At 69.1% G+C, this 80808-nt stretch carries 68 protein-coding genes, 1 tRNA gene and 1 other RNA gene; 27 read left to right on the top strand and 43 right to left on the bottom strand.

Annotated elements, in window-relative coordinates; all coding sequences use genetic code 11:
• Window positions 1-55: 55 nt before the first annotated feature.
• Entirely contained in the window at window positions 56-1063 is a 1008-nt protein-coding gene (locus ACT53U_RS19265; RefSeq protein WP_476157535.1) for a pentapeptide repeat-containing protein, read from the bottom strand.
• A 345-nt stretch (window positions 1064-1408) separates the two neighbouring features.
• Between ACT53U_RS19265 and ACT53U_RS19260 the strand changes: the two genes are divergently transcribed.
• The gene (locus ACT53U_RS19260; protein ID WP_476157539.1) at window positions 1409-3988 is read left to right on the top strand and encodes an ATP-dependent helicase; all 2580 of its coding nucleotides are present in this window, start codon (window positions 1409-1411) and stop codon (window positions 3986-3988) included.
• A gap of 184 nt (window positions 3989-4172) precedes the next feature.
• On the opposite strand, the gene ACT53U_RS19255 is transcribed toward ACT53U_RS19260, so the two are convergent.
• Window positions 4173-5255: a D-alanine--D-alanine ligase family protein gene (locus tag ACT53U_RS19255; RefSeq protein ID WP_476157534.1), complete on the bottom strand. Its 1083-nt coding sequence runs from the start codon at window positions 5253-5255 to the stop codon at window positions 4173-4175.
• Between the two features lie 616 nt (window positions 5256-5871).
• On the opposite strand from ACT53U_RS19255, the gene ACT53U_RS19250 reads away from it, so the two are divergent.
• The 7 genes from ACT53U_RS19250 (at window position 5872) to ACT53U_RS19220 (ending at window position 11974) form a co-directional block, all read left to right on the top strand.
• Window positions 5872-6780, top strand: a complete 909-nt coding sequence (locus tag ACT53U_RS19250) for a 50S ribosomal protein L11 methyltransferase (RefSeq protein WP_476157532.1) — start codon at window positions 5872-5874, stop codon at window positions 6778-6780.
• 18 nt (window positions 6781-6798) lie between these two features.
• The gene (locus tag ACT53U_RS19245) at window positions 6799-7683 is read left to right on the top strand and encodes a 50S ribosomal protein L11 methyltransferase (RefSeq protein ID WP_476157530.1); all 885 of its coding nucleotides are present in this window, start codon (window positions 6799-6801) and stop codon (window positions 7681-7683) included.
• A gap of 400 nt (window positions 7684-8083) precedes the next feature.
• Complete coding sequence (locus ACT53U_RS19240) at window positions 8084-8539, top strand: baeRF12 domain-containing protein (RefSeq protein ID WP_476157528.1); 456 nt, start codon at window positions 8084-8086, stop codon at window positions 8537-8539.
• 164 nt (window positions 8540-8703) lie between these two features.
• Entirely contained in the window at window positions 8704-10509 is a 1806-nt protein-coding gene (locus ACT53U_RS19235) for an aminopeptidase P family protein (RefSeq protein WP_476157526.1), read from the top strand.
• A gap of 40 nt (window positions 10510-10549) precedes the next feature.
• Window positions 10550-11182, top strand: coding sequence for a glutathione S-transferase family protein (locus ACT53U_RS19230; RefSeq protein ID WP_476157524.1), 633 nt, complete (start codon window positions 10550-10552; stop codon window positions 11180-11182).
• On the top strand, window positions 11179-11490 hold the full coding sequence (locus ACT53U_RS19225; protein WP_476157522.1) for a hypothetical protein: 312 nt from the start codon (window positions 11179-11181) through the stop codon (window positions 11488-11490). The genes ACT53U_RS19230 and ACT53U_RS19225 overlap by 4 nt, the downstream gene beginning before the upstream one ends.
• Before the next feature lie 46 nt (window positions 11491-11536).
• Window positions 11537-11974: a YqaA family protein gene (locus tag ACT53U_RS19220; protein ID WP_476157521.1), complete on the top strand. Its 438-nt coding sequence runs from the start codon at window positions 11537-11539 to the stop codon at window positions 11972-11974.
• A 6-nt stretch (window positions 11975-11980) separates the two neighbouring features.
• Here ACT53U_RS19220 and ACT53U_RS19215 read toward each other — a convergent pair whose 3' ends face one another.
• Window positions 11981-12364 (bottom strand): acyl-CoA thioesterase, encoded by a 384-nt coding sequence (locus ACT53U_RS19215; protein ID WP_476137771.1) that lies wholly within the window; start codon window positions 12362-12364, stop codon window positions 11981-11983.
• 129 nt (window positions 12365-12493) lie between these two features.
• Window positions 12494-12637: a hypothetical protein gene (locus tag ACT53U_RS19210; RefSeq protein WP_476137770.1), complete on the bottom strand. Its 144-nt coding sequence runs from the start codon at window positions 12635-12637 to the stop codon at window positions 12494-12496.
• A 271-nt stretch (window positions 12638-12908) separates the two neighbouring features.
• Here ACT53U_RS19210 and ACT53U_RS19205 point away from each other — a divergent pair, with 271 nt between their 5' ends.
• Window positions 12909-14540, top strand: coding sequence for an alpha-D-glucose phosphate-specific phosphoglucomutase (locus ACT53U_RS19205; protein WP_476157520.1), 1632 nt, complete (start codon window positions 12909-12911; stop codon window positions 14538-14540).
• 45 nt (window positions 14541-14585) lie between these two features.
• Here the strand turns inward: ACT53U_RS19205 and ACT53U_RS19200 are convergent, their stop codons facing one another.
• From ACT53U_RS19200 to rsmH, 20 genes are all read right to left on the bottom strand, one after another.
• Complete coding sequence (locus ACT53U_RS19200; protein ID WP_476157519.1) at window positions 14586-14762, bottom strand: hypothetical protein; 177 nt, start codon at window positions 14760-14762, stop codon at window positions 14586-14588.
• A gap of 240 nt (window positions 14763-15002) precedes the next feature.
• Complete coding sequence (gene ligA / locus ACT53U_RS19195) at window positions 15003-17117, bottom strand: NAD-dependent DNA ligase LigA (RefSeq protein ID WP_476157518.1); 2115 nt, start codon at window positions 17115-17117, stop codon at window positions 15003-15005.
• A 273-nt stretch (window positions 17118-17390) separates the two neighbouring features.
• Window positions 17391-19052: a DNA repair protein RecN gene (gene recN, locus ACT53U_RS19190; protein WP_476157516.1), complete on the bottom strand. Its 1662-nt coding sequence runs from the start codon at window positions 19050-19052 to the stop codon at window positions 17391-17393.
• A gap of 91 nt (window positions 19053-19143) precedes the next feature.
• Window positions 19144-20010 (bottom strand): outer membrane protein assembly factor BamD, encoded by an 867-nt coding sequence (locus ACT53U_RS19185; RefSeq protein WP_476157514.1) that lies wholly within the window; start codon window positions 20008-20010, stop codon window positions 19144-19146.
• 184 nt (window positions 20011-20194) lie between these two features.
• Window positions 20195-21145: a UDP-3-O-acyl-N-acetylglucosamine deacetylase gene (gene lpxC / locus ACT53U_RS19180; RefSeq protein ID WP_476157537.1), complete on the bottom strand. Its 951-nt coding sequence runs from the start codon at window positions 21143-21145 to the stop codon at window positions 20195-20197.
• A gap of 316 nt (window positions 21146-21461) precedes the next feature.
• Entirely contained in the window at window positions 21462-23282 is a 1821-nt protein-coding gene (ftsZ, locus tag ACT53U_RS19175; protein WP_476157513.1) for a cell division protein FtsZ, read from the bottom strand.
• 84 nt (window positions 23283-23366) lie between these two features.
• Complete coding sequence (gene ftsA / locus ACT53U_RS19170; protein ID WP_476157536.1) at window positions 23367-24656, bottom strand: cell division protein FtsA; 1290 nt, start codon at window positions 24654-24656, stop codon at window positions 23367-23369.
• Window positions 24657-24688: 32 nt separating this feature from the next.
• On the bottom strand, window positions 24689-25510 hold the full coding sequence (locus ACT53U_RS19165) for a cell division protein FtsQ/DivIB (RefSeq protein ID WP_476157511.1): 822 nt from the start codon (window positions 25508-25510) through the stop codon (window positions 24689-24691).
• An 86-nt stretch (window positions 25511-25596) separates the two neighbouring features.
• Window positions 25597-26526: a D-alanine--D-alanine ligase gene (locus ACT53U_RS19160; RefSeq protein ID WP_476157509.1), complete on the bottom strand. Its 930-nt coding sequence runs from the start codon at window positions 26524-26526 to the stop codon at window positions 25597-25599.
• A gap of 274 nt (window positions 26527-26800) precedes the next feature.
• On the bottom strand, window positions 26801-27748 hold the full coding sequence (murB, locus tag ACT53U_RS19155; protein ID WP_476157507.1) for a UDP-N-acetylmuramate dehydrogenase: 948 nt from the start codon (window positions 27746-27748) through the stop codon (window positions 26801-26803).
• Between the two features lie 28 nt (window positions 27749-27776).
• Window positions 27777-29192 carry a UDP-N-acetylmuramate--L-alanine ligase gene (gene murC / locus ACT53U_RS19150; RefSeq protein ID WP_476157506.1) on the bottom strand — a complete coding sequence of 472 codons (1416 nt, stop codon included), beginning with the start codon at window positions 29190-29192 and terminating at the stop codon, window positions 27777-27779.
• Window positions 29193-29329: 137 nt separating this feature from the next.
• On the bottom strand, window positions 29330-30427 hold the full coding sequence (murG, locus tag ACT53U_RS19145) for an undecaprenyldiphospho-muramoylpentapeptide beta-N-acetylglucosaminyltransferase (protein ID WP_476157505.1): 1098 nt from the start codon (window positions 30425-30427) through the stop codon (window positions 29330-29332).
• Between the two features lie 26 nt (window positions 30428-30453).
• A complete protein-coding gene (gene ftsW, locus ACT53U_RS19140) occupies window positions 30454-31647 on the bottom strand; it encodes a putative lipid II flippase FtsW (RefSeq protein ID WP_476157503.1) in 1194 nt (397 codons plus the stop codon).
• On the bottom strand, window positions 31644-33050 hold the full coding sequence (murD, locus tag ACT53U_RS19135; RefSeq protein WP_476157501.1) for a UDP-N-acetylmuramoyl-L-alanine--D-glutamate ligase: 1407 nt from the start codon (window positions 33048-33050) through the stop codon (window positions 31644-31646). The genes ftsW and murD overlap by 4 nt, the downstream gene beginning before the upstream one ends.
• A gap of 5 nt (window positions 33051-33055) precedes the next feature.
• Window positions 33056-34141 (bottom strand): phospho-N-acetylmuramoyl-pentapeptide-transferase, encoded by a 1086-nt coding sequence (mraY, locus tag ACT53U_RS19130; protein WP_476157500.1) that lies wholly within the window; start codon window positions 34139-34141, stop codon window positions 33056-33058.
• Between the two features lie 15 nt (window positions 34142-34156).
• Complete coding sequence (locus ACT53U_RS19125; protein WP_476157499.1) at window positions 34157-35587, bottom strand: UDP-N-acetylmuramoylalanyl-D-glutamyl-2,6-diaminopimelate--D-alanyl-D-alanine ligase; 1431 nt, start codon at window positions 35585-35587, stop codon at window positions 34157-34159.
• Window positions 35584-37035 (bottom strand): UDP-N-acetylmuramoyl-L-alanyl-D-glutamate--2,6-diaminopimelate ligase, encoded by a 1452-nt coding sequence (locus ACT53U_RS19120; protein WP_476157497.1) that lies wholly within the window; start codon window positions 37033-37035, stop codon window positions 35584-35586. Before ACT53U_RS19120 ends, ACT53U_RS19125 begins: the two co-directional genes overlap by 4 nt.
• Before the next feature lie 34 nt (window positions 37036-37069).
• Window positions 37070-38866, bottom strand: a complete 1797-nt coding sequence (locus ACT53U_RS19115) for a peptidoglycan D,D-transpeptidase FtsI family protein (protein ID WP_476157495.1) — start codon at window positions 38864-38866, stop codon at window positions 37070-37072.
• Complete coding sequence (gene ftsL / locus ACT53U_RS19110; protein WP_476157493.1) at window positions 38863-39495, bottom strand: cell division protein FtsL; 633 nt, start codon at window positions 39493-39495, stop codon at window positions 38863-38865. The genes ACT53U_RS19115 and ftsL overlap by 4 nt, the downstream gene beginning before the upstream one ends.
• A complete protein-coding gene (gene rsmH, locus ACT53U_RS19105; RefSeq protein WP_476157492.1) occupies window positions 39492-40511 on the bottom strand; it encodes a 16S rRNA (cytosine(1402)-N(4))-methyltransferase RsmH in 1020 nt (339 codons plus the stop codon). The genes ftsL and rsmH overlap by 4 nt, the downstream gene beginning before the upstream one ends.
• A gap of 359 nt (window positions 40512-40870) precedes the next feature.
• Between rsmH and ACT53U_RS19100 the strand changes: the two genes are divergently transcribed.
• Window positions 40871-41857, top strand: coding sequence for a Gfo/Idh/MocA family protein (locus tag ACT53U_RS19100; protein ID WP_476157490.1), 987 nt, complete (start codon window positions 40871-40873; stop codon window positions 41855-41857).
• A 113-nt stretch (window positions 41858-41970) separates the two neighbouring features.
• Complete coding sequence (locus ACT53U_RS19095; protein ID WP_476157488.1) at window positions 41971-42804, top strand: glycosyltransferase family 2 protein; 834 nt, start codon at window positions 41971-41973, stop codon at window positions 42802-42804.
• A 230-nt stretch (window positions 42805-43034) separates the two neighbouring features.
• On the opposite strand, the gene rnpB is transcribed toward ACT53U_RS19095, so the two are convergent.
• Window positions 43035-43453: RNase P RNA component class A (rnpB, locus tag ACT53U_RS19090), an RNA gene on the bottom strand.
• Window positions 43454-43622: 169 nt separating this feature from the next.
• Here rnpB and ACT53U_RS19085 point away from each other — a divergent pair.
• A complete protein-coding gene (locus tag ACT53U_RS19085; RefSeq protein WP_476157486.1) occupies window positions 43623-44018 on the top strand; it encodes a hypothetical protein in 396 nt (131 codons plus the stop codon).
• Window positions 44019-44039: 21 nt separating this feature from the next.
• Here the strand turns inward: ACT53U_RS19085 and ACT53U_RS19080 are convergent, their stop codons facing one another.
• The 5 genes from ACT53U_RS19080 to ACT53U_RS19060 form a co-directional block, all read right to left on the bottom strand.
• Entirely contained in the window at window positions 44040-45167 is a 1128-nt protein-coding gene (locus ACT53U_RS19080; RefSeq protein WP_476157484.1) for a lytic transglycosylase domain-containing protein, read from the bottom strand.
• Window positions 45164-46030 (bottom strand): N-acetylmuramoyl-L-alanine amidase, encoded by an 867-nt coding sequence (locus ACT53U_RS19075; RefSeq protein WP_476157483.1) that lies wholly within the window; start codon window positions 46028-46030, stop codon window positions 45164-45166. The genes ACT53U_RS19080 and ACT53U_RS19075 overlap by 4 nt, the downstream gene beginning before the upstream one ends.
• An 11-nt stretch (window positions 46031-46041) precedes the next feature.
• Complete coding sequence (locus ACT53U_RS19070) at window positions 46042-46818, bottom strand: TerB family tellurite resistance protein (protein ID WP_476157482.1); 777 nt, start codon at window positions 46816-46818, stop codon at window positions 46042-46044.
• Window positions 46819-47123: 305 nt separating this feature from the next.
• Window positions 47124-48380: a type III PLP-dependent enzyme domain-containing protein gene (locus ACT53U_RS19065; RefSeq protein ID WP_476157480.1), complete on the bottom strand. Its 1257-nt coding sequence runs from the start codon at window positions 48378-48380 to the stop codon at window positions 47124-47126.
• Between the two features lie 90 nt (window positions 48381-48470).
• Entirely contained in the window at window positions 48471-49283 is an 813-nt protein-coding gene (locus ACT53U_RS19060) for an extensin-like domain-containing protein (protein WP_476157478.1), read from the bottom strand.
• 136 nt (window positions 49284-49419) lie between these two features.
• Here ACT53U_RS19060 and ACT53U_RS19055 point away from each other — a divergent pair, with 136 nt between their 5' ends.
• The 4 genes from ACT53U_RS19055 (at window position 49420) to ACT53U_RS19040 (ending at window position 52655) form a co-directional block, all read left to right on the top strand.
• On the top strand, window positions 49420-50412 hold the full coding sequence (locus tag ACT53U_RS19055; protein ID WP_476157476.1) for a polysaccharide deacetylase family protein: 993 nt from the start codon (window positions 49420-49422) through the stop codon (window positions 50410-50412).
• The gene (locus ACT53U_RS19050; protein ID WP_476157474.1) at window positions 50409-50927 is read left to right on the top strand and encodes a GNAT family N-acetyltransferase; all 519 of its coding nucleotides are present in this window, start codon (window positions 50409-50411) and stop codon (window positions 50925-50927) included. Before ACT53U_RS19055 ends, ACT53U_RS19050 begins: the two co-directional genes overlap by 4 nt.
• 80 nt (window positions 50928-51007) lie before the next feature.
• A complete protein-coding gene (locus ACT53U_RS19045) occupies window positions 51008-51700 on the top strand; it encodes an SDR family oxidoreductase (protein ID WP_476157472.1) in 693 nt (230 codons plus the stop codon).
• 394 nt (window positions 51701-52094) lie between these two features.
• A complete protein-coding gene (locus ACT53U_RS19040; protein ID WP_476157470.1) occupies window positions 52095-52655 on the top strand; it encodes a cytochrome b in 561 nt (186 codons plus the stop codon).
• 75 nt (window positions 52656-52730) lie between these two features.
• Here the strand turns inward: ACT53U_RS19040 and ACT53U_RS19035 are convergent, their stop codons facing one another.
• Entirely contained in the window at window positions 52731-53945 is a 1215-nt protein-coding gene (locus ACT53U_RS19035) for a polyhydroxyalkanoate depolymerase (RefSeq protein ID WP_476157469.1), read from the bottom strand.
• Between the two features lie 149 nt (window positions 53946-54094).
• Here ACT53U_RS19035 and ACT53U_RS19030 point away from each other — a divergent pair, with 149 nt between their 5' ends.
• Complete coding sequence (locus ACT53U_RS19030; RefSeq protein ID WP_476157467.1) at window positions 54095-54748, top strand: glutathione S-transferase family protein; 654 nt, start codon at window positions 54095-54097, stop codon at window positions 54746-54748.
• 232 nt (window positions 54749-54980) lie between these two features.
• On the opposite strand, the gene ACT53U_RS19025 is transcribed toward ACT53U_RS19030, so the two are convergent.
• A complete protein-coding gene (locus tag ACT53U_RS19025; protein ID WP_476137737.1) occupies window positions 54981-55688 on the bottom strand; it encodes a GntR family transcriptional regulator in 708 nt (235 codons plus the stop codon).
• 312 nt (window positions 55689-56000) lie between these two features.
• Here ACT53U_RS19025 and ACT53U_RS19020 point away from each other — a divergent pair, with 312 nt between their 5' ends.
• The 5 genes from ACT53U_RS19020 to ACT53U_RS19000 all read left to right on the top strand — a co-directional run bounded on the left by ACT53U_RS19020 (window position 56001) and on the right by ACT53U_RS19000 (window position 60958).
• Window positions 56001-56978: an ABC transporter ATP-binding protein gene (locus ACT53U_RS19020; protein WP_476157465.1), complete on the top strand. Its 978-nt coding sequence runs from the start codon at window positions 56001-56003 to the stop codon at window positions 56976-56978.
• 59 nt (window positions 56979-57037) lie between these two features.
• On the top strand, window positions 57038-58330 hold the full coding sequence (locus ACT53U_RS19015; protein ID WP_476157464.1) for an ABC transporter substrate-binding protein: 1293 nt from the start codon (window positions 57038-57040) through the stop codon (window positions 58328-58330).
• A gap of 76 nt (window positions 58331-58406) precedes the next feature.
• Window positions 58407-59306, top strand: coding sequence for an ABC transporter permease (locus ACT53U_RS19010; protein WP_476157462.1), 900 nt, complete (start codon window positions 58407-58409; stop codon window positions 59304-59306).
• Window position 59307: 1 nt separating this feature from the next.
• Window positions 59308-60210: an ABC transporter permease gene (locus ACT53U_RS19005; RefSeq protein WP_476157461.1), complete on the top strand. Its 903-nt coding sequence runs from the start codon at window positions 59308-59310 to the stop codon at window positions 60208-60210.
• A gap of 7 nt (window positions 60211-60217) precedes the next feature.
• Window positions 60218-60958: an aspartate/glutamate racemase family protein gene (locus ACT53U_RS19000; RefSeq protein ID WP_476157459.1), complete on the top strand. Its 741-nt coding sequence runs from the start codon at window positions 60218-60220 to the stop codon at window positions 60956-60958.
• A gap of 4 nt (window positions 60959-60962) precedes the next feature.
• Here ACT53U_RS19000 and ACT53U_RS18995 read toward each other — a convergent pair whose 3' ends face one another.
• Genes ACT53U_RS18995 through ACT53U_RS18985 form a run of 3 tightly spaced genes read right to left on the bottom strand, consistent with a single transcriptional unit; the run spans window position 60963 to window position 65265 of the window.
• A complete protein-coding gene (locus tag ACT53U_RS18995; protein ID WP_476157457.1) occupies window positions 60963-63587 on the bottom strand; it encodes an ATP-binding protein in 2625 nt (874 codons plus the stop codon).
• A gap of 37 nt (window positions 63588-63624) precedes the next feature.
• Complete coding sequence (locus ACT53U_RS18990) at window positions 63625-64152, bottom strand: putative pterin-binding protein (RefSeq protein ID WP_476157455.1); 528 nt, start codon at window positions 64150-64152, stop codon at window positions 63625-63627.
• A gap of 60 nt (window positions 64153-64212) precedes the next feature.
• Window positions 64213-65265: an HD-GYP domain-containing protein gene (locus tag ACT53U_RS18985; protein WP_476157453.1), complete on the bottom strand. Its 1053-nt coding sequence runs from the start codon at window positions 65263-65265 to the stop codon at window positions 64213-64215.
• 342 nt (window positions 65266-65607) lie between these two features.
• Between ACT53U_RS18985 and ACT53U_RS18980 the strand changes: the two genes are divergently transcribed.
• From ACT53U_RS18980 to ACT53U_RS18970, 3 genes are all read left to right on the top strand, one after another.
• Window positions 65608-66198, top strand: coding sequence for a TetR/AcrR family transcriptional regulator (locus tag ACT53U_RS18980; RefSeq protein ID WP_476157451.1), 591 nt, complete (start codon window positions 65608-65610; stop codon window positions 66196-66198).
• Between the two features lie 185 nt (window positions 66199-66383).
• Window positions 66384-67991, top strand: a complete 1608-nt coding sequence (locus ACT53U_RS18975) for a carboxyl transferase domain-containing protein (RefSeq protein ID WP_476157449.1) — start codon at window positions 66384-66386, stop codon at window positions 67989-67991.
• A gap of 10 nt (window positions 67992-68001) precedes the next feature.
• A complete protein-coding gene (locus ACT53U_RS18970) occupies window positions 68002-69996 on the top strand; it encodes an acetyl/propionyl/methylcrotonyl-CoA carboxylase subunit alpha (protein ID WP_476157447.1) in 1995 nt (664 codons plus the stop codon).
• 28 nt (window positions 69997-70024) lie between these two features.
• Here the strand turns inward: ACT53U_RS18970 and ACT53U_RS18965 are convergent, their stop codons facing one another.
• From ACT53U_RS18965 to ACT53U_RS18935, 7 genes are all read right to left on the bottom strand, one after another.
• Window positions 70025-70741 (bottom strand): B3/B4 domain-containing protein, encoded by a 717-nt coding sequence (locus ACT53U_RS18965; protein WP_476157445.1) that lies wholly within the window; start codon window positions 70739-70741, stop codon window positions 70025-70027.
• Between the two features lie 72 nt (window positions 70742-70813).
• On the bottom strand, window positions 70814-71914 hold the full coding sequence (locus tag ACT53U_RS18960; RefSeq protein WP_476157443.1) for a DUF2336 domain-containing protein: 1101 nt from the start codon (window positions 71912-71914) through the stop codon (window positions 70814-70816).
• A gap of 194 nt (window positions 71915-72108) precedes the next feature.
• The gene (locus ACT53U_RS18955) at window positions 72109-72522 is read right to left on the bottom strand and encodes a DUF805 domain-containing protein (protein WP_476157441.1); all 414 of its coding nucleotides are present in this window, start codon (window positions 72520-72522) and stop codon (window positions 72109-72111) included.
• 169 nt (window positions 72523-72691) lie between these two features.
• Window positions 72692-72767 (bottom strand) — tRNA-Glu (locus ACT53U_RS18950).
• A gap of 289 nt (window positions 72768-73056) precedes the next feature.
• Window positions 73057-74505, bottom strand: a complete 1449-nt coding sequence (locus tag ACT53U_RS18945) for an NAD-dependent succinate-semialdehyde dehydrogenase (RefSeq protein WP_476157439.1) — start codon at window positions 74503-74505, stop codon at window positions 73057-73059.
• Window positions 74506-74661: 156 nt separating this feature from the next.
• Window positions 74662-74955, bottom strand: coding sequence for a hypothetical protein (locus ACT53U_RS18940; RefSeq protein WP_476137721.1), 294 nt, complete (start codon window positions 74953-74955; stop codon window positions 74662-74664).
• Window positions 74956-74980: 25 nt separating this feature from the next.
• Window positions 74981-76378, bottom strand: coding sequence for a patatin-like phospholipase family protein (locus tag ACT53U_RS18935; protein WP_476157437.1), 1398 nt, complete (start codon window positions 76376-76378; stop codon window positions 74981-74983).
• A gap of 219 nt (window positions 76379-76597) precedes the next feature.
• On the opposite strand from ACT53U_RS18935, the gene ACT53U_RS18930 reads away from it, so the two are divergent.
• Together ACT53U_RS18930 and ACT53U_RS18925 are read left to right on the top strand one after the other, a co-directional pair.
• Window positions 76598-78073, top strand: coding sequence for a DUF1800 domain-containing protein (locus ACT53U_RS18930; RefSeq protein WP_476157435.1), 1476 nt, complete (start codon window positions 76598-76600; stop codon window positions 78071-78073).
• The gene (locus tag ACT53U_RS18925; RefSeq protein WP_476157433.1) at window positions 78070-79302 is read left to right on the top strand and encodes a DUF1501 domain-containing protein; all 1233 of its coding nucleotides are present in this window, start codon (window positions 78070-78072) and stop codon (window positions 79300-79302) included. The genes ACT53U_RS18930 and ACT53U_RS18925 overlap by 4 nt, the downstream gene beginning before the upstream one ends.
• 171 nt (window positions 79303-79473) lie before the next feature.
• Here ACT53U_RS18925 and ACT53U_RS18920 read toward each other — a convergent pair whose 3' ends face one another.
• Window positions 79474-80322, bottom strand: coding sequence for a hypothetical protein (locus ACT53U_RS18920; protein ID WP_476157431.1), 849 nt, complete (start codon window positions 80320-80322; stop codon window positions 79474-79476).
• Window positions 80323-80808: the final 486 nt, after the last annotated feature.

Below are 80808 nucleotides of genomic sequence, written 5' to 3'. Positions count from 1 at the left end.
GGCTACGCCTCATGCTCTGGTCCTCGAGTTGGGCCAGAGCGAACTTCAAACTGGATTAGGCCTGAGGGGCAACGTCAGTCCAATCGGGTTTCCACCAAGGCCGATCGCCCGGCGAGAACCTGGCCTGCGCGCCGGTGAAGTCGATACGCTGGAGGTTGGTCGCGCCGTCGAAGTTCGGCGGCCTATCGAAGCGGACATCTGCAAAACCGGCCAAATGTTCGAAGGCGCGGCAGGCAAACGAGACTTCTCTGCGAAAATGCGCTCCGAAGAAGGAGACGTCCGCGAACGTTGCAGGACCGATGCCGCCCCCATCTCGCCTGGCTCGATAGGACTTCCCGAGCTTCGTACTTTCAACCTTTCCCAGCTTCGACCACGCCTTCTGCCGGAGAGCGACGTCTCCGTCGCCCTTCTTTCCAGCGAAATCCGTTACTCCGCCGAAGACCGCCCCATCAAAATACGTGTCTGCACAAAATGTTGCGCCCGAAAATATAGAAAGAAAAATAAAACTTGCCCCAGCAAAATCCGCCGACCCGTCAAATACTACATCCTCAAATCTAGCTATTTTACAAAACGAAGTATTTTCGAAAACCACAACACCTATAAATATTGAACGGTCAAATCGCGCAATGTTGTAAAATTTAGAGCTGCCGAAATTGGAATATTTCCAAAAAACTGCCCCATGAAAATCCGCATTGCCATGAAAAGCAACATCAATGAATCGCGCACCACCGTCGAACGTCGCGTTGACGAATCGGACTTCCCTCCTGAACGTTGCACCGGCGAACCGCGCCATGTCTCCGAACGCCGCGCCGGTGAACCACGTCGGCCCACCGAACTCGAACCCCTCGAACGAAATCCCCCGGTTCTCCTCCGTCCGAAAATCCACTCCCTCGAACGTCACTATCCGGTGCGTATTCGTCGGTTGTCGTCGCCACTTGTTCCACCGCTCGCGTGCTTCTGTCCTTGCCTCGTCGGTATCCTCGCGCGGTCGTGCCAGGTCCAGAAAGAACGCCTGATCGTAGACCGGCTTCGTCCGTTTCCGTGGCTCCGCTTCTCCCGTCATCTCGTCTCTCGGCTGCATCGCGTCGTCGCTTATGCCTGCGATCCTCGCGCGAGTCTTCCTCAGCGCGCAAGCATGTCGCGACGCGTATCCTCAGTCGGGGTTCCCCCTCGCCGCCGCCCTCCTCGTGCCCACATCCGTGCTATGGTGGTGGGTGAACGAACAGAGAATCATGGCCGCGGTCGAGGGCGCACACGCCCCGTTTCCGCCCATCACGCCGAGACGCCGAGACGCATGACCAACGGTTTCGACCGCGACGACGATCCCTTCTCGCCCGGCTGGACGCCGCGACCGAACCCGCGCGCCGCCCACCCCGCCGCCGCGGACGACGACGACTGCCCGATCCCCATGCCCGGCGCGCCCGCGCGCGGTGAGAAACCGACCCCCGCGCGTGCCTTCGAGCCTGCCCCGGCGGCGCCCAAGCCCGGCGGCATCGCCGCCCGCGCCGCGGCCGCCAACTTCGCCCCGCGCGAGGAATCCTTCTTCGCCGGCCTCAATCCGGAACAGCGTTCCGCCATCGAGGCGACCGAAGGCCCCGTCCTGGTGCTCGCCGGCGCCGGCACCGGCAAGACGCGGGTGCTCACCACCCGCATCGCCCATATCCTCGCCTCCGGCCGGGCGCGGCCGAGCGAGATCCTCGCCGTCACCTTCACCAACAAGGCGGCGCGCGAGATGAAGGAGCGCATCGGCGCCCTCGTCGGCGAACGGGTCGAGGGCATGCCCTGGCTCGGCACGTTCCACGCCATCGGCACGCGGATCCTGCGCCGTCACGCCGAGCTGGTGGGCTTGCGCTCCGACTTCACCATCCTCGACATGGACGACCAGCTGCGGCTGATCAAACAGGTGATCCAGGCCGAGGGCATCGACGAGAAGCGTTGGCCGGCGCGCCAGTTCGCCGCCTTCATGGACGGCTGGAAGAACAAGGGTCTGACGCCCGATCAGGTGCCGCCGCTCGAGGCCCGCGCCTTCGGCAACGGCAAGGGCGGCGAGCTCTACCGCGCCTATCAGAACCGGTTGCTGACGCTCAACGCCTGCGACTTCGGCGATCTGCTGCTCCACGTCATCCGCATCTGGCGCGATCGACCGGACGTCTTGGCCGATTGGCAGCGACGCTTCCGCTACATCCTCGTCGACGAGTATCAGGACACCAACGTCTGCCAGTATCTCTGGCTGCGGCTGCTGGCGGTCGGCACCAAGAACGTCTGCTGCGTCGGCGACGACGACCAGTCGATCTACGGCTGGCGCGGCGCCGAGGTCGACAACATCCTGCGCTTCGAACACGACTTCCCCGGCGCCCTCGTCGTCCGGCTCGAGCGCAACTATCGCTCGACGACGCATATTCTCGCCTCCGCCTCCCATCTCATCGCCCACAACGAGGGCCGGCTCGGCAAGACGCTCTACACCGAGAAGGACGAACCCGACGCCGAGAAGATCCTCGTCGCCAATTCCTGGGACTCGGAAGAAGAGGCCCGCTCGATCGGCGACGAGATCGAATCTCTGCAGCGAAAAGGCACCCGCCTCGACGAGATCGCCATTCTGGTGCGCGCCTCGTTCCAGATGCGCGAGTTCGAAGATCGTTTCGTGACCCTCGGCCTGCCCTACCGCGTCGTCGGCGGCCCGCGCTTCTACGAGCGCATGGAGATCCGCGACGCCATGGCCTATTTCCGGGTCACGGTGCAGCCGGCCGACGATCTCGCCTTCGAGCGCATCGTCAACACGCCGAAGCGCGGCCTCGGCGACGCCACCCTGCAACAGGTCCACGCGCTCGCCCGCGCCCAGAGCGTGCCGCTGCTGGAAGCCGCCGCCCGCATCGTCGAGACCGAGGAGCTGAAGCCCAAGGTCCGCGGCACGCTGAAGGGCCTCGTCCAGAACTTCGCCCGCTGGCGCGACCAGCTCGACGCCCTGCCCCACGGCGAACTCGCCGGCCTGATCCTCGACGAGGCCGGCTATACCGAGATGTGGCAGAACGACAAGTCGGCCGAGGCGCCGGGCCGGCTCGAGAACCTCAAGGAACTGATCAAGGCGATGGAGGACTACGAGAGCCTTCCCGCCTTCCTCGAGCACGTCGCCCTCGTCATGGACACCGACAACGACCAGTCGGTCGAGGCGGTGAACCTGATGACGCTGCACTCGGCCAAGGGCCTCGAGTTCGACCACGTCTTCCTCCCCGGCTGGGAGGAAGGCCTCTTCCCCCACCAGCGCGCCCTCGACGAGGGCGGCCGTTCCGGCCTCGAGGAAGAGCGGCGGCTGGCCTATGTCGGCATCACGCGCGCGAAAAAGAAGGCGTGGATCTGGTTCGCCTCGAACCGCCGCATCCACGGTTCGTGGAACTCGTCGCTGCCCTCCCGCTTCCTCGACGAGCTGCCCGAGCCGCATGTCGAGGTGCGCGAGGGCGGATCGAACTACGGCGGCTACGGCCGCTCGCGATTCGACCAGGTGGAGCCCTTCGGCTCGACCTATGCGACGCCCGGCTGGCAGCGGGCGCAGGCGCAGAAACAGGGCCGCATGGTGCGCGGCTACGGCGCCGACCACGCAGACCACGCCGACGAGGATCGCGGTTCGACCGATCGCGGCTGGGCCGGCGCCGGTCGCGGCCGCTTCGGCGAGGCGGAAGGCCGCAACGGGCCGCAGGGCTTCGAGGAGCGCGGTTCGCGCTGGCAATCGGGGCCGGAGCGCTTCGAGCGTTCGCCGGCGCGCGACCGCTGGGGCAACCCGATCCGCGACAAGCACGTCAAGGTGATCGAGGGCTCGCTGATCGCCAAGTCGGTGACGGCGACGGCGTCGAAGTTCTCGATCGGCGACCGGGTCTTCCACCAGAAGTTCGGCAACGGCACGGTTTCCGACGTCGAGGGCGAGAAGCTCACCATCGACTTCGACCGCGCCGGGCAGAAGCGGGTGCTGGACGGGTTCGTGACGATCGTGGGGTGACGGGGCGGTCCGACGAGATCGATCGCCCTGTCCCGTGCAGAGGCCCTTCACACTGAGGTGCGAGCGCAAGCGAGCCTCGAAGTGCGAAGGGCCGAGAGGCAAGGCCCGTCGTGGCTTCGTGTTTCGAGGCTCGCTGCGCGAGCACCTCAACATGAAGCCGAACTGGGAAGTCCTACCTCCCTCTTCACCCCACCCGCCCGGCGCGCGCCAGCGCGTGCGCCACCAGCCGGTCGAGCAACTCGCCGGTTTCGACGCCGCTCGCCGCCATCGCCTTGGGGTACATCGAGATGTCGGTGAAGCCGGGGATGGTGTTGACCTCGTTGACGAGGATGCGCATCTCCGCCGTCACGAAGACGTCGACCCGCGCCATGCCGTCGCAACCGACGGCACGGAAGGCATCCGCCGCCACCGCGCGCACCGCCGCCTCGACATCCTCCGGCAGATCGGCCGGCACCGCCAGCGCCGCGCCATCGGCGTCGACGTATTTCGCATCGTAGGTGTAGAAGCCGTGCGCGGCGGCCGGGGCGATCTCGCCCGGGCGCGACACGAAGAGGCTGCCGGCCGGCGCCTCGAGCACGGCGCATTCGATCTCGCGACCGGCTACGAACTCCTCGACCAGAAGCTTGGTGTCGTGGCGGAAGCCTTCTTCGATCGCCGCGTCCCAGTCGGCGGGCGTCGAGACCTTCGAGACGCCGACCGACGAGCCCTGCCGCGCCGGCTTGACGAAGAGCGGCAGGCCGAGGGCGGCGACCACCTCGACGAAACTCGGCACCGCACCGGGGCGAAGCGTCAGCGATCGCGCGTTGGCGAGCCCCGCCTGGGTCAGGAGCCGCTTGGCGACGTCCTTGTCGAGCGCCGCCGCCGAACCGAGGATGCCGCAGCCGACCAGCGGCACACCGGCGACCGCCGAAAGGCCCTGCACCGAGCCGTCCTCGCCGTCGAGCCCGTGCAGCACGGGGAAGAGCAGGTCGATCCGCGGCCCCTCGCCCATCGCCCCGTCGGGGGAGACGACGATCGTCCGCCCGTTGCCGCCCGGCACCGGCACGATCTCGGTGCCCGCCTCCGGCCGATCGAGCCGGCCGTCGGCGAAGCCGCCGACGAACCAGCGTCCGGCTCGCGTGACGAAGACCGGCAGGACGTCGTATTTCGCAGGATCGAGCGCGCGCACCACGTTGGTCGCCGACATCACCGAGACGTCGTGTTCGGAAGACCGCCCGCCGTAGAGCACCGCGATCCTGAGCCCGGTCTTGTCGTTCGATCCCACCATGTCCGATCGTCCCTCGCGCATGTCCTCGCCGAGACCTTCGGCGATGCGGGGAAACTGAGGTGAGGATCGTGTCGCAATTCGGGCCGGCCGACGTCGCCGAGGCGGTGACGGATCGCCGCGCGGCGGGAATCCGGGGCCCAGACGCAAAAAACCCCGGCGGGGAGGCGTATACCTCCGACCGGGGCTTCCTGCGGATCGCCTCCGCCACTCACATCGTCCGCCAGTACATCCGTGGTCGACCCGAAGGGGGGCAGGGCTTACCGGCGATCTCGCCGCTGCTTTGCGGTTCCGATCGCCTTGGGTAGCAATAGACACCAACAATGTGAAGAAAGTGTGAACAGGCCGACCGGGGCAAATCCTCACGGGGAAATCCCCGACGGCGCCCCCCTTCTCCCCCTGCGGGAGAAGGTGCCCCGCAGGGGCGGATGAGGGGTATCGCGCGGCAGCGCGAAGGTGCGGCGTCGCATCATTGCGGGCTCACGCCCGCGCCCCCTCATCCGGCCTTCGGCCACCTTCTCCCGCGAGGGGAGAAGGAAGGACCGCCTCTCGCGGCGCACGGCCCCTCTCTGCCCCCACGCAGGCGACAGGCCGCGCATCCCGTGCTATGTCGCGGCCCATGCCGACCCACGTCTATCGCCTGACCACCACCCGCTCGATCGCGACCCGCGTCGCCGATGCCCTCGCCGACGGCGAGCTCGTCACCGCCTTCGCCGATGCCGCCGGCGCCTTCGACCACGGCGACGGCTCGTGGGGCGTCGAGGCGTGGTTTCCGGAAGCGCTCGACGAGACCGATCTGGCCGAAGCCCTCGCCGATCTGATCGACGCCGAGGGCATAGCCCCCCGCGACGCCGTGCTGGCCACCCTCGCCCGCGCCACCCTGAAGCCGCTCTCCGCCGCCGAATGGATCGAGACCGGCGTCGGCGGTCTGCCGCCGATCGCCGCCGGCCGCTTCCGCGTCTTCGGCGAGCACAACAGGCCGGAGAGTTTCCGCCGCGAAGACGTGCTGATCGAGGCATCCAGCGCCTTCGGCTCGGGCGATCACGCCTCGACCCAGCTGTCGCTTTCCGGTCTCGACGAGATCCTGAAACACGCCCGGCCCCGCAACGTGCTCGATCTCGGCACCGGCACCGGCATTCTCGGCCTGGCCTTCGCCCGCCTCGCGCCGACCACGCCCGTGCTGGCGACCGACATCGCGCCGCACGCGGTGGCGACCGCCGAGCGCAATCGCCGCATCAACGGCGTCGATCGCAGCTTCCGCGCCCTCCTCGCCGACGGGCTCGACGACGTCCGCATCGTCGCGCGCGCGCCCTTCGATCTGGTGCTCGCCAACATCCTGCCCGATCCGCTGTGCCGGCTCGCCGGTCCGCTCGCGGCCCTGATGGCGCCGGGCGGTTTTCTCGTCGTCGCCGGTCTCCGGATCGGCGAACAGGCGCGCCTCGTCGCCGCCTACCGTGCCCGGGGCCTGCGCCTCGTCTCCCGTCGATCGATCAAGGAATGGGCCTCGCTCACCTTCCAGAAGCCCTGAGCCCGCCAGGAGTTGCCCATGCCCGCCGTCCAGGTCCGCCTCGTCGCCGAAGGCCCCGAATCCGAACGCATCGAGCGCCTGCTCGGTGAGGCCTTCGAGATCGAGGGCTATCCCGTCACCCGCGAGGAGACGGTGCCCTATTCGGAGGTCTGGTCGGTCGACACCCTCGTCTTCGACGCCGAGAGCGAGGACGAGGCCGCCGACCTCGTCCGCGACGCCCTCGGCGACGATGCCTTCGAGCTCACGACGACCGTGCTCGATCTCGACGCCAACTGGATCGCCATGAGCGAGGAGATCCGCCACCCGGTCGTCGCCGGGCGCTTCTTCGTCCACGGCAGCCACGATCGTCATCGCCGCCCGCCGTCGGGCATCTCGATCGAGATCGACGCCGAGATGGCCTTCGGCACCGGCCACCACGCCACCACCTGGTGCTGCCTCGTCGCCCTCGACCGGCTGCTGAAGGCGCGCCGCTTCGCCCGTCCGCTCGACCTCGGCACCGGCACGGCCGTGCTCGCCATCGCCGTCGCCCGCGTGCTGCGCGTGCCTGTGATCGCCACCGACATCGACCCGGTCGCCGTGCGGATCGCCGCCGAGAACGCCCGCCTCAACGGCGTCGGCGCCGAGGTGCGCTGCATCGTCGCCGACGGCATGACCTCGCGGCTCCTCGCCGAAGAGGCGCCCTACGACCTCGTCGTCGCCAACATCCTCGCCCGCCCGCTGACCAAGCTCGCCTATCCGGTGGCGAGCGCGCTCGCCCGCCGTTCGGTCGTGGTCCTGTCGGGTCTCCGGACGATCGAACGCCAGCTCGTCCTCGCCGCCTGGGCGAAGCAGGGCCTGCGCCTCGCCTTCGAGGTCGAGCGCGACGGCTGGCTCGCCCTGGTGCTCGAGACCGGCGAACGCTGACACACCCACCGCGCGTCCAGCGACGACGACGCGACCGCCCATCGGTGGCCGCGAAGGCGCGCCCGTGCCCGCAAATCCGGCGGTTCCTCTGCCGCGTCGCGGTGCCCGGTTACGCAACAGCAAAGAAGTACCGCGGCGGCACTCCAGCAGCGAATCACTTTCTCGAGCCGCCTCGAGACTTGAGCTGAAAACGTTTTCGAGTTGGCTTTGAAATTAGATCGTATCCAATTCTAGTCGTCCGATTCACGCCTTCTCGCGAATAGATGATCAAAAAGGACGACACGACCGTAATAGCCGTTATTGACCGGACGTTGTCTTGGGACGAACATGACGACCGTCAAATCGGGACCGAGAGTGCGACACCGGATCCCGACGGGATGCACGAGACGGGAGGGTCGACATGGCTCGAATGAAGATCTCCAACGGTACTTGGATCCTGGTCGGCGACGGCCGCAGGGCGATGGTCCTGCGCAACGACGGGTTGGCCGAATCGCCGAATCTCCACTGCATCGCCACGCGCGAGACCCGCACGCCGGCGACCCACGACCTGGGGAGCGACGCGCCCGGCCGCGCCTTCGCGCCCATGGGCGGCGGACGCCGTGCCGCAATGGAGGAAACCGACTGGCACGACGAGGCCGAACGCCGCTTCGCCGCCAGCCTCGCCGCCGATCTCAACGCCGCTGCCCACGACGGCCGTTACGACGACCTGATCGTGGTGGCACCGCCCCGCATTCTCGCCGAACTAAGAGAAGATCTCTCCGGCGAGGCGCGTTCGCGGCTCCGCGCCGAGATCGACAAGGATCTGACCCGGCACACGATCGCCGACATCGAGACCATCCTGCTCGCGGCCAGCTGACCTCGGCATCCGGCGCCCGCTTCCCCCCCCTCGCGAGGCGCCGGATCGACTGCGGCAGCCAATTCCCGAACCGCGCCCTCCCCCGGGGCGCGGTTTCGTCGTCTCGGGGGTCTGACCCGCGCCGTTTCGTTTGCGTCGCCCGTCCGGACGGCTAAACTCGCGCGATGTTCCAGAGCTTCGACACCCTCGCCGACCCTTCGCTCGGCGCCCCCCGCCTCGCCCGCCTCCGCGCCCTGATGAAGATCGAGGGGCTCGACGGCTTCCTCGTGCCGCGCGCCGACGAATTCCAGGGCGAATACGTGCCGCCATCGTCCGAACGGCTGCACTGGCTGACCGGCTTCTCCGGCTCCGCCGGCATCGCCGCGGTCCTCGCCGACCGCGCCGCAGTGCTGACCGATGGCCGCTACACGCTGCAGCTCCGCGCCGAGACCGACACCACGGTCTTCGAACCGATCGACGGCGTCGCCACGCCGATCCACGCCTGGCTGGCCGAAGCGGTGACCAAGGGTGCCCGCATCGGCTTCGACCCCTGGCTCCACACCCGCATCCAGACCCGCCGCCTCCTCGGCGCGCTGGAGAAGGCCGGAGCCGAGCTGGTCCCCGTCGCGGAAAATCTCGTCGACCGCATCTGGACCGATCGCCCGGCCCCGCCCTCGGCGCCCTTCATGGTCCAACCGACCGAGTTCGCCGGCGAGGCGATCGAGGCGAAGATCGCTCGGCTGGCGGAGGCGCTGACCGCCGACGCCTTCCTGCTGACCCAGCCCGATTCGATCGCCTGGGCCTTCAACCTGCGCGGCCGCGACGTCGCCCACAATCCGGTGCCGCTCGCCTTCGCCCTGCTGCGCAAGGCGGGCCGTCCGACCCTCTTCGTCGAGGCCGGGAAGATCGACGCCGCCGTCGCCGCCCATCTCGCCCCCCATGTCGACGTCGCCCCGCGCGCCGAACTCCTCGCCGCCCTCGACCGGCTGGCGGCGGAGAAGGCCGCCGTGGCGCTCGATCCGGCGATGACGCCGGAGGTGCTGGCGCGTCGGCTCGAGGCGGCGGGCGCGCTGGTCGTCGAGGCCGACGATCCCGTCATCTTGCCCAAGGCCTGCAAGAACGCCGCGGAAGTCGCCGGCGCCCGCGCCGCCCATGTCCGCGACGGCGTCGCCATGGCGAAGTTCCTCGCCTGGTTCGATGCCGAGGGCCACAAGACCGACGAGATCGCCTGCTGCGAGCGGCTCGAGGCCTTCCGCGCCGAGACCGGCGAACTGGTCGACCTCTCCTTCGGCACCATCTCCGGCGCCGGGCCGAACGGCGCCATCGTCCACTATCACGCGACGCGGGCGACCAACCGGCCGATCGATCGCGACACGTTCTTCCTGCTCGATTCGGGTGGCCAGTATCGCGACGGCACCACCGACGTCACCCGCACCATCGCCGTGGGTACGCCTTCGGCGGAGATGAAGCGTGCCTTCACCCTGGTGCTGAAGGGCCATCTGGCGATCGGCGGCGCCCGCTTCCCCGTCGGCACCACCGGCGCGGCGCTCGACACGCTCGCCCGCATCGCCCTGTGGAAGGCCGGCTTCGACTACGACCACGGCACCGGCCACGGCGTCGGCTCGTTCCTGTCGGTGCACGAGGGGCCGCAGCGCATCGCCAAGACCGGTTCGGCCGAGCTGAAGCCCGGCATGATCGTCTCGAACGAGCCCGGCCACTACCGCACCGGCGCCTTCGGCATCCGCATCGAGAACCTCGAGCTCGTCACCCCGGCCGAACACGTCCCCGGCGGCGAGCGGCCGATGTTCGGCTTCGAGACGCTGACGCTGGTGCCGATCGACCGGCGCGCCATCGACGTCGCGCTGCTCGATGCCGGCGAGATCGCCCGGCTCGACGCCTATCACGCACGCGTGCACAACGAGATCGGCCCGTTGCTCGATCCGGCGACGCGCGCCTGGCTCGAGCAGGCGACCGCGCCGCTCGGCCGCTGAGGAAACGATCGCCCGACGCGGGCGAGGAGGAGGTTCGCGCATGGGTGACTATCGGCTCCACTGCTTCGGCGAGAGCGGCAACTCCTACAAGGCGGCGCTGATGCTGGCGCTCGCGGGGTGCAGCTGGGACCCGATCTTCGTGCCCTTCTTCGAAGGCGCGACGAGGAAGCCCGAATGGCGCGAAGGTCTGAACCTGATGGGCGAGGCCCCGGTCCTCGTCCATCGCAGCCGCGTGCTGACCCAGTCGGGCGTCATCCTCGACTATCTCGCCGAAGAGACCGGCAGGTTCGGCGGCCGCGACGGCGACGAGAAGCGCGAGATCTGGCGCTGGATCCTCTTCGACAATCACAAGTTCACCAGCTATTTCGCCACGCTCCGCTTCATGGTCGGCCTCAAGGGCATGCCCGAGACCGCGGCGACGGAGTTCCTGCGCGCCCGGGTGATCGACGCCTACAAGGTGGTGGAGAAGCAGCTCAACGTGACCGACTGGCTGGTCGGCAACCGCCCGACCATCGCCGACTTCTCGCTCGCCGGCTACGTCTTCTACGACGAGGAGGTCGGCCTCGACCGTTGGGAGATGTTCCCGGCGATCGATGCCTGGCGCCAGCGCATCTCCGAGCTGCCGGGCTGGAAACACCCCTACGAGCTCATGCCGCGCGGGCCCGCCGCATGACGGTCCTCGGTGTCGCGATCATGGTGCTGTGGACCGTGCTCTGCCTGGTCTGGGCGGTGCTCTCCATCCCCGGCGGGCTGATGGCCAATGCCTCGGGCGGCTTCTCGCCGAATGCCCACATGACGATGCTGGCGCTTCTCGCGATCGGCCAGCTGATCGTGCTCTCGGCCGGCATCCCCGGCGGCCGCGCCTTCTTCGAGGATGCCGACCGCGCCGCCCTCCTGTGGTGGATGGCGAAGCTGGTGGCGCTCGGCGTCGTGCTGCAGATCGGCGCGGTCGCGTGGTTCTTCAACTTCGGCCGGCGGTGAGGGCGAGCCCGCCGCGACGCCCTCGCCCCGGATCGACGGAGCCGACGTGATCGATCTCGCCGTCTATGCCGGCCTCTTCTTCGCCGCCTTCGTCGCGGCGACCATCCTGCCGATGCAGTCGGAGGCCCTGCTGGTCGGCGCGCTGCTGGCCGGTCATCAGCCCGCCTGGGCGCTGATCGTCTGCGCCGGCATCGGCAACGTCCTCGGCTCGATCGTCAACTGGTTCCTCGGGCGCGGAATCGAACGGCTGCGCGACCGCCGCTGGTTTCCGGTGAAGGACGCCGATCTCGATCGCGCCGCCGGCTGGTATCGCCGTTGGGGCAAGTGGTCCCTGCTCGCCAGCTGGCTGCCGATCGTCGGCGATCCGCTGACCGTCCTCGCAGGGATCTTGCGCGAGCCGCTGCCGACCTTCGTCGTCCTGGTGACGATCGCCAAGTTCGGCCGCTACCTCGTCCTCGCGGCCGCGACCCTCGCCTGGACGTGAACCGTCTCACGCCTCGGGCAGCGGCCTCGGCCGGCGATCCTCGCCGATTGCCACGAAGGTGAAGACGGCGCTCGTCACCTTCGTCATCTCGTCGCCCTCGCGCGGACGGCGCCAGGCTTCGATCAGGATCTTCATCGAGGTGCGGCCCGAGCCGACGATCGTGCCGTAGAAACTCACCTCGTCGCCGACCAGAACCGGCTTCAGGAAGGCCATGCCCTCGACCGCGATGGTGGCGGCACGGCCCCGCGCCCGGCGCGTCGCGACATTGCCGGCGGCGAGGTCCATGTGGGCCATCAGCCAGCCGCCGAAGATGTCGCCGGCCGGGTTGGTGTCGCCCGGCATGGCGATGGTGCGGATCACCGGCGGCGTGGACGGAGGAAGCTCGGACATCGCATCGTTCTCCCGGCATCGCGCGAATGCTGCGACGCACACGGGAGGAACATTGGCACGATCCATCGCCCTCGTCGACGCGGCAAGGCGCTCCGAAGACGGAGGGCGGAGACGTCCGGCTCGGTGGCGTCAGCGACGCTCGAGCGGGTCGATCCAGTGATGGCGCAGCGCGGTGAAGGTGCTCGATTCGCGCATGCCGCGATCGATGCCTTCGTCGAAACGGATCAGCGAGCGGCGCATGGCCGAACGGGCGGCGCTGAGGAAACGAAACATGGGGTCTTCTCCGTCGTGTCGCGTGGACATGCCGCTCCGCTCGACGTCTCCTCTTTCGGCTCGTTCGAAGGCCGATCGCGTCCGGCGCCCCACACCGTCACGTTCGAACGACGATGCCAGACGTCATGCATTAGACCAAGGTCGTAGATCGCATGGCATCTCCGCCCACCGCGCATGACCTCGGGCACCCTCCTTCGGTCTCGAGCGTATGGCGCTCGGGCGGCGAACCGGCTACCCATGAGGCAACGCGCGTCGCACGGAGGAGCCCGCCATGGCCGTGAAGATCGTCTCGACCAGCCCCATCGCCGGCCAGAAGCCGGGCACCTCGGGCCTTCGCAAGAAGACCCGGATCTTCATGGAGCCGGGCTATCTCGAGAACTACGTCCAGGCGATCATCGAGGGCGTCGGCGGCGTCAAGGATCGCGAGATCGTCGTCGGCGGCGACGGTCGCTACTTCAACGACACCGCGATCGGCGTCATCCTGCGCATGCTGGCGGCGAACGGTGCCAAGCGCGCCATCGTCGGCAAGGGCGGCATCCTGTCGACGCCCGCCGCCTCCAACCTGATCCGCGTGCGCAAGGCCTACGGCGGCTTCGTCCTGTCGGCCTCGCACAATCCCGGCGGCCCGGACGAGGACTTCGGCCTGAAGTTCAACGTCGCGAACGGCGGCCCGGCGCCCGAGCCCGTCACCGACGCGATCTTCGCCCGCACCAAGGACATCGCCGAATGGCGCATCGTCGAGGAGGCCGCCCCGTCGATCGCGACGCTCGGCACCTTCGACCTCGCCGGCATGGTGGTCGAGATCGTCGATCCGGTCGCCGACTACGTCGCGATGATGCGCAAGCTGGTCGACTTCGACCGCATCCGCGCCCTCTTCGCCTCGGGCTTCACCCTGCGCTTCGACGCCATGAGCGCCGTGACCGGGCCCTACGCCCACGCGATCCTCGAAGGCGAGCTCGGCGCGCCCCTCGGCACCGTCGTCAACGGCACGCCGCTGCCCGACTTCGGCCATCACCATCCCGATCCGAACCCGGTCCACGCCAAGGAGCTGTTCGACATCATGTTCGGGCCGAACGCGCCGGACATGGGCGCGGCCTCGGACGGCGACGGCGACCGCAACATCGTGCTCGGCCGCGGCATCTCGGTGGCGCCGTCGGACAGTCTGGCGCTGCTCGCCGCCAATCTGCATCTCGCCAAGGGCTATACCGCCGGGGTGAAGGGCATCGCCCGTTCGATGCCGACCAGCCGCGCCGCCGACCGCGTCGCCGAAAAGCTCGGTGTCGGCCTCTACGAGACGCCTACGGGGTGGAAGTTCTTCGGCAATCTGCTCGATGCCGGCATGGCGACGATCTGCGGCGAGGAGAGCGCCGGCACCGGCTCCGACCATGTCCGCGAGAAGGACGGTCTGTGGGCGGTGCTGATCTGGCTCGACATCGTGGCGACACGCCGCCAGTCGATCGCCGAGATCGTTCACGACCATTGGAAGACCTACGGCCGCGACTACTATTCGCGTCACGACTACGAGGCGCTGCCCTCCGACCTCGCCGACGCGCTCTTCGCCGATCTCAGGGCGAGCCTCGCCGGTCTGCCGGGCACGACGGTGGGTGGTCTCGCGATCGTCTCGGCCGACGACTTCGCCTATACCGACCCGACCGACGGTTCGGTTTCGACGAAGCAGGGTGTCAGGATCGGGTTTTCCGACGGCAGCCGCGCGATCTTCCGCCTCTCGGGCACGGGCACCGAGGGGGCGACGCTGCGTCTCTACGTGGAGCGTTTCGAGGCCGATCCCGCCCGCCACGATCTCGATCCGCAGGCGGCTCTGGCCGATGTTCTGTCCGCCGCCGATGCGGTGGCGGGGATCAGGGCGCGTACCGGGCGCGGCGGCCCGAACGTCATCACCTGAGGAAGCGCGAAGCGCCGGCCGCCTCGGCCGGCGCGTTCGAGACGATCAGCACCAGGCGGTGAAGCCGTAGTCGCGACGCGAACGCGCACGCATTTCGTCGCGGTCGGAAAGCTCGAGGTCGATGCGAGCGGAAGCCTCGCAAGGGGTCTCGGCCCAGGCCGAGCGGTTACCGGCGACGTCGGCGCCGAGGATGCGTTCGAAGAGCGAGATGATGCGGCTCATGGGATGCTCCGATGGTTCGGGTTCAACCCGCCCCGGTGCCGCTTCCCTGCCTGCAATCCGCAGATCACGTCATGCGTGATCCGTCATTTTTCGTACGACCAAGGTCGCACGGAAATATGGCGATACAGCGACGCGCATGGCGACTCATGTCCGTCATGCAATTTCGTGCGAGCTTGCGCGGCAATGCGGGAGGAACGCTTCGGCGCCGCCGCACGCCGCTTCGGCAGTGCGGCAGACCCCTCACGCCTCGCCGATCATCGCCAGCCATTCCTCTTCGGTCATGACCGTGACGCCGAGATCGCGCGCCTTGGCGAGTTTCGACCCCGCCCCCGGCCCCGCCACGACGATGTGGGTCTTGGCCGAGACCGAGCCCGCGACCTTCGCCCCCAGCCGTTCCGCCTGAGCCTTGGCCTCGTCGCGCGTCATCTTCTCGAGAGAACCGGTGAAGACCACCGTCTTGCCGGCGACCGCGGTGTCGGCCTTGGGCTTCTCGGCGTCGACGATGGTCAGATGGGCGACCAGCCGTTCGACCACGGCGCGATTGTGCGGCTCGCGGAAATAGGCGGCGATGCTGTCGATCACCGTCTCGCCGATCTGGTCGATCGCATCCATCTCCTCGCGCGCCACCGCGTCCTCGGCGACGATCTTCTCCGCCGCCTCGTGCAACGCCCCCCACGAACCGTAGGCCCGCGCCAGCTGCCGCGCCGTCGTCTCGCCGACGTTGCGGATGCCGAGGGCGAAGACGAAGCGTTCGAGCGCGATCGTCCGCCGCGCCTCGATCGCCTCGAAGAGCTTCGCCACCGAGACGGCGCCGAAACCCTCCTTGTTCTCGAGTTTCTTGATCGGGCTCTCGGCGTTGCGGGCGGCGAGTGTGAAGATGTCGCCCGGCTCCTTCACCGGGAAGTCGGGATCGTTGAAGAAGAACTCGATCTGCTTCTCGCCCAGCCCTTCGATGTCGAAGGCGCGGCGCGACACGAAGTGGCGCAGGTGCTCCTGCCGCTGGAAGGGACAGGCGAACTCGCCCGAGCAGCGACGGATCTTGCCCTCCTCGCCGGTCGCGGTCTCCTCGCGGGTGAGCGCCGTCTTCAGGTCGCACAGGCAGAGATGGGGGAAGTCGAAGGCGGCGCGGGCCTCGTGGGCGTCGTCCTTCACCACCTCGACGATCTGCGGAATGACGTCGCCGGCGCGCTGGACCACCACCGTGTCGCCGATGCGCGCGTCGAGGCGCACGATCTCGTCGGCATTGTGCAGCGTCGCGTTGGTGACGACGACGCCGCCGACCGTGACGGCCGCGAGCCGCGCCACCGGCGTGTGCGCCCCCGTGCGGCCGACCTGGATGTCGATGCCCTCGAGGATCGTCCGCGCCTTCTCGGCCGGGAACTTGTGGGCGATCGCCCAGCGGGGCGAGCGCGAGACGAAGCCGAGGCGGGTCTGGAGATCGATCCGGTCGACCTTGTAGACGACGCCGTCGATGTCGTAGCCGAGGTTCGCCCGGTCCGCCTCGAGCCCACGATAGACCGCCAGCAGCTCCTCGACCGACGAGCACCGCACCATCCGCGGGTTGATCGGAAAGCCCCAGCGGCCGAAGGCCTGAACCCGGTCGTATTGGGTATCGACGTCCCAGTCCGAGATCTCGCCCCAGGCATAGGCGAAGAACTTCAGCGGCCGCGCCGCGGTGATCTTCGCATCGAGCTGGCGAAGGCTGCCCGCTGCCGCGTTGCGCGGATTGGCGAAGACCTTGCCGCCCATCGCCTCCGCCTTGGCGTTGATCGCGGCGAAGTCGGCATGGCTCATGTAGACCTCGCCGCGCACCTCGAGCACCTCGGGCACGCCGGCCGGAAGCTCGCGCGGGATCTCGCCGATGGTCAGGACGTTCGCGGTGACGTTCTCGCCCTCCGCCCCGTCGCCGCGGGTGGCGGCATGGACGAGCCGGCCCTTCTCGTAGCGGATCGACAGCGACAACCCGTCGATCTTCGGCTCGGCGGTGAAGGCGACCGTCTGACCGTGGGTGGCGAGGAACTTGTGGACGCGGCCGACGAACTCGCCGACGTCCTCGTCGGAGAAGGCGTTGTCGAGGCTGAGCATCGCCACCGCGTGGCGGATCTTCTCGAACCGTTCCGAAGGCCCGGAGCCGACCCGCGCCGTCGGGCTGTCCGGCTTCTTCAGATCCGGAAACGCCGCCTCGAGCGCGATCAGCCTGAGGCGCAGCGCGTCGTAGTCGGCGTCCGTCAGCGTCGGCGCGTCGTCCTGGTAATAGGCGCGATCCGCCGCCTCGATCAGAGCGGAGACGCGCGCGATCTCGGCCACGGCTTCGAGCGGCGAGAGGGCGTCGACGGGGGTGTCGGTGGCGGGCATGCGGACCTCGGAGGGCGGACGATTCATTGCGGCGACATTACCCGTCGCATCGGCCGACTGCCATCGCGGAGGGCGGGAGGCGTGGCTGTGAGGACCACGCGCTGTGCCGCGAGGCCCTGCGCGATGCTTCGAGACGGATCGCCTTCGGCGACCCTCCTCAGCATGAGGCGCTTTTCATGTTCGATACGAGCACATACGCCTCATGCTGAGGAGCGCCGAAGGCGCGTCTCGAAGCATCGCGCACGGTACCGGACACTCGGCGCCGCCGACCCCTCACCCCGCCAGCAGGCTCTCCGCCGCCGCACGCGCTTCCGCGGTGATGGTCTCGCCCGAAAGCATGCGGGCGATCTCCTCGCGCCGCGCCGGCAGGTCGAGTTCGACGACGCGGGTCGCGACGCGGTCCTCGCCTCCGGGGACCGGTTCCTTCGAGATCAGGAAATGCGTGTCCGCCCGCGCCGCCACCTGCGGCGCATGGGTGACGCTCATCACCTGGACCTTCTCGGCGAGCCGCGCCAGCCGCTGACCGATGGCACCGGCCACCGCGCCGCCGACGCCGGTGTCGATCTCGTCGAAGATCAGCGTCGGCGCCGAACCCTTGTCGGCGAGAGAGACCTTGAGCGCCAGCAGGAAGCGCGACAGCTCGCCGCCCGAGGCCACCTTCATCATCGGCCCCGGACGGGTGCCGGGATTGGTCTGGACGTGGAACTCGACCCGGTCGATGCCCTCGCCGCCCGGCTCGCCCTCGCTGCGGTCGACGATGAACCGCGCGCGCTCGAGCTTCAGCGCCGGCAGTTCCGCCGCCACCGCCGCCTCGAGCGCCTCCGCCGTCGCGGCGCGCGCAGTCGACAGCGCCCGCGCCTTGGCGGCGTAGTCGGCCTCCGCCGCCCCGACCGCCGCCTCGAGCCCGGCGAGTTTCTCCTCGCCGTGGTCGAGATCGGCGAGATCGGCGGCGAACTTGGCGCGCAGCGGCGCCAACGCATCGACCGTGCAACTGTGCTTGCGCGCCGCGGCACGCAGCGCGAAGAGCCGTTCCTCGGTGCGCTCGAGGTCGCGCGGGTCGAAGTCCGCCTCGCGCAGCGCCGCCTCCAGCGCCGTGCGCGCGCTCTCGAGCAGGTCGATCGCTTCGCCCATCGGTTTCATCGCGCTTTCCGAGAGGCCCGGCAGCGACCCCGCCTTGCGCTCCAGCGTCCGCATCAGCGTGGCGATGGTCGGCACCGGCGAATGCGGCCCGTCGAAGGTCTCCACCGCCTCGGCGAGATCGCCGGCGACCTTCTCCACCTGCATCATGCGGTGGCGCTTGGTGGCGAGTTCGGTCTCCTCGCCGACCTCCGGCTTCAACTGGTCGAGTTCCTCGAGGCTGGCGCGCAGATAGTCGGCCTCCCGCCGCGCCGCGTCGATGCGGGCGCGGTGGCCGTCGCGATCCTTGACCGCCCGCCGCCACGCGCTCCAGGCGGTCCCGACCGCCGAGACCTGCGGCTCCAGCCCGCCGAAGGCGTCGAGCAGCCGGCGATGCTCGCGTTCGTCGACCAGTGCGCGATCGTCGTGCTGGCCGTGGATCTCCACCAGCCGCTCGCCGAAGTCGCGCAGGAGCGTCGCCGAGACCGGACTGTCGTTGAGAAAGGCGCGGGTGCGGCCGTCGGCGCTCTGGACGCGGCGGACGATCAGCTCGCCCGAAGCCTCGATGTCGTTGTCGGCGAGCACCCGGCGGGCCGGATGATCCTCGGCGAGGTCGAAGACGGCCGTCACCTGCCCCTGTGTCGCGCCGTGGCGCACGAGGCCGGCATCGCCGCGCCCGCCGAGGGCCAGCGCCAAGCTGTCGAGCAGGATCGACTTGCCGGCACCGGTCTCGCCGGTCAGCACCGTCAGTCCGCGCGAGAAGTCGATCTCGAGCCGTTCGATCAGAACGATGTCTCGAATCGACAGTGCCGAGAGCATGAGACGTCCGTGATTCTGCGAAAACCCGATCGGAACGATAGCCGCGACGAGAACAAAACGGAACCCCCGTCTCGTCCCCGTCGCCGATCGATCAGAGCAGCTTCACCGACTTCAGCGGCTGGGTGATCGACTTGGAGATCCAGCTCGACTTGTCCTCGCTCGGCTCGTAACCGCCGTTCTGGAGGAGCGTGTAGCTGTCCTTGTACCACTGGCTGTCGGGGAAATTGTGCCCGAGGATCGCCGCGGCGGTCTGCGCCTCGTTGATCACGCCCATGGCGTAGTAGCATTCGACCAGACGCGCCAGCGCCTCTTCGACGTGGCGGGTGGTCTGATACTGCGAGATCACCAGCTTGAAGCGGTTGATCGCGCCGAGATACTGGTGCTTCTTGAGATAGAAGCGACCGATGTCCATCTCCTTGCCGGCGAGCTGGTCGCGCACGGTCAGGACCTTCTTGCGGCCGTCCTCGGCATAGGGCGAGTTCGGATACTTCTCGATCAGCTCGCCGTAGGCGGCGAGCGCCTTGGCTGTCTGGGCCTGGTCGCGGCTGACGTCGGGGATCTGCTGGAACAGGCTCTCCGCGACGATGTACTGGGCATAGGCCGCGTCGGGGCTCGACGGATAGAGCGTCACGAAGCGCTGGCCGGCCGAGATCGCGTCGGTGAAGGCGTTGCGCTCGAACTGGGTGTAGGCCTGCATCAGCAGCGCCTGCTTCGACAGCTGCGAATAGGGGTGGAGCCGGTCGACGTCGTCGAACTTCTTCACCGCGTCGGCCTTCTTGCCGGCCTGCAGCTGCACCAGACCCTCGTTGTAGAGCTGGTCGGCGGATGCGGTGTTGTCGACTTCGTCCTTGGCCGAGGCGCAGGCGCCCACCGTCAGCGCCACGGCGACCGCGGCAGCCAAGCGAAGACGCGACCCGGTGCGCCGGAGCGCCGCGACGGGATCCGCCGAATAACCCATGCCCATCACTTCGCCATCCCTCACACGCGCGTCGTCGCGCCGAATTGGTTCGTCCTCGCCCCGCCCCCGAAAGACGGACGACGGCCGAGCCCTGCGATCCGCGTTCTAGCGCGTCGGAGAGCCGCCGTCATCTTCGTGGGTAGGCATTGGTTCGAATTTGTGGCGAGACGCCCGAAATCGGCGATCAGGCGACTTCGGCGCGGAAGGCCGGCGCCACCATGCCGAGACCGAGTTCCGCTGCCGGGGAGGACGGACGGCTCGACGCCTCGACCAGCGCCCAGGCGGTCGGATCGGCGAAGAGGGCCGAGAGCGTCATGAAGTTGAGGCGATGACCGCCCTTGTAGGAGCGATAGAGGCCCTGGATCGGGGCGCCCGACAGAGCGAGGTCGCCGATCGCGTCGAGCAGCTTGTGACGGACGAACTCGTCGACGAAGCGCAGGCCTTCCGGATTGAGGATGCGGTCGTCCTTGATGGCGACCGAGTTCTCGAGGCTGGAACCGCGGCAGAGCCCCATCGGCAGGAGCTTCTCGAGGTCCGAGACGAAGCCGAAGGTGCGGGCGCGGGCGACCTGATTGCGGAAGACGTCGGCGGTGAGGTCGATGCCGATCGCCTGACGGCCGATCACCGGGTTGGTGAAGTCGATCGTCACCTCGTAGCGGGCGCCGTCGTGCGGACGCAGCTCGGCCCAGGCGGCGCCGTGCTCGACGCGAATCGGCTTGAGGATCTTCAGCACGCGGCGCGGCGCGGTCTGGCGCACGAGGCCGACCTGATCGATCGCCTCGACGAAGGCCTCCGACGAGCCGTCCATCACCGGAACTTCGCCGCCGTCGATCTCGACCACCAGATTGTCGATGCCGAGAGCGCGCAGCGCCGCCATCAGATGCTCGATGGTGGCGATGGACGCGCCCTTGGGATCGCCGACCATGGTGCAGAGGTCGGTCGCCGCGACGTGTTTCCATACGGCGGGGATCTCGACGTCGCCACCGTTCATGCCGGTGCGGACGAAGGTGATGCCGGTGTCGGCATCGGCGGGATGGAGGGCGAGATGGACGCGAGCGCCGGAATGGACACCGATTCCCACGATCCGCACGGTGTCGCCGATCGTGGTCTGGAAAGTCGTCGCGTTGCGAGCCATCGTCTTCACCCGTTGCTCTCCCCCTGTCCCTGCGGACCGTGCGGAGAACTCGTCCCCTGGAATTCGAAGGTTCCCGAACCCGCGCCGCACACCGTCCCCTCGGCATGCCGTCGCGGCTCCGACCCGGAACCACACCTGCACACTACCGTTCTCGACGTCTCGTGCGAAATCACGCTTGATTACACAATGTTACCATCTGCAAAATTCGATAAGTCATTTAATTTCAATAAATTGAAACACCTGTGACGAGAATGCGGCAAGGGCTCCGTCACATGTGTGACGGAGCCCTCCGTGATTGTCCGGATGCCTGGATTCGTCAGTTGGTCTGACGACGCAGGAAGGCCGGGATCTCGAGGTTGTCCTCGTCCAGCGACCGCGTCACGACCGGCTGACGGCCGTGGGCGTCGAGGTTGCCGGCAGCCGAGCGCGGCGCCTCGGGGGCACGGGCGAGCGGCCGCTTGGCGAACTCGTCGTGGCCGGCCGGGCGATAGGCGTCGGCGCGCGGGGCGGCCGGCTCGCGGAAGCTCGGCTCACGCATCTGCGGCGCGTGATCCTCGGCCTCCTCGCGACGGCCGAGGCCCTGGGCGAGACGACGCAGCAGGCCGCGCGGGCGGGCTTCGTCGCCGTCGAGGTCTTCGGCCGGGGCCGCCTGACGCTGGGCGATCGGCGGGAACTCGTCGATGCGCGGCACGCGGGTCTGCGCCGTCGGACGCTCGGCGGTCGGCGGGATGTAGGGGTTGCGGTCGATGGTCGGCTCGGGACGGACCATCGGCTGCTCGAGCTCCTGGATCGGATCCTTGTGCGCGAAGGTCGGCTGGGCCGGCTCGTAGCGCTGGATCGTCACCGCCGGATCGGACGCGGTCGGACGGGCCATGACCGGCTCGGCCATCGGGGCGACCGGCTCGGACTTGATCTCGAGCTCGATCTGGGCGGCGAGCGCGTCGCGGACCATGTCCTCGGTGCGCATCGGCGCGGGCGCCGGAGCGACCGGGGCCGGAGCGGCGACGGGCGCCGCATGCACGGCGATCGGGGCGACCGGCGCCGGAGCGGCGGCGGCGACGCGATGCGGCTCGAGCGCGGCGGGAACCGGACGGCCGGCGGCACGCAGACGGTTGGCGAGATCGGCCATGCGCGCTTCCTGCGAGCTCCCCGAATCCATGCCCTTCATCATTTCCTGGTCGATGCCGGTGGCGACCACCGACACGCGGACCACGCCCTCGAGGCCGTCGTCGAAGGTGGCGCCGAGGATGATGTTGGCGTCCGGATCGACTTCCTCGCGGATGCGGGTGGCGGCCTCGTCGACCTCGAACAGGGTCAGGTCCTTGCCACCCGAGATCGAGATCAGCACGCCCTTAGAGCCCTTCATCGAGGTCTCGTCGAGCAGCGGGTTGGCGATCGCCGCCTCGGCCGCCTGGAGGGCGCGCTTGTCGCCCGACGATTCGCCGGTGCCCATCATCGCCTTGCCCATGCCGCGCATGATCGAGCGGACGTCGGCGAAGTCGAGGTTGATGAGACCCTCCTTCACCATCAGGTCGGTGATGCAGGCGACACCCGAGTAGAGCACCTGGTCGGCCATCGCGAAGGCGTCGGCGAAGGTGGTGCGCTCGTTGGCGACGCGGAAGAGGTTCTGGTTCGGAATGACGATCAGCGTGTCGACGCTCTTCTGCAGCTCGGTGATGCCGCTGTCGGCGATGCGCATGCGGCGCACGCCTTCGAACTGGAACGGCTTGGTGACGACGCCGACGGTGAGGATGCCCATCTCGCGCGCCGCCTTGGCGATGACCGGAGCCGCGCCGGTGCCGGTGCCGCCGCCCATGCCGGCGGTGATGAACACCATGTGCGCGCCGGTCAGGTGATCGTTGATCTCGTCGAGCACCTCGTCCGCCGCGGCACGGCCGACTTCCGGCATCGAGCCGGCGCCGAGACCCTCGGTGACCGCGACGCCCATCTGGATGATGCGTTCGGACTTCGACAGGGTGAGAGCCTGCGCGTCGGTGTTGGCCACGACGAAATCCACGCCCTTGAGGCCGGCCTGGATCATGTTGTTGACGGCGTTGCCGCCGGCTCCACCCACACCGAACACGGTGATCCGCGGCTTCAGTTCCCGAATGTCGGGCATCTTCAGATTGAGCGTCATGGCATCCTCGCTGCTCCCGCCCCGAGCTCCGGCGGGTATTCGTCCCCAACCGCTCGCCGCGCCGAAGCGCGACGAACCCTCACGTCACCAACTCTCTCTCAGCCATTGGCCGACCCGGGCGAGATAACGCCCCCCGGTGGCGGCCGTCGGCCGACGCTGGTCGCGCAGATCGAACTGTTCGATCTGGGCCACCTGCGGATAGATCAACAGGCCGACGGCGGCGGCGAAGGCCGCGCCCTTGGCCGCCTGCGGCAGCCCGGCGATGCCGAGCGGCCGTCCGAGACGCACGTTGCGTCCGAGAATGCGTCGCGCCACCTCGACCACGCCGGTCAGCTGGCTCGCCCCGCCGGTCAGCACGACCCGCTTGCCGACCCGACCGGCGAAGCCGGAATGGGCCAGGCGGTCGCGCACCAGCTCGAGAATTTCCTCCACCCGTGGGCGGATGATCCGGGTCAGCGCGCCGCGCGGCACGTTGACGACGTCGTGGCGCTCGGCGCCGACCGACGACACGCCGATCACCTCGTGGTCGTCCGACGAGGTGGCGAGCGCCGAGCCGTGCAGCGTCTTGATGCGCTCGGCGTCGGCGACGCGGGTCGAAAGGCCCTGCGCGATGTCCATCGTCACGTGGTGGCCGCCGATCGCGATGGCGTCGACGTGGCAGAAGGCGCCGTCGGCGAAGACCGCCATCGAAGTGGTGCCGCCGCCCATGTCGACACAGGCGACGCCGAGATCGGCCTCGTCGTCGACCAGGGTGGCGAGACCCGAGGCATAGGGGGTCGCGACGATCGTCTCGACCTCGAGATGGCAGCGGTTGACCGCCAGTTCGAGATTGCGCACCGGCGCGCAGTCGGTGTCGACCACGTGCATGTCGACGGCGAGCCTCTCGCCCAGCATGCCGACCGGATCCTTGATGCCGCGGGCGCCGTCGAGGGCGTAGCCGATCGGCAGCGAATGAATGAGCGTGCGGTCGTCGGTCAGCGAATGCGACGCGCCGGCGGCGAGAACGCGCTGGATGTCGGCCTCGTCGACCGCGTCGGTCGCGACGTCGACGTTGGCGCGATAGACCTCCGAACGCAGCCGCCCGGCGGTGATGTTGAGGATCAGCGATTCGATCGTCAGCCCGGCCATGCGCTCGGCCGCGTCGACGGCGAGGCGGATCGACTGCTCGGCCGCGTCGAGGTCGATCACCATGCCCGACTTCATGCCGCGCGAACGCTGCATGCCGTAACCGAGCACGGTCATGTCGTGGGTGCGGCCCGGCAGCACCTTGTCGTGGGCGCGCGGGGTCAGCTTGGCGATCAGGCAGGTGACCTTGGTCGAGCCGACGTCGAGTACCGAGACGACGGTGGCCCGGCGGGTCGACAGCGGCCGCATGCGCGGAACGGTGTGTTGGATCGGAGGCTGCATCATCCCCGCGCCTCCTTCTTGGCGCCGAGCTTCGCCTTCATCTGGTCGCGCCGCGCCGCGGCGGCGGCGTCGGACAGGCGGACGAAGAGACGATCGGGCACGCGCATGTCGACGACGACCAGATCGCGGTCGAGGAGCTTCTTGCCGTCCTGCAACGCCGCGACGCGAGCGAGGGCTGCGGCCGGCTCGTCCTCCGGCAGGAGGATTTCGACGCCGTCGGTGGTGATCAGGTTCCAGCGCCGCTCGGCGACCAACACGGCGGCGCGGATGCGCGGACGCAGCGACGGCGCCGAACCCATCAGCGCGACCGCCTCGCCGACGCGACCGTTGGCACCGGTGCCCACGACGAGCGGAAGACCCGCGTTGCGGGTCTCGAGCACGTCGCTCATCACCGCGCCGTTGCGATCGACGACCCGCACCTTGCCGTCGTCCTGCCACAGCGCGAAGGGGCGCCGCTCGGTCAGGTTCACGACGATGCGGTTGGGATAGAGCTTCTTGACGACGACGTCGGCGATCCACGGGATCTCGGCGATCCGCTCCCGTGCCCGTTCGACGTCGACCATCAGCAGCGACGACGTCTGGGTGACGTCGATTCGATCTGAAATTTCGGTCGAATCGGCTTCCTGCAGGCCGTGGATCTCGATCGAGGCGACCGAGAAGCCCATGCCGGCGGTGAGCGCATCGACCGTCGTGCGCCAGGCGCCCGACAGGACCATGCCGTAGACGCCCCAGGCGCCGAGGAAGGCGAGAGCGGCGAAGGTGCCCTGCATCGGGCGGACGGAGGTCAGACGATCTTCGACCGCGCGGGAGCAACGACGCACGAAACGCACGGCCCTGCGCCAGTGAAACCCCGCGTCCTGCGGCATTTCACGGGCGTAAGGGTAGCGCGGTTCCCGCTCTCGTCCCCTCACCGATCGCAACTCGCGTCCTCCACCAGCCAAGTCACCAGCGCTTCGAACGAAATGCCCGAATGCGCCGCCATTTCCGGGGCGAGCGACGTCGACGTCATCCCCGGCTGCGTGTTCACTTCGAGGCAGACCAGTTCCCCGGTACCGCCGTCGTCCAATCGGAAGTCGGCCCGCGAGACGCCGCGACAGCCGAGAGCCCGATGAGCCTCGACCGCCAGCATTTGGACCTCTTGGTAAATATTCGGTAAAATTTGCGCCGGAAGGACGTGACGAGACCCCCCTTTCCGGTACTTGGCATCGAAGTCGTAGAACACCTGCCCCTCCGGCAGGATCTCGATGATTCCGAGCGCCCGCTCCTCTCCCGGAGCCCCCATGACGGCGCAGGTGAGCTCGCGTCCGGCGACGAATTTTTCCACCAGAACCGTGTCGCCGTAGGGCCAGTCGTCGCGCATCAGCTCCTGCGGCGGGTGGGTCCGGTCGGCCGTCACGATGATCACGCCGAAGGACGAACCCTCCGCCACCGGCTTCACCACGTAGGGCGGCGCCATCGGGTGTTCGCGCGCCGCCTCGAAGCGACTGGTGACGATTCCGGTCGCCGTCGGGATGCCGGCCTGGGCGAAGACCATCTTCGCCTTGGCCTTGTTCATCGCCAGCGCCGAGGCGAGGATGCCCGAGTGGGTGTAGGGGATGCGCAGCGTCTCCAGCATGCCCTGGATCGCCCCGCCCTCGCCCCAGGGGCCGTGCAGCGCGTTGAAGGCGGCATCGGGCGCAAGCGCCTCCAGACGGGCGTAGACGTCCTTGCCGACGTCGAGGCGGGTCACCCTGTGGCCCGATCGCTCGAGGGCGCCGGCGCAGGCCTCGCCCGACCACAGGCTCACCTGGCGCTCGCTGTCCCACCCGCCCATCAACACCGCGACATGTTTCGACATTCGACTTGTCCTCGATCGGCGATTCGCGGGGGCCGCGAATCGGATTCGTCCCGTCGCCCGGGAAGGCTCCCGGAACGCGAGACGCTCTACGCCACTGGAAATCGGCACCGACGAAACGCGGGGGTGCCACTCGGAACTCGGGCGCGCGAGACGCACGCGCCGCGCGACGGCGGGAGCCGTCGCGGAAGAAGACTCGGCGATCGGCACCACGCCGATCCGCCGTCACGCACCGGGGCCAGATGCGGGCCCGGTCAATGCTCCGTCGTGGTCGGCCTCACAGGCCGAGGAAGGGTACCACTTCGCGACCCTCGGCGAATCGGCCGAGACGCTTGATCTCCCATTCCAGACGAACGCCCGAGGTCTGCAACACCCGCGACCGAACCGTCTCGCCGAGCAGCTCGATGTCGTAGGCGGTCGCGTCGCCCTCGTTGATCAGGAAGTTGCAGTGCATCTGCGAGACATGCGCCCCGCCGACCACCAGCCCGCGGCAGCCGGCGTCGTCGACCAGCTTCCAGGCGGAATGGCCCGGCGGGTTCTTGAAGGTCGAGCCGCCGGTCTTGGAGCGGATCGGCTGCACCGTCTCGCGATGCTCGGTGACGGCGTCCATCTGCGCCTTGATCGCGTCCTTGTCGCCGGGCGTGCCTTCCATGATCGTCGACAGGAAGATCAGGTCGTCGGACACCGACGAGTGGCGATAGGAATAGCCCATGTCGTCGTTCGAGAGCGTCAGGATCTCGCCGGCACGGTTCATCGCGGTGACGGTGACGACGCGGGCGCGGGTCTCGCCGCCGTTCGCCCCGGCGTTCATCCGCAGCGCCCCGCCGATGCCGCCGGGAATGCCGAAGTAGAAGGCGAAGCCGTCGAGCCCGACGTCGAGCGCCACCCGCGCCACCTGCTTGTCGGCGATCGCCGCCCCGACCTCGAGCCGGGTGTCGGAGACCGGCTTCACCCCGCCGAAGCCCTTCTGCGAGAGGCGGATGACGACGCCGTCGACGCCGCCCTCGCGGATCAGCAGGTTCGACCCGAGGCCGACGATCGTGATCGGCACCTCGGCCGGCAGCCGCTTCAGGAAGGTCGAGAGATCCTCGGCGTCGGCCGGCTGGAAGTAGAGTTCCGCCGCGCCGCCGACCCGGAACCACGACGTGTCGCCGAGCGCGAAGCCCGGAAGGAGCGCACCGCGGATGTCGCTGGTTTCGAGACGGGCGAGAAGATCGGTCGACATGGCTGACTTCGGTCCTGGAGAATGCGGCTCAGCCTTCGGCGAGCTGCTTGGGCAGCGCGTAGGCCCACTGTGTGATGTTGCCGGCGCCGAGGAAGACGACGTAGTCGCCGTCCTTGGCCTGCGCCCGGACGATCTGGGCGATCTGCTCCGACCCTTCGAGCGGCACGACGTTGCGATGGCCGCGACCGCGCAGGCCGCCCACCAGCGCGTCGCGCGAGGCGCCGGGGATCGGCTGCTCGCCGGCGGCATAGACGTCGGCGACGAGCACGCTGTCGGCGTCGTTGAAGGCCTGGCAGAACTCCTCGAACAGCGAGGCGAGGCGCGAATAGCGATGCGGCTGCACCACCGCGAAGACACGACCGCCCTTGCCCTCGCCGGTGACGGCGGCGCGCGCCGCCTTGAGCACCGCCATGATCTCGACCGGGTGGTGGCCGTAGTCGTCGAAGACCGAGACACCGTTCCAGGTGCCGGTCGGGGTGAAGCGCCGCTTGACCCCGGTGAAGTCGGCGAGGCCCTTGCGGATCGCTTCCGCCGCGATGCCGAGCTGATCGGCCACCGCCACCGCCGCCGTGGCGTTGGAGACGTTGTGGATGCCCGGCATGTTGACGACGAGATCGTCGATCACCCGTTCGGTGCCGGCGATGCGGTCGCGGATGGTCACGCGGAAACGCGACTGCTGGCCCGCCGCCGAGATCTGCTCGTAGCGCACGTCGGCCTGCGGGTTGGTGCCGTAGGTGACGATGCGGCGATCCTCGATCTTGCCGATCAGCGCCTGCACGTCCGGGTGATCGAGACACATCACGGCGAAGCCGTAGAAGGGCACGTTCTCGACGAAGTGGCGGAAGGCGTCCTTGACCTTGTCGAAGGTGACGTAGTGGTCGAGGTGCTCGGGATCGATGTTGGTGACGACCGCGATGTCGGCCGGCAGCTTGACGAAGGAACCGTCGCTCTCGTCGCTCTCGACGACCATCCACTGGCCGCCGCCGAGACGGGCGTTGGTGCCGTAGGCGTTGATGATGCCGCCGTTGATGACGGTCGGATCGAGCCCGCCGGCATCGAGCAGGGCGGCGACCATCGAGGTGGTCGTGGTCTTGCCGTGGGTGCCGCCGACGGCGATCGCCGACTTGAAGCGCATCAGCTCGGCCAGCATCTCGGCGCGGCGCACCACGGGGAGGAAGCGGGCGCGCGCCTCCATCAGTTCCGGATTGTCGGCCTTGATGGCGGAGGAGACGACGACCACGCGGGCCTCGCCGAGGTTCTCGGCCTTCTGGCCGACGAAGACGGCGATGCCCTTCTCGCGCAGGCGCTGGACGTTGGCGTTGTCGGCGGCGTCCGAGCCCTGGACCTTGAAGCCGAGCGTGTGCAGCACCTCGGCGATGCCGCTCATGCCGATGCCGCCGATCCCCACGAAGTGAACGGGACCGATGGTGGAGGGCATCTTCATGGGGGTGTTCCTTCGGATGGCTGCGTTCCCGCGCGCGCGGCGACGGTGATTCGCACGTGTCTAACCAGCTTTTCCCGGAATGTCGAACGGTTGCAACCGTGTGACCGGCAGGTCGGCGCACGGCGCACGACCCACCCTCACCGCCGCCGCGCCGCGACCTCTTCGACGAGATCCGCCAACCGCACCACCGCGTCCGGCTTGCCCGCGACGCGCGCCGCTTCCGCCGCCTCGGCGAGCTGCTCGGGACAGGTCATCGCCTTGGCGATCTCCTCGGCGAGCCGCTCGGGCGACAGCTCGTCCTGACGGATCGTCCAGGCGCCGCCGGCCTTCGCGAGATGCGCGGCATTGGCGGCCTGATCCTGGTCGAGCGCGCCGGGCAGCGGCACCAGGATCGACGGACGGCCGATCACCGCCAGTTCCGTGACGCTCGAGGCGCCCGACCGGCAGATCACCAGATGCGACGCGGCGATCCGCGCCGGCAGGTCGATGAAGAAGGGCTCGACCTCGGCCGCGACGCCGAGCCGGGCATAGGTCGCGCGCACGGCGTCGAGATCCTCGGGCCGTGCCTGCTGCACGATCGAGAGCCGCGCCCGGAGTTCCGGCGCCATCGCCGCGATCGCCGGCGGCACCGCCTCGGAGAAGAAACGCGCGCCCTGGCTGCCGCCGAAGACCAGCAGGCGGAAGGTGCTCTCGGTGGTCGGCGCGTCGTAGGGCACGCGCGCCGCCGAGATCACCATGTCGCGCACCGGATTGCCGGTCTCGACCGCCTTCTTCGCGAAGTCGCCGATCAGGCTCACGGAGGGAAACGACAGGGCGATCCGCGTCACCCGATCGGCGAGCGCGCGGTTGGCGCGGCCCATCACCGCGTTCTGCTCGTGCAGCACGGTCGGGATGCCGCGCATCTGCGCCGCGATCATCGGCGGGAAGGTCGGGTAGCCGCCGAAGCCGACCACCACCTTCGGCCGGATGCGCCCCATCAGCCCCCAGGCCTGGACGATGCCGCGCGCCAGCCGGAACGCCGTCTTGGCGAGCGACGCCGGATCGCGGCCCTTGAAGGTCGCCGAGGAGACGATGTTGACGGCGCGGGCCGGGAAGGCGCGGCCGTATCTGTCGGCACGTTCGTCCGTCGCCAGTTCGACGACGTGGCCGCGGCGGCCGAGTTCGGCGGCGAGCGCCTCGGCGGGGAAGAGGTGGCCGCCGGTTCCGCCGGCCGCGAGCAGGATGGTGTCGCCCATGGGGTCTTCTCCGGATCGCCGGCGGCTCACGAGGCGTCGGTCGCGCTCGCGTCGTGCCGCTCGATGTGGACGGGCGGTGCGAAGCGCGTCGTCTGCGGCCTCCGGCGGGTCAGCGCGATCAGCGCCCCCATCTCGAAGGCCACCGCCATCAGCGACGAACCGCCGTAGGAAATGAAGGGCAGCGTCATGCCCTTGGCCGGCATCAGCTGCAGGTTCACCGCCATGTTGATGCCCGACTGCACGCCGATCAGCACCACGAGGCCGACGACGGCGTAACGGATGAAGCCGTCCTCCTCGCGCGCCGCGTGGCCGAGGCCGCGGAAGACGATCCAGGCGAAGATGCCGACGATCACCGCGCAGGCGATCAGGCCGAACTCCTCGCCGACCACCGCGAAGACGTAGTCGGTGTGGGCGTCGGGCAGCATGCGCTTGACCGTGCCCTCGCCCGGGCCGCGGCCGAACCAGCCGCCGTTGAGGAAACTGTCGTGCGCCTGCTGCGCCTGATAGCCGTCGGCGGTCATCAGCTTCTTGCCGCCGGCGCCGTTGGCCTTGTCGAGGAAGCGGTTGATGCGGGCATGGACGTGGGGAACGAAGGTGTAGGCCGCCCACACGCCGAAGACGCCGACGCCGCCGAAGCCGAGGATCCACCACATCGACATGCCGGCGACGAAGAACACCGCACCCCAGGCCGCCGAGGTCAGCAGCGTCTGACCGATGTCGGGCTGGGCGATGAGGAGACCGTCGACCAGCATGAAGAGACCGACGGCGAAGATCGTCGCCGGCATGTCCGGCTTCTTCTCGCGCGAGGCGAAGAGCCAGGCCGTGACGATGATGAAGGCCGGTTTGACGAATTCCGACGGCTGGATCGAGAAGCCGAGCACGGTGATCCAGCGCCGCGCGCCCTTCACCTCCTGGCCGAAGACCAGCACGGCGACGAGCAGCACCAGCGACCCGACGAAGACGAGGAGCCCCATGCGCCGGACGTCTCGCGGGCTCGCCAGCGACACGCCGAACAGGATCGGCAGCGCCAGCACGAAGAACACCGCGTGGCGCTTGATGAAATAGAAGCTGTCGGAGGCACCGATCCGTTCGGCCACCGCCGGGGAGGCCGCGAAGGAGAGCACCAGCCCTCCCGCCAGCAGGGCCAGCGCCGCCGCGATCAGCGTACGGTCGACGGTCCACCACCACTCGGCGAAGATCGAACGATCGGTCCGGTTCATGCGCCTCCCCCTCCCGGCGGCACGAGGCCGGGCAGCGCCCGAACGAGGTCGCGGAAGTGGTCGCCGCGCACCTCGAAGTTCTTGAACTGGTCGTAGGAGGCGCAGGCCGGCGACAGGAGCACCACCGGCTCGGCCGCGCCGTCGGCCGCGGCGTCGCGCGCGGCGGAAAGCAACGCGGCGTCGATCGTGCCTGAACGCTCGTAGGGCACGCGGCCGTCGAGCGTCGCGGCGAACTCGTCCGTCGCGACACCGACCAGATAGGCCTTGGCGACTTTGGGGAAGAAGTCGCCAAGGGTCGAGATGCCGCCCGACTTCGGCTTGCCGCCGGCGATCCAATAGACGCGGTCGAAGCTCGCCAGCGCCTGCGCGGTCGAATCCGCGTTGGTCGCCTTGCTGTCGTTGACGAAGAGCACGCGGCCGATGTGCCCGACCTGCTCCATGCGGTGCGCGAGGCCGGGGAACGACGCGAGACCGGCGACGATCGCCTCGCGCGTCAACCCCAATGCCCGGCAGGCGGCGACCGCCGCACAGGCGTTCTGCGCATTGTGACGGCCGCGAAGGGAGCCGATGCCCGAGAGCTCTGCGAAGGCTTCGGCCTCGCCGTCGACCGCGACGAAGATCGTGCCGCCGTCGGCGAAGACGCCGTCGTTCAGCCGGTGGGCGGCCGAAATGCGAACGACCTTGTGCCCCTCCGACGCGATCAGATCGGCGATTGCGGCGCTCATCGCATCGTCGACGCCGACGATCGCGGTCTGCGCCGCCTCGACCATCCGTTCCTTGATGGCGGCATAGGCCTCCATCGTGCCGTGGCGGTCGATGTGGTCCTCGGAGAGATTGGTCAGGATGCCGACGCTCGGATCGATCGACGGGGCGAGGTCGATCTGGAACGACGAACATTCGACCACGTAGGTCCGCGTCGGCGCGAGCGGATCGAGCGACAGCACGGCGCGGCCGATGTTGCCGCCCATCTGGCCGTCGCGCCCCGCGCTCAGCAGGATGTGGTCGATCAGCGCCGTGGTGGTCGACTTGCCGTTGGTGCCGGTGATCGCCACGAAGGGGGCCGACGGCATGCGGAAGCGGCGTTCGCGGGCGAAGAGCTCGACGTCGCCGATCACCGGCACGTGCGCCGCCTTCGCCGCCTTCACCGTCCAGTGCGGTTCGGGATGGGTCAGCGGCACGCCGGGGGCGAGGATCAGTGCCGAGACGGCGCGCCAGTCGATCTCGGCGAGCGAGGCGACCTCGACGCCGGGAAGCGCCGCCGCCTTGGTCCGGCTCGCCTCGGCATCGTCCCAGGCGACGACGCGGGCGCCGCCGGCGACCAGCGCCTCGGCCGTGACCAGACCCGACCCGCCGAGCCCGAACAGCGCGACCGTGTGGCCGCGAAGGCTTTCCACCGCGATCATCGCACTCACCTCAGCTTCAGCGTCGCCAGACCGATCAGCGCCAGCACGACCGAGATGATCCAGAAGCGGATCACCACCTGCGGCTCTTTCCAGCCCAGCTGTTCGAAGTGATGGTGGATCGGTGCCATCCGGAAGACGCGCTTGCCGGTGAGCTTGAAGCTCGTCACCTGGATGATGACCGAGAGCGCCTCGAGCACGAAGAGGCCGCCGACGATGCCGAGCACGATCTCGTGCTTGACGGCCACCGCGACCGAGCCGAGCAGGCCGCCGAGCGCCAGCGATCCGGTGTCGCCCATGAAGATCGCCGCCGGCGGGGCGTTGAACCACAGGAAGCCGAGACCGGCCCCGACCACCGCCCCCAGCACGATCGCCAACTCGCCGGCGCCCTGGATGTGGTTGATGCCGAGATAGGCCGAATAGTCGACGCGGCCGGTGAGATAGGCGATCGCCGCGAAGGTCGCCGCCGCGATCATCACCGGCACGATGGCCAGACCGTCGAGACCGTCGGTGAGGTTCACCGAATTGCCGGCGCCGACGATGACGACCGCGCCGAACACCACGAAGAACCAGCCGAGATCGAGGAACAGGTCCTTGAAGAAGGGGAAGGCGATGGCGGTCGCGTGAGACGACCGGCTCCACCACACCATCACGATCACCGCGATGCCGGCGATGACGAACTCGAGCGCCAGACGCTGCTTGCCCGAGAAGCCCTTGTGGCTCTGCTTGGTGACCTTGAGATAGTCGTCCCAGAAGCCGATGGCGCCGAAGCCCAGCGTCACCGCGGTCACCGCCAGCACGTAGACGTTGGAGAGGTTGGCCCACAGCAGCGTCGAGACGACGAGACCCGAGAGGATCATCAGCCCGCCCATGGTGGGCGTGCCCTTCTTGGTCAGCAGGTGCGAGGCCGGGCCGTCCTCACGGATCGGCTGGCCCTTGCCCTGCTTCACCTTGAGCGTGGCGATGATCGCCGGCCCGAACAGGAAGACGAAGAGGAGCGCCGTCAGGATCGCGCCGCCGGTGCGAAAGCTCTGGTAGCGGAACAGGTTGAAGAGGATGAACCTGTCCGAGAGTTCTCCCAGGATGTAGAGCATCGAACGTCGTCCCCGTCAGTTCTGCTCGCCGCCGGCGCGGGCCGCCGGAAAGCGCGTGGAGAGTGCCTCGACCAGCGGCCCCATGCGGCTGCCGTTCGACCCCTTGATCATGACCGCGTCGCCGGGCCGCAACGCATCGCCGAGCGCCGCCTCGATGTCCTTCGACACCGCAGCCGCCGCCCCGCGCATCCGCGCCGGAAGAGCTTCGAACAGCGCCTGCGACAGTGGTCCGGCGCAGAAGACGAGATCGACGCCGGCGGCTTCGAGCACGGGCGCGAGTTCGACGTGCAACGCCTCGCCCTTGGGCCCCAGTTCCAGCATGTCGCCGATCGCCGCGATCCGGCGGCCGCCGGGACCGACCGGGGTCTGGCCGAGCAGCGCGATCGCCGCGCGCATCGAGGCCGGATTGGCGTTGTAGCTCTCGTCGAGGAGCGTCGCCTCGCCGTCCGCGAGCCCGAGCGCGGTGCGCTGGCCGCGGCCCTTGGGCGGCGTCGCGGTGGCGAGCGCGGCGGCGGCCTTCGACAGGTCGGCGCCGAGGAGTTCCACCGTCGCCAGCACGGCGAGCGAATTCTTGACGACGTGCCGCCCCGGCGCACCGATCCGGTAGCCGACCGAGTGGCCGAGCACGTCGGCGACGACCGACGAGCCGTCCGCCTCGAGGATCACCGAGACGAGACGCGCCTCCGCGCCCTCCGCCTCGCCGAAGCGGACGATGCGGGCGCCGGCCTCGAGCGCGACCTCGGCGAGACGACCGGTCTGCGGAATGTCGGCGTCGATCACCCCCGCACCGTCGGGAAGGAGGCCGGAGAAGATCTCGGCCTTGGCCTCGGCGATCTCGTCGACGTCGCGGAACTGGGCGAGATGGACCGGCGCCACCGTCGTGACGACCGCCACGTGCGGACGCACCATCGCGGTGAGCGGCGTGATCTCGCCCGGCGCCGACATGCCGATCTCGAAGATCGCGAACCGCGCGTCGGCCGGCATGCGGGCGAGCGTCAGCGGCACGCCCCAGTGATTGTTGTAGGAGGCGACCGACGCATGCGTCTTGCCCTGTTCCGACAGGACGTGGCGCAGCGCCTCCTTCGTGGAGGTCTTGCCGACCGACCCGGTGACGGCGGCGATCCGCGCCTTCGACCGCGCCCGTGCGGCGAGACCGAGCGAGATCAGCGCGGCCATCACGTCGGCGACCACGACGTAGCGCCCGTTCGCCGGCAGGCTCGCCAGCCGATCCTCGGCGACGACGCAGACGGCGGCGTCGTATCTCAGTGCCCCCTCGACGAAGTCGTGGCCGTCGCGGGCATCGCCCTTGATGGCGAAGAAGGCGTCGCCGGCGCCGATGGTGCGGCTGTCGATCGAAATCCCCTCGATCCGCTCGACCGGCCGGCCGACGATGCGGCCGCCGCAACCGGCGGCGAAGTCTGCGAGGGTCCAGAGCGGCGCGGTCATCGAACGAGGGCCTCCAGGGCGGCGCGGACGGAATCATGGTCGGAGAACGGCAGCACGGTCTTGCCGACGATCTGGCCCGTTTCGTGGCCTTTGCCGGCGACGACCAGAAGATCCCCCGCCCGGAGCATCGACACGGCCTGCGCGATCGCCGCGCCGCGGTCGCCGATCTCGATCGCGCCGGGGGCGGCGGCCATGATCTGGCGACGGATCTCGGCGGGATCCTCGGAGCGCGGATTGTCGTCGGTGACGATGGCGACGTCGGCCATGCGGACGGCGATCTCGCCCATCATCGGGCGCTTGCCCGGATCACGGTCGCCGCCGCAGCCGACCACCACGAAGAGGCGGCCCGTCGCATAGGGCCGGACCGCTTCCAGCACCTTCTCGAGCGCGCCCGGCTTGTGGGCATAGTCGACGAAGACCGGCGCACCTTCAGGCGTCGCCCCGACCCGGTCGAGACGGCCCGGCGCACCGGCGAGATGGGCGAGCGCACCGAGCGCGTCCGCGACGGGCGTACCCGTGACGATGGCGAGCCCGGCGGCGACCAGTGCGTTGGAGACCTGGAACGTGCCGAGCAACGGCAGGTCGACCGTGTGGGTCGCGCCTTCCGCTTCGATCGTCAATCGCTGGAGACCGGCCTGCGTCGCGACGTCCGCGAGGCGGAGCCCCTCGCCCGCCCGACCGACGGTGAAGACGCGGCAGCCCGCCGCCTTCGCCCGTTCGGCCGCCTTCAGCCCCTCGTCGCTGTCGACGTCGATCACCGCCGGCGCGCCCTTCGGCAGGAGACGTTCGAACAGCGCCATCTTGGCATCGAAATAGGCGGCGACCGACGGGTGATAGTCGAGGTGGTCGCGCGACAGGTTGGTGAAGGCGCCGGCCGCGACCGAGACGCCGTCGAGCCGGTGCTGGTCGAGCCCGTGCGAGGACGCCTCGAGCGCCACGTGGGTGACGCCGGTCGCCGCGAGATGGGCCAGATCGCGGGCGAGATCGACCGGATCGGGCGTCGTCAGCGAGCCGTAGGTGGCGCCGTCCGGCGCGACGATGCCGATCGTGCCGATCGAGGCGGCGGGGCATCCCAGATGCGCCCAGATCTGGCGGGTGAAGGCGGCGACCGAGGTCTTGCCCGAGGTGCCGGTGACGGCGACGATCGTGCCGGGCTGGGCCCCGTGGACGCGCGCGGCGAGCAGCGCCAGCGCCCGACGCGGCTCGGTGACGCGCAGGACCGGCACGGCGAGCGCGCCGACGTCGGCCCCCTCGCCCGCCACCACAGCGACCGCACCCTTTTCGACCGCCTGGGCGGCGTAGCGCGCGCCGTCGGCCTTGGTGCCGGCGAGGGCGGCGAAGACGAAGCCCGGCTCGACCTTGCGGCTGTCGGCGGTGATGCCAGAGACCTCCGGATCGACGGAGAGGTTCGCTTCGATCGTACCGCGGATCAGTTCGCCGAGACGCATGGGGCCTGGTCCCTGTCGTGCCGCCGAGACGGCGTCAGTTGGAGGCGACGCTGCCCTTGGGCACGTCGTATTTCGGCATCACGCCCAGCAGCGGCGCGATGCGACGGATGATGTCGCCGGCGGCGGCACCCGCGTTGAGGCCGGCCGTCGCCGGGCCCTCGCCGCCGGCTTCCGCCTTGGGCTCGTCGAGGACGGTGAGAACCAGATACTGCGGATCGTCCATCGGGAAAGCCGCCAGGAACGAATTGAACCGCTTGTTCCCCGAGTATTTTCCGTGGTCGATCTTTTCCGCCGTGCCGGTCTTGCCGCCGACGCGGTAACCGGGGACGGCGGCGCGCGAACCCGAGCCGCCCGAACCCGAGGTGGCGTTGAGGAGGAAGAGGTAGCGCATCTTGTCCGAGGTCTCGGGCTTGATGACCTGCGTCGCCTTGAAGCGCGTCTCCTCGATGGTGCGCGGATAGAAGGTCGGGTCGGCGAACCAGCCGCCGTTGATCACCGCCGCACCCGCCGTCGCCGTGTGCATCGGCGTGACCGAGATGCCGTGACCGAAGGACATGGTGGCGGTGGAGACGTCGGAGAGGCGCTTGGGGAAGAGCGGCGTGGCGACGTCGGGCAGCTCGGTGTCGAGCCGGCGATGCAGACCGATCTTCTCGAAGAAGGCGCGCTGCGCCTCGGAGCCGACCTTCAGCGCCATTCGGGCCGAACCGTTGTTCGACGAATAGAGGAAGATCTCCGGCACCGTCAGCGCCCGCCCCTTGGAATGGAATTCGCCGATCCGCTGCGAGCCGAACTGCATCGGCGTGGTGTCGTAGACGTCGTTCAGCGTGACCTTGCCGGAATCCAGCGTGAAGGCCGAATTGAACACCTTGAACACCGAACCCATCTCGTAGACGCCGAGCGTGGCGCGATTGAGATGGTCCTTGAGGAAGGCCTCCTCGCGCTTGTTCGGGTCGAAGTCGGGCAGCGACACCATGGCGAGCACTTCCATGGTGCGGGCATCGAGCACGATGCCGACGCCGGCGACCGCATGGAAGCGCTGGATCGCCGACACCATCTCGTCGCGCACCACGTGCTGGACGCGGATGTCGAGCGACAGACGCTTCGGCTTCAACTCGCGCTCGCCGGCGAAGCCCGCCGCGTGCAGCGCGTCGAGCCCCATGTCGCGGTCGATCGCCCGTTCCATGCCGAGGATGCCGCGATTGTCGACGTCGACCGTGCCGACGACGTGACCGGCGAGCGCCCCACCCGGATAGAAGCGGCGGTTCTCCTCCATGAAGCCGATGCCCGGCAGACCGAGGCGGAAGATCTTCCGCTTCTGCTCCGAGGTCAGTTCGCGGCGCAGCCAGACGAAGCCGGCCTTGGAGGCGAGCTTGCGCCGCACCGCCTCGTCGTTGCGCATGTCCGGGATGACCGAGCCGAGCGCCTCCATCGCCTCGTCGACGTCGAGAATGCGCTTGGGCTCGGCATAGAGCGACGACGACTTGACGTCGGTCGCCAGCACCTCGCCGTTGCGATCGAGGATGTCGGGACGCGCCGTCGAGACCTGGTTGCGGCCCGACGCCAGTGCTTCCGTGTGCTCCTCCGCCGCCGAGCCGAGCGAGAAGAGCCGCAGGCCCACCGCCACGTAGACGGCGGCGAAGCCGAGACCGGCGAGCACGATGCGTTTGCGCGAGGCCTTCGTCTGGCGCAGCGTCGGGTTCTCGCTCGCCGCCGGATCGGCCGCCGCGTCGGGCTTCGAAGCCGGCACCGCCTCCTCCGCCGCGGGCATCGCGGCGAGGGCGGCGGCATGATCGACGATGTCGGACTCGGGAAGGCGGATGTCGTCGCTCACCGGGGCACCTTGGTCGGTTCGAGGGGCTTCTGCACCGGCCGGGCGGCGGGCGGCGGCGGGGCGAGCATCATCGGCTGGGCACCGGGACCGGGCTTGGGGATCGACCCCGTCGTGGTCGGCACCGGCGGCTTGCCTGCCGTCTGCGGCAGACGATCGAGGAACTTGCCGATCGACCCGGTGTGATCGACCGCCTTCTCCGGCTGGGCGAGCTTGACCGAGGCCTTGGTGATCGGCCGCGGCATCGGCGCGGCGACGACCGGCGTCGGCACCGAGACGACGCCCGAAGCGGAGGCGGTGCCGTTCGTCATCGGCTTGTCCGGCGTCGTGGGCGTCGCCGGCACCGCCGGCTTGAACGGGATGTCGTCGATCGCGCCGATCTGGGTCGGATCGAGCGGATCGAGCTCGAGGAAGCCGCGATGGCGCTCGGCCAGCTCCTGCAGGCGCTTGGGCTGGTTGAGCAGGCTCCACTCGGCCTTCAGCGTGGCGATGGCGTCGCGCTCGGCGTCGATCTTGCGGTTGATCTTGGCGACCTTCGCCGCCGCGCGTTCCGCCTCGTACTTGAAGTCGTAGACGACGCCCGCGCCGAGCAGCATGAGCGCGATGAGGACGAAGTTGATCATGCGGGTCATCGCCGACCCCCCTTCCCGGAAAGAACGACCTCGGGCAGACCCAGTGCCGCCGCGTCGATCGGGCGCGGATCCGCGCCGGTACGCACGCCCGCCCGGAGCTTGGCCGACCGGGCGCGCGGATTGAGTGCGATCTCCGCCGCGCCGGCCTCGTCGGCACCGCGGGCGGGGAGCGTGAAGGTGGCCGGCTCGACCCGGTCGCGCGGCGCATGGCGCGATCCGCCCGCCTCCGTGCGGCTGCGGTCGGCGAAGAAACGCTTGACGATGCGGTCCTCGAGCGAATGGAAGGTCACCACGACCAGCCGCCCGCCGGGGCGCAGCGCCCGTTCGGCGGCGGCGAGCGCGCGGACCAGTTCGCCGAGCTCGTCGTTGACGGCGATGCGCAGCGCCTGGAAGACGCGGGTCGCCGGATGGATGTCGCCGGGCTTCGAGCGGATGACGCTCTCCACCACCTTGACCAGTTGCTTCGTCGTCTCGAAGGGCGCGGTCTTGCGCGCCTCGATGATGGCGCGGCCGACCTGCGCCGCCCGCTTCTCCTCGCCGTAGGCCCAGAAGATGCGATGCAGCGTCGCCTGATCGGCACCGTTGACGATGTCGGCGGCCGAAAGCCCGTCGCAGGCCATGCGCATGTCGAGCGGCCCGTCGAAACGGAAGGAGAAACCGCGTTCGGCCCGGTCGAGCTGCATCGACGACACGCCGATGTCGAGCACCACGCCGTCGACCGCCGCGAGCCCGAGGGCGGCGACGTGTTCGTCGAGTTCGCCGAAGACGCCGGGCACCAGCCGGAGCCGTCCGCCCGAGGCGGCCACCAGCGCCTGCCCCGCCTCGATCGCCGTCGGATCGCGGTCGATCGCCACCACGGAGGCGCCCGTCTCGAGGATCGCACGGGTGTAGCCGCCGGCGCCGAAGGTGCCGTCGACATGGGTCTCGCCGGCGGTCGGCGCCAGACGCGCCATGACCTCCGCGAGCATCACCGGCAGATGCGGCCGGGCAACCTCCGCCCCGCTCGCCTCGCTCATCGCACGACCTCCGTTCGACCGGGCGCGCGCTCCGCACCCCGCGACGTCTCGTTTCTCCGCCCGCACCCGCCCACCGGCCCGGCGACGCTTCCGTCGGGGCGAACCGGCGAAAGGGCGCGAAGAGGAACGGCGAGCGACATCGGACGATCATCCAGGCCCGACCACTCTCGCGGTCCGGTTGCGCCATCATCGGAACGCCGACCCGTTCCGACACTTCCCGCCATTGGACACCGCGCCGGTTAATCGGGCGTTTACGATGAAGAAATCGTTGACGATCCGCGGTTTCGGACATGCCGAGATCGAGGCTTGTCGCGGGTCTCCGGCGATGGTCTCATCCCGCCCACGAAGGAGGCACCGCCATGTTTCGTTGGGGAATTCTGTCCACCGCCCTGATCGGCCGCGAGCTGGTCGTGCCCGCCATCCTCGATGCCGAGAACGGCGTGCTCGCCGGCATCGCCAGCCGCGACGAGGCCCGCGCCCGCGCCATGGCCGCCCGCTTCGGCGCCCCCCTCGTCTTCGGCTCCTACGAGGCGATGCTGGCCTCGCCCGAGATCGACGGCGTCTACATTCCGCTGCCGACGTCGCAGCACGTCGAATGGACGCTGAAGGCGGCGGCGAGCGGCAAGCACGTGCTGTGCGAGAAGCCGATCGCGCTCGGCGCCGCCGAGATCGACGCGCTGATCGCGGCGCGCGACGCCCACCGGGTGCTGATCTCGGAGGCCTTCATGGTCACCTATTCGCCGGTCTGGGCGAAGGTGCGCGACCTGATCGCCGGAGGGGCCATCGGCCGCCTGCGCCAGGTCCAGGGCGCCTTCGCCTATTACAATCGCGATCCCGACAACATGCGCAACCGCCCCGACCTCGGCGGCGGCGCGCTGCCCGACATCGGCGTCTATCCGACGGTGACGACCCGCTTCGCCACCGGCTGCGAGCCCAGGCGCATCCGCGCACGGCTTTCCCGCGACCCCGACTTCGGCACCGACGTGTGGTCGTCGGTCACCGCCGACTTCGGCGACTTCGAACTGAGCTTCTACGTCGCCACCCAGATGGCGGCGCGCCAGTCGATGGTCTTCCACGGCGACGACGGTATGATCGAGGTGCGCTCGCCCTTCAACGCCGACCGCTGGGGGCCTGAGGAGATCGAACTCTCGACCCGCGACCACGGTGCGTCGCGCATCTTCCGCTTCCAGGATTCGCGCCAGTACCGCCGCGAGGTCGAGGCCTTCGCCGACGCCGCGACCGGCGGCACCTCGCCGGTCTTCACGCTGGAATCCTCGCGCGCCAACCAGCGGATGATCGACGCGATCTACCGCGCCGCCGAGCGCGACGGCTGGGAGACCGTGTGAGGCGACATACGCCCTTGCCCCGCCTTGCATCGGGCCGGGCGATCGGCGACAACCGCCGGCGATCCGGCGGGCGCCGCCCGGCCCGGAGCCCGCGACCGGACACGCCGACCGACATGTTCTCCGTCATCTTCGTCGCCTACAACTCCGGCCAGGTGCTGGCCGATGCGATCGCCTCGGTGCCGGCCGGTCACGAGGTCATCGTCGTCGACAACGCCAGCGCCGACGACGGCGCGGCGATCGCCGAGGCCGCCGGCGCCAGGGTCGTCCGCAACGCCGAGAACCTCGGCTTCGGCCGCGCCTGCAACATCGGCGCCGCCGTCGCGACGATGGACAACCTGATGTTCCTGAACCCGGACGCGCGCCTGCGCGACGGGGCGCTCGACCTGCTCGAAGCGGCGATCGCCGCCCGGCCCGACTGCAAGGCCTTCAACCCGCGCTTCCACGAGCCCGACGGCCGCCAGTTCTTCCGCCGCCGCACCCGGCTGATCCGCCGGCCCTATCTCTTCCGCTTCCCCGTCCCGACCGAAGACCGCGAGATCTTCTTCGCCTACGGTGCGGCCCTCGCCATGCGCCGGACCGACTTCGAGGAATTCGGCGGCTTCGACGACACGATCTTCCTCTTCTACGAGGACGACGATCTCTCCGCCCGCATCCTCGGGTCGGGGGCCAAGATCCTCTACGTCCACGACGCGGTCGTCGACCACCTGATGGGCAAGTCGTCGTCGGGCGACTGGATCGCCGGCTTCATGTTCAAGGTCTACCAGGAGAACCGCGCCAAGCGTTACGTCTACGCCAAGCACGGGGTGCCCTTCTTCCGGCCGCTGCGGCTGATCCGCGCGCTGGTGAAGCACCGGCTCGCGGTCGCCCGCGGCAACGACTTCGACACCCGCTACTGGGACGCCGTGCTGCGGTCGCTGCGCGAGCCGCGGCTCGACCGCCTCGCCTGAGGCGACCTTCGCGTCTTTCCGAAGAGGTTCGGATCGACGTCCGTGCGCGATCCTTCGAGACGCGCCTGCGGCGCTCCTCAGGATGAGGCGCCAGAGATTTCCCGAGCAAATACAAACGCCTCATGCTGAGGAGGCGTTCGAAGAACGCCGTCTCGAAGCATCGCGCACGGTGCCGAACCGACTCCACCGAATTGTGCAGACGTCCCCTGACGCGGGAGCGAAGGGGGAAAATTGCCAGTCGGCCTGTAAGCCGGGTTCTGTATGGCCGGGCTTGCGCCCTGCGTGGCGGCCATTCCTCTGGGACGTCCGTCGCCGAACGCCTCTCGCGACCAACCCGGGCGACTGGTCCGGAAAAGACCGGCATCCTCGCGGATGCCACGTCGCCCCTATTCGGTCTTGCTCCCGGTGGGGTTTGCCGTGCCGTCCCCGTTGCCGGGTCCGCGGTGGGCTCTTACCCCACCTTTTCACCCTTGCCCGGATCGCGATCCGGGCGGTTTGTTTTCTGTGGCACTTTCCCTGAGGTCGCCCTCGCCGGTTGTTGACCGGCACCGTCTTTCCGTGGAGCCCGGACTTTCCTCCCCGGACGCCTTCGCTCCCCTCGACCCGCGAGGAGAAGGAAGGCGTCCGGAGCGGCCGCCCGGCCGACTGGCGCAGGAGGAATGGTCGATCGCGGCGACGGGGTCAAGCCTCGCCGGCAAAGTCTCGCGGTTGCAGGTAACCACGGCTCGTCGTTTCGGTTGCTCGGTCGCTGCCCTCGCGCCATGATCGGTGCCGTCCCGAACGGCGTCGCACGGCGCCGATTGTCACGCGAGCCGACGATGCCGAGCCTGCAAGCCCTCGCGCTCACCTCCGCCGTGGTCCTGCCGCTCGCCGCCGCGGCCTACGGCATCCTCCGGCTGGGCTTCGCGGCGATCCGTCGGATCAAGCAAGCCAAGAAACGGCTGACGGGGAGCGCCTCCCTCTTCACCCCGTCGCTCCGCACGGCTTTCGTCGCGATGGTCCTCGCCTTCGCCTTCTGGCTGCCGACCGGCATCGTCCGCGAGATCGTCACGACGGGTGGCCATGTCGTCCGGCGGTCGGGCGAGCCGATGGTGCTCGTCCTGGCGGAGCAGCCGACGAAGACGATCGTCACCGCCCTCATCGAGACGCTCGCCGCCTGGGGCGGGCTCTACGGCTTCGCCCGCTTCGTCCTTGCCATCCGCGAGGAGGACTGAGCGCGGACGGCGCCCGCCCGCTCACTCCATCCCCGTCGCCGCCTTCGCCCGGGCGCAGTATTCGCGGGAATATTTCGGCACCGTCGTCCGCGTGACGCCGCCCTGGTACTTGGCGATGGCGAGGCAAGGGTCGCCCTTGGCCGAGGCATGGGCCATGCCGAGCTCCTTGAGGCCCCAGACGATGTTGGTCTCGGGCTCGAGCAGCTTCTCGTTCGGGCCGGTGAACCCCATGTGGCGCGCCGTCGAGGGCATCACCTGCATGATGCCGACGACCCCGTGCGTGCCGCGGAGCTTCGGGTTGTACTTGCTCTCGACCCAGCCGACGCCGACTGCCAGCCAGAGCGGAACCTTGTTCGCCGTCGCCTCGCGCCGCAGGATCGTCATGTAGGGCAGCGCCTCCTTCGGCACCTTGCGCGGCTCGCCGGCGAGACCGCCGTGCGGCGGCTTCGCCTCGCGCGGCCCCGGTGCGGCCTCGCCCGCCGGCGCAGGTTCGGGCATCTCGCCCTCGACGTCGACGCCGGGCGGCATCTCGCTCGGCGCGACGATCGACGGTCGGGCGGCGTCGGCCGGCGACAGGGGCGGAATCGGCGGCGCTGGTCGCGGACGCGGCCACGGCACCTTGACCGGCTTGGCGGCGACAGGCGCCGGCGTCGGAGGCGGCGGCACGAAGCCCCCCGGTGCCTGCGGAGGCACGAAACCGCCCTGCGGCGGAGGAACGAAGCCGCCCTGCGGCGGAGGAACGAAGCCGCCCTGCGGCGGCACGGGCACGAAGCCATCCGACCGCGGCGACAGGGGCACGAAGCCGCCCGGCGGCGTCGCCGGCAGCGGTACGGCGAGCGGCGGCAGCGTCTCGCGCAGTTCGGGCAGGGGCACCACCGGCCGGACCGGCTCGATCGGCGGCGGCGGTGCGACCTCGGGCTCGCTCACCGGCCGCGGCGGCACAGCCGGCGGCAGAGGCGGCTGCGGCGGCACCGGACGTCCGCCGTCGAAATTCGAGAAGGCCCCGTCGATGCGCTCCTCGACGCCCGCCTCGTCGGCCGCGGCCGGCAGCTGCGCGACCACGACGAGACCGAAGGCGACGACCGCCGCACGTCGTCGCCCGCGCGCGAGGAAGCCCGCGCGGGTCGGGTGCCGGGCCGGCCCTCTCATGCGATGCGGTTCCGGCCGAGCGCCTCGATCACGTAGCGCAGCCGGAAGAGTGTGGTGGGATCGGCCATGCCGTCGACCTTCTCGCGCCGCCAATGGCGCTGGAAGGCCTCGACGACGTCGACCGTCGCCGCGTCGAAGGTGCCGGTGACGGCGATGCCGTAGCCGACGGAGGCGAGCATCGTCTGTAACGCCGCGACCGGCGGCGACCGCTCGCCCAGAGAGAGGACGCGCCCGACCGTCCCCTCGGGAGTGCCCGTCACGTCGATGCCGATGCCGGCGGCGGCGAGCGCGTCCCACGGGAACTTCTCGCCCGGATCGCGCTTGCGCCCCGGCGCCACGTCGGAATGGGCGAGCACGCGGCCGGCCGGAATGCCGTGGCGAGCGACGATGTCGCGGGAAAGCGCGATCACCGCCGCGATCTGGCGGGGGGCGAAGGCGGCGTAGCCCGGATGGATCTCGGGATCGCAGGCCGGGTCACGGTCCGGCGCGGCGGCGAGATCCCACCAGTGGCCGGGATGGGCGATCTCGATGCCGATCGAGGCGGAGTTGACGTCGTCCTCGCCGGCCCACGACGACTTCCCCGCATGCCAGGCGCGCCGCACCTCCGGCACCATCTGGGTGATCGCGCCGTCCTCGGCGACGACGTAATGGGCCGAGACCTGGGCGGCCGGGTTCTCGAGCCAACGCATCGCCCGTTCCGCCGTCCCCATGCCGCGCCCCGCCGGCATGCCGGTATAGTGCAGCAGCAGCAGATCCGGCCCGCTCTCCGCCCAGCGTCCGCGCCGCTCGCCGTGGTTGGGCGAGGGACGCACCGCGGCGGCAAGCCGGCAATCGGGCGCGAAGGGCGCGGCGGGGTCGCTCATGCCACCGTCGTTCATGCCAGCCCCCGCTCGACGCGGATGCGTTCCCAGGCGCCGTTGATCGCCGCCAGCCGGTCGTTGAGGATCGCCATCGCCTCGCGCGGCAGGCCGTGGGCGAAGTGGCGATCGGGATGGCATTCCGCCACCGCCTGCCGCCACGCCTTCTTCACCTCCTGATCGCTCGCCTCGGCCGAGACCCCGAGCAGACGATAGGGGTCGGGCCCGCGCCGGCGCACGAAGCCGCTCGCGATGCGCTCGAAGGCGGCCTCGTCGAGGCCGAAGATCTCGCCGACCCGCTCGAGGAAGGCCATCTCCGCCTCGTGAATGTAGGAGTCGGCGGACGCGATGTGGAAGAGGCCGGTCAGCACGTCGGCGAGGAAGACCGGATCGTTGCCCGACACCTTGGCGATCCGCGCCGCATGCGCCTCGTAGCCGGCGACGTCGCGCCGGGCGAGATCGAAGAGGCGCTCGACGTTCTTCTCCTCGCCCTCCGGCACTTCGATCACGCGGCGAAAGGTCTCCACCTCGTCGGCGGTGACGACGCCGTCGGCCGCCGCCATCTTGGCCGAGAGCGAGATCAGCGCGACCGTGAAGGCGACCTCGCCGCTGCCGGCGAGCCAGTCGGAAAAGCGTCGCGACACGGTCTCGAAGAACGGCCCGACACCGGTCAGATCGCCGACGAAATCGGCGATGCGGCCGATCGTCGACCACAGCCGCGAGCCGGCGGCACCCGCCGTCTCGACCGCGTCGTCGATCACTTCGCCGATCTCGCCTCTGTCCTTCGTCGTCACCGGAACGCTCCTCTTCGTCGCCGGCAACTTAACCGAAGTCGGCCGCCGGCTGAACCCGCAGGCCGCGCGACGCACCGATGCGCCGCGACGAGGAGCCCGGGACGGGCTTCCGCCTGCGACGAAAGCAGACGTTGGCCGACGCAATCAGGCTCCGTGCAGAGGTCCTTCATGCTGAGGTGCGAGCGTCAGCGAGCCTCGAAGCGCGAAGGGCCGAGTGGCACCGCCCGTCCGCGGCTTCGTATTTCGAGGTCCGGCTGCGCCGGGCACCTCAACATGAAGCCGAACAGCGGGAAGACGTCGAGGCCTCAGGCCCCCTCGCCCGCCACCGCCTCGCGCGGCTGTTCGCCCCAGGTCTCGACCGTGGCAAAGCCCTCGAGCCCGTCGGGATCGTCCTCGAAGGCGTGTTCCACCTCGACGAACGTGTCGGGGTAGAAGCCGTTGAACCGCGTCCGGAGCGACAGCGAATAGGCGCCGATGTGGCCGATCTCGATGAAGTCGCCGGTGTCGACGGTCGAGGGCAGCCAGAAGGGTCGCGACAGGATGTCGACGGAATCGCAGGTGACGCCGCAGACCCGGAAGTCGTCGAGCCGCTTCGGATCACCCGACCGGCGACGGCGCGCCGGGTCGGGGATGAGACGGGCGGGAAGCGTGATCTTGCCGGTCCAGCTGTCGGAGAGCGACCCCCAGATGCCGTCGTTGATGTGGATGCGCTTGCCGTCGCGCAGCAGCACCCGGACGATCACCGAGAGCGACCTCGCAACCATCACCCGGCCCGGCTCGGCCACCAGCTCGACGTCGTCGAAACCGTGGCGGGCGACGTCGCGGCCGATGTCGGCGACGAGCGCCGCCGGGTCCGGCACCGACTTGTCGGGTCCGCGCGGATCGCGGCCGTAGGGAGCCGGGAAGCCGCCGCCGATGTCGAGCCCGTGCAGCGTCACGCCGGCCTGCCGCCGGACCTGAGCGGCGAGGCCGAGGGCGGCGTCGTAGGTGGCGATGTCCTCGACCTGCGAGCCGACGTGGAAGCAGATCCCGGCGCGGAAACCGGCGCGATCGACCCGCTGCAGCAGCTCCACCGCCTCACCGGGCGCGGCGCCGAACTTCTTGGAGAGCTCGTAGGCGGCATGCCCCTTGGTGGCGAGCCGGACGAAGAGGCCGATCGAGGCGGGATCGAGATCGAGCGCCTGGACGACGAGGCGGATCTTCTCGAACTCGTCGGGATGGTCGACCACCGTGGTGCGGATGCCGAAACTCTCGAAGGCGCGGCGGATGTCCGACACCGCCTTGACCGGATGCATGTAGAGCTGCTCGGCCCGCGGCGCGGCCGCCTTCACCGTCTCGAACTCGTGGCGGGAGGCGACGTCGAAGGCCGAGACGCCGGCCTGCGCCACGGTCTCGACGACGAAGGGCTCGCCGTTGGTCTTCACCGCATAGGCGGTCTTGCCGGGGAAGGCCTCGAGGAAGGTCTTGACGTCCCGCGTCAGCACGCGCGGCCGGAAGCAGTAGACCGGCTCGTCGGGCCTCAGCGCCAGCGCCGCCTCGCGCCCGGTGGTGAACCGCCTCATGCTCGTCTCCTCGGATGGTCTCGTCGCGCGCGGCCGTGCGCCGCGGAAGGCGATCCTGCCGCGTTCGAACGACGACGGGAAGACGGTCTTTCAGTCGCCCTGCGGATATTCGGGATCGCCCATCGGCTCGTCCTCGCCTTCGCCGATGCCGCCGGGGACCGATCCGGTGCGGATCTTGTCCTCGGGGAAGATCGAGTCGTCCTTGAAGAACGACAGCAGGCGGCCACCCTCCGGCACCGGCTCGTCGCCGCCGCGGCAGACGTGTCGGCCCTGCGAATGGTGAGCGAGATCGAGGTGGAGATGATCCTGATGCGCCGCGCCCGAGGCCGGGCCGAGCACCGTGGTGAAGTCGTCGCAGGACGAACCGCCGACCTGGCGCAGGAAGTTCGCTTCCGAAGCGTCGGCCGAACGCCAGCCGCTCTTCACCCGCACGGTGCGTCCGTCCGCCAGCTTGAAGCCGGAGACGTCGAGCGCGTTCATGTAGGCGTGCTCGGACATGTAGCGGCTGCCGGCGATGCGGCGGCAGGAATAGGTGCCCATGTGCTCGACGCCGACCACCGGCTGGCCGAAGAAGGCCTCCGCCGCCGGCTGGACCACGCGCTCGAACCAGTTGTCGGCGGCCGCCACCATCGGGCAGTTCATCGCCGTCGCTTCGTTGAGGCCCACCTTGTTCGGACCCTTGCCGATGGTCGAGACCTTGAAGGGGCGATCGGCGCCGCAGGCACCCGGCCCGTCGACCTCGTCCATCGGGCGCACGGTTTCGGACGGCACGACCGCGCCGGACGAAAGGCATTGGCTCTCCGCCTGGCTGCGCCAAGCGGCACGCCGCGGCCCACCCCAGGAGCCGAACAGCGAACAGCCGCCGACGCCGGCGGCGAGCACGAAGACGAACGCAGGATACAAGATACGCTTCATGATCGCGACAATGCGCGCAGATCCGGAAAGGTTTCGTTAATGTCGCGACGGTTTTCCTGAGCCCCGAGTCGCCCCCTCCCCGTCGCGCGGCCGTCGCCGCGCCGCATGCTTCGTGAGCCCGTCCGTGATCGCCCGCCCGTCCCTCGCCCTCGCCGCCCTCCTCCTCGCCGGCCTCGCCGCCATGGCCGAGGAGGCGCCCCCGCCCGCCGCCACGGCACCCGCAGCCGCGCCCAAGCCCTGGGATCCGGCCGAGAAGGCGATCCGCAAGCGCGTGCCCGAGGCCCATGTCGCCGTGCCCGACACGACGCATCTCACCGCCGCGACGCCGCTGCCACCCGCGCTCGCCGGCTCGATCCGCCGGGTTGAACTGCCCGCCGGCGACCGCCGCGTGGCGCTGACCTTCGATCTCTGCGAGACGGCGAACGAGGTCGCCGGCTACGACGGCGCCATCGTCGACACGCTGCGCCGCCGCGGCGTCCGCGCCACGCTCTTCGTCGGCGGCCACTGGGCGGCGACCCACCCGGAGCGCTTCCGCGAACTCGCCCGCGATCCGCTGTTCGAGATCGCCAACCACACCTGGACCCACGCCAACCTGCGCACCGTCGACGACGAACGCCTCGCCCGCGAGGTGCTGGCACCGGAGGCGACCTTCGCCGAGGTCGCCGGCCTGCCGCGTTCGAAGCTCATGCGCTACCCGTTCGGCGCCTGCAACGACCGGGCGATGGCCGCGGTCAACGGCGCCGGCATGGCGGCGATCCAGTGGGACGTCTCGACCGGCGATCCCTCGCCCGGCACGGGTGCTGCGGCGATCCTCGCCAACACGCTGCCGACCGTCCGCCCCGGCTCGATCGTACTCGCCCATGCCAACGGCCGCGGCTGGCACACCGCCGAGGCGCTGCCGAAGCTGATCGACGCGCTCGAGGCCAAGGGCCTGCGCTTCGCCACCGTCGGCGAGTTGCTCGCCTCGGGGCGCCCGGTCGTCACGCCCACCTGCTACGACAACCGCCCCGGCGACACCGACCGCTACGACCACCTGCCCTTCCACCCGCCGGCCAAACCCGCCGCCGCCCCGGCGACGCCGCCCGCGCCGGCGCCGATCCGCGGGGCGACGCCGTGACGAACACGCCCTTCGCCCCCCGCCGCCATGCTCTCGGCCCCGTCGATCTCGTTCCGCTCACGCCCGAGGCGATCCCGGCGCTCGCGGGCGCCGTCGCCGCGCTCGACCCGTGGAAGCGCATCGGCGTCGCCCCCGAGGCCTGGGCGGCGCGGATGGCGAAGACGACGCCGGGCGGTCATCGCTTCGTGCTGGAGCGCGAGGGAGACAGCGTCGGCTATCTCTCGATCCGCCATCCCTTCATGCGCGGCCCCTATCTCGAGACCATCGCGGTGTTTCCGCAGGCACAGGGCCACGGCATCGCCCGCGCCGTGATCGACTGGATGGCGGCGGAGGCGACGCGCGACGGCGAGCGCGAACTCTGGCTCTGCGTCACCGAATGGAACGTGCGCGCGCGCACCGCCTATGCCGCGCTCGGCTTCGTCGAGGTGGCACCGCTCGCCGATCTGGTGGCCGACGGCCAGAGCGAGATCTTCATGCGCCGGACGCTTTCCCGCCCGACCGCCGCGGCCCGCTGACCGAACGCACGCGCAACGCTCTTTCGCGGCGGTGAAATTCGACGCATTCTCGGGCCGACACCCGAACGGAGGATGTGCCCATGGCCACCGTCCTGATCACCGGCGCGGCGCGCGGCATCGGTCTCGCCCTGGTGACGGCCTATGCGGAGCGCGGCGACGACGTCGTCGCCACCGTCCGCGACCCCGAGCGCCTGCACGACCTCGCCGCGGTGATCGAGAGCCATCCCGGCCGCATCGAGGTCCACCGCCTCGAGGTGACCGATCCCGCCTCGATCGCGGCGCTTGCCGGCCGGCTCGCCGGTCGGCCGATCGACGTGCTGATCAACAATGCCGGCGTGCTCGGCCCCGAACGCCAGTCGACTCTCGACATGGACTTCGACGGCTGGCTCGAGACCCTGCGGGTCAACACCCTGGCGCCGCTCGCCGTCACCCAGGCGCTGTTGCCCAACCTCCGCCTCGTCGAACACGCCAAGGTGCTGACCATCTCCTCCGGCATGGGTTCCATGGCGCAGCAGAAGTCGGATTCGGTCGCCTATCGCTCGTCGAAGGCGGCGGTGAACAAGGTCATGCAGTGTCTCGCCACCGACCTCGCCGACGAGGGCATCGTCGTCGCGGTCTGCCACCCCGGCTGGGTCAAGACCGACATGGGCGGCTCGGAGGCCGACATCTCTGCCGAGATGAGCGCCACCGGCATCACCCGCATCGTCGACCGCATGAGCCTGTCGCGCGCACCGGTCTTCCACGTCTGGGACGGCGGCGCGCTGCCCTGGTGACGGCGCCCGATCTCGCGGTCGCGTGGAATTTCCTTCTCTCCGCCACCGCAACGCAGCGACGAATTCGCCTTCCGCGTGGTCGGTGCAGGGGGTAGATTGGAACAAAGCCGTCGTAGAACGGTTGATGGAGCGATATCCCCGATCGGAATCGTCAGGAGGAGCCCATGAACCGGACCCGTCCCTTCGACTTGATCATGTTCGCGGCAGCGTTCCTGTTCGTCTCCGGCCTCTGCGTCGGCCTGATCTGAGACGACCGCCCGCCACTGATTTCCTGCGGCCCACGTCCTCGACGCGGGCCGCATTCGCTTCATGAACGGAGTTTAAGCTGACGGCATCCCGCGGACGTGGCAGACCTTCGCGGGTTCCTCCCCGCTCTTTTCATCGGAGAATTTCCATGTCCGCGCTTCCCGCCTCCGCCGCGCCCCGCAATTGGGACAGCGGCCTCAAGGCCATTCACTGGACCATGGCGCTGCTCATCCCCGCCGCCTGGGTGCTCGCCGTCGTCCGCGAGGATCAGCCGCGCGAGATCGCCGCGAAGCTGATGATGGCGCACAAGTCGATCGGCGTGCTGGTCTTCGCCCTGCTCCTCGTCCGCATCCTGTGGCGTCTGACCCATGAGGCGCCCGAGACCGAAAAGACCCCGTGGGAGCCGCTCGCCGGCCTCGTCGCCAAGGCCGGTCACGGCATCCTTTATCTGCTGATGATCCTGGTGCCGATCGGCGGCATGGTGACGAGCTTCGCCAACGGCCGCTCGGTGCCCTTCTTCGGCCTGTTCGAGATCGCCTCGCCCTGGGCCGAGAAGCAGCCCTTCGCCCACACCGTCGGTGGGATGCACGAGTTCTTCGGCCATGCCCTGCTGGCGGTGGCGCTCGCCCACGCGATCGCCGGCATCCTGCACCACGTCGTCCTGAAGGACCGCACGCTGATGAAGATGCGCCCCTTCGCCAGGGACTGAGCGAGAGGCTCGCGCCGAAACGACGAAGGCCGCCCCGAGGGCGGCCTTTTTTTTGCGTCGCGATGCCGTCCGCTCTCAGTCCGACGACAGGATGACGTTGCGCACGATCGGATAGATCTGGTTCTCCCAGCGGCGTCCCGAGAAGACGCCGTAGTGGCCGACGCCCGCCTGCATGTGGTGGCGCTTGCGATAGGGCTTCAGCGACGAGGCGAGATCGTGCGCCGCCGCGGTCTGGCCGAGCGAGCAGATGTCGTCGCGCTCGCCCTCCACCGTCAGCAGCGCCGTGCGGCGGATGGCTGCGGGATCGACCTTGCGGCCGCGATGCGTCATCAACCCCTGCGGCAGCCGCGCCTCCTGGAACACCCAGGAAATCGTCTCGAGATAGAACTGCGCGTCGAGATCGAGCACCGCGAAATACTCGTCGTAGAAGGTCTTGGTCGTCTCCGCCTTCTCGGTCTCGCCCTTGACGAGGTTCCAGTAGAGCTCGAGATGCGCCTTGACGTGGCGCTCCATGTTCATCGCCATGAAGGCCGAGAGCTGGAGGAAGCCCGGATAGACCCGCCGTCCGCCGCCGGGAAAGCGGCTCGGCACGGTGGCGATCAGGTTCTTCTCGAACCAGTCGTAGGGCTTCGACGTGGCGAGTTCGTTGACCTCGGTCGGGTTGATCCGGGTGTCGACCGGCCCCGCCATCAGCGTGATCGACCGCGGCGTCGACGGGTCGTCCTCTTCCGCCATCAGGGCGGTGGCGCACAGCACCTGGACGCAGGGCTGGCACACGGCCACCACGTGGGTGCCCGGGCCGAGCACGCGCAGGTACGTCATGATGTCTTCGACGTATTCCTCGAAGCCGAAACCGCCCTGGGTCAGCGGCACGTCGCGGGCGTTGTGCCAGTCGGTGACGTAGACGTCGTGATCGGCGAGCAGCGTCTTGACCGTGTTGCGCAGCAGCGTGGCGAAGTGGCCGGAGAGCGGCGCCACGACGAGCACCCGCGGCTGCGGCGTCGCCACGTCCTTGCGGAAATGCAGCAGCGTGCCGAAGGGCGAGACGAAACGCGCCTTCTCCTCGACCGCGACCCGTTCGTTGCCGACCGTCACCGTGTCGATGCCCCAGGCGGGACGGGAATGGGAGAGTTTCGCCCGCGCGATCATCTCGTAGGCGGCGGCGAGCGAGGAGAGCCCGCTCTGCGGCATGCCCGAAAGCCACGGCACCAGTCCCGAACGCAGCGTCGTCGCCACCGTGCGGAGCGGGTCGAAGAGGTCGTTGCGGCTCTGATAGGCGAGATAGAGCATGCGCTGGTCGGGGTCCGGATCGCGAGGTCTGCCTTTCGAAAAGGCTAGTGCAAATTTTTGGCACATGCGAGATAATTCTCTTCGCGGACGCGAAGCGGAGTGCCGATCCCGACGGGAGGCACCGGCCGTGCGCCGGGAGGAGAGACGAAATGGCCGCCACGCTGACCATCTCGAGCCGGAACTATTCGTCGTGGTCGCTGCGCGGCTGGCTGATCGCCAGACTGAGCGGCATCGCCTTCGAGGAGAAGCTCGCCTCGCTCGACGATCCCTCGACCCGCGCCGAGCTGCTGCTGCTGTCGCCGTCCTTCCTGGTGCCCTGCCTCGCCCACGACGGGCTGGAGATCTGGGACACGCTGGCGATCGCCGAGTATCTCGACGAGCTGCGCCCCGACTGCGGCCTGATCCCCAAGGACAAGACGGCGCGCGCCCGCTGCCGCTCGATCTCCGGCGAGATGCATTCCGGCTTCGCCAACCTGCGCTCGGCGCTGCCGATGAACCTCAAGGCGCACTACCCCGGCTTCAAGGTCTGGGCCGGCGCGCTCGGCGACATCGCCCGCATCGAGAAGATCTGGTCCGAGGCGATCGCCCGTTCCGGTGGCCCCTTCCTCTTCGGCGCCGCCCCGACGCTCGCCGACGCGATGTTCGCCCCCGTGGCGGCGCGTTTCACCACCTACGACGTGAAGCTCGAGCCGATCTCGGAAGCCTATCGCGCCACCATCATGGACTGGGCGCCGATGAAGGAATGGATCGCCGCCGCGCTCGAGGAGCCGGAGGATCTCGACGAACTCGACGTCGAGTTCTGACACCGACGGGGTCCGGATCAAGTCCGTGCGCGATGCTTCGAGACGGCGTTCTTCGAACGCCTCCTCAGCATGAGGCGTTTGTTTTTACAGAGAAAATCTTCAGAGCCTCATCCTGAGGAGCGCCGCAGGCGCGTCTCGAAGGATCGCGCACGGACGATCCGGCCCTTGTCCGAACTGCGCGAAGGTCCCCCGAGGGGAGGGGTAAGGCCCGACGGCGGCGGACGGCGAAGCCTCACCCCGCCAGCAGCTCCGACAGCGGCTTGGCCGGCATCGCCGTCTCGACCAGCTCGAGGTCCTGCTCGATCTCGTCGAGATGCACCGTCATCTGCCGCACCGCCTCTTCGGCGCGGCCCGACGTGATCGCCTCGACCAGCGCGGCGTGGTGGTCGACCTTGCAGCACTGCGACCGCGAGCGGCGGTAGAGCAGGATGATCAGCGAGGACCGCGCGACGAGCTCGCGCAGGAAGTTCTCGTAGACCCCCTGCCCCGCGATGCGGGCGATCACCAGATGGAATTCGCCCGACAGCCGAATGGCGGCGCGGTCGTCGCCCTCGCGCTCGGCCTGCTTCTCGCGGGCGAAATGCTCGGCCAGCAGCTTCGCGCCGGCGGCATCGCAGTTCGCCGCCGCGAGTTCGGTGATCACCGGCTCGATCAGCCGGCGGGCGGAGAAGACCTCGGCCGCGTCCTTCACCGTCGGATGGGCGACGAAGGCGCCGCGGTTCTTCTCGATGACGACGATGCCCTCGTGGGCGAGCGACTGCAGCGCCGCGCGCACGATGGTGCGGCTGACGCCGTAGATGGCGCCGACCTCGTCCTCGCCGAGCTTGGTGCCGGGACCGAGCCGCTGCTCGAGAATGGCGCGGACGATGTCGCGATGAATGACCTCCGCGCGCGAGGCCCGTGCCCCCCGGCTGTCGCCGTCCGTCGCGGTGATCGTCATCGTGTCACTCCCCGATCCGGCGGGCATCGCGGCCCGTCCGGGAATCCGGCGCGATCGCGCCCTGTGCATCCAATATAATCCGCGCGACGCTGCGACAACCGGCAATTATTGTATACAATGTTGTCGTACTTCGTGTGCATATGCCTCTTTTTCAGGCATGAACGTCCCTGCCCGCCGCGCCGGCAGGCACCGGCGAAATCGGGGAAAACCCTGATCGATCAAGGGCGCCACCGCCCATGTCCGCCTTGGCACGCCGCTTGCGAAATCTCCGTCGACCCTTCCGGTCCCGCGCCTCTCGCAGACGGAGCAAGCATGGCCCAGCCCGCCGCCCTCGAACTCGCCGCAGTCACCCGCCGCTGGGGCCCCGTGACCGCGGTCGACGGCATCGACCTGAAGATCCCCGCCGGCACCTACTGCTGCCTGCTGGGCCCGTCGGGCTGCGGCAAGACGACGACGCTGCGCATGATCGCCGGCCACGAGACCGTCTCCGACGGCGACATCGTGCTCGGTCATTCGAACGTCACCGACCTCGAGCCGGCCAAGCGCGGCACGGCGATGATGTTCCAGTCCTACGCGCTCTTCCCCCACCTGAGCGTCCTCGACAACGTCGCCTTCGCCCTCAAGATGCGGGGCGTCGACAAGCCGACCCGCCACGGCCGCGCCCGCGAGCTGCTCGACCTCGTGGCGATGGCGCCTTACGCCGACCGCCTGCCGTCGCAGCTCTCCGGCGGCCAGCAACAGCGCGTCGCACTCGCCCGCGCCCTCGTCACCGAACCGCAGATCCTGCTGCTCGACGAACCGCTCTCCGCCCTCGACCCGTTCCTGCGCGTCAAGATGCGCACGGAACTGAAGCGCCTCCAGCGCGAACTCGGCATCACCTTCATCCACGTCACCCACGGCCAGGAAGAGGCGATGGCGCTCGCCGACCTCGTGGTGCTGATGAACGGCGGCCGCATCGAGCAGCAGGGCACGCCGCGCGAGATCTTCAACGCGCCGAAGACCGAATTCGTCGCCCGCTTCATGGGCGGCCACAACGTCGTGACCATCGGCGAGGCGAAGTTCGCCGTGCGCTCGGACCAGACCCGTCTGATCCCCGGCGACGGACCGCGCCCCGCCTTCGTCCGCACCACCGAATATCAGGGCACCCACGTCCACGTCGCCGTCACCACCGCCGACGGCGCCGAACACCTCGCCCTGATCCAGGAAGCCGAATTCGACCGCGCGCCGCTCGAACCGGGCGCGGTTGTCTCCATCGCGTGGGACGAGGCGAACGCCCACCCGCTCGCGTGAATTCCGACCCACTTCTTCGGCCTCGCCGTCGGCGACGCCTCACCTCGGGAGACTGCCAGATGTCCGACGTGACTTCCAAGACCACCGGCCTCGATCGCCGCTCGTTCCTGAAGGGCGCCGCCGGCGTCGCCGGCTTCGCCGCCGGCTCGGGAGCCATCACCGGCTTCCCCTATGTGAAGTCCTCGGAGCCGAAGGTGCTGCGCTACCTCGGCACCGCCGTCAACGAAGGCGACGACATCGCCAAGAAGTGCTTCGCCGACACCGGCATCAAGCTCGAATACGTCACCGCCACGACCGACGACGTCACCAAGCGCGTCATCACCCAGCCGAACTCCTTCGACGTCCTCGACACCGAGTACTTCTCCCTCAAGAAGCTCATCCCGTCGGGCAACATCCTTCCGCTGAACGCCAAGAAGATCAAGGAGTTCGACAACATCACCCCGGTCTTCACCAAGGGCCAGCTGCCCAACGGCAAGAAGATCGGCGGCCAGGGCACCGCGCCCTGGAAGGTGCTCTATCTCGAGGGCGAGAACTCCAAGACCTTCGCCAAGGCGCCGACCGAGTTCGTGACGCTGATCCCGACCGTCTACAACGCCGACACGCTCGGCATCCGCCCCGACCTGATCAAGCGCCCGATCTCGTCCTGGGCCGAGCTCTTGAACCCCGAGTTCAAGGGCAAGGCCTCGATCCTGAACATTCCCTCCATCGGCATCATGGACGCCGCGATGGTGGTGGAAGCGACCGGCCAGTACAAGTATGCCGACAAGGGCAACATGACCAAGGCCGAGATCGATCTCACCATGAAGATCCTGACCGAGGCCAAGAAGGCCGGTCAGTTCCGCGCCTTCTGGAAGGACTTCAACGAGTCCGTCAACCTGATGGCCTCGGGCGAGACCGTCATCCAGTCGATGTGGTCGCCGGCCGTGACCAAGGTCCGCTCGATGGGCATCCCTTGCGTCTTCCAGCCGCTGAAGGAAGGCTATCGTTCGTGGGCCTCGGGCTTCTGCGTGTCGAAGGCCGTCTCCGGTCCGAAGCTCGACTGGGCCTACGAGTTCGTCAACTGGTTCCTGTCGGGCTGGGCCGGCGCCTATCTCAACCGCCAGGGCTACTACTCGGCCGTCCTCTCGACCGCCAAGGCCAACATGGAGCCCTACGAGTGGGCCTACTGGATGGAAGGCAAGGCGGCCGAGAAGGACATCCTCTCGCCGTCGGGCCAGCTGCTCGAGAAGGCCGGCGCCGTGCGCGACGGCGGTTCCTACGACGACCGCATGGGCAACGTCGCCTGCTGGAACGCCGTGATGGACGAGAACGACTACATGGTCCGCAAGTGGAACGAGTTCATCGCCTCGTGACGCTGCGCCGTCCCTGACGCCTGCCCGCCCGGAGCGATCCGGGCGGGTCCTCCCGCCGCCGCCGAGGAGCGACGCGATGAAGTTGGTCACCATCCCCGCGACGATCACCCGCCACATGGTGGCCTGGGCCCAGGCCGCGCCGCTGGCGCTGGTCTTCCTCGCCTTCTTCCTGATCCCGCTCGCCCTCGTCGTCATGGTCTCCTTCTGGGACTACAACGACTGGGAGATGATCCCGACCTTCTCCGGCCGCGGCTACACCGAGAGTTTCGAGGGCTGTCTGACCAAGCTCCCCGAAGCCTGCACCATGCTGAAGACCTACGGTCAGACGCTGAAGTTCTGCTTCCTCGTCTGGGCGCTGACGCTGGTGATCGGCTTCACCGTCGCCTATTTCCTCGCCTTCCACGTCCGCTCGACCACCTGGCAGATCGCGCTGTCGCTGCTCTGCACGATCCCGTTCTGGACCTCGAACGTCATTCGCATGATCGCCTGGATCCCGCTCCTCGGGCGCAACGGCCTCGTCAACAAGGCGCTGGTGGGCGCGGGTTTCGTCGACAAGCCGGTGGAATGGCTGCTCTATTCCGAGTTCTCGGTGGTGCTGGCGCTGGTCCACCTCTTCACCTTCTTCATGGTGGTGCCGATCTTCAACTCGATGGTCCGCATCGACAAGGCGCTGCTGGAGGCCGCCCGCGACGCCGGCGCCACGGGTTGGCAGACGCTGTGGAACGTCATCGTTCCCCTCTGCAAGCCCGGCATCGTCATCGGCTCGATCTTCGTCGTCACCATCGTCATGGGCGACTTCGTGACGATCGGCGTGATGGGCGGCCAGCAGATCGCCTCCGCCGGCAAGGTGGTCGAGACCCATCTCAACGCCCTGCAGTTCCCGGTCGCCGCCGCCAACGCGGTGATCCTGCTCGGCGTCACCCTGATGATCATCGCCGCCATGTCCCGCATCGTCGACGTGCGCAAGGAGCTGTGAGATGACCGACGCCCGCCCGCGCGCCTTCTATCTCCTGGCGGCCTTCTTCACGGCCTATGTGCTCTTCCTCTACGGGCCGATGATCGCGATCTTCGTCCTGTCGTTTCAAGGAGCCGACGGCGGCCTCACCTTCCCGATGAACGGCGTGTCGCTGACCTGGTTCCGCAAGCTCTTCGAGGGCGGCGGCATCGTCGACATCGCCGCCGCCTTCTGGCGCTCGATGAAGCTCGGCCTCGTGGTGATGCTCTTGACCGTGGTGATCTCGGTCTCCGCCGGCCTCGCCTTCCGCCGGCGGTTCCCGGGCTCGGCCTTCCTCTTCTACGTCGCGGTGGCGAGCCTGATCGTGCCGTCGATCGTCACCTCGCTCGGCATCGGTCTCGAGTTCCGCCTGCTCGACGATCTGGTGAAGCACCTCGCCGACGCCTACGGCTGGGCCGACGTCCAGCGCCACTACACCACCGCCATGGGCCTCTTCACCTCGGGCCTCGGTGCGCATCTGACCTGGACGCTGCCTTTCGGCCTGCTGATCATGTTCGCCGTCTTCAACCGCTTCGACCCGCGCTACGAGGAGGCCGCCCGCGACCTCGGCGCGACGCCGTGGCAGACCTTCCGCCACGTGGTGCTGCCGATCATCCTGCCGTCGGTCGTCGGCATCGGTCTCTTCGGCTTCACCCTGTCGTGGGACGAGATCGCCCGCTCCAGCCAGGCGATCGGCTCGGTCAACACGCTGCCCCTCGATCTGCAGGGCTTGACCACCACGGTGACGACGCCCGACATCTACGCGCTCGGCACGGTGACCTCGGCGGTCTCCTTCCTGGTGATCGCGCTGACGCTCTCGACCATCCGCGCCATCGCCTCCCGCCGCACCCGCCACGGCGACGATTCCGGCTCCGGCCTCGTGTGAGACCCCCATGCTGATCCATCTGGTCAATCCCAACACGACCGCCTCGATGACCGAGAAGGCGGCGCTCGTCGCCCGCGCCGTCGCGAGCCCCGGCACCGAGATCCGCGCCGACGAGAGCCGCACCGGCCCCGCCTCGATCGAAGGTCCCTTCGACGGCGCCATGGCCGTGCCCGGCATGCTCGCCCGCGTCGAAGAGGCGATCGCCGCCGGGGTGGACGCCCATGTCGTTGCCTGTTTCGACGACACCGGCCTCGACGCCGCCCGTGCGCTGTCGCCGAAGCCGGTGATCGGCATCTCGGAGGCCGCCTTCCACGTCGCCAGCCTCGTCGCCGAGAAGTTTTCGGTCGTCACCACGCTCGCCCGGTCGGTGCCGACGATCGAGGCGAACCTCGCCCGCTACGGCCTTTCCTCGCGCTGCGCCCGGGTGCGCGCCGCCGACGTCGCGGTGCTGGAACTGGAGGAGCCGGGGTCGGACGCCTGCCGCCGCATCTCCGACGAGATCGCCCGCGCCCTCGTCGAGGATCGCTGCGAGGCGATCGTGCTCGGCTGCGCCGGTATGACCGATCTCGCCCGAGAGTTGTCGCAGACCCACGGCGTGCCGGTGATCGACGGCGTCGCCGCGGCGATCACGCTGGCCGAAGGGCTGGTCAGGCTCGGTCTCGCGACCTCGAAGATCGGCGGATGGGCCGCGCCCCTTCCCAAGGCATGGGAAGGCCCCGCCCTCCTGCGGATGCACGGCGCCGCGTGACGCCTCAGGCGCAGAGCGCCGGCAGGGTGTGCGCGGCGCGCCGTTCCTCGTCGGCGACCATCGCCTGCTGACCGGTGAGCACGCTCGCCGCCAGTCGGCCGAGTTCGTCCGGCCGCCCGAGGCCGTTCGCCCTGAGCGACGCGATCGCCGCGACGATGCCGACCGCACCGAGATTGGCGGCTGCACCCTCGAGCGTGTGGAGCACCCGGCGCACCGTCTCGGTGTCGTCGTCGCCGTGGGCGGTGCCCAGTTCGTCGATCAGATTGGTCGCATCGGCCCGGAAGATCGCCCCGAGCTCGGCGAGCCCCTCGACGCCGATCGCCTCGGCGAGTCCGTCGCGGCGGGGTCCGTCGAGCACGTCGGCGGCGGCCGGTTCGACGGCCGTCGACGGCACCGGGCGTCCGATCGGTTCGCAGAGCGCCGGCAGGGCGGGCGCATCGACGACCGACAGCGGGAAGCGATCGAGCACGGCGGCGAGCTTCGCCCGTGTCACCGGCTTGGAGACGAAATCGTCCATGCCGGCGGCGAGGCAGGCCTCGCGGTCGGAGGCAAAGGCATTGGCGGTCAGACCGACGATCGGCAGCGCCCGGCCCGGCCCGTCGCCGGCGCGGATCGCCCGCGTCGCCTCGAGCCCGTCCATCTCGGGCATCTGCATGTCCATCAGGACGATGTCGATGCCGCCCTGCGCCAACCGCTCCACGGCCCGCCGGCCGTTGTCGACCACTTCCGCCGCGAAGCCGAGCCGCGACAGGATGCCGACGGCGACGGTCTGGTTCACCCGATTGTCCTCGACCACCAGCACCCGCCCGCGCGGCAGGGCACCTTCGGCGAGACGGGTCTGCGGGCCGAACCCGGTCGCCCGAGGCAGGGCGGCGGTCGCCGCCGTCGTTCCGGCGACGCGATGGGCGAGGACCGTCGCGAGACGACGCGTGGTCAAGGCCCCCTCGACGACGTCTGCGACCTCGCCGGCGAAACGACGCGCGCCGAACCCGAAGACCACGACCTCCTCGCGCCGGTCGCGACCGCTCTCGCCGCGCATCCGCTCCCAGGTCGCCACGTCGGCGATCGTGATCCGCCGACGTCCGGCCTCGGGAACGGCCGCACCGCCACCGGCGACGACCGCGAAGAGACGCCCGATCGCCCGCTCGACGATCGGCGTGTCGGCCGCGACCCCGAGCGCGAAGGGAACGTTCGGCGCACCGACGTCGCTCTCGCCGATGCGCTCGACCGGGATTTCGAAGCGGAACGTCGTGCCCCGGCCCTCCCGGCTCTCCACCCGGATGTCGCCGCCCATCGCCTGGACGATCCGGCGGGAGATGGCGAGCCCCAGCCCCGAGCCGCCGAAGCGCCGGCCGATCGAGGCATCGGCCTGGGTGAATTCCTGGAACAGCCGCTTCTGGTTCTCCGGCGAGATGCCGATGCCGGTATCCTCGATCAGGAACCGCAGCGTGCACGAGCCGTCGCGCCGGCCGATCTCGAAGACCCGGATCGCCACGGCGCCGTGGTCAGTGAACTTGACGGCATTGCCGACCAGATTGACCAGCACCTGCCGGAGACGCGTCGGATCGGTGAGATGGCGCGCCATCGGATGGGCCGCGACGATCGCCAGCCCCTTGGCCTCGGCCCTGGGCGACAGCATGTCGACGACGCTCTCGACGATCTCGCCGAGATCGGTCGGGCGGCTCTCGAGATCGACCTTGCCGCTCTCGAACTTGGAATAGTCGAGGATGTCGTCGATCAGGCCGACGAGACCGTCGGAACACTGGCGGATCATCCGGAGCTGTTCCGCCTGTTCGGCCTCCAGACGACCGCCCGCCAGCAGTTCGGACAGGCCGACGATGCCGTTCAGGGGCGTACGGATCTCGTGACTCATGGTGGCGAGGAAGGCGGTCTTGGCACGGTTGCCGGCCTCGGCCTCGGCAGCCGACTGCGCCAGTTCCTCGGACAGGCGTTGCAGGCGGAAACGCGTCGCCTCGAGCTGACGCAGCTGGCGCCAGATCAGCACGATCACGGTGGCGAGCGCGAGCGTCATGGCCGCGATCACCCCGGCGAGCATCTGATAGATGCGCGAGGTCTCGACGCGGTCCAGCGCCTTGAGGTCGGCGAGCACATGATGGGTCTGGGTCAGCAGCGTCTCGGTCGTCTTGCGCAACGCATTCGCCGCCTCGGCCAGAGCGTCGATCTCGCCCGGTGCCGCCTTTCCGGTCGCCGCCATCCGATCGAACACCGGCGCCATGCGCCGCACCGCCTCGCCCAGGGCCCGCACGGGTGCGACGAGCCGCGGATCGTTGCGGAACTTGGAGGCGAGATCCGCCTCCTCCATCACCACGTTGCGCGAATAGAGGATGTCGAAGCGCAGCAGAATGTCGTCGATCGGCGCACCGATCGGCCGATGCGACGCGCCGTGCAGCGCCTCGCCGAGGCGCACGACCTCGCGATCGGTCTGATAGGCCGCCCACATCGCATCCTCGCGGACGGAAGCGGCGACCGACTGGTTGCGCACCCACAGGGCATGGAACGTCCCGAGCACCGCGCCGAACAGCATCAGGCCGGCGAAGAGCATCGCCACGATCGCCTTGTTGCGGCGGATCGCAACGATGTAGGCGCGAAACAACCGATGCCCGTTCATTCCCGGCTCCCGTTCGATCCGACGGTCGACCGGAGGTTCAGCGAACCTCGATCGACTTCACCTGCCACGCGGACCGCGCGAAATAGGTTTCGTTCCACAGACCCCGATCGGCATCGAACGGGTAGATGACGAAGATCGGCCCCTTGTCGCGCACCGGCATCGGCCGGCCGTCGCGACGGGTGGCCAGGATCACCGGCCACTTTCGGAAATCCTCGATCGGAACGTCGACGGCATATTCGTTGAGCGCCACGATCCGGAGCATCGTCCCGCTCGCCCCGACCTTGTCGAGGAGAGCGGCACCGAGCGGACCTTCGAAGCGCGTCTTGCCCTTGGTCCAGGGCGTCTCCGTCTCGGTGACGCGCCGGGGCAGAGCCTCGAGCATCGTCATGTCGAAGGCCGCGGTCTCGCCGACGTTGGTCTGCGAGATCTTGCCGGTGACGGTCAGAACGGGTTCTCCGGCAGGCCGGGCGAGCGGCGCCGCCATCGACGGCAGCACCGCCAGAACCACGGCCGCGACGGAAAAGGCGGCGAAGGTCAGAGCCGCCGAGCGACGATTGGGCGTCATGTGGTGTCTCCGATCGGCCGATCGGCCGCCGTCAGATCGCGACGATGGGGTGGATGGTCCTCAGGCCGCCGAAGCTTCCGCTTCGTCGCAACCGCCGGCGATCGCGGCGATCTCGTCGAAGAAAGAGAGGAAGACCTCGACCAGCATCGGGTCGAAATGCCTGCCTGCACCCTCGACGACGAAGGCGCGTGCCTTGTCGAGCGGCCAGGCGTTCTTGTAGGGGCGGACCGACCGCAGGGCGTCGAACACGTCGGCGAGCGCGGTGATCCGGCCTTCGAGCGGGATCGCTTCGCCGGCCAGCCCCTGCGGGTAGCCGGTGCCGTCCCACTTCTCGTGATGGCTGATGGCGATGTTGGCGGCGAGCTGGAGCAGGCGCGAGTTCGAGCCCTCGAGGATGTTCCAGCCGAGTTCGGCGTGGGTCTCCATGACCTTCCGCTCCTCCGCCGACAGCGGACCCGGCTTGAACAGGATCTCGTCGGGGATGCCGACCTTGCCGACGTCGTGCATCTGCGCGGCGATCTCCACCAACTGCGCATCGCATTCCGGCAGGCCGACGCCGCGGGCGAGGATGCCGCAGATCCGCGACATGCGGGCGATGTGGTCGCCGGTGTCGGTGTCGCGCCGTTCCGTCGCCCGCGACAGGCGCCAGATGACCTCGCGTTCGCGATCGGCGAGTTCGCGGGTCTTGGCCGCGACTTCGAGGTCGAGTTGCTCGGCACGCGCCGACATCGCCTTCTGCGCCCGGCTGAGCGCCAGGAGGTTGCGCACCCGCACCTTGAACTCGAGCGGCTCGATCGGCTTGGAGAGAAAGTCGGTCGCCCCCGCCTGCAGCGCCTCGAGGCGGACCGACCGTTCGACGATGGTGGTCACCATGACGACCGGCACCATCGCCTGACGCGGGATCTGGCGGGCGCGACGAATGAACTCGATGCCGTCGATGCCCGGCATGACGTAGTCGACGAGAATCAGGTCGACATCCACCTCGGCCAGAGCTTCGAGCGCCGCCAGCGGATCGGTGAAGGCCATGGTGTCGCTCTCGTCGAGGCGCCCGACCAACTGGCGGAGCAGAACGAGATTGGCGACGCTGTCGTCGACCATGAAGACGGTGTGCATCGGCGGTTCCTCCCCGATTTTTTTCTGCCGTCAGGTAACGCATGAATTTTCTGCAAACTCAATGCAATTCAACTTCGACGCCAAACGATAGACTTTGAGCGGTAAACAGACATTCAAACCAATCGAAGAAAGAGGGCGCCTCAACGCGAAAATACAATGACGCTGCGTCAGGGAATTGGTTTATAATTTGATAATTACGTATGAATACAAATATGAAGAGCATTGTTTCAAATTGTATATTCTCGATCGACACCAGCCTTGACGGTCCATCGCCGCGACGCGATCGGCGCTTGCCGGATCGCCCCTCGAAGCCGTAATGCTCATGGCGAGGAGATCGTCGGCATGGCGCGCACGTTGGGTTCGGTGGGAGAGAAGACCTTCGAGGCGATCCGGGCCGCCGGCACCCGCCTGATCTGGCAGCACGGCTTCGAGGCGATGAGCCTGCGCCGTCTCGCCGCCGAGGTCGGCATCCAGCCGGGATCGCTCTACAACCACTTCGAGACCAAGCAGGCGCTGCTGTTCGACATCGTGCGCACGCACATGGAGACGCTGATCGCCCGCCTCGACGAGGCGCTGGTCGGCCACGACACCCCGCGCGACCGGCTCGTCGCCTTCACCGCCTTCCATGCCCGCTATCACATGATGCGGCGCATGCAGGTCTACGTGGCGAACTCCGAGCTGCGCAGCCTCGACCCCGAGAACCGCGCCGTGATCGTCGCCATGCGGCGCGACTACGAGCGCCGGCTCGAGACCATCCTGGCGACCGGCCGCGACGCCGGCCTGTTCCGCGTCGACGACCTGCAGATCACCACCTATGCCCTGATCTCGATGATGACCGGCATCTGCGAGTGGTACCGCCCCGAAGGCCGCCTCGGCGAGAGCGAGCTGGTGACGCTCCACGTCGACCTGGTGCTGCGCGCCGTCGGGGCGTGAGCCCTCCGACCAAGAACGCAGCCCCCTCTCCAGACCCCCGTGGATCCGCCCTTCCGCCCCCTTGACAGCGCGAAAATAAAAAACGAACGTTCGTTCATATCGCGCATCCGAACCGTCGGCCTCTCGGGAACCTTCGGAGGGACAACGGATGCCGTCGGCGGCCCGGTCTGTCGGAGGAAACGTTCATGTCGGTCATCTCGGACGGGCTCGACCGTCGCGCGCCCGCCCATGCCGCCAATCGCGCGGCGCTCGAGGTGCGGCTCGCCGAACTCGAAGCCCGCGTCGCCCGCGTCGTCGAAGGCGGCGGCCCCTCGGCCCGCGCCCGCCACGAGGGTCGCGGCAAGCTCTTCGTGCGCGAGCGCATCCGCCTGCTGCTCGATCGCGGCTCGCCCTTCCTCGAGATCGGCCAGCTGGCGGCGAACGGCATGTACGGCGACGAGGTGCCCTCCGCCGGTCTCGTCGCCGGCATCGGCCGCGTCTCGGGCCGCGAATGCATGGTCGTCGCCAACGACGCCACGGTGAAGGGCGGCACCTATTTCCCCGTCAGCGTGAAGAAGCACCTTCGCGCCCAGGAGATCGCCGCCAAGAACCGGCTGCCCTGCGTCTATCTGGTCGACAGCGGCGGCGCCAACCTGCCCAACCAGGACGAGGTCTTCCCCGACCGCGACCACTTCGGCCGCATCTTCTACAATCAGGCCCGCATGTCGGCCGACGGCATCCCGCAGATCGCCGTCGTCATGGGCTCCTGCACCGCCGGCGGCGCCTATGTGCCGGCGATGTCCGACCAGTCGATCATGGTGCGCGACCAGGCGACGATCTTCCTCGGCGGCCCGCCGCTGGTGAAGGCCGCGACCGGCGAGATCGTCACGGCGGAAGACCTCGGCGGCGCCGACGTCCACACCCGCACCTCCGGCGTCTCCGACATGATGGCCGAGGACGACGCCCACGCCCTCGGCCTCGCCCGCCGCGCCGTCGCCGGTCTCGCCCGGCCGAAGCCGGCGGGACCCGAGACGCGCGCGCCCCGCGATCCCCTGCTCGATCCGGACGATCTGCTGTCGGTGGTCTCGGCCGACCCCAAGCACCCGTTCGACGTCCGCCAGATCATCGGCCGCATCGTCGACGGCTCGGAGTTCGACGAGTTCAAGCCGCTCTACGGCACGACGCTGGTCACCGGCTTCGCCCACATCTGGGGCTATCCGGTCGGCATCGTCGCCAACAACGGCATTCTCTTCTCGGAGAGCGCGCTGAAGGGCGCCCATTTCGTCGAACTCTGCGCCCAGCGCGGCATTCCGCTCCTGTTCCTGCAGAACATCACCGGCTTCATGGTGGGGCGGAAATACGAGGCCGGCGGCATCGCCAAGGACGGCGCCAAGATGGTGACGGCGGTCGCCTGCGCCGACGTGCCGAAGATCACGGTGGTGATCGGCAATTCCTTCGGCGCCGGCAACTACGGCATGTGCGGCCGCGCTTACGACCCGAACTTCCTCTTCATGTGGCCCAATGCCCGCATCTCCGTCATGGGCGGCGAGCAGGCGGCGGGCGTCCTCGCCCAGGTCAAGCGCGACGCGCTGGAGGCCCGCGGCATCGCCTGGGGCCGCGACGAAGAGGAGATCTTCAAGGCGCCGATCCGCGCCCAGTACGAGGAACAGGGCTCGGCCTGGTACTCGACCGCGCGGCTGTGGGACGACGGCGTCATCGACCCGCGCGACACCCGCCTCGTCGTCGCCCTCTCGCTCTCCGCCGCCTTCAACGCCGCCCCGAAGCCGACCCGCTTCGGCGTCTTCCGTATGTGAGGGCCGCCCGATGACCACACCCGCGCCCCGCCCGCTCCGCCGCCTCCTCGTCGCCAACCGCGGCGAGATCGCCGTCCGCATCATGCGGACCGCCAAGGCGATGGGCATGGAGACCGTCGCCGTCTTCTCCGACGCCGACGCGAACGCCCTCCACGTCCGCTCAGCCGACCTCGCCCATCGCCTCGGCCCCGCCCCGGCGCGCGAGAGCTATCTCGATCCGCAAAAGATCCTCGCCGCGGCGCGGGCGACCGGCGCCGACGCCATCCACCCCGGCTACGGCTTCCTGTCGGAGAACGCCGACTTCGCCGAAAGCGTCGAAAAGGCCGGCCTGATCTTCGTCGGTCCACCGGCTTCCGCGATCCGCGCCATGGGCTCCAAGGCCGCCGCCAAGGCGCTGATGGAGAAGGCGGGCGTCCCCCTCGTCCCCGGCTATCACGGCGAGGACCAGTCCGACGCCACGCTCGCCCGCGAGGCCGTCCGCGTCGGTTTCCCCGTGCTGATCAAGGCGTCGGCCGGCGGCGGCGGCAAGGGCATGAAGGTGGTCGAGCGCGAGGCCGACTTCGCCGAGGCGCTCGCGTCGGCCCGCCGCGAGGCCAAGGCCGCCTTCGGCGACGACCGCGTGCTGATCGAGCGCTACCTCACCCGGCCGCGCCACATCGAGGTTCAAGTCTTCGCCGATGGTCACGGCCACACCGTCCATCTCTTCGAGCGCGACTGCTCGCTGCAGCGCCGCCATCAGAAGGTCGTCGAGGAAGCCCCCGCCCCCGGCATGACGGCCGAACGGCGCGCCCGGATCGGCGAGGCCGCCGTCCGCGCGGCCGAGGCCGTCGGCTATGTCGGCGCCGGCACGGTCGAATTCATCGCCGAGGGCGACGGCTTCTGGTTCATGGAGATGAACACCCGCCTCCAGGTCGAACACCCGGTGACCGAGTGCGTGACCGGCCTCGACCTCGTCGAATGGCAGCTCCGCGTCGCCCGTGGCGAGCCTCTGCCGCTGGCGCAAGGCGACATCCGCCTCACCGGCCACGCCATCGAGGCCCGGCTCTACGCCGAGGACCCGGCGCGCGACTTCCTGCCCCAGATCGGTCGCCTCACGCGCCTCGCCTTTCCGGACGGCGTGCGCGTCGATGCCGGCGTCGAGACGGGCGACGAGATCTCGCGTCACTACGACCCGATGATCGCCAAGCTGATCGCCCATGCACCGACCCGCGACGAGGCGATCGCCAAGCTCGCCGCCGCCATCGCCGCGACGGCGATCGACGGGCCGGTGACCAATCTCGACTTCCTCGGTCGGCTCGTCGCCCATCCGGGCTTCGCGAGCGACGCCCACGACACCGGCTTCATCGCCCGCCATGCGGCGGAGCTCCTGCCGAACCCGCCGGCCGATCCGCGCCTGACCATCGCCGCCGGCCTGATCCGTCTGGCGCTCGACGATCGCGACGCGGTGCGTGCCGCCTCCGACCCGTTCTCGCCCTTCGCCACCGCCGGCGCCTGGACGATGAACGGGCCCGCCCGCCGCGTCGTCACGCTCGGCCATGACGGCAGCGAGACGGAACTGGTCTTCCTGACCGACCGCGCCGGCACCCGCCTCCTCGGCGAGGCCGGGCCGATCCCCGTCGCCGCCCGGCTCGACGGCGAGCGTGCCACCGTCACCATCGGCGACACGCGTTTCGCGGCGCGTTTCACGACCGACGGCGCCGCCCTGAGCCTCGCCTCGCCGCTCGGCCGCGCCCGTTTCGTCGAGCGCGACCCGTACGAGGCCGCCGCCGCCCACCACCACCACGCCGATCGTCTGGTCGCCCCGATGCCGGGTTCGGTGGTGCAGGTGCTGGTCGAGGCCGGCACGACCGTCACCGCCGGCACGCCGCTGGTGGTGGTCGAGGCGATGAAGATGGAACACGTCGTCCGCGCCCCCCACGACGGCGTGGTGGAGGCTCTCCGCGTCGCCGTCGGCGACGTGGTGGCCGACGGCTTCGAACTGGCGGTGATGGCGGCGGAGGCGTGAGCGCGGGTCTCGCCCGCACGCCGAGGCCTCACACCCCGGCGACCACCGCGACCGGCGCGTCCGCATCGGCCACCGTCACCGCGGTCTTCCCCCCGCAGAAGCGCTCGATCAGGCCGCAGGCGTCCATGAGCGCCGCGTCGAGATCGCCGACACCCATCGACTGGATGGTCAGCACCACCCGCGCGGTCTCGGGCGTCACCAGCGATCGGGCGTCCTGGCGCCAGTTCCAGCGGCGGCAGAGGACCTTCTCGGCGTCGGTATAGACCACCTCGCCGGGCTTCGGCGCGGCGTCGGCCGGATCGGCGTCCGCCGCTCCCGACATGTCGAGGAACGTGTCGTCGGGGCGCGAGAAGCGGAAGAAGACGTCGCCCGCCACCCGGTCGAGATCGTCGGCGCCGATCGGAAAGACGTGGCTCGACGACACCGCGTTGTAGGCGTCGACGAAACCGTTGATGCGCGGCGCCTCGCGCTCGGCCAGCACGTTCTTCACCAGCCGTTCGACCGAGCAGCGATAGCGCGTCGAGGCGATGCCGAAGCGCTTGTAGGCGAGCCGCCACGCCCTGATGCCGGGGATGTCGCCGAGCTCGCGCCCGCCCCAGGCGGCACGCACCGCGGCCGCCCGCTCGCCGATCAGCGCATCGAGCGCCGCGGGGCGATCTTCAGGGATGGCGAGCCCGGTCGCGACGATCACGCCGACGCGGAATTCGGGGAAGGTCTCGGTCAGTTCGGAAATGTCGACGCGCATGGGTCCTCGGCCGGATCGATGATGCCGGTCGAGATTATGCGGGCGCGAGGGCACCCGGCAACCGACCTGTCGTCAGCCCGGCACGCCGGTCCAGCGACGAATGCGGGCGCGGGCCTCGTCGACGTCGGTGGTGGTCCAGGCCAGCATGGTGGCGGCGCGGGCGCGCGAATCGAGCCGGTGCAGCCACGGGCCGACCATCAGGATCTCCTGCACCGTCTCGCTCTTCAGGCCGATGGCGCGGGCGAGCGCCACGAAGGGGCCGGTGTCGAGCCCGACCATCATGTGCTGCACCAGTTCGAGCGGCAGGCGCGACAGTGCCGCGAGCACGTGGACGATCTCGGCGAAACGGTCGGTCTGGGCGAGCTTGCGGACGAAGGGATCGACGTTGTGTCGGACCTCGCCGAGGCGCGACAGCACGGCCGAGGCGGCGTCGAAGTCGTAGGGCTCGAGCCAACCCGCCTCCGTCACCCGGATCGAGCGGGCGACGTGATGGGTGATCTCGTCGGCGCGCGGGCGATCCTCGAGTTCGATCAGGGCGCGACGCACCTCGGTCGAACCGTTGGTCCTGAGGAAGTGGACGACCAGATCGGGCAGGTCGGACCGGCCGACCAGCACCAGACCGACGGTGCTGTCGTCGCGCGCCTGCAGCGACAGGCGGGCGAAGGCCTTGTCGGAGAGATGCGCCCCGACGTTCGACGTGACGACGCGGCGGACCTCGTCGTTGCCGCGCAGCACGAGGATGTCGCAGACCCGCATCGAGATGGTCGGGCGTTCGGCGATGGCGCCCATGTGGGCGACGCCGCAACGCTTGGCGATGTCGCAGAGGTCGTCGTCGCCGAGCGCCGGCGACAGCCGCAGGATCGGTCCGGCGACGTCGATGGAATCGTGAGCGAGGATCAGCAGCACCGCGCGCGGCGGAGCCTCGGCGGTGGCGATGCTCTCGGACAGCTCCAGCCGCGCCTCACGGCTCGACGTCGGCGCGATGCGGACGAGGATGGTGTCGAAACTCTCGATGTCGTCGCCGTCGAGCACCTTGGAGCCGACCTTCCACAGCCGCGTCATGGCGCGGGTGAGGCGATCGCAGAAGGCGGGCGTCGGATCGGACTGATCACCGATGTGTTCGGCCACACGGGCAAGATCGCGGGAAATGTTCAGGCTGGATTCGATCGACATTGCTCGAACGGCTTCCATTCGTCGGCGAGTGTCGATTGAACCTCTCGAGCGGTGTCGAAATCAAGTGTGGTCGTTGCTCAGGGTTTGCGAAGCGTGAACGCGAAAAGGCCGGCTTTTCAAACATTTCACGAGTAACCCAGCGTCAGCACGAAGTCGTGGGAGCGCGACCGACGGTCGCGCTCCACCGGTTCTTCTCAGGCGCCGACGTCGGCCGAACCGGCGAGCGGGTCGGGGCCGAAGCGGTTGTCGCCGACGGTTCCGCGCAGGCAACCGGCTTCGATGAAGTACCAGAGCGAACCGATCACCGGCACGAACTGGATCAGCACCCACCAGCCGGACTTGTCGCGATCGTGGAAACGCTTGATGCCGACGCAGACGCCCGACCAGATGGAGAAGGCGACATAGCCGAGGCCGAGCGCGATGTAGGGCAGCGCGGCGATGCCTTCGACATGGTAGGTGCCGTCCTCGCCGATCTCGCCGGGGAAGACCGTCCAGAGAACCGTGAAGACGACGCCGACGACGATGGCGATGATGATGTAATAGAGCGCCGCCAACCAGAACTTCGCCCGGTTGATGCGACCCTCGTGGGTCAGAAGAAGCTTTTTCATGTGCCCTCGCGTGACGCCGACGATCGGCGCGAGTGCGTAGAAGACCGTATGCCGCACCGCAGCACAAGCAGCGGCACCGTGCATAATCGTGGCGCATGCAAAGAAGATCGGCGAGACGAGCGAGGGCGACCGGCGAGGCCGGTTTCGCGTAGTCGCCGATCGGGAAAGATGGCGCTCCCTAGGGGACTCGAACCCCTGTTTTCGCCGTGAGAGGGCGACGTCCTAGACCGCTAGACGAAGGGAGCAGCGGTGCGGCGTTGGCCGGACGGGGGTCGATATAGCCGCCCCTCTCGCCCCACGCAAGGGCCAACGCGCATTTTCGTCGGCGAAATCTCGCCGGCATCCACAGATCGATGAAAAGGCGAGGTTTTCCGCCATTCTCGCCGAAGGCGGCGTGGCCGACTTCGATCGGATGCGGTAGCGGCACGCGCGGTCGGCGAGGCGAGGCCGCGCGCGCCTGCGAAAACGCGAACGGCGGCCCGAAGGCCGCCGTCCCGTTTCGTGTGACACGTCGCGCCGTCGTCTCGTTCGGCCTCACAGGCCGCCGAGGCAGACGTATTTGACGTCGAGATAGTCGTCGAGGCCGTAGTGCGAGCCCTCGCGGCCGAAGCCCGACGACTTCACGCCGCCGAAGGGCGCCACTTCCGTGGTGATGACGCCGGCGTTGATGCCGATCTGGCCGAACTTCATCTTCTCCGACATGCGGATCGCGCGGCCGAGGTCGCGGGTGAAGACGTAGCCGGCGAGGCCGTATTCCGAACCGTTGGCGAGCGCGATCGCCTGCTCTTCCGTCTCGAAGCGGAAGAGCGGCGCGACGGGGCCGAAGATCTCGTCGCGGGCGAACGCCATGTCGGTCGTCGCACCGGTCAGCACGGTCGGCTCGAAGAAGGTCTGGCCGAGGGCATGGCGCTTGCCGCCCACCGCCACCTTGGCACCCTTGGCAAGGGCGTCGGCGACGAAACTCTCGACCTTGGCGACCGCCTTCTCCTCGATCAGCGGGCCCTGGACGACGCCGGCCTCGGTGCCGGGACCGACCTTCAGCGCGGCGACGGCGGCGGTGAACTTCGCCGCGAACGTGTCGTAGATGCCGGCCTGGACGAAGAAGCGGTTGGTGCAGACGCAGGTCTGGCCCGAGTTGCGGAACTTCGAGGCGACGGCCTGCGAGACCGCCAGATCGACGTCGGCGTCGTCGAAGATCACGAAGGGCGCGTTGCCGCCGAGCTCCATCGAGACGCGCTTCAGCGCCGTCGTGGCGCGGCCGGCGAGCATGCGGCCGACCGCGGTCGAGCCGGTGAAGGTCAGCTTGCGCACCGCCGGGTTCTCGATGAACTCGTCGCCGATCGGGCCGGGCACGCCGGTGACGATGTTGACGACGCCGGCCGGCACGCCGGCCTTCTCGGCCAGGATGCCCCAGGCGAGGCCGGAGAAGGGCGTGAGCTCGGCCGGCTTGACCACGGCGGTGCAGCCGGCGGCGAGCGCGGCGCCGAGCTTGCGGGAGATCATCGAGGACGGGAAGTTCCACGGCGTGATCGCCGCAATGACGCCGACCGGCTCCTTGTTGACGAGGATGCGGCGATCGGCCCAGGGCGACGGGATGGTGTCGCCGTAGACGCGGCGGGCTTCCTCGGCGAACCAGCGGACATAGGCGGCGGAACCGCCGACCTCGCCCTTGGCCTCGGCCAGCGGCTTGCCCTGCTCGAGGGTGAGGAGCTCGCCGAGCGCATCGACGTTCTCGAGGATCAGGTCGGCGAGGCGATGGAGGATCGCCGCGCGCTCGGCCGCGGTCTTGCCCGACCAGGCCGGGAAGGCGGCCTCGGCCGCGGCGATCGCGCGGGCGACCTCGGCACGGCCGACCGACGGCACCGTGCCCAACACTTCGCCGGTCGCCGGATTGGTCACCGTCAGGGTGGCGCCGCCGTCGGCACCGACCCACTGGCCGGCGATCAGATTGGCTTCGCGAAGGAAGGGATTGCGGGCGGCCATGGGCGGCTCTCCTCGTTCGATGTCGGAAGGGGATGTCCGAAGGATCGACAAGAGGTAGCCACTGTCGGGCGATCGTCAAGGGGGCGCGCAGCCCCGCGCGGCGCGTGTTCGCCGAGCGAATTCCGGCGCATCGAGCGGCGACGACCGGACCGCGCGTCAGCGGTGGCCGTGGCCGTGGCTGCCGTGGAGATGGTCGCCGTGGTCGTGCTCGTGGGTGTCGCCGGCGCCCTCGTGCGGGTCGGCGTGGTCGTGCGCACCCTGGTGCAGATGCTCGTGCTCGTGGCCGTGCTCGTGCGTGTGGGTATGGGCATGCGGATGGGCATGGACGAGGTCGCCGTGGCGATGCTCGTGCACGTGAGTATGGGTGTGGGGATGAGCGTGGCGATGCTCGTGCGGGTGCGCATGCGGCTCGGGATGGGTGTGGCCGTGGGCGGAGGTCTCGTCGTGCATCGCGTGTCTCCCTGTGGCGGGGGCGTCAGCGTTCGCGTTCGTCGACCTTGGGGCCGAACACCTTGCGCACGACGCTCTCGCCCGCCTCGACCGTCATCTTGACCTGATCCGGCGCCAGTTTGAAGCGGGTCGGCACGCGGCCGAGCTGGGCGGCGCGCGCCGTCCCCAGATCCTCGAAGGAGACGCGGTCGAGCCGGATCGAGACGGCGTTGCAGTCCCAGCCCTCGGTCGAGCCGCGCACCTGCGACACTTCCTCGGGCGAGAGCGAGCAGCGCCACTGGCGCAGCCGCTGTTCCCACAGCTTCATCTGCAGGCGCATGACCTCGTAGGACGAGCGCACCGCGCTGTCGACGGCGGTGTCGGCGACGGCGTCGAGCAGTTCCTGGGCGTTGGGACCCTCGAGCGTCTTGGTCCAGTCGCCGGCGACGTTGCGGCCGGCGTCGACGACGATGAACTGGAAGTTCGACACCGAGATCGCATCGGCCTTGGTCATCGGCCGCCACGGCTCGCGGGCGGCGGCCATCTGGACGTTGAAGGCGGAGAGGCCCCAGTTGTCGGTGAGGCCGCCGTCGAGCAGCTTGACGTATTTGATCTTGTCGCCGTTGCGATAGTCCTCGAGCGCCTTGAGGTAGGCCTTGACGATCGGCGAGGTGTCGCGCGAATGGGCCTGGGCCTCGAGTTCGTCGGGCAGCTTGAAGCCGCACTTCTGCGACCAATTCTGCACCACGACGGGGGCGAAGACGATCGGCACGGCGGCCGACGCCGCAACGGCGTCGGAGATCGGATAGCTCTCCCAGTCCGAGCAGATCGCCGCGAAGGTGACGGGCTCGAAGACGAAGGGCGTCTTGGCGTAGATGTCGGAGGCGTTGATCCAGACGACCGGGCGGCCGGGGCGCGACAGGTCCTTCAGCGTGGCGTTGCCGAAGAGGTTGTTGCGCAGCCAGGTCGGCAGGCCCGAGCGGTCGTTCACGCCGCCGTCCATGGCGCGCATCATGTTGCCGACCGAATAGACCTGCGTGCGCAGGGATTCCTCGGCGTCGCGGTAGAGGAAGCGGGCCTCGAAGTCGGAGAGCGCGCCGCGCCCCTTGAGGCCGAAATAGGCCGCCGTCACCGAGCCGCCCGAAACGCCGGAGACGAAGCGGACCTGATCGATCATCGCGCCGCCGCCCGGCGCCTCGACCTCCGACAGGCCCTTCAGCACGCCGAAGGAGAAGGCGGCCGCACGCGTGCCGCCGCCGGAGAAGGCGAGCGCCACGATGGTCGGACGCAGCGTGTCGTCGCCGGCCATGGTGGCGACCGGCGTCAGACGCGGCAGGGTCGAGGGACGGTTGACCGGCGCATTGTCGATCGAGGCGCAGCCGACGAGGAGGCTCGCGAGGAAGGCGGAGGCCGCGAGGGCTCGCGCGAGGAACGGCTTTCGCATGGGACGACGGTCGACGCTGATCGGAGGGGGACGAGCGCCCTCAGTGCCGGGGGAATGCGGCAGGGAGAGGGCGGGAGCGGCCGACGGCGAGCGCAAGCCGTCGCGGCGATCGGCGAAATCGCCGGCGGATCGGATGCGATGATTTCACGAAATCGCCCTTCAATTGCTCCGTTTTGGGGAGAGCCTGACATTCCTGTCCCCGGTCGGGAGGAAAGACGCATGGTCGCGGGTCTCGATCCAGCCGGCGCGCTGGTCGCCTTTCAACGCTTCGGGCTCGGCGCCCGCCCCGGCGATCTCGCCGAGGCGGCGCGCGATCCGCGCGGCTTCGTCCGCGCCGAACTCGACCGCGCGGGCACGCCCGCGGTCGGCGCCGATCTGCCGACGACGGAGGCGGCGCTCGCCGCCCTGTTCGAGGATCAGGAGCGGGTGAAGGCCGAGCGCGAACGCACGGCGGCGATGGCGCCCCAGCCGACGACGCAGCCGTCGATGCCGGCCCAGACCATGATGCCGCCACCGGCGATGACGCCGCCGGCGCCCTCCCCCACCCCTGCCGCGAACGCGAAGCCCAAGCCGGCCGAGCCGTCGCTCGAGCAGAAGCTCTTTCGCGCCGAGGCCTCGGCGCGGCTGAAGGCGCAGGTGGACGCCGGCGTCGGCTTCGTCGAACGGCTGGTCGCCTTCTGGTCCAACCATTTCGCGATCTCGGTCGCCAAGGACCAGTTCGTCCGCGTCGCCGCCGGGCCGTTCGAGCGCGAGGCGATCCGCCCCCACGTGCTCGGCCGCTTCGCCGACATGGTGCGCGCCGTCGAGCGCCACCCGGCGATGCTCCACTATCTCGACAACCAGCAGTCCGTCGGCCCGGATTCGAAGGCCGGTCAGAACCGCCGGCGCGGCCTCAACGAGAACCTCGCCCGCGAGATTCTCGAGCTGCACACGCTCGGCGTCGGCGGCGGCTATTCTCAGGAGGACGTGACGTCCTTCGCCCGCGTCATCACCGGCTGGACGGTCGCCGGCCGCGACGGCAAGCAGGGGGCGCCCGGCAGCTTCGTCTTCAACGCCGCCGCCCACCAGCCCGGTCCCGCGACGGTCTTCGGCCGCACCTATCCGCAGGAGGGCGAGGCGCAGGGCGACGCGGTGATCGCCGATCTCGCCCGCGCGCCCGCGACCGCACGGCACGTCGCGACGAAGCTCGTCGCCCATTTCGTCGCGGATCGGCCGCCGCAGCGCCTCGTCGACCGCCTCGCCGCGGTGTTCCGCGACACCGACGGCGACCTGAAGGCGGTGGTGCTCGCCCTTCTCGCCGACGACGAGGCGTGGTCGGCGCCGGCGACCAAGCTGCGCACGCCGAACGAGTTCCTGGTGGCGATGATGCGGGCGACCGGCACGCTGCCGCCCGATCCCGGCCCGGTGCTCCACTCGCTGAACGCCCTCGGCCAGCCGCTGTGGCAGCCCTCCGGCCCCAACGGCTTTCCCGACACGGTCGCCGCCTGGGCGGCACCCGAGGCGATGAAGCTGCGCCTCGACGTCGCCTTCGCGGCGGCGGGCCGCGTGCGCGACATCGGCCACCCGATCAGCGTGCTCGACAGCGCGATCGGGCTCGCCGCCTCGCCCGAGACGCGCGAGGCGGTGGCGCGGGCCGAGACCCGGCAACAGGCGCTGACCCTCGTCTTCATGTCCCCCGAGTTCCAGCGGAGATGACCATGGACCGGACCGCTCTCTCCTGGGCGCCGACGCGCCGCACCCTCCTCGGCGGTGCCTGTGCCTTCGCCGCCTTCGGCGCCGGGTCGATCGCCGCACGCGCCGCCGACCGCCCCGATCCCCGCCTCGTCGTCATCGTTCTGCGCGGCGGGCTCGATGGGCTCGCCGCGGTCGGACCGATCGGCGATCCCGACTATGTCCGCCACCACGGCGAGGCGGCGCTGCGGCTCGACGGGGCGAAGCCGGCGCTCGATCTCGACGGGTTCTTCGCCCTCAATCCGGCGATGCCGACCTTCCACGAGCTCTGGCGCGCGCGCGAGGCGACGGTGGTGCATGCGGTGGCGACCGGCTATCGCGAACGCTCGCATTTCGACGGCCAGGACGTACTCGAGAGCGGCCAGCCCGCCCCCGGCCGGGTCGAGAGCGGTTGGCTCAACCGCGCCGTCGGCGCGATGATCGGCGCCCCCGTCCGCGGTCTCGCCGTCGGCTCGACGGCGCCGCTGGTGCTGCGCGGGTCCGCACCCACCCTCGGCTGGGCGCCGCAGATGCTGGCCCCGGCCGGCGACGCGCTCGCCGAACGCCTGCTGGCGCTCTACCGCCACACCGATCCGGCGCTCGGGCAGGCGCTCGCCGACGGGCTCGTGACCGATCGCATGGCGATGCAGGGCGGCCTCACCGGCGAGATGGCCAAGGCGCGCGGCGGCATGGACAGTCCGGCCGGCATGCGTCAGGCGGCGGCGGGCGCCGCCCGCCTCCTCGCCACGCCCGACGGCCCGCGCGTCGCCGCCCTCGCCTTCGACGGCTGGGACACCCACGCCGGCGAGGGGGTCAACGGCGGCAACCTCTTCAACCGCCTCGGCGGCCTCGACGGCGCCTTCGCCGAGTTCCGCTCGGGCCTCGGCCCCGCATGGCGCGACACGGTGGTCGTCGCAGTCACCGAGTTCGGCCGCACCGTCCGCATCAACGGCACGGCGGGCACCGACCACGGCACGGCGACGGTGGCGCTGCTCGCCGGCGGCGCGCTGAAGGGCGGCCGGGTGATCGCCGACTGGCCCGGCCTCACCGACGCCGCGCTCCACGAAGGCCGCGACCTGAAGCCGACCACCGACCTCCGCGCCGTCCTCAAGGGCCTCCTCGCCGACCGCTTCGGGCTGTCGGACAAGGTCCTGGCCGAGACGGTCTTCCCGGGCACGGCGGGCGTGGCGCCGATGAAGGGGCTGGTGGGGTGAGGGTGGGCTGGCCCGTAGGCGATTGACGACGATGTTGCGACTGGAACGCAGCCGGAGAGGAGGCGGGCGGCGCCTGGAATGGGCCGGGAGCGGTCGTTCGCCTCACAGGCAACATCGTGGGACTAAGCCGCAATTCGGCGCTGTGGCAGCGCAACCAGTATTGACGCTCACCTAGCGAAACCGTGAACCTTCGATCGGCCGCACAAAACTATAGCAACTAAAATCCGGGAAAACCAAAGAATCATCCATAGATCCAAGCCTGTAGACCTTCTTGCCACCAGTTCTTATAAAATTCGCCAATCGATCACAGAATTCTTCATCTACCGCATCTTTCATTCTTAGATAATAGCTTACTTCCAGGGACGAACCGTTCCGCACGACATATGGAATGATGGCACCATCACGACTCCCTATAGCCGCTAAATTTGCGGAAAGCGCCAATAGCGGAAGTGATTCTGGCCAAAATTTTCGAACTTCTTCTAGGGCTCTGGTTTTGAGATCGAGACCCCAGATGGTGACCCAGCCATCGACGATCCGTTCCCAAATGGGCTGATCAGACGCAGGCTCCCCAGACCAATATCGTTCGGCAAGCTCCTCCCATCCCTCGACAAGGACGTTCTTGTCGTCGCGCATCTTTGCGATCCAAGCAGCATCAACACGAGAAGAGCGGTCGGCCGATACCCCAGCATCTGTCAGGTATTCGGGGACGAAGTGAGCTGACCATTTGTCTTTGTCACAAACCTGAATAGCACTATCAATAGTATCAAATATAAATATGCCCGTAAGCCTAGAAACAACGGCTGGAAAGTGCCGCTCTCTAAAATCATCTAATCGAAATTCAGCCGAAGCTCTCATTTCGTTTCCATCTCGCAAGAGATCCGCCATACCAAAACTCAAGGCACCAGCGCGATCGGACTGCGGAAGGCATGACGGAGAATAGAAATTCGATCGAACTACATTCCAAGCAGCCATTGGATTTTCTATATTTATATAGAAAAATCCTTCAAAATTCTCTGACATCACCGCCCCTCTACCAAAAAGATTTACAGACAATTAAAGTCAAACTTTATAAACCTCATTGAAAAACAAAACAAGTGTCTTATACTGCCAGGTCCTAAACGACACCTCTTGGGGATTCACTTGGCTGCAAGCGTCCACGTTGTCTGGCAGCTTAAGATGGCGCTTTCTGCTATACATGCGACAAACTAATCGCTCGGCCGCGTGCTCATATGCCCCCTCCGAGTCACATCCAGCCCATTCTTGCCCCAAGAAAAAACAAAACGAGCCGGGGTCGCCCCCGGCTCGTCTCTCGTCTCAACCCGGGGTCTCGACCGTTCAGGCCTTGACCGTCTCGGCCACGTCCACGAAGGCGGGGATCTGGTCGAAGTTCATGTAGCGGTAGACCTCGGCCGTCTTGCCGGAGAGCGTGCCGACGGCGGCCATGTATTCTTCCATCGTCGGGATCTTGCCGAGCAGCGCGGCGACCGCGGCGAGTTCCGCCGAGGA

Source organism: Pinisolibacter sp. DMC19 (assembly GCF_056313985.1).
Note: the sequence above shows the minus strand (reverse complement) of the source record. Positions and strands in the feature narration are given on the sequence as shown.

Coding starts and splice junctions, on each gene's coding strand:
- ACT53U_RS19265 (WP_476157535.1), bottom strand. CDS start 1,063: ATGACGGGAGAAGCGGAGCCACGGAAACGGACGAAGCCGGTCTACGAT.
- ACT53U_RS19260 (WP_476157539.1), top strand. CDS start 1,409: ATGCCCGGCGCGCCCGCGCGCGGTGAGAAACCGACCCCCGCGCGTGCC.
- ACT53U_RS19255 (WP_476157534.1), bottom strand. CDS start 5,255: ATGGTGGGATCGAACGACAAGACCGGGCTCAGGATCGCGGTGCTCTAC.
- ACT53U_RS19250 (WP_476157532.1), top strand. CDS start 5,872: ATGCCGACCCACGTCTATCGCCTGACCACCACCCGCTCGATCGCGACC.
- ACT53U_RS19245 (WP_476157530.1), top strand. CDS start 6,799: ATGCCCGCCGTCCAGGTCCGCCTCGTCGCCGAAGGCCCCGAATCCGAA.
- ACT53U_RS19240 (WP_476157528.1), top strand. CDS start 8,084: ATGGCTCGAATGAAGATCTCCAACGGTACTTGGATCCTGGTCGGCGAC.
- ACT53U_RS19235 (WP_476157526.1), top strand. CDS start 8,704: ATGTTCCAGAGCTTCGACACCCTCGCCGACCCTTCGCTCGGCGCCCCC.
- ACT53U_RS19230 (WP_476157524.1), top strand. CDS start 10,550: ATGGGTGACTATCGGCTCCACTGCTTCGGCGAGAGCGGCAACTCCTAC.
- ACT53U_RS19225 (WP_476157522.1), top strand. CDS start 11,179: ATGACGGTCCTCGGTGTCGCGATCATGGTGCTGTGGACCGTGCTCTGC.
- ACT53U_RS19215 (WP_476137771.1), bottom strand. CDS start 12,364: ATGTCCGAGCTTCCTCCGTCCACGCCGCCGGTGATCCGCACCATCGCC.
- ACT53U_RS19210 (WP_476137770.1), bottom strand. CDS start 12,637: ATGTTTCGTTTCCTCAGCGCCGCCCGTTCGGCCATGCGCCGCTCGCTG.
- ACT53U_RS19205 (WP_476157520.1), top strand. CDS start 12,909: ATGGCCGTGAAGATCGTCTCGACCAGCCCCATCGCCGGCCAGAAGCCG.
- ACT53U_RS19200 (WP_476157519.1), bottom strand. CDS start 14,762: ATGAGCCGCATCATCTCGCTCTTCGAACGCATCCTCGGCGCCGACGTC.
- ligA (WP_476157518.1), bottom strand. CDS start 17,117: ATGCCCGCCACCGACACCCCCGTCGACGCCCTCTCGCCGCTCGAAGCC.
- recN (WP_476157516.1), bottom strand. CDS start 19,052: ATGCTCTCGGCACTGTCGATTCGAGACATCGTTCTGATCGAACGGCTC.
- ACT53U_RS19185 (WP_476157514.1), bottom strand. CDS start 20,010: ATGGGTTATTCGGCGGATCCCGTCGCGGCGCTCCGGCGCACCGGGTCG.
- lpxC (WP_476157537.1), bottom strand. CDS start 21,145: ATGGCTCGCAACGCGACGACTTTCCAGACCACGATCGGCGACACCGTG.
- ftsZ (WP_476157513.1), bottom strand. CDS start 23,282: ATGACGCTCAATCTGAAGATGCCCGACATTCGGGAACTGAAGCCGCGG.
- ftsA (WP_476157536.1), bottom strand. CDS start 24,656: ATGCGGCCGCTGTCGACCCGCCGGGCCACCGTCGTCTCGGTACTCGAC.
- ACT53U_RS19160 (WP_476157509.1), bottom strand. CDS start 26,526: ATGTCGAAACATGTCGCGGTGTTGATGGGCGGGTGGGACAGCGAGCGC.
- murB (WP_476157507.1), bottom strand. CDS start 27,748: ATGTCGACCGATCTTCTCGCCCGTCTCGAAACCAGCGACATCCGCGGT.
- murC (WP_476157506.1), bottom strand. CDS start 29,192: ATGAAGATGCCCTCCACCATCGGTCCCGTTCACTTCGTGGGGATCGGC.
- murG (WP_476157505.1), bottom strand. CDS start 30,427: ATGGGCGACACCATCCTGCTCGCGGCCGGCGGAACCGGCGGCCACCTC.
- ftsW (WP_476157503.1), bottom strand. CDS start 31,647: ATGAACCGGACCGATCGTTCGATCTTCGCCGAGTGGTGGTGGACCGTC.
- murD (WP_476157501.1), bottom strand. CDS start 33,050: ATGATCGCGGTGGAAAGCCTTCGCGGCCACACGGTCGCGCTGTTCGGG.
- mraY (WP_476157500.1), bottom strand. CDS start 34,141: ATGCTCTACATCCTGGGAGAACTCTCGGACAGGTTCATCCTCTTCAAC.
- ACT53U_RS19125 (WP_476157499.1), bottom strand. CDS start 35,587: ATGACCGCGCCGCTCTGGACCCTCGCAGACTTCGCCGCCGGTTGCGGC.
- ACT53U_RS19120 (WP_476157497.1), bottom strand. CDS start 37,035: ATGCGTCTCGGCGAACTGATCCGCGGTACGATCGAAGCGAACCTCTCC.
- ftsL (WP_476157493.1), bottom strand. CDS start 39,495: ATGACCCGCATGATCAACTTCGTCCTCATCGCGCTCATGCTGCTCGGC.
- rsmH (WP_476157492.1), bottom strand. CDS start 40,511: ATGAGCGAGGCGAGCGGGGCGGAGGTTGCCCGGCCGCATCTGCCGGTG.
- ACT53U_RS19100 (WP_476157490.1), top strand. CDS start 40,871: ATGTTTCGTTGGGGAATTCTGTCCACCGCCCTGATCGGCCGCGAGCTG.
- ACT53U_RS19095 (WP_476157488.1), top strand. CDS start 41,971: ATGTTCTCCGTCATCTTCGTCGCCTACAACTCCGGCCAGGTGCTGGCC.
- ACT53U_RS19085 (WP_476157486.1), top strand. CDS start 43,623: ATGCCGAGCCTGCAAGCCCTCGCGCTCACCTCCGCCGTGGTCCTGCCG.
- ACT53U_RS19080 (WP_476157484.1), bottom strand. CDS start 45,167: ATGAGAGGGCCGGCCCGGCACCCGACCCGCGCGGGCTTCCTCGCGCGC.
- ACT53U_RS19075 (WP_476157483.1), bottom strand. CDS start 46,030: ATGAGCGACCCCGCCGCGCCCTTCGCGCCCGATTGCCGGCTTGCCGCC.
- ACT53U_RS19065 (WP_476157480.1), bottom strand. CDS start 48,380: ATGAGGCGGTTCACCACCGGGCGCGAGGCGGCGCTGGCGCTGAGGCCC.
- ACT53U_RS19045 (WP_476157472.1), top strand. CDS start 51,008: ATGGCCACCGTCCTGATCACCGGCGCGGCGCGCGGCATCGGTCTCGCC.
- ACT53U_RS19040 (WP_476157470.1), top strand. CDS start 52,095: ATGTCCGCGCTTCCCGCCTCCGCCGCGCCCCGCAATTGGGACAGCGGC.
- ACT53U_RS19035 (WP_476157469.1), bottom strand. CDS start 53,945: ATGCTCTATCTCGCCTATCAGAGCCGCAACGACCTCTTCGACCCGCTC.
- ACT53U_RS19030 (WP_476157467.1), top strand. CDS start 54,095: ATGGCCGCCACGCTGACCATCTCGAGCCGGAACTATTCGTCGTGGTCG.
- ACT53U_RS19025 (WP_476137737.1), bottom strand. CDS start 55,688: ATGACGATCACCGCGACGGACGGCGACAGCCGGGGGGCACGGGCCTCG.
- ACT53U_RS19020 (WP_476157465.1), top strand. CDS start 56,001: ATGGCCCAGCCCGCCGCCCTCGAACTCGCCGCAGTCACCCGCCGCTGG.
- ACT53U_RS19015 (WP_476157464.1), top strand. CDS start 57,038: ATGTCCGACGTGACTTCCAAGACCACCGGCCTCGATCGCCGCTCGTTC.
- ACT53U_RS19010 (WP_476157462.1), top strand. CDS start 58,407: ATGAAGTTGGTCACCATCCCCGCGACGATCACCCGCCACATGGTGGCC.
- ACT53U_RS19005 (WP_476157461.1), top strand. CDS start 59,308: ATGACCGACGCCCGCCCGCGCGCCTTCTATCTCCTGGCGGCCTTCTTC.
- ACT53U_RS19000 (WP_476157459.1), top strand. CDS start 60,218: ATGCTGATCCATCTGGTCAATCCCAACACGACCGCCTCGATGACCGAG.
- ACT53U_RS18995 (WP_476157457.1), bottom strand. CDS start 63,587: ATGAACGGGCATCGGTTGTTTCGCGCCTACATCGTTGCGATCCGCCGC.
- ACT53U_RS18990 (WP_476157455.1), bottom strand. CDS start 64,152: ATGACGCCCAATCGTCGCTCGGCGGCTCTGACCTTCGCCGCCTTTTCC.
- ACT53U_RS18985 (WP_476157453.1), bottom strand. CDS start 65,265: ATGCACACCGTCTTCATGGTCGACGACAGCGTCGCCAATCTCGTTCTG.
- ACT53U_RS18980 (WP_476157451.1), top strand. CDS start 65,608: ATGGCGCGCACGTTGGGTTCGGTGGGAGAGAAGACCTTCGAGGCGATC.
- ACT53U_RS18975 (WP_476157449.1), top strand. CDS start 66,384: ATGTCGGTCATCTCGGACGGGCTCGACCGTCGCGCGCCCGCCCATGCC.
- ACT53U_RS18970 (WP_476157447.1), top strand. CDS start 68,002: ATGACCACACCCGCGCCCCGCCCGCTCCGCCGCCTCCTCGTCGCCAAC.
- ACT53U_RS18965 (WP_476157445.1), bottom strand. CDS start 70,741: ATGCGCGTCGACATTTCCGAACTGACCGAGACCTTCCCCGAATTCCGC.
- ACT53U_RS18960 (WP_476157443.1), bottom strand. CDS start 71,914: ATGTCGATCGAATCCAGCCTGAACATTTCCCGCGATCTTGCCCGTGTG.
- ACT53U_RS18955 (WP_476157441.1), bottom strand. CDS start 72,522: ATGAAAAAGCTTCTTCTGACCCACGAGGGTCGCATCAACCGGGCGAAG.
- ACT53U_RS18945 (WP_476157439.1), bottom strand. CDS start 74,505: ATGGCCGCCCGCAATCCCTTCCTTCGCGAAGCCAATCTGATCGCCGGC.
- ACT53U_RS18940 (WP_476137721.1), bottom strand. CDS start 74,955: ATGCACGACGAGACCTCCGCCCACGGCCACACCCATCCCGAGCCGCAT.
- ACT53U_RS18935 (WP_476157437.1), bottom strand. CDS start 76,378: ATGCGAAAGCCGTTCCTCGCGCGAGCCCTCGCGGCCTCCGCCTTCCTC.
- ACT53U_RS18930 (WP_476157435.1), top strand. CDS start 76,598: ATGGTCGCGGGTCTCGATCCAGCCGGCGCGCTGGTCGCCTTTCAACGC.
- ACT53U_RS18925 (WP_476157433.1), top strand. CDS start 78,070: ATGACCATGGACCGGACCGCTCTCTCCTGGGCGCCGACGCGCCGCACC.
- ACT53U_RS18920 (WP_476157431.1), bottom strand. CDS start 80,322: ATGTCAGAGAATTTTGAAGGATTTTTCTATATAAATATAGAAAATCCA.